The 115,343-nt window shown below is 50.6% G+C and carries 108 protein-coding genes, 3 pseudogenes, 1 riboswitch and 1 other annotated feature (1 of these 113 only partly in view); of the genes and pseudogenes, 88 read left to right on the top strand and 23 right to left on the bottom strand.

Features of this window, described 5'->3' with window-relative positions:
- The 3 genes in view from IJ22_RS00275 to IJ22_RS00285 are tightly spaced (at most 4 nt apart) and all read right to left on the bottom strand, a layout consistent with a single transcriptional unit that may run on beyond the window.
- A protein-coding gene (locus tag IJ22_RS00275; RefSeq protein WP_062406334.1) for a chromate efflux transporter ChrA crosses the window boundary here: on the bottom strand, positions 1-204 show its 5' end (the start). It extends 336 nt beyond the left edge of the window; the window shows 204 of its 540 coding nt (coding positions 1-204); its start codon is at positions 202-204; its stop codon lies beyond the left edge, outside the window.
- Positions 192-803, bottom strand: a complete 612-nt coding sequence (locus IJ22_RS00280; RefSeq protein ID WP_082660583.1) for a chromate efflux transporter ChrB — start codon at positions 801-803, stop codon at positions 192-194. Before IJ22_RS00280 ends, IJ22_RS00275 begins: the two co-directional genes overlap by 13 nt.
- 4 nt (positions 804-807) lie before the next feature.
- Positions 808-1,290 carry a chromate efflux transcriptional regulator ChrS gene (locus tag IJ22_RS00285; RefSeq protein ID WP_062406338.1) on the bottom strand — a complete coding sequence of 161 codons (483 nt, stop codon included), beginning with the start codon at positions 1,288-1,290 and terminating at the stop codon, positions 808-810.
- A gap of 222 nt (positions 1,291-1,512) precedes the next feature.
- On the opposite strand from IJ22_RS00285, the gene ggt reads away from it, so the two are divergent.
- Positions 1,513-3,093, top strand: a complete 1,581-nt coding sequence (gene ggt, locus IJ22_RS00290) for a gamma-glutamyltransferase (protein WP_062406340.1) — start codon at positions 1,513-1,515, stop codon at positions 3,091-3,093.
- 76 nt (positions 3,094-3,169) lie between these two features.
- Here the strand turns inward: ggt and IJ22_RS00295 are convergent, their stop codons facing one another.
- On the bottom strand, positions 3,170-4,825 hold the full coding sequence (locus IJ22_RS00295; RefSeq protein ID WP_062406342.1) for a PucR family transcriptional regulator: 1,656 nt from the start codon (positions 4,823-4,825) through the stop codon (positions 3,170-3,172).
- A 210-nt stretch (positions 4,826-5,035) separates the two neighbouring features.
- Between IJ22_RS00295 and IJ22_RS00300 the strand changes: the two genes are divergently transcribed.
- From IJ22_RS00300 to IJ22_RS26620, 7 genes and pseudogenes are all read left to right on the top strand, one after another.
- On the top strand, positions 5,036-5,761 hold the full coding sequence (locus tag IJ22_RS00300) for an ABC transporter ATP-binding protein (RefSeq protein ID WP_062406344.1): 726 nt from the start codon (positions 5,036-5,038) through the stop codon (positions 5,759-5,761).
- A gap of 12 nt (positions 5,762-5,773) precedes the next feature.
- Positions 5,774-6,634: an ABC transporter permease gene (locus IJ22_RS00305; RefSeq protein WP_062406346.1), complete on the top strand. Its 861-nt coding sequence runs from the start codon at positions 5,774-5,776 to the stop codon at positions 6,632-6,634.
- A 28-nt stretch (positions 6,635-6,662) separates the two neighbouring features.
- Positions 6,663-7,760, top strand: a complete 1,098-nt coding sequence (locus IJ22_RS00310) for an ABC transporter substrate-binding protein (protein ID WP_062406348.1) — start codon at positions 6,663-6,665, stop codon at positions 7,758-7,760.
- A 73-nt stretch (positions 7,761-7,833) separates the two neighbouring features.
- On the top strand, positions 7,834-9,198 hold the full coding sequence (locus IJ22_RS00315; protein WP_062406350.1) for an allantoinase: 1,365 nt from the start codon (positions 7,834-7,836) through the stop codon (positions 9,196-9,198).
- 131 nt (positions 9,199-9,329) lie between these two features.
- A complete protein-coding gene (locus tag IJ22_RS00320) occupies positions 9,330-10,616 on the top strand; it encodes a Zn-dependent hydrolase (RefSeq protein ID WP_062406352.1) in 1,287 nt (428 codons plus the stop codon).
- The gene (locus IJ22_RS00325) at positions 10,613-11,878 is read left to right on the top strand and encodes a pyridoxal-phosphate-dependent aminotransferase family protein (protein ID WP_062406354.1); all 1,266 of its coding nucleotides are present in this window, start codon (positions 10,613-10,615) and stop codon (positions 11,876-11,878) included. Before IJ22_RS00320 ends, IJ22_RS00325 begins: the two co-directional genes overlap by 4 nt.
- A 100-nt stretch (positions 11,879-11,978) precedes the next feature.
- Positions 11,979-12,134: pseudogene (locus IJ22_RS26620) on the top strand (aldehyde dehydrogenase family protein); the annotation flags it as partial.
- A gap of 206 nt (positions 12,135-12,340) precedes the next feature.
- Here IJ22_RS26620 and pobA read toward each other — a convergent pair.
- Positions 12,341-13,525, bottom strand: coding sequence for a 4-hydroxybenzoate 3-monooxygenase (gene pobA / locus IJ22_RS00335; protein ID WP_062406358.1), 1,185 nt, complete (start codon positions 13,523-13,525; stop codon positions 12,341-12,343).
- Between the two features lie 116 nt (positions 13,526-13,641).
- The gene (locus IJ22_RS00340; RefSeq protein ID WP_062406360.1) at positions 13,642-14,577 is read right to left on the bottom strand and encodes an amidohydrolase family protein; all 936 of its coding nucleotides are present in this window, start codon (positions 14,575-14,577) and stop codon (positions 13,642-13,644) included.
- 282 nt (positions 14,578-14,859) lie between these two features.
- Between IJ22_RS00340 and IJ22_RS00345 the strand changes: the two genes are divergently transcribed.
- From IJ22_RS00345 to IJ22_RS00410, 14 genes are all read left to right on the top strand, one after another.
- Positions 14,860-16,326, top strand: a complete 1,467-nt coding sequence (locus tag IJ22_RS00345) for an aldehyde dehydrogenase (protein ID WP_062406362.1) — start codon at positions 14,860-14,862, stop codon at positions 16,324-16,326.
- A 12-nt stretch (positions 16,327-16,338) separates the two neighbouring features.
- The gene (locus IJ22_RS00350) at positions 16,339-17,127 is read left to right on the top strand and encodes a 2-keto-4-pentenoate hydratase (protein WP_418007071.1); all 789 of its coding nucleotides are present in this window, start codon (positions 16,339-16,341) and stop codon (positions 17,125-17,127) included.
- 46 nt (positions 17,128-17,173) lie between these two features.
- Positions 17,174-18,058 carry an acetaldehyde dehydrogenase (acetylating) gene (locus IJ22_RS00355; RefSeq protein WP_062406366.1) on the top strand — a complete coding sequence of 295 codons (885 nt, stop codon included), beginning with the start codon at positions 17,174-17,176 and terminating at the stop codon, positions 18,056-18,058.
- A gap of 14 nt (positions 18,059-18,072) precedes the next feature.
- Positions 18,073-19,101: a 4-hydroxy-2-oxovalerate aldolase gene (gene dmpG / locus IJ22_RS00360; protein WP_062406367.1), complete on the top strand. Its 1,029-nt coding sequence runs from the start codon at positions 18,073-18,075 to the stop codon at positions 19,099-19,101.
- Between the two features lie 13 nt (positions 19,102-19,114).
- On the top strand, positions 19,115-19,900 hold the full coding sequence (locus tag IJ22_RS00365; protein ID WP_062406369.1) for a 2-keto-4-pentenoate hydratase: 786 nt from the start codon (positions 19,115-19,117) through the stop codon (positions 19,898-19,900).
- 30 nt (positions 19,901-19,930) lie between these two features.
- A complete protein-coding gene (locus IJ22_RS00370) occupies positions 19,931-20,125 on the top strand; it encodes a 4-oxalocrotonate tautomerase (protein WP_054817585.1) in 195 nt (64 codons plus the stop codon).
- Positions 20,126-20,156: 31 nt separating this feature from the next.
- On the top strand, positions 20,157-20,987 hold the full coding sequence (locus IJ22_RS00375) for a DODA-type extradiol aromatic ring-opening family dioxygenase (RefSeq protein WP_054817586.1): 831 nt from the start codon (positions 20,157-20,159) through the stop codon (positions 20,985-20,987).
- A 70-nt stretch (positions 20,988-21,057) separates the two neighbouring features.
- A complete protein-coding gene (locus IJ22_RS00380; protein ID WP_062406371.1) occupies positions 21,058-22,452 on the top strand; it encodes an aromatic ring-hydroxylating oxygenase subunit alpha in 1,395 nt (464 codons plus the stop codon).
- Entirely contained in the window at positions 22,445-22,945 is a 501-nt protein-coding gene (locus IJ22_RS00385) for an aromatic-ring-hydroxylating dioxygenase subunit beta (protein ID WP_054817587.1), read from the top strand. Before IJ22_RS00380 ends, IJ22_RS00385 begins: the two co-directional genes overlap by 8 nt.
- 106 nt (positions 22,946-23,051) lie before the next feature.
- On the top strand, positions 23,052-24,290 hold the full coding sequence (locus IJ22_RS00390) for an ABC transporter substrate-binding protein (protein WP_062406373.1): 1,239 nt from the start codon (positions 23,052-23,054) through the stop codon (positions 24,288-24,290).
- 81 nt (positions 24,291-24,371) lie between these two features.
- A complete protein-coding gene (locus IJ22_RS00395; protein ID WP_062406375.1) occupies positions 24,372-25,241 on the top strand; it encodes a branched-chain amino acid ABC transporter permease in 870 nt (289 codons plus the stop codon).
- Positions 25,238-26,239 carry a branched-chain amino acid ABC transporter permease gene (locus IJ22_RS00400; protein WP_062406377.1) on the top strand — a complete coding sequence of 334 codons (1,002 nt, stop codon included), beginning with the start codon at positions 25,238-25,240 and terminating at the stop codon, positions 26,237-26,239. Before IJ22_RS00395 ends, IJ22_RS00400 begins: the two co-directional genes overlap by 4 nt.
- Positions 26,220-26,981 (top strand): ABC transporter ATP-binding protein, encoded by a 762-nt coding sequence (locus tag IJ22_RS00405; RefSeq protein ID WP_062406379.1) that lies wholly within the window; start codon positions 26,220-26,222, stop codon positions 26,979-26,981. Before IJ22_RS00400 ends, IJ22_RS00405 begins: the two co-directional genes overlap by 20 nt.
- Positions 26,968-27,678 (top strand): ABC transporter ATP-binding protein, encoded by a 711-nt coding sequence (locus tag IJ22_RS00410; RefSeq protein ID WP_062406381.1) that lies wholly within the window; start codon positions 26,968-26,970, stop codon positions 27,676-27,678. Before IJ22_RS00405 ends, IJ22_RS00410 begins: the two co-directional genes overlap by 14 nt.
- An 80-nt stretch (positions 27,679-27,758) precedes the next feature.
- Here IJ22_RS00410 and IJ22_RS00415 read toward each other — a convergent pair whose 3' ends face one another.
- Complete coding sequence (locus IJ22_RS00415; protein WP_062406382.1) at positions 27,759-28,541, bottom strand: IclR family transcriptional regulator; 783 nt, start codon at positions 28,539-28,541, stop codon at positions 27,759-27,761.
- A gap of 244 nt (positions 28,542-28,785) precedes the next feature.
- On the opposite strand from IJ22_RS00415, the gene IJ22_RS00420 reads away from it, so the two are divergent.
- The 15 genes and pseudogenes from IJ22_RS00420 (at position 28,786) to IJ22_RS00495 (ending at position 43,612) form a co-directional block, all read left to right on the top strand.
- Positions 28,786-29,775 (top strand): Gfo/Idh/MocA family protein, encoded by a 990-nt coding sequence (locus IJ22_RS00420; protein WP_062406384.1) that lies wholly within the window; start codon positions 28,786-28,788, stop codon positions 29,773-29,775.
- Between the two features lie 131 nt (positions 29,776-29,906).
- Positions 29,907-30,137 carry a cold-shock protein gene (locus IJ22_RS25500; protein ID WP_074728037.1) on the top strand — a complete coding sequence of 77 codons (231 nt, stop codon included), beginning with the start codon at positions 29,907-29,909 and terminating at the stop codon, positions 30,135-30,137.
- 107 nt (positions 30,138-30,244) lie between these two features.
- The gene (locus IJ22_RS00430; protein WP_062406388.1) at positions 30,245-31,039 is read left to right on the top strand and encodes a TatD family hydrolase; all 795 of its coding nucleotides are present in this window, start codon (positions 30,245-30,247) and stop codon (positions 31,037-31,039) included.
- 74 nt (positions 31,040-31,113) lie between these two features.
- Positions 31,114-31,299, top strand: a complete 186-nt coding sequence (locus tag IJ22_RS00435; RefSeq protein WP_054817590.1) for a hypothetical protein — start codon at positions 31,114-31,116, stop codon at positions 31,297-31,299.
- A gap of 275 nt (positions 31,300-31,574) precedes the next feature.
- Positions 31,575-33,962, top strand: coding sequence for a YcdB/YcdC domain-containing protein (locus tag IJ22_RS00440; RefSeq protein ID WP_062406390.1), 2,388 nt, complete (start codon positions 31,575-31,577; stop codon positions 33,960-33,962).
- A gap of 156 nt (positions 33,963-34,118) precedes the next feature.
- On the top strand, positions 34,119-36,074 hold the full coding sequence (locus IJ22_RS00445) for an ATP-dependent DNA helicase (protein WP_062406392.1): 1,956 nt from the start codon (positions 34,119-34,121) through the stop codon (positions 36,072-36,074).
- A gap of 79 nt (positions 36,075-36,153) precedes the next feature.
- Positions 36,154-36,289: riboswitch (cyclic di-AMP (ydaO/yuaA leader) on the top strand.
- 5 nt (positions 36,290-36,294) lie between these two features.
- Positions 36,295-37,002 carry a CAP domain-containing protein gene (locus IJ22_RS00450; protein ID WP_062406394.1) on the top strand — a complete coding sequence of 236 codons (708 nt, stop codon included), beginning with the start codon at positions 36,295-36,297 and terminating at the stop codon, positions 37,000-37,002.
- An 83-nt stretch (positions 37,003-37,085) separates the two neighbouring features.
- Positions 37,086-37,738 (top strand): annotated as a pseudogene (locus IJ22_RS25505) (sulfatase); the annotation flags it as partial.
- A 51-nt stretch (positions 37,739-37,789) separates the two neighbouring features.
- Positions 37,790-38,725: pseudogene (locus tag IJ22_RS00470) on the top strand (formylglycine-generating enzyme family protein); the annotation flags it as partial.
- A 188-nt stretch (positions 38,726-38,913) separates the two neighbouring features.
- A complete protein-coding gene (locus tag IJ22_RS26960; RefSeq protein WP_256380579.1) occupies positions 38,914-39,048 on the top strand; it encodes a hypothetical protein in 135 nt (44 codons plus the stop codon).
- 243 nt (positions 39,049-39,291) lie between these two features.
- Positions 39,292-40,071, top strand: coding sequence for an alpha/beta fold hydrolase (locus IJ22_RS00475; RefSeq protein ID WP_235594226.1), 780 nt, complete (start codon positions 39,292-39,294; stop codon positions 40,069-40,071).
- A complete protein-coding gene (locus IJ22_RS00480; RefSeq protein ID WP_062406397.1) occupies positions 40,064-41,644 on the top strand; it encodes a UDP-N-acetylmuramoyl-tripeptide--D-alanyl-D-alanine ligase in 1,581 nt (526 codons plus the stop codon). Before IJ22_RS00475 ends, IJ22_RS00480 begins: the two co-directional genes overlap by 8 nt.
- A gap of 13 nt (positions 41,645-41,657) precedes the next feature.
- A complete protein-coding gene (locus tag IJ22_RS00485) occupies positions 41,658-42,836 on the top strand; it encodes a D-alanine--D-alanine ligase family protein (RefSeq protein ID WP_062406398.1) in 1,179 nt (392 codons plus the stop codon).
- Positions 42,837-42,857: 21 nt separating this feature from the next.
- On the top strand, positions 42,858-43,049 hold the full coding sequence (locus tag IJ22_RS00490) for a hypothetical protein (RefSeq protein ID WP_054817600.1): 192 nt from the start codon (positions 42,858-42,860) through the stop codon (positions 43,047-43,049).
- Positions 43,046-43,612 (top strand): hypothetical protein, encoded by a 567-nt coding sequence (locus IJ22_RS00495; RefSeq protein ID WP_062406400.1) that lies wholly within the window; start codon positions 43,046-43,048, stop codon positions 43,610-43,612. The genes IJ22_RS00490 and IJ22_RS00495 overlap by 4 nt, the downstream gene beginning before the upstream one ends.
- A 91-nt stretch (positions 43,613-43,703) precedes the next feature.
- On the opposite strand, the gene IJ22_RS00500 is transcribed toward IJ22_RS00495, so the two are convergent.
- Genes IJ22_RS00500 through IJ22_RS00510 form a run of 3 tightly spaced genes read right to left on the bottom strand, consistent with a single transcriptional unit; the run spans position 43,704 to position 46,276 of the window.
- Positions 43,704-44,822 (bottom strand): cupin domain-containing protein, encoded by a 1,119-nt coding sequence (locus IJ22_RS00500; protein WP_062406402.1) that lies wholly within the window; start codon positions 44,820-44,822, stop codon positions 43,704-43,706.
- Positions 44,823-44,832: 10 nt separating this feature from the next.
- A complete protein-coding gene (locus IJ22_RS00505; protein WP_062406403.1) occupies positions 44,833-45,330 on the bottom strand; it encodes a DinB family protein in 498 nt (165 codons plus the stop codon).
- Between the two features lie 4 nt (positions 45,331-45,334).
- Entirely contained in the window at positions 45,335-46,276 is a 942-nt protein-coding gene (locus IJ22_RS00510) for a fumarylacetoacetate hydrolase family protein (RefSeq protein ID WP_062410806.1), read from the bottom strand.
- 333 nt (positions 46,277-46,609) lie between these two features.
- On the opposite strand from IJ22_RS00510, the gene IJ22_RS00515 reads away from it, so the two are divergent.
- The 5 genes from IJ22_RS00515 to IJ22_RS00535 all read left to right on the top strand — a co-directional run bounded on the left by IJ22_RS00515 (position 46,610) and on the right by IJ22_RS00535 (position 51,006).
- Positions 46,610-47,980, top strand: coding sequence for an MFS transporter (locus IJ22_RS00515; RefSeq protein WP_062406405.1), 1,371 nt, complete (start codon positions 46,610-46,612; stop codon positions 47,978-47,980).
- 185 nt (positions 47,981-48,165) lie between these two features.
- Positions 48,166-49,236, top strand: coding sequence for an LLM class flavin-dependent oxidoreductase (locus IJ22_RS00520; protein ID WP_062406407.1), 1,071 nt, complete (start codon positions 48,166-48,168; stop codon positions 49,234-49,236).
- Positions 49,237-49,284: 48 nt separating this feature from the next.
- Positions 49,285-50,103, top strand: a complete 819-nt coding sequence (locus IJ22_RS00525) for an IclR family transcriptional regulator (RefSeq protein WP_062406410.1) — start codon at positions 49,285-49,287, stop codon at positions 50,101-50,103.
- Positions 50,104-50,151: 48 nt separating this feature from the next.
- The gene (locus tag IJ22_RS00530; RefSeq protein ID WP_062406411.1) at positions 50,152-50,424 is read left to right on the top strand and encodes a hypothetical protein; all 273 of its coding nucleotides are present in this window, start codon (positions 50,152-50,154) and stop codon (positions 50,422-50,424) included.
- 111 nt (positions 50,425-50,535) lie between these two features.
- The gene (locus IJ22_RS00535; protein ID WP_082660599.1) at positions 50,536-51,006 is read left to right on the top strand and encodes a PNPOx family protein; all 471 of its coding nucleotides are present in this window, start codon (positions 50,536-50,538) and stop codon (positions 51,004-51,006) included.
- Between the two features lie 103 nt (positions 51,007-51,109).
- Here IJ22_RS00535 and IJ22_RS00540 read toward each other — a convergent pair whose 3' ends face one another.
- Together IJ22_RS00540 and IJ22_RS00545 are read right to left on the bottom strand one after the other, a co-directional pair.
- On the bottom strand, positions 51,110-51,922 hold the full coding sequence (locus IJ22_RS00540; RefSeq protein ID WP_054817608.1) for an NAD kinase: 813 nt from the start codon (positions 51,920-51,922) through the stop codon (positions 51,110-51,112).
- A gap of 36 nt (positions 51,923-51,958) precedes the next feature.
- Positions 51,959-52,639, bottom strand: a complete 681-nt coding sequence (locus IJ22_RS00545; protein WP_062406415.1) for a PilZ domain-containing protein — start codon at positions 52,637-52,639, stop codon at positions 51,959-51,961.
- Positions 52,640-52,807: 168 nt separating this feature from the next.
- Between IJ22_RS00545 and corA the strand changes: the two genes are divergently transcribed.
- Positions 52,808-53,758 (top strand): magnesium/cobalt transporter CorA, encoded by a 951-nt coding sequence (gene corA / locus IJ22_RS00550; protein WP_062406417.1) that lies wholly within the window; start codon positions 52,808-52,810, stop codon positions 53,756-53,758.
- Positions 53,759-53,813: 55 nt separating this feature from the next.
- Here corA and glgP read toward each other — a convergent pair whose 3' ends face one another.
- Positions 53,814-56,387, bottom strand: coding sequence for an alpha-glucan family phosphorylase (gene glgP, locus IJ22_RS00555; protein WP_062406419.1), 2,574 nt, complete (start codon positions 56,385-56,387; stop codon positions 53,814-53,816).
- 80 nt (positions 56,388-56,467) lie between these two features.
- Positions 56,468-57,718: a sporulation integral membrane protein YlbJ gene (gene ylbJ / locus IJ22_RS00560; RefSeq protein ID WP_062406421.1), complete on the bottom strand. Its 1,251-nt coding sequence runs from the start codon at positions 57,716-57,718 to the stop codon at positions 56,468-56,470.
- Positions 57,719-58,131: 413 nt separating this feature from the next.
- Here ylbJ and IJ22_RS00565 point away from each other — a divergent pair, with 413 nt between their 5' ends.
- Both IJ22_RS00565 and IJ22_RS00570 read left to right on the top strand, forming a co-directional pair.
- Positions 58,132-58,506, top strand: a complete 375-nt coding sequence (locus tag IJ22_RS00565; RefSeq protein WP_062406423.1) for a globin domain-containing protein — start codon at positions 58,132-58,134, stop codon at positions 58,504-58,506.
- 17 nt (positions 58,507-58,523) lie between these two features.
- Positions 58,524-59,225, top strand: coding sequence for a DUF2225 domain-containing protein (locus tag IJ22_RS00570; RefSeq protein WP_062406425.1), 702 nt, complete (start codon positions 58,524-58,526; stop codon positions 59,223-59,225).
- Positions 59,226-59,320: 95 nt separating this feature from the next.
- Here the strand turns inward: IJ22_RS00570 and IJ22_RS00575 are convergent, their stop codons facing one another.
- Positions 59,321-59,560: a hypothetical protein gene (locus tag IJ22_RS00575; protein WP_054817610.1), complete on the bottom strand. Its 240-nt coding sequence runs from the start codon at positions 59,558-59,560 to the stop codon at positions 59,321-59,323.
- A gap of 3 nt (positions 59,561-59,563) precedes the next feature.
- Positions 59,564-59,755, bottom strand: a complete 192-nt coding sequence (locus IJ22_RS00580) for a YycC family protein (RefSeq protein ID WP_062406427.1) — start codon at positions 59,753-59,755, stop codon at positions 59,564-59,566.
- 161 nt (positions 59,756-59,916) lie between these two features.
- Between IJ22_RS00580 and IJ22_RS00585 the strand changes: the two genes are divergently transcribed.
- The 13 genes from IJ22_RS00585 to IJ22_RS00645 all read left to right on the top strand — a co-directional run bounded on the left by IJ22_RS00585 (position 59,917) and on the right by IJ22_RS00645 (position 72,853).
- Positions 59,917-61,707: a M3 family oligoendopeptidase gene (locus tag IJ22_RS00585; protein WP_062406429.1), complete on the top strand. Its 1,791-nt coding sequence runs from the start codon at positions 59,917-59,919 to the stop codon at positions 61,705-61,707.
- Positions 61,708-61,974: 267 nt separating this feature from the next.
- Entirely contained in the window at positions 61,975-62,631 is a 657-nt protein-coding gene (locus IJ22_RS00590; protein ID WP_054817612.1) for a GntR family transcriptional regulator, read from the top strand.
- Positions 62,632-62,874: 243 nt separating this feature from the next.
- Positions 62,875-64,014: a mandelate racemase/muconate lactonizing enzyme family protein gene (locus IJ22_RS00595; RefSeq protein ID WP_062406431.1), complete on the top strand. Its 1,140-nt coding sequence runs from the start codon at positions 62,875-62,877 to the stop codon at positions 64,012-64,014.
- A 10-nt stretch (positions 64,015-64,024) separates the two neighbouring features.
- The gene (locus IJ22_RS00600) at positions 64,025-65,080 is read left to right on the top strand and encodes an Ldh family oxidoreductase (protein WP_062406433.1); all 1,056 of its coding nucleotides are present in this window, start codon (positions 64,025-64,027) and stop codon (positions 65,078-65,080) included.
- A gap of 1 nt (position 65,081) precedes the next feature.
- Positions 65,082-65,405, top strand: a complete 324-nt coding sequence (locus IJ22_RS00605; protein ID WP_054817614.1) for a UxaA family hydrolase — start codon at positions 65,082-65,084, stop codon at positions 65,403-65,405.
- Complete coding sequence (locus IJ22_RS00610; RefSeq protein WP_062406435.1) at positions 65,393-66,595, top strand: UxaA family hydrolase; 1,203 nt, start codon at positions 65,393-65,395, stop codon at positions 66,593-66,595. Before IJ22_RS00605 ends, IJ22_RS00610 begins: the two co-directional genes overlap by 13 nt.
- 16 nt (positions 66,596-66,611) lie before the next feature.
- Complete coding sequence (locus tag IJ22_RS00615) at positions 66,612-67,493, top strand: fumarylacetoacetate hydrolase family protein (protein WP_054817618.1); 882 nt, start codon at positions 66,612-66,614, stop codon at positions 67,491-67,493.
- A gap of 28 nt (positions 67,494-67,521) precedes the next feature.
- A complete protein-coding gene (locus tag IJ22_RS00620; protein WP_062406437.1) occupies positions 67,522-68,562 on the top strand; it encodes a tripartite tricarboxylate transporter substrate binding protein in 1,041 nt (346 codons plus the stop codon).
- Positions 68,563-68,627: 65 nt separating this feature from the next.
- Entirely contained in the window at positions 68,628-69,788 is a 1,161-nt protein-coding gene (locus IJ22_RS00625; protein WP_062406439.1) for a mandelate racemase/muconate lactonizing enzyme family protein, read from the top strand.
- A 42-nt stretch (positions 69,789-69,830) separates the two neighbouring features.
- Positions 69,831-70,286: a tripartite tricarboxylate transporter TctB family protein gene (locus tag IJ22_RS00630; RefSeq protein ID WP_054817622.1), complete on the top strand. Its 456-nt coding sequence runs from the start codon at positions 69,831-69,833 to the stop codon at positions 70,284-70,286.
- Between the two features lie 12 nt (positions 70,287-70,298).
- Positions 70,299-71,804: a tripartite tricarboxylate transporter permease gene (locus IJ22_RS00635; RefSeq protein WP_062406440.1), complete on the top strand. Its 1,506-nt coding sequence runs from the start codon at positions 70,299-70,301 to the stop codon at positions 71,802-71,804.
- Between the two features lie 144 nt (positions 71,805-71,948).
- A complete protein-coding gene (locus tag IJ22_RS00640) occupies positions 71,949-72,341 on the top strand; it encodes a VOC family protein (protein WP_054817649.1) in 393 nt (130 codons plus the stop codon).
- Positions 72,342-72,484: 143 nt separating this feature from the next.
- On the top strand, positions 72,485-72,853 hold the full coding sequence (locus IJ22_RS00645) for a hypothetical protein (protein WP_054817623.1): 369 nt from the start codon (positions 72,485-72,487) through the stop codon (positions 72,851-72,853).
- A gap of 170 nt (positions 72,854-73,023) precedes the next feature.
- Here IJ22_RS00645 and IJ22_RS00650 read toward each other — a convergent pair whose 3' ends face one another.
- A complete protein-coding gene (locus IJ22_RS00650; protein ID WP_054817624.1) occupies positions 73,024-73,251 on the bottom strand; it encodes an alpha/beta-type small acid-soluble spore protein in 228 nt (75 codons plus the stop codon).
- Positions 73,252-73,349: 98 nt separating this feature from the next.
- Here IJ22_RS00650 and IJ22_RS00655 point away from each other — a divergent pair, with 98 nt between their 5' ends.
- A complete protein-coding gene (locus IJ22_RS00655) occupies positions 73,350-73,862 on the top strand; it encodes a hypothetical protein (RefSeq protein WP_062406442.1) in 513 nt (170 codons plus the stop codon).
- Between the two features lie 106 nt (positions 73,863-73,968).
- Here IJ22_RS00655 and IJ22_RS00660 read toward each other — a convergent pair whose 3' ends face one another.
- The gene (locus tag IJ22_RS00660) at positions 73,969-74,931 is read right to left on the bottom strand and encodes a TIGR03943 family putative permease subunit (RefSeq protein ID WP_054817625.1); all 963 of its coding nucleotides are present in this window, start codon (positions 74,929-74,931) and stop codon (positions 73,969-73,971) included.
- A gap of 30 nt (positions 74,932-74,961) precedes the next feature.
- Positions 74,962-75,996: a permease gene (locus IJ22_RS00665; protein ID WP_062410807.1), complete on the bottom strand. Its 1,035-nt coding sequence runs from the start codon at positions 75,994-75,996 to the stop codon at positions 74,962-74,964.
- Between the two features lie 174 nt (positions 75,997-76,170).
- Positions 76,171-76,455 (top strand) — a binding site (T-box leader).
- A 65-nt stretch (positions 76,456-76,520) separates the two neighbouring features.
- Between IJ22_RS00665 and trpS the strand changes: the two genes are divergently transcribed.
- Positions 76,521-77,510: a tryptophan--tRNA ligase gene (gene trpS, locus IJ22_RS00670; protein WP_062406443.1), complete on the top strand. Its 990-nt coding sequence runs from the start codon at positions 76,521-76,523 to the stop codon at positions 77,508-77,510.
- A 54-nt stretch (positions 77,511-77,564) separates the two neighbouring features.
- Here trpS and IJ22_RS26480 read toward each other — a convergent pair whose 3' ends face one another.
- Complete coding sequence (locus IJ22_RS26480) at positions 77,565-77,741, bottom strand: DUF5325 family protein (protein ID WP_171005951.1); 177 nt, start codon at positions 77,739-77,741, stop codon at positions 77,565-77,567.
- Between the two features lie 151 nt (positions 77,742-77,892).
- Between IJ22_RS26480 and IJ22_RS00675 the strand changes: the two genes are divergently transcribed.
- The gene (locus IJ22_RS00675) at positions 77,893-78,120 is read left to right on the top strand and encodes an alpha/beta-type small acid-soluble spore protein (RefSeq protein ID WP_054817650.1); all 228 of its coding nucleotides are present in this window, start codon (positions 77,893-77,895) and stop codon (positions 78,118-78,120) included.
- Between the two features lie 148 nt (positions 78,121-78,268).
- Here IJ22_RS00675 and IJ22_RS00680 read toward each other — a convergent pair whose 3' ends face one another.
- Complete coding sequence (locus tag IJ22_RS00680; protein ID WP_062406445.1) at positions 78,269-79,252, bottom strand: metal-dependent hydrolase; 984 nt, start codon at positions 79,250-79,252, stop codon at positions 78,269-78,271.
- 97 nt (positions 79,253-79,349) lie between these two features.
- Here IJ22_RS00680 and IJ22_RS00685 point away from each other — a divergent pair, with 97 nt between their 5' ends.
- From IJ22_RS00685 to IJ22_RS00695, 3 genes are all read left to right on the top strand, one after another.
- Positions 79,350-79,649 carry a hypothetical protein gene (locus tag IJ22_RS00685; protein WP_062406447.1) on the top strand — a complete coding sequence of 100 codons (300 nt, stop codon included), beginning with the start codon at positions 79,350-79,352 and terminating at the stop codon, positions 79,647-79,649.
- A gap of 90 nt (positions 79,650-79,739) precedes the next feature.
- Positions 79,740-81,548 carry an ABC transporter ATP-binding protein gene (locus tag IJ22_RS00690; protein ID WP_062406448.1) on the top strand — a complete coding sequence of 603 codons (1,809 nt, stop codon included), beginning with the start codon at positions 79,740-79,742 and terminating at the stop codon, positions 81,546-81,548.
- Positions 81,545-83,659: an ABC transporter ATP-binding protein gene (locus IJ22_RS00695; RefSeq protein ID WP_062406450.1), complete on the top strand. Its 2,115-nt coding sequence runs from the start codon at positions 81,545-81,547 to the stop codon at positions 83,657-83,659. The genes IJ22_RS00690 and IJ22_RS00695 overlap by 4 nt, the downstream gene beginning before the upstream one ends.
- A gap of 108 nt (positions 83,660-83,767) precedes the next feature.
- Here IJ22_RS00695 and IJ22_RS00700 read toward each other — a convergent pair whose 3' ends face one another.
- Positions 83,768-85,717 carry a TOMM precursor leader peptide-binding protein gene (locus IJ22_RS00700; protein WP_062406452.1) on the bottom strand — a complete coding sequence of 650 codons (1,950 nt, stop codon included), beginning with the start codon at positions 85,715-85,717 and terminating at the stop codon, positions 83,768-83,770.
- A gap of 195 nt (positions 85,718-85,912) precedes the next feature.
- On the opposite strand from IJ22_RS00700, the gene IJ22_RS25510 reads away from it, so the two are divergent.
- From IJ22_RS25510 to IJ22_RS00740, 9 genes are all read left to right on the top strand, one after another.
- Positions 85,913-86,023, top strand: coding sequence for a sporulation protein YjcZ (locus tag IJ22_RS25510; protein WP_082660603.1), 111 nt, complete (start codon positions 85,913-85,915; stop codon positions 86,021-86,023).
- A 179-nt stretch (positions 86,024-86,202) separates the two neighbouring features.
- Positions 86,203-87,282 carry a LacI family DNA-binding transcriptional regulator gene (locus IJ22_RS00705; RefSeq protein WP_062406453.1) on the top strand — a complete coding sequence of 360 codons (1,080 nt, stop codon included), beginning with the start codon at positions 86,203-86,205 and terminating at the stop codon, positions 87,280-87,282.
- Positions 87,283-87,398: 116 nt separating this feature from the next.
- Positions 87,399-88,166, top strand: a complete 768-nt coding sequence (locus tag IJ22_RS00710) for a sugar phosphate isomerase/epimerase family protein (RefSeq protein ID WP_137670666.1) — start codon at positions 87,399-87,401, stop codon at positions 88,164-88,166.
- A gap of 41 nt (positions 88,167-88,207) precedes the next feature.
- Positions 88,208-89,176 (top strand): sugar kinase, encoded by a 969-nt coding sequence (locus IJ22_RS00715; protein ID WP_062406457.1) that lies wholly within the window; start codon positions 88,208-88,210, stop codon positions 89,174-89,176.
- A 35-nt stretch (positions 89,177-89,211) separates the two neighbouring features.
- On the top strand, positions 89,212-89,844 hold the full coding sequence (gene hxlA, locus IJ22_RS00720; RefSeq protein WP_054817651.1) for a 3-hexulose-6-phosphate synthase: 633 nt from the start codon (positions 89,212-89,214) through the stop codon (positions 89,842-89,844).
- Between the two features lie 6 nt (positions 89,845-89,850).
- Complete coding sequence (gene hxlB / locus IJ22_RS00725) at positions 89,851-90,396, top strand: 6-phospho-3-hexuloisomerase (RefSeq protein WP_062406459.1); 546 nt, start codon at positions 89,851-89,853, stop codon at positions 90,394-90,396.
- 13 nt (positions 90,397-90,409) lie between these two features.
- Positions 90,410-91,339, top strand: coding sequence for a carbohydrate ABC transporter permease (locus tag IJ22_RS00730; protein WP_062406462.1), 930 nt, complete (start codon positions 90,410-90,412; stop codon positions 91,337-91,339).
- Positions 91,340-91,351: 12 nt separating this feature from the next.
- The gene (locus IJ22_RS00735) at positions 91,352-92,164 is read left to right on the top strand and encodes a carbohydrate ABC transporter permease (RefSeq protein ID WP_062406465.1); all 813 of its coding nucleotides are present in this window, start codon (positions 91,352-91,354) and stop codon (positions 92,162-92,164) included.
- A 32-nt stretch (positions 92,165-92,196) separates the two neighbouring features.
- Positions 92,197-93,489 carry a sugar ABC transporter substrate-binding protein gene (locus tag IJ22_RS00740; protein WP_062406468.1) on the top strand — a complete coding sequence of 431 codons (1,293 nt, stop codon included), beginning with the start codon at positions 92,197-92,199 and terminating at the stop codon, positions 93,487-93,489.
- A gap of 101 nt (positions 93,490-93,590) precedes the next feature.
- Here the strand turns inward: IJ22_RS00740 and IJ22_RS00745 are convergent, their stop codons facing one another.
- Entirely contained in the window at positions 93,591-96,482 is a 2,892-nt protein-coding gene (locus IJ22_RS00745) for a transporter substrate-binding protein (protein WP_062406471.1), read from the bottom strand.
- Between the two features lie 514 nt (positions 96,483-96,996).
- Here IJ22_RS00745 and IJ22_RS00750 point away from each other — a divergent pair.
- From IJ22_RS00750 to IJ22_RS00820, 15 genes are all read left to right on the top strand, one after another.
- Complete coding sequence (locus IJ22_RS00750) at positions 96,997-98,502, top strand: tubulin-like doman-containing protein (protein WP_054817643.1); 1,506 nt, start codon at positions 96,997-96,999, stop codon at positions 98,500-98,502.
- Between the two features lie 13 nt (positions 98,503-98,515).
- Complete coding sequence (locus tag IJ22_RS00755) at positions 98,516-98,851, top strand: hypothetical protein (protein WP_054817644.1); 336 nt, start codon at positions 98,516-98,518, stop codon at positions 98,849-98,851.
- Between the two features lie 97 nt (positions 98,852-98,948).
- Positions 98,949-100,598, top strand: a complete 1,650-nt coding sequence (locus tag IJ22_RS00760) for a tubulin-like doman-containing protein (RefSeq protein WP_062406474.1) — start codon at positions 98,949-98,951, stop codon at positions 100,596-100,598.
- Positions 100,599-100,750: 152 nt separating this feature from the next.
- A complete protein-coding gene (locus tag IJ22_RS00765) occupies positions 100,751-101,737 on the top strand; it encodes a CobW family GTP-binding protein (protein ID WP_054817645.1) in 987 nt (328 codons plus the stop codon).
- A gap of 113 nt (positions 101,738-101,850) precedes the next feature.
- Positions 101,851-103,956: a thioredoxin domain-containing protein gene (locus IJ22_RS00770; protein ID WP_062406477.1), complete on the top strand. Its 2,106-nt coding sequence runs from the start codon at positions 101,851-101,853 to the stop codon at positions 103,954-103,956.
- Between the two features lie 113 nt (positions 103,957-104,069).
- On the top strand, positions 104,070-104,585 hold the full coding sequence (locus IJ22_RS00775) for a hypothetical protein (RefSeq protein ID WP_054817646.1): 516 nt from the start codon (positions 104,070-104,072) through the stop codon (positions 104,583-104,585).
- On the top strand, positions 104,575-105,096 hold the full coding sequence (locus IJ22_RS00780; RefSeq protein ID WP_062406479.1) for a hypothetical protein: 522 nt from the start codon (positions 104,575-104,577) through the stop codon (positions 105,094-105,096). Before IJ22_RS00775 ends, IJ22_RS00780 begins: the two co-directional genes overlap by 11 nt.
- A complete protein-coding gene (locus IJ22_RS00785) occupies positions 105,074-105,265 on the top strand; it encodes a CbtB domain-containing protein (RefSeq protein WP_062406482.1) in 192 nt (63 codons plus the stop codon). Before IJ22_RS00780 ends, IJ22_RS00785 begins: the two co-directional genes overlap by 23 nt.
- Positions 105,266-105,278: 13 nt before the next feature.
- Complete coding sequence (gene lonB, locus IJ22_RS00790) at positions 105,279-107,615, top strand: ATP-dependent protease LonB (RefSeq protein ID WP_062406485.1); 2,337 nt, start codon at positions 105,279-105,281, stop codon at positions 107,613-107,615.
- Between the two features lie 80 nt (positions 107,616-107,695).
- Entirely contained in the window at positions 107,696-108,742 is a 1,047-nt protein-coding gene (locus IJ22_RS00795) for an aliphatic amidase (protein ID WP_062406487.1), read from the top strand.
- Positions 108,743-108,916: 174 nt separating this feature from the next.
- Positions 108,917-110,098, top strand: coding sequence for a formamidase (gene fmdA / locus IJ22_RS00800; protein WP_062406489.1), 1,182 nt, complete (start codon positions 108,917-108,919; stop codon positions 110,096-110,098).
- Positions 110,099-110,203: 105 nt separating this feature from the next.
- On the top strand, positions 110,204-110,506 hold the full coding sequence (locus IJ22_RS00805; protein WP_062406492.1) for an FmdB family zinc ribbon protein: 303 nt from the start codon (positions 110,204-110,206) through the stop codon (positions 110,504-110,506).
- 420 nt (positions 110,507-110,926) lie between these two features.
- The gene (locus IJ22_RS00810; RefSeq protein WP_054819264.1) at positions 110,927-112,147 is read left to right on the top strand and encodes a YeeE/YedE family protein; all 1,221 of its coding nucleotides are present in this window, start codon (positions 110,927-110,929) and stop codon (positions 112,145-112,147) included.
- Positions 112,148-112,558: 411 nt separating this feature from the next.
- Positions 112,559-113,803: an MFS transporter gene (locus IJ22_RS00815; RefSeq protein WP_062406495.1), complete on the top strand. Its 1,245-nt coding sequence runs from the start codon at positions 112,559-112,561 to the stop codon at positions 113,801-113,803.
- A 397-nt stretch (positions 113,804-114,200) separates the two neighbouring features.
- On the top strand, positions 114,201-115,340 hold the full coding sequence (locus tag IJ22_RS00820; protein ID WP_062406497.1) for an AI-2E family transporter: 1,140 nt from the start codon (positions 114,201-114,203) through the stop codon (positions 115,338-115,340).
- Positions 115,341-115,343: the final 3 nt, after the last annotated feature.

Genomic DNA, 115,343 nt, shown 5'->3' on the forward strand with positions numbered 1-115,343 from the left:
ATAGCCGACAAATGCGGCGATTTTCGTGGCGATCGGACCGGGCAAAGCGTTGCCTAGAGCCAAAATATTGGAAAACTGCGCATCCGTCGCCCACTGATGGCGAACGACGATTTCCTGATACATCAGCGGAATGGAAGCGGGGCCGCCGCCGTATCCGAGTACGTTGGCTAGGAAAAAGCCGATGAAGAGATTTATCCACTCCATGTCGTGTAGTCCTCTTTTCTGGTTTTCTTCTTGTTAAACCATGCCGTCGTTTTGAAATGAAAAGCGCCATACCCCAGAAAGGCAATGACAACGAAAGCCGGATGAATATCGATGATTTGCAAAAGTGCAAAACAGACGAGAAATAAAGCGAAGCCGACAGGCTTGCCGAGACCTTTGACGGCGCGTTCGGCAAATTCGTAAGCCATGACCCCCAGCATAACCGCGATCACCGGCGTCACGGCTGCAATCATTCCCTGCACGATCGGGGAGGCGCTCAGCAGTTGGGCGGCCGAAAGCAAAGCGATCATGGCCACAGCGGAAGGCATGATGTGAGCCAGGACGGAGATGATCGCACCGGAAACGCCTTTTTGCCGGTAGCCAAGATAGGCGGCGATTTTGGTTGCGATCGGCCCCGGCAGCGCATTGGCCAAAGCGAGAATCTCGCCAAACTCGTCATCCTCCATCCAGCGGTAACGGGTTACCGCTTCGTAGCGGATTAACGGAATCACCGAAGGTCCTCCGCCAAAGCCCAGAATCCCTGTCCTGCCCATAGCCCATACCAGATCCATATAAGGACGTACTCCATTTGATTTGGTCATCTTCTTATAACCTCATTCCCATGCGGCTTTTGTACCGCGTAATCAGAACCTGGCAGTCGACGCTCATGATGCCGGGCAGCTTATAGAGCTTTTCCTTCAAAAACGTCTCCATCTCCAGGTTGTTCGTAAACAAACCGTGCATGTGAAGCTTGCTCGGTCCGGTCATGTGATAAAGGCTTGTGACGACCGGCTCCGACGCCAACTGCTCGGCAACATCTTGCAGATGCTTCGGTTCGACCTCCACGTTGAAAAAAGCGGATACGTGGATGCCGATTTTCTCGGGATTAATGACGGCCGTAAACCGTTCGATGACGCCGGACTCCATCAGGGCATTAATGCGGGCTTGAACAGCTACACGGGACAATCCGATTTCTTTGGCCAAATCGGTGTAAGAAATTCTTCCGTTTTGATGGAGAGCGGCAATGATTTTACGGTCGATTTCATCGATGGGAACCGGAGGAATTTCACCGGAGGTTCTGGAATGCACAGAGACCGACTCCTTGTTATAAGAATTATAAATTACGAAAAGAAAGTTATTATTTCGATTTCATTACCATATGGATAAATATATATTCAATCAACTTCATTTTCAATACAATTTCAGAAAAATGATGACATTTTTTAATTTTTTAGTTGCTATGCGCGATAGAACGTGTTATTTTTTAAAATATTAAATGTCAGGTTATATGCCATGTAGGAGGGGCTGCAGATGAGGAAAGCGGTTGTGGGAACAAAAACGATGGTGGTGAGTCCGCATTATTTGGCTTCGGCGGCCGGAGCCCGTATCTTGGAACAGGGCGGGAATGCATTTGATGCGGCTGTGGCGGTCAGCGCCTGCCTGGCTGTGGTCTATCCTCATATGACCGGTCTTGGCGGAGATTCCTTTTGGCTGACTTATCATCACAGTGACGGGCAGGTGCGGGGCTACAACGCCAGCGGTCGGTCCGGGTATCGGGCGAATCGGGAGGTTTATGCGGGCCGGATCGAGATTCCAACCCGCGGTGTGCTCAGCGTTGTAACCGTTCCGGGGATGGTGGACGGCTGGGATGCGATGCTTCGTGAATACGGACGGTTGACCTTGGGGCAAGTGCTTGCGCCGGCCATCGAGTATGCTTCCAAAGGATTTGCGATGTCCCGAAATCAATACGAGTACACGGTTATGAACGAGGCGATGCTGAGGGGGACGGCACCGACATCGGCCATTTACCTGCCGGAAGGGCGGATTGTGAAGCCCGGCCGGCGTTTCGTGCAAGCTGAACTGGCGCAAACGCTGCGCGAATTGGCGCAGCATGGAAGGGACTTTTTCTATAAGGGTGCCATAGCGGAGGAGATGACCTCCTATTTGCAGGAACAGGGGGGACTGCTGGTCATGGACGACTTTGCCGATCATGAGGGGAACTGGGTCACTCCATTGCAGGGGTCGTACCGTGGGTACTCCGTTTATCAAATGCCGCCGAATTCCCAAGGCTTTGTGGGCTTGATGGCGCTTCACATCCTGGAGAACTTCGACCTCGGCAGCATGGAGCACGGGTCTTTTGAATATTATCATTCGATGATCGAAGCCTTGAAACTCGGGTTTCGCGATCGCAACGAATATTTGACGGACCCCGATTTTGCCGATATTCCGCTTCATCGTCTGCTGAGCCAAGAGTATGCCCGCGAGCTTGCGGCCTCCATCCGGATGGATCGCGCCCTGAGCCTGGAGGCTGAACAAATGGGCAGCGATACGGCCTATGCCGCCGTGGTCGATCAGGAGGGCAATGCCGTTTCGTTCATACAGAGCCTGTACTTTGAATTCGGCTCGGGGGTTACGGCCGGGAATACCGGCATTACGCTGCAGAACCGTGGATCGTTCTTCTCGCTGAACCCGGCGCATGCCAACTGCCTGCAGCCGCGCAAAAGAACCTTCCATACGTTGATGCCGGCGATGGCCTGCCGTGAGGGCAAGCCGGTTATTCTTTACGGCACGCAGGGAGGGGAGGGACAACCGCAAACCCAAACGGCGATCTTGACCCGAATGGTCGATTTTGGAATGGATCCCCAGCAGGCTGTTGATGAGCCGCGATGGGTATGGGGTAGGACGTGGGGGGCGTCGACGCAGGATCTGAGGGTTGAAGGCCGCATCTCCCCGGAAGTGACAGAAGCTTTAGCCAAGGCCGGTCACACCGTACGCAAGGTAAAGGACTTTGACGGCATCATGGGCCATGCTCATGTGATCATGGTGGATGAGGAAGGGTTCATCAGCGGCGGTTCGGACGCTCGTAGCGACGGCGCGGCCATCGGCTGGTAACCCTATGGCGCGGTTTGCGTGAATCTGAAGCCCGCCCGTTTCTCTTTAGAGAAAAAAACGGGCGGGCTTTTTGCCATTAAAATTCGTTTGCCGGTGCGCGGGGCGCAAAATCCTCCAGCACCTTATCGATCAGAAAAGCGAGACGGAAGCGCAGGGAGTCGTTCGGATCGCGGAGACTGCGGCGCGTCAACTGTTCATACTTATGAAGGCGGTAAGCGACCGTGTTGCGATGAATAAACAGCCGTTTGGCGGTTTCTGCGATTTGGCCGTGCGTCTCCAAAAATACGCGCGCCGTATTCATTAATTCCTCGCGTTCGCGGAAATCGATCTCCAGCAGGGCATGAAAGGATTCCTTGTAGAAATCGCCCAGCGCTTCCTGGGGAATCATTTTGAGCAGCTCCACGACTTCTTTGGCCCTGTACGATTGAACAAACCGGAACTGCCTGGATTGATAGCCCAAATGGAGCGCATTCAGCGCTTCCTTGTAAGTGGATGGAATGAGCGTCAGATGTTCTACAGGATTGCCGATGCCAAAGGAAAGCGAAATGTGTTCGGTCTGGAACAGCTTTTCCTGAAAATCCGCGAGCCGGTCCAACAGTTGAAATTCGTGCTGCTGCAGACTTCGTTCCCACTTCAACAGAGTCACGAACAGATCCTTCTTGTTAAAAAGAATATAGGGCTGCTGCCGTTCGGCAAGCATGGTTTTCAGGTGTTCATAGATGCGGTCCCGCTTGCTGTACAAATTGTCTTCCGCTGAATCGAGCGATTCGTCGACTTTCCCTACGACACACAAACAAGGGTACGGCTCCTGCAGTCCGTAACGCTTTCCCTGGTGAAGCATTTCCGCAACCGAGCGAAACCTCCCCTCTACCAAATCCTCAAAAAACTCGTTTTTAAAACGGCGCGACCTTTCTTTGACCGCCTGCCGCTTCATAAGCTCAAACCCGATCACATTCGCCGCTTGTTCAATGGCAAGCTTGGGCAGAGGAGAATCATCCATTTGTGCGTTCACCAGGACCAGAAAGCACCGCTGCTGCGTCAGTTCGATCGGATAAAATACAACCTCCGGCCCTTTGAGCCCTCCATAAACAAAGCATAAAGAGACAATGCGGCTTTGGCCGTCCTCCCGCCTGGCAAGCAGCTCCCGCGTTTGACTCAGCAGCCGGCTGCCGAAAGGTTCGGTCACCGGTCCGGAGCCTGCCTCGAATTGCAGCCTGTGGTTGATCAGCAGGACGTTTCCGCCGACAAGCGGAGACAATGCGTTGATAACGGACGGGATGCCTTGACCCTGCATGACCATGCGGGAAAACTCCCGGTGCATTTGCAAAGCATAGCGAAGCTCCTCATTGCGCTTTTCCATTATGTAGCTGAGCGATTCCTGCAGCAGCTCTCCAAGCGGCGGATGAAGAGGAAGCTCAATGATGGGAAAATGAATCTCGTCGGCAAGCTCCAGGACGCTTTTGGGGATCTGGTCAAGGAACCGCTTGGTCTTGATCCCCAAACCGGCGCACTGGCTTGCCGCCATATGACGAACAAGACGAAGCAGCTCCTCGGGGCGGTCGCGAATCGCATATGCTGTAGTCAACAGCAGTTCATCGGGCTTCAAATAATCCATGATATCCGGGGCATCCATCATATTGATGGACTTGACCTGCCTCTGCAATCCTTCGTGACCGGCCAATACCCGGATGTTCTGATACAAGGGCAGTTGAAATAAATCCGCTAGTTTCAATGGAAACACCTCTTTAATTGTCATGAAACATAACATTAAAATGTGTTATCTTATGAAAAATGTACATTAAATCCTCATTTTGTGCAAGATGAACAAAAGTAAATGTGTAAATTGTTCACATTTAATATTGAAAATCACAAAATGAGTGGTATTATGTAGTTAACAGTTTCGTTATATGTTATGAATTATAACATCAAAGAGGTGAGGGGCTTGCAATTAGCTGTTCAAAATGTGGAGAAAGGCTATGAAGGCAGACGCGTGTTGAAAAATGTCACCTTTGACGTTGACTCTCATGAGTTTATTTGTATCCTCGGCCACAGCGGCTGCGGCAAATCCACTCTGCTGAATCTGATCGCCGGCTTCTTGCAGCCCGACAGCGGATCGGTCACGGTAAACGGGGTGCCGGTGAAAGGGCCTTCCAAATCAAGGGGAGTTGTGTTTCAGGATCACGCTTTATTTCCTTGGTACAAGGTGATCGATAACATCGCTTTCGGTCCTGAGGTGCAGGGCAAAAGCAAAGCGGAAGCCATGGAAATCGCGCATAAATACTTAAAGCTGGTGGGGCTTGAGGATTATGCCGAGCATCTTCCGGACCAGTTGTCCGGCGGGATGAAGCAGCGGGTCGGGATTGCGAGGGCGCTTGCGAGCGGCCCCGACATTTTGCTGATGGATGAGCCGTTCGGGGCGCTGGACGTCCTTACGCGGGAAATGATGCAAAAGGAGCTGCTTCGCATTTGGCTCGAACTGCGCCCATCGGTGTTGTTTATCACGCACAGCCTTAGTGAAGCCGTTTATTTAGCGGACCGCATCATGGTCATGAAGGACGGAGATGTAGCCGGAGAATTCCGGGTAACGATGGACCGCCCGCGATCCAACCAGCATCCGGAGTTTATCGGGCTGATGCGCGAGATCCAAAAATTATTGACAGATGAGTGAGGAGCGTAAGTCATGAGTAAAATGCCGGATTCTCTCGTTGCCTCCAAAGCGTTGGTTTCGGCCAAGGGCGGCAGGATGCTGCGGAAAAAGAAAACTTGGGTCGATAACGGACTGCTGCCGGTCGTCGTCTTCTTTCTGCTGTGGGAAGCCGTCAGCACACTGAATGGAAGATTCGCTTTTTTCAATCCGATCTTCCTTCCGGCGCCTTCGGCTATCGTACGGGAAGCGTGGTACTTGGCCAAGACGGGGCTGATCGCCAGCAGTATTGCGGCGAGCACCGCACGCATTCTGGTCGGCTTTGCCATCGGAATGGTTTGTGCCATAGCGGTCGGGGTGTTAATGAACAAATACAGCAGAGTGGATTATTGGCTCAGTCCGATTTTGAATTTGCTCGGCCCGATTCCCGCTTTGGCGCTGCTTCCGATTTTCATCATCTGGTTCGGTATCGGAGAATTTCCCAAAATTCTTTTGATTGCATGGACTACGTTCATTCCGGTATTGACCAATACGCTGGACGGACTGCGGTCGGTCAATCCCACGCTGATCCGGTCGGCGCTGAGTCTGGGTGCCAGTGAGCGGCATATCTTTTTCAAAGTCATCTTTCCTTCCGCCGTTCCGAGTATCTTTGTCGGTGCGCAGGTCAGCCTGGGGCTTGGTTTTTCAGCTCTGATCGTATCGGAGATGATGGGTGCCAAATCCGGATTGGGCTACATTATCGTTGACGCTCGCAACTACTTCAAGATGTCCAATATGTTTGTTGCGATTGTTTTAATAGGCTTGGAGTTCAGTTTCTTCTCGTATCTCTTAAAGCGCTTGGAGAGAAGAATGGTGACATGGCGTAAAAACGGCATGCGCAGCGCTGTAGAGAAATAAAAACCACACGACATTCGGAGGGGTAACCATGAAAAAACGTTTGAAGTTTTTGGGAAGCACAATGGTCGTATTGGCCATGGCATTGAATCTGGCGGCATGCGGTTCGGGCGGGTCACCTGGAAATGCGGCGGAACCGGACGGAAGCAGCACGCCGAACGCATCTGATGTGAAAAACGACGGCATTGAATTGAAACAGTTCACCCTCGTAGGTGTGCGCGATGCGCAAATCTCTTCGCAGCAAATCATTGCCGACAAGAAGGGTTATTTTAAGGAAGAAGGCCTGGAGGTTACGAGTCAGTTGATTGAAAGCGGTCCGGACATCGGCCCGATGGTCGCCGGAGGAAGCGCGCCGATCAGCATCCAGACCAACTTTATGGATATCATTTTGAAATCCAATAATGTCGGCGTGAAAATCGTTGCCCCGCTGGCGCAAATTGCCGGTACGCAGGCCGTGGTGGGAGGTAAACATTTAGAGCTCAAAAGCGCGAAGGATCTGGAAGGAAAAACGATCGGCGTACCAAACGGTGCGGACGTCGTCATCGCGATCGACAACATGGCCAAAGAGCTTGGCGTCGATGCGAAGAAGATCAAGTACGTGAATCTGGCCCCCAGCGATGCCGTTACCGCACTGGAGAAAGGCGATATCGATGCGATGGCTGCATGGGAGCCGTTCATTACGAAGGCGATCCAGGGCGGAGGCAAATTTTTGTTCAGCGGGACGAAGAGTGAGCTGCCGGACAAACAAGGCGATGTCAATTGGATGAGCGTGCATACGACGATTCAGGTCACGGACGACTTTTTGAAGAAAAATCCGAATACGATCAAAGCGGTGCTGCGTGCTTTGAACAAGGCGACCGATTTCATTAACAATAACCGTGAGGAAGCGATCAAAATTCTTTCGCCGGAGCTCCGCTTAACGGAAGCCGAACTGACCGAAATTATGAACCGCAATGTGTACAGCATGGAAGTGAATGATAACTACTTGAATGATAGCAACGGAGAAGCAGTTGGCAGCTACTTGAAAAGCGTAGGGAATATCAGGGAGCTGCAGGATCCGAAAAGCTATCACGATTTGAGCCTGCTCAAAGAAGTAGCGCCCGAATTGGTGAAAGCGGAATTGAAGTAAGAAATCATGTCAGTCCTGAAGATCGCTTCCGATCTTAAGGACTGATTTTGTAAACGGACTAGGAGGAAACAGCATGGCGGCGGAATTCGATGTAGTGATCAAGGGCGGGCATATCGTCGGGTATGACCGGATTGAGCGAATGGATATCGGCATTGCTGGAGGGGTGATTACCTGCATTCAGGAGACGATTGCGGAGTCCGCCCGAATGGAGATTGACGCCAGAGGTCAAGTGGCCGTTCCGGGGATGATCGACGTCCATGTTCATTTGAATGAGCCGGGCCTGGGTAATTGGGAAGGCATTCCAAGCGGTTCGGCCGCACTGGCCGCAGGAGGGTGCACGACATACTTCGATATGCCGCTCAACTGCCTCCCGCCGACGACGACGGTGGCGGCCTTGAAGGAAAAGCTGGAGCTGGCCAAGCAGCGCTCCTGCATCGATTATGCGTTCTGGGGCGGGCTTGTTCCCGGTAATGTAGAGCAGCTTGCGCCTTTAGCGGAAGCGGGAGTGATCGGGTTTAAAGCCTTCCTGTCCGCAGCCGGCGGGAAGCAGGAGGGGGCTTTTCGCGAAGTCGACGACCGGACGCTTTATCAGGGGATGCGGGAGATTGCAAGATTGGGCAAAATTCTCGCCCTGCATGCCGAAAGCGAACCGATCATCAGCGCGCTGGCTGCCGAGAAGCAAAGCAAAGGACTGGTTTCAGCAAAGGATTATTTGTACTCCAGGCCGATTTATGCCGAGTTTGAAGCGGTCCGCAGAGCTTTGTATTATGCGGAGCTGACGGGCTGCGCGCTGCATTTTGTCCATATCAGCAGTCCTGCGGCGGTAATGGAGATCCGTACCGCCAAGCGGGCGGGCTTGAATGTAACGCTCGAAACCTGCCCGCATTACCTGATGCTCACAGGCGATGCCATGGAGGAGATCGGGGCGCTGGCCAAGTGCGCGCCTCCGCTGCGCACGGAAGAGGAACTGGAAGGCTTGTGGGAGGCGATAAGGCAAGGAGATATCGACATGATTAGCTCGGACCATTCTCCCTGCCCGCCGGAGCTGAAGGTGTCCGACAATTGGTTCGACATTTGGGGAGGCATTTCCGGGGCGCAAAGCTCTCTGGAGCTGTTCCTTGGCGAAGGCTACGTCCGGCGGGACATTCCGCTCCCTTTATTATGCCGCATGCTGTCCACCCATCCGGCCCGCCGCTTTGGGCTGCACAGTACAAAGGGGGAGATCAGGCCAGGGGCGGATGCGGATTTGGCGATCGTCGATTTTTCCGCGCCCTACGTTTTGCAGAAGGAGCATTTGTACGATCGGCATAAGCACAATCCTTATGTAGGCAAACAAATGGAATGCCGGGTAAAGTACACGCTCGTTCGGGGGCAGCTCGTTTATGATTGGCAATCCGGCATAACGAATCCCAAAGACGGACGATGGCTGCGCTCCTGAACCGTCAAGTAAAGCCGTTCAGGGATGAGCGGCTGCGATTCGGAGGCGTTCAGCACCGCTGAAAATGCATATTTTCTTTATCGTTATCGTTAAACAATCCGGGCAGATTTTTCGTGAAAGGGTGCTTCAAGATGGCAGATAAATACGTGACCGAACTTCAAGTGTCCGATAGCGACCGTTCACGATTTGCAGCGGATATTCAGCAGGCGATTGAATGGTTGGCGGACTATGGCAAGGATGCGTCGGGAGGAGTTACCCGTTTCCTGTACAGCGACGCCTGGAGCTTGGCCCAGCAAGCGCTGGCCCGGCGGATGGCAGAGGCGGGACTGCACGCCTATTACGACGATTGCGGCAATTTGTTCGGGCGGTTGGAGGGAAGCCGTCCGGATGAGCCGGTCCTGCTGACGGGTTCCCATCTCGACACCGTCAAGTGCGGCGGCAGGTACGACGGCGCTTACGGGATATTGGCCGGCATGATTGCGCTGACATATTTGCAGGAACGGTTTGGGGCTCCGCGGAGAACGCTGGAGGTTGTTTCATTGTGTGAAGAAGAGGGCAGCCGTTTTCCGCTGACGTATTGGGGATCGGGCAATATTACGGGAAAGTACGCTCTGGATGCGGTTCCGGCGATTCGGGATATCGACGGCATCAGCCTGCAGGAAGCGATGGAGGCCGCAGGCTTCGGGCTCGGCAGGTATCCGTCGCCGCGCCGCAGCGCTCTTGCCGGCTTCATAGAGCTGCATATCGAACAGGGATTAGTCCTCGAACGGGAACGGCTGTCTATCGGAATCGTGGACGGCATCGTCGGGCAAAAGCGGTTTATGGTGCGGGTCGACGGAACGGCCAACCATGCGGGAACCACACCGATGAAGCTGCGCCGGGATGCATTGGCCGGAGCGTGCGAAATGATAGCGTTTCTGGAAAAAACGGCTTTGTCGCAAAGGGAGCCTTTCGTGGCTACGACGGGTCAACTGCAGGTACAGCCTAATTTGGCCAATGTCATCCCCGGCCAGGTCGTTTTTACGGTGGATGTTCGCGATGCCGATTCGGAAGTGCTGGAGCAGTTTTGCAGCACATTCAAGAGCGTTTTTGCAGAGATCGCCGAGCGGAGGCAGCTGTCGGTCGATTTTCATGAATGGATGAGCATGCACCCGGTCCGGATGAATGTGGATATGAACCGCAGCTTGGCATCCATCTGTGAAGGGCGCGGCTTGGCCTACCGCTCTATGTTCAGCGGAGCGGGGCATGATGCGCAGATGTTTCAGGCAGTCTGCCCGACGACCATGCTGTTTGTTCCGAGCAAAGAAGGGATCAGCCACTCGCCGCTGGAGTACAGCGATCCCCGGGATTTGGCGGACGGCATCGTTACGTTGGTGGAATGGTTGTATTTGTACGGTTACAAGGAGGAATTGCGATGAGAAAATACAAAGATCTGGCACCGTCATTGCGCACCATCATGACCCCCGGCCCTGTGGAGGTGGATCCGCGCGTGCTGAGGGCGATGGCCACGCCGATTCTGGGGCAGTTCGATCCCGAATTTACCGATATCATGAATGAAACGATGGGCATGCTGCGTGAAGTGTTTCAAACCGGGAATGAGTATGCCTTTCCGATCGACGGTACTTCCCGCTCCGGTATCGAGGCCGTCATGGTCAGTCTTATTGAGCCGGGCGACAAGGTATTGGTTCCCATTTACGGGCGATTCGGACATCTTCTCGCGGAAATCGCCGAGCGGTGCGGAGCCGAGGTGATGACAATGGAACAAGAGTGGGGCAAAGTATTTGACCCCGGGCAGGTCATCGCCTTGATGAAGCGGGAACGTCCGGATGTGGTTGCTATGGTGCACGGAGAGACGTCTACAGGCCGGATGCAGCCTCTTCAGGAGATCGGCCGGGCGTGCCGGGAGCTGGATGCGCTGTTCATTGTGGATGCGGTGGCTACGATCGGAGGGACGGACGTACGGGTAGACGAATGGATGATTGATGCGGCGATAGGCGGTACGCAAAAATGCCTGTCGGTGCCGTCCGGCATGGTCCCGATCACCTACAACGAGAGAGCGGAAGCGAAAATCCGCAGACGCAAGCAAGTGGAGCGCGGCCTGCGCGATCCCCATGTCGACTTGAGCTGTTCGGGGAGAACGATCCGCAGCAATTATTTCGACTTGAGCCAGCTGCAGGACTATTGGGGACCGCGCCGTTTGAACCACCATACGGAGGCTACCTCCATGCTGTATGCGCTCAGGGAAGGCTTGCGCCTTGTGCTGGAGGAGGGATTGGAGCAGCGTTTTGCCCGGCATAAGCTCCAGGAAATGGCTCTGGTCGCCGGGCTGCAGGCCATGGGATTGTTGCTGTTCGGCGATCCGGACTGCAAGCTTCCGGTAGTGACCTGTGTTCAAGTCCCGGAGGGAATATCGGGGGATTCGGTGATGCATATGCTGCTCAGCGAGTTTAGTGTGGAGATTGCCAGCTCCTTCGGCCCGCTGAAGGGGAAAATTTGGAGAATCGGTACCATGGGATACAGCAGCAATCAAAGAAATGTGCTTCATGTACTGGGTGCGCTTGAAGCCGTGCTGATCCGGCACCGGGCCAAAATCGACGCCGGCCGGGCCGTGCAGGCTGCGTTAGATGTGTATATGGAAGCGAAAGGCACTGTGTATGAGGCGTCCGCCGGCGTCCGTTAGATTGAAAATCCATCTAACAGCGCGCCGGGAAAACGCCGCCTGTAAGGCTGATTTTCAGCGCAGTGGCCACTGGGAGAGGCACACCCCCACTGCCAGCGCCATTGCAAGCGATACGGAATATGGTTTAAGCTCCTCTATCGTTACGTCTGATCTGGAAAGAGGAGAGGAGCTTGCGCTGCAAATCGAGAGCGGAATGACCCATATGAACGACCAAACGGTGAATGACAGTCCCGTGATTCCGTTTGGAGGAAACAAGCGGCAGCGGCAGATTTGATCAAACGGTAAAACCTCGGATTTCCCATACCCAAGCTGACAAGGTTGAAAATAGATCAGAGGTCAATGCAGCGGCCGCCGTCCGGCATTGCAGCTGGAGGCGGCCTACGCCTATAAAGTATACATATCCATAGGAGACCATGCTCAACGGGCGCATCACCTAATCGGTGTGCGCCCGTTGTGTTTTTCTTACCATTCCATGGGGAGCCCGACATAGTTCTCTGCAAGGCTGGTCGAGGCGGCCCGGGAGGAAGTGATATAATCCAGTTCGGCAAGTTGGATACCTCGCTCGAACGGGCTGTGGTCCATATTGACGTGCAGCAGTGATGTCATGAAAGAGGAGAAGCGCTCGGCCTTCCAGATGCGGCGCAGACAGGTCGCGGAATAACGCTCAAGCAGCTCCGTTTTTCTGGTTTTGTAGAAGGCGTCAAAGCCGCGTGCCAGGACTTGGACATCCGCAACGGCCAGATTAAGCCCTTTGGCGCCAGTCGGCGGGACGATATGCGCCGCGTCTCCGGCCAGGAAGAGCCTGCCGTACTGCATCGGATCGCACACAAAGCTGCGCATGGCAATGATGCCCTTCTGAATAATCGGGCCTTCGATCAGTTTCCACCCTTCATCGGTCTCCAGCCTGGCATGGAGCTCCGTCCATATGCGGTCGTCGGACCAGTTGGCGATGTCATCTGTGGGATCGACCTGGATGTAGAGGCGCTGAATCTCCGGTGAACGTGTGCTGAGCAGTGCAAAACCGCGTTCATGATGGGCGTAGACCAGTTCAGGCGCTGACGGCGGTGCTTCGATAAGGATGCCGAGCCAGCCGAGCGGATATTTTTTCTCGTAAGTCTTGCGGACGGTTCCCGGGATCGCCGCTCTGCACGGGCCGTGGAAGCCGTCGCATCCGGCGATAAAGTCACAAACGATTTCCTGGAGCTCTCCAGCTTTGTCCTTGCGGAAACGGATTTTCGGTGTGGCGGTGTCCAGATCGTGCAGGCTGACGTCGCCCGCATTGAAAATCAATTCCCCGCCGGCTTGGAGACGGGCGGCAACCAGATCCTTGATGACCTCATGCTGGGCATATACCGTCACATTCTTTCCGCCGGTAAGCTCATGCATGTTAATGCGGTGGCCCTTGCGGTTGAAGCGAAGCTCGATCCCATGGTGAAAATGCGCTTCCCGGCTAAGCCGTTCGCCGACGCCCGTTGCTTTCATGAGATCGACGGTGCCCTGTTCAAGTACGCCTGCACGGATCGTTCCCTCGATTTCTTCGCGGGTCCGGTTCTCGATGATGACCGACTCTATTCCCTGGAGATGCAGAAGATGCGAAAGCATGAGACCTGCCGGTCCCGCCCCGATAATTCCCACTTGTGTACGCATGGTTGAGACCTCCTGTAATGATGTTATTGGCTTAAATCCCAAATCTATGAAAATCAAAACCTGCCACCGTAACGCAAGCGCTTTCATTCCGGTAAAAAAATGCCGGTCCGAAGCTGTCATCCCATAAGTCCCTTAATGCCGGTTCCGCCGTCGAATTCGGGGGGCCATGAGCAAAGATCGAATGGAAAATCGGAGCCGGGAACCACTTGTTCTTCACCTACCAAATCAATCAGGCAGCGCAAGCTTGCTCCATTCCACAGCACCGTGTCAAACCAGAAACGGCGCAAATAATCGCCGGGAGGGCTTTCCAGCATAGAGGAAACCGCTTTCCATTTGGTATAGCCTTCATTCAAGCGCCCGATCTGGTAAGGCAGAAATCCGCCTCCATGGGCCAGTAATATTTTGACGTTCCGATATTTGTCCAACATTCCGCTCAGCAATAAATCCGCAGCACACACCGTCGTCTCCCAGGGAACGCCGATGAGATTGGGCATCATTCGCTTCTTTAGACGAGGGTCTTCGCACAGTAACGGATGGATAAAAATAATCGCTCTCCGGGCATCGGCTTCCTCCCAGAACGGGGTAAAAAAATCGTCCGTCAGCATCCGATGGGATAGGCCGGGCCCGATAATGGCCCCTTTTAATCCCCACTCCATCGACTGCTTTAATTCTTTTGCCGCAAGAACGGGATTGTTCAGCGGAACGGTGGCCAATGCAGAAATTCTGTCGGGATGGGTCTGGACCCAATCGGCCAGCGATCGGTTATAGACGGCGGAGAGTTCATCTGTGATTTCATCGGGAAAGTCATACATAAAAAGCTGGGGGATCGGTGAAACCAGGGAATGAGCAACGCCGGCCGCTTCCTGTTCCTGCAGGTATCGATGGGGTTCAATAAAAGCCTTTTTCAGTTCAAAGCTCCATTTGCCGTTCACCGTTAGAAAATCTTCCTGATCCGGTGCTCTTCTTTCCCACTTGGCATGGACGGTCTGTTGATGATCCTTCAGCCAGAGCATCACATCCGGGGGAATAAAGTGGGTGTGCACATCAAACATCAAACCACGCTCCTTGCATCGTCCGCTTCATAAGCCACGGTGATCGACGCCAAATTGTTGCATATACAAGAACAATAGTCTTGTATAAGGAAATGTACTTATTTTAGCACAGCCAGGATCACAAAAAAATACTTTAAAAAATAAATTTAATTGTTGCGTATAGAGGAACAATGGTGTTGTATATAAAATGGTCTTCAGGTAAGCTAATAAAAAAAGCAATATGTAAGCGCTGTATTTCAATTTTATTCCAAAAATTCCTTCCAAAAATAAGGAGGTTCACTTATGTCGGCTGTACAAGATCAAGTAAGATCTATGGATTGCAAGCATTTCATAAACGGACAATATATTTCATCCTTCAACGGAAGGACCTTTGATAATATTAATCCGGCAACGGAAGAAGTATTGGGCAAGGTCTCCGAAGGCGGGAAGGAAGAAATTGACCTCGCTGTGGGAGCGGCGAGAAGAGCGTTAAACGGACCGTGGAAAACCATGACCCTCAATGACCGTATTGCCGTGATTCGCCGGATCGGAGATATTATTCTGGAGCGAAAGGATGAGTTAGCCAGGCTGGAATCGCTGGACACCGGCAAACCGTTATGGCTTTCAAGCTCGGTCGATATTCCGCGCTCCGCCTTTAACTTTCATTTCTTTGCCGATTATCTGCGTTCTGTCGGCAACGAAGCTTACCATACGGATGACGTTGCTATCAACTATTCCATTCGTCGTCCAGTAGGCGTCGTCGGCTTGATTAATCCCTGGAACCTGCCTCTGCTATTGCTGACCTGGAAGCTGGCTCCCTGTCTTGCAGCTGGCAATACGTGCGTCATCAAACCGGCCGAATTAACCCCGATGACGGCTACGATCCTGGGGGAAATTTGCCGCGAAGCGGGCGTGCCCGACGGCGTGGTGAACATTGTCAACGGCTTTGGCCCCGATTCCGCCGGTTCGGCATTATCGGAGCATCCCGATGTAGACGCCATTTCCTTCACGGGGGAAACGGAAACCGGGAAAATCATCATGAAGGCGGCCTCCCGGTCGTTAAAAAAGCTTTCTTACGAGCTCGGCGGCAAAAATCCGAATATCATCTTTGCCGATGCGGATCTGGATGAAGTCATTGAAACCACGTTGAAATCGAGCTTTATTAACCAGGGAGAAGTGTGTTTGTGCGGGTCGCGCATTTATGTAGAGCGGCCCGTATACGAACAATTCCTGCACAAATTTACGGCGAAAGCCAAAGAGCTTGTTGTCGGAGATCCGTTTGATCATCATTCAAAGGTAGGGGCGCTTGTAGGGGCGGAGCATTATGAGCGTGTAACCGGCTATATCCGGCTGGCCCAGGAAGAAGGAGGGCAAATTCTGATCGGCGGCAAGCGTCCCGAAGGATTGGAGAGGGGATATTTTCTTGAGCCGACGATCATCACAGGATTAAACCGCAATTGCCGCGTCGTGCGCGAGGAGATTTTCGGGCCGGTGGTAACGGTGATGCCGTTTGATGAAGAAGAAGAAGTCATTGCCCAGGCCAACGATACACACTACGGCTTGAGCGCGTCGATCTGGACCAATGATCTGCGCCGGGCCCATCGGGTAGCAGGCCGGATTGAAGCGGGTATCGTTTGGGTGAACACGTGGTTTTTGCGTGATTTACGGACTCCGTTCGGCGGTATGAAGCAAAGCGGCATTGGTCGTGAAGGCGGTATTCACAGCTTCGAGTTCTATACCGAATTGACGAATGTTTGTATCAAACTATAGGAGGGAATGGCGTTGAGTTCCAGGTTTGATCGGAAAACGATACAATATGCCGAACATCTTGAGAAGGCGGTCGCAGAACGTCAAGGGGTTTCGCCCCTTACGGAGCTTGATCCGGATTTGACGGTGGAGCAGGCCTATCAGGTTCAGCTTTATGGCATTCAAAAGCAGGTGGACGCCGGACAGCGCATCGTCGGAAAGAAAATCGGCCTGACCTCCCTTGCCATGCAGCAATTGCTAGGCGTGGATCAGCCGGATTACGGCCACTTATTGGATAGTATGGCGGCGGAAAACGGGAGCCAAATCACTTTGGACCGGGTACTACAGCCTAAAGTCGAAGCCGAGATTGCTTTTGTGCTGAAGCAGGACTTGGCGGGGCCGGGGATTACGGTGATGGATGTCTTGAAAGCCACCGATTATATTATTCCTGCTCTGGAAATTGTGGACAGCAGGATAGCCGACTGGAAAATTAAACTGCAGGATACGATCGCCGACAACGCTTCTTCCGGACTTTATGTGTTAGGGGGAAAGCCTCATTCCGTAGATCAGATCGATCTTGCACAGCTTGGCGTCGTTCTGTATAAGAACGGCGAAATCATGAACACAGGGGTGGGCGCGGCCGCTTTGGGACACCCGGCTGCATGCGTGGCTTGGCTGGCCAATAAATTATCCGAGTTTGGCATTGTACTCAAAGCAGGCGAGGTGATTCTCTCAGGCGCTCTTTCCGCTGCCGTAAATGCCGGGCCGGGAGATTCTTTCCTGGCGAGATTTGCCCATTTAGGCGATGTCAAGGTTCGATTTTAGCGTTCAAGCATGAAGGGTACCGAAGATATGAAAGGAGTGGGCTTCCATGTCCAAAATCAAAGCAGCCATTCTGGGATCAGGTAATATCGGCACGGATTTGATGCTGAAATTAGAGCGCTCCAACATACTGCAGTTAACCGCCATGATCGGTATTGATCCGGAGTCCGACGGTCTGCTTCGCGCCAAAGAGCGGGGATTCGAAACGATTACTACGGGGATCAAGGGATTTCTGGAGCGTCCGGAGCTTGCGGACATTGTGTTTGATGCGACTTCCGCCAAAGCGCATATCCGCCATGCGAAATTATTGAAGGAAGCGGGAAAGCGCGTGCTTGATTTGACCCCTGCCGCCGTCGGCGCTTTGGTCATTCCTCCGGTCAACCTTGGCGAGCATATCGCAGAGGACAATATTAACCTCGTGACTTGCGGAGGACAGGCGACCATCCCGATCGTTCATGCGATCAACCGGGTCAGTCCGGTGCAATATGCGGAAATTGTTGCGACAATATCCAGTAAAAGCGCAGGACCGGGAACGCGTGCGAACATTGACGAATTTACGCAAACAACGGCACGGGGGATTGAAGTTATCGGAGGGGCGCAAAAAGGAAAAGCCATTATTATTTTGAATCCGGCCGAGCCACCTATTCTTATGAGGGACACGGTGTATGCTTTAGTGGCGGAAGAACAATTGGACGAGGACAAAATCAAGGATTCGATTCACGCTATGGTCAAATCGGTACAATCTTACGTTCCCGGCTATCGGCTGAGAACGGAGCCCATCTTTGAAGGAAATAAAGTCACCGTATTTCTGGAAGTGGAAGGCGCGGGGGATTACCTGCCGAAGTACTCGGGCAACCTCGATATCATGACGGCCGCAGCCGTGAAGGTGGCCGAAGAATTGGCGCAGCACCGTTTGACGCAAAAAGCGATATAAAGGAGGGAGCATTCATGACGCAAGATAAGCGGATTTTAATCACCGAAGTGGCATTGCGTGACGGAAGCCATGCGATCGCCCACCAGTATACCGTAGACCAGGTGTCCAAAGTGGCCAAAGCGCTGGATGAAGCGAACATCCCTTATATTGAGGTGTCTCATGGAGACGGGCTGGCCGGTTCGTCCCTGCAGTATGGCCTATCCCGCACCCATGAGCTGGAATTGATTGAGGCTGCGGTAGCGGTATGCCGGCAAGCCCGGATAGCCGTACTGCTTTTGCCCGGCATCGGTACGATGGAAGAGCTGAGGCAGGCCGCAAACCTGGGCGTCAAAATGGCGCGTATTGCTACCCATGTGACAGAGGCGGATGTGTCGGCGCAGCATATCGCTTTAACCAAGGAGCTTGGATTGGAAGCGGTTGGATTTCTGATGATGTCCCACATGGCTCCGGTCGAAAAGCTTGTTGAACAGGCCAAATTGATGGAGAGCTACGGAGCGGATACCGTCTATGTCGTCGACTCGGCGGGAGCCCTTCTCCCTCATGAAGTGAAAGAGCGGATTCGGGCCCTTCGGCAGCATCTGGGCATTCCGATCGGATTCCATGCACATAACAATTTATCGCTTGCCATGGCCAATACGTTGGTGGCTATAGAAGAAGGGGCTACCCGAATCGACGGCAGCGTTCGCTGCCTGGGAGCGGGAGCCGGAAATACCCAAACGGAAGTCTTAATTGCCGTTTTGGAACGATTAGGTTTATCTACAGGGGTTGACTTGTACAAAATGATGGACCTGGCGGAAGAGATTGTAGCGCCTATCCTCCAGGTGCCGCAGGAGATCACGAGAGACAGCCTGGTGATGGGGTATGCGGGTGTCTACTCCAGTTTTCTGCTTCATGCAAAGCGTGCAGCCCAAAAATTCAATATTGATTCGCGGGACATTTTAATTGAACTTGGCAGGCGGAAAGTGGTCGGCGGTCAAGAAGATATGATTGTGGATGTAGCGGCGGAAATCGCCAAATCCAGGCAGGAGCCTGCTGTCCGTTAGGGGAGGGAAGAAGATGCGCGCGCTCGATTTTAAATCTACAGCCGAATTTCTGCACCGGGCCGAAATGGAGAAACGTGAAGTTGTTCGAATTACGGCTGATTATCCTGACATGACCATAGAGGATGCCTATCAAGTGCTCGCTGGATTGGTCGCGATCAAACGTCAGCGGGGGCATCGGATCATCGGACCGAAAATGGGTCTAACCAGCCAGGCCAAAATGAAGCAAATGAACGTGGAAGAGCCGATTTACGGATATATATTCGACTATATGGCGGTTCCCGAAGGCGGAACGGTTTCGATGCGGGAATTGATCCATCCTAAAGTGGAGGCGGAGATCGCCTTTGTCATGGGCAAAGATATGGAAGGCCCGGCCGTTACGGGAACCCAGGTGCTTGCCGCTACGGAGTATGTGGTGCCGGCGCTCGAGATTATCGATAGCCGTTACGAAAATTTTAAATTTACCTTGCCGGATGTCATTGCCGACAATGCTTCCTCTTCCAGGGTGGTATTTGGAACCGTGCTTCAACGCCCTGATAACCTGGAGCTGGATTTGGTCGGCGTGACCCTCTCGATCAATGGGGAAATCAAGGATTTGGGGGTGGGAGCCGCCGTCCTGGGACATCCGGCCAATTCGGTTGCTATGCTGGCCAATATGCTGGCCAGAAAAGGCGAGAAAGTAAAAGCGGGAGACATCATTTTGACCGGAGGTATAACAGGCGCCCTGATCTTGAACGCCGGCGATACGATAACGGCAAAGTTTGACGGATTGGGGCAGGTTGGCTTTAGGGTGACAGAATAAAACTATACCGTAAGCGGAGGATTCCATACGATGCCCATTGTGAATATTCAACTGCTGGAAGGAAGATCCGAAGAGAAGGTCAAGGAAGTGATTCGGAATGTTACGGAGACGGTATGCCATACACTGGAAGTAAAAAAAGAAAGCGTCCGTGTGATTGTCACTGAAATACCGAAAACACACTGGGGGATCGGCGGAGTATCCGTGTCGGATATTCCGGGCAGATAAATTGTGAATGAACATGGAGGAGGAAATGTAAATGTCCATTGAATTGGGTTTACTGGTACCCCACACGCCTCGTATGTGCCATGAGGAGCAAGCACCGGCGTTTCAAAAAGAATTGGTTCGATCCATGCATGAAGCCGCAGATGTGATTGCAAGCCTGAAACCGGATGTCATCGTCCTCATCTCCTGCCATTGGATGTCGAGCTTTCACCATCTTGTGGATGCGACACCGCATCACAAAGGCATTCTAACGGCGTTTGAATGTCCCGAATTGATTTCCGATGTTCCCTATGAATATCCCGGAGACGAGCAGCTGGGGAGCCGGTTGGTGGAGGCGGGCCAGCAGGCCGGACTTTCCGTCGTAAAAGTAAATGATCCGACCTATGTGTGGGATTATGGAACTGTTGTCCCTCTCCGGTATCTCGTGCCCAAGGGGGACATCCCGGTTATCGATCTTTCCGTGACATGGGCGGCAAATTTGGAAGAAACCTATCAGTGGGGGCAGCAAGTAGGAAAGGTATTGCGGGAAAGTGAAAAGCGGGCCGTTTTTGTAAGCAGCGGAGCGCTTTCCCACAATCTTGTGAGAGGTCCCGAGGTCATGCCGTCCATATCCGAACAGGCGCTGGATAAACAATTCCTGGACTATCTCAATCACAATGATTTGCAATCGGCATGGAAGATGCTTCCCCAATATGCCAAAGCGGCGTCCGTTGAGTCCGGGGGCCGCCATCTGGCGATGCTGCTCGGAGTGCTGGAAGGAAATTATACAAGCAAATATTACGGATACGGGCAATCTTCGGCAAGCGCCAATGTGGTGATGACTTTTCAGCCCGGATCGACAGAATCCGCCCATATCACGGCATAAGAACCGGAACAGACCCGAATAGATCTTCCGCTTCTTGTGAATCCGCAAACTGCAAGGAGGATTGGGAATAATGCTGAAACAGGAGTTAGACAAAAACGTATTTCAGGCACTCAAAGAAAAGATGAAGCAGGGCTTGCTTCCCCAGTGGATATTAACGGATCCTCAAATTTACGAGATGGAAATCGACAAGATATTTGCTCATACGTGGCAATTTTTAGCGCATGAAACGGAACTGAAGGAACCCGGAAGCTATGTGACAAGATGGATGGTCAATGATCCGGTTTTGCTGGTGAAGACCAATAGCGGGGAGCTGAAGGCATTTCTCAATTCCTGCCCGCATCGGGGAACACAATTATGCACTGCTGATTTCGGAAGAAAGAAAACGCTTACTTGCCCATACCATGGGTGGAGCTTTAACTTGAACGGCGACCTCATTGGCGTCGTAGCCGGTGACAAGGTGTATGGCGGAGAAATGAAAAAGGATGAGTGGGGGCTGCGTCCCATTCCTCAGGTCGGCGTGTACCAAGGCATGATTTTTGGCAATTTGGACCCGAATGCCATGCCGTTGGAAGATTATCTTGGAGATATGAAATGGTATATGGACATCATGCTGGGTCGCAGCGACGGAGGCATGGAGGTCAGGGGACTCCCGCAGCGATGGGTAGTGAATACCAATTGGAAGCTGGTATTGGAGAACTTCTCTGGAGATCCCTATCATGTCCAAACCACGCACCGTTCGACGGTTGAAATGGGCATCAGTCCGCAGGACCCGCTGTATGCCGGTTACGGGCATCAAGTGGTGCTGCAGCATGGACATGGAGTGAACGTGATCACGGCCTCCGCTCCGGGCAAACCGCAAAGACCCCCGTATCAAGGCTTACCCCAAGAGATGTGGCCGATGTTCGAAAGAAACTTGAATGAGGATCAATTAAAGGTTTTCTCGAAAGCAACCGTTCTTGTAGGTTCCATTTTCCCGAATTTGTCGTTCGTCAGTCCGGTGCATGGAAGTGAAGGGCATTTGCACAATTACTTGAATTTCCGCGTATGGCGCCCGCTAGGTCCGGAGAAAATTGAGATTTGGTCCTGGTTTATGATCGATAAGGCCGCATCGGACGAATACAAAGAAGACGCCTATAAAGGCTATATCAGCTCCTTCGGCCCTTCGGGCACGTTGGAGCAGGACGATACGGAGATTTGGATCCGCGTGACCCAATCAAGCAAAGGGATCATGGCCCGAAGCAAAGACCACAGCTATAACAATCTGCTCAATTATTTAATGGGTCTTGACCGGGTACTGCCGGATGACACGTGGCCCGGACCCGGCGTTGCCTATCCGACTTGTTATCTGGATGCGATATCCAGAGCAACCCATGAGTATTGGTTGGAGCTTCTTACCGGGGAAGGACCGGAAAGTGAACAGGAAATGATGCGAAAGGAATATGCGGGGGGCCATGGCGATGAATAGTGAGCTGCAACTCCAAATTACCCGCTTTCTTCACCGGGAAGCCTTTTTGCTGGACGACCGGCGGTTTGGGGAATGGCTGGATTTATTTACGGACGACATCATTTATCGAATGCCTCTTAGGGCGACACGCGAAAATAAAGAGGGCTCCAGCATTGTGGAAGAGATGACTTTTTTTGAAGAAACCAAAACATCGTTGACCACGCGCGTGAAAAGGCTGGATACCGCATCGGCCTGGGCGGAGAATCCGGCTCCGAGAACCCGTCATTTTATATCGAATATTTTTGTCGAATCGGGTTCTGATGAGAACGGGTTCGAGGTCAGAAGCTATTTTTTGTTCAAGCGAAGCAGAGCGGGAGATATTGCAACGGAAGAAATCTTTGGAGAGCGGCTCGATGTGCTCCGGAAAGTAAACGGCCAATGGAAAATCGCTTCGAGGACGATCTATCCTGATCAAACCGTATTAAATGTGATGAATTTAAGTATGTTTTTATGAACCAAAGCACGTTTGGAATGATTTAGGGGGGACAAAAGTAAAGCGCTTACTTTGAATGGGGTTTTATCATGCGGTCTTACATTTTGAATTGAGGGGGGCACATGCAATGGGATTGAAAATAAAAAAACATAAAATCGTTGCGATCATGCTGGCCGTGATGCTGATGTTTCTTGCCGCTTGCGGCAGCAATAACAGTACCGGTCCCGCCGGCAGCTCATCATCCTCCGGCGGCGGGGATCAGCCTGTAAAGATAGGGGCTATTCTGTCCTTTTCCGGAAATTTTGCTCCATTGTCTGAAAGTATTAAACAAGGAATGGAGCTGTATTTTGAGCTGAACGGCAATAAAATCGGCAACCGTCCTGTAACCATCAAATACGAGGATGACGAAGCCAGTCCTCAAGTCGCCCTCCGCAAATACCGGCAGCTGGTCGAAAGCGAGAAAGTCGATATCCTTGCGGGCCCTATTTCCTCCGCCGTTGTTTACGCACTGCGCGATGTGATCGAGAAGGACAAAGTGGTGTTGATTGATGCCAATGCGGCTGCCAACGATATTTCGTGGGACAAGAAAAGCGATTATATTTACCGCGTCTCCATATCCAACTGGCAGGACGGTACGCCGGGAGCCGAATATATTTATAAAAATATCGGGAAAAGGGCCTACGTCCTTGCACCTGACTATCCGGCCGGCCACGAAACGATAGAGGCCTTTAAGGCGGCCTTCATTCAAGCGGGCGGCGAAATTGTCAAGGAAGCCTGGCCAAAGCTGGGGACGAATGATTACGCCACTTACCTGACGGATATTTTAAACACGAAGCCCGATCTTGTCTTCCCTTTCCTGGCCGGAACCGACGCCATCCGCTTCGTGCAGCAATACGAGCAATTCGGCGTAAAAGGCAAGATTCCATTAACCGGAACCCAGGAGTTTTTGGACCCGTTAGTGACCGACCCGGCCGGAAAAGCCGCTGAAGGAATTATCGGGGCCACGATGTATACCGCTTCACTGGATAATCCGACCAACCATAAGTTTGTCGAAGAGTTTACGAAGAAATACAACAAAACACCGAACTACTTTAATGTTCAAGGATACGATACGGCGCAGGTCATCAGCAAAGCCATAGAGAAGGCGGGCAGTACGAAGTCCGAGGATTTAATCAAGGTGTTGAAGGATATCACTTTCAGCAGCCCGCGCGGCGAACTGGCAATGGATCCGAAAACGCACAATCTGGCTTTGGATATGTATTTGGCGAAAAACGTATGGAAAGACGGAAAGATTGCGCAGGAAATCATGGGAATAGCCGCAAAAGGGCTCAAAATACCGGAAACGCCGCCGGCTAAGACGAATTAACAAGCCATATCCAAGGGGGGGCTTGTCCCCCCGTTTTATTATCCAATGCGTCTATGGCCTTGAAGGAAAGAGGAGGATACCATGGCTGGTACAACGCTGCTCATGCATATTTTGAATGGTTTGGCCTACGGCATGCTTTTGTTTATGATCGCCGCGGGGCTATCCATTATCTTCGGATTAATGCATATCGTCAATTTGGCACACGGTGCTTTTTACTTGGCGGGAGTATATATCGCCTATACTTTTGTCAAGCAGAACATGGGATTTTGGCCTTCCTTGCTCATATCGATAATCATTGTTGCCATCCTTGGCATCCTGATGGAGAAATTTCTGCTCGAACGGGTGTACGGCAAGGAGCTTGAGCAGGTACTGCTGACGTTCGGGCTTGCCTTTATATTTGCCGATCTGGTGAAGTGGATCTGGGGAACGAGCCCTTTGACACTGCCTGTTCCGGCTGCGCTGGATGCTTCAATGAACTTGGGGGTGATCACGTTCCCGGCGTACCGGATTTTTGTTATCTTCGTCGGCTGTCTTCTTGCGGTTCTGCTGTGGTATATGGAAAATAAAACGCGCATCGGCGCCATCATACGGGCCGGAGTGGATGATCGTGAAATGCTGTCCGCGCTTGGCATTCATATTAAAGTCGTATTTACCTCCATATTCGCGGTGGGAGCCGCGCTGGCTGGTTTAAGTGGTGTATTGGGCGGGCCGATCATGGGGATGTATGTGGGCATCGATTCGGAAATCTTGATTTCATCCCTCGTCATTGTCGTGGTTGGCGGTCTCGGAACATGGAAAGGGGCCTTTATAGGGGCGATTTTAATCGGCGTCGTCGATACGTTGGGACGTGTCTGGTTCCCTTCGTTTACGATGGCCATGGTTTTTGCCATTATGATCATTGTTTTATTGCTGAAGCCTAACGGCCTGTTTGGAAGGGGGGCTCATGCTTGAAAAAAAGCACCTTATCGCTTAGCGCCGCCCTTGTCGTTTTTACCCTGCTGCTGCCCCTTGTTCTTTCGTCGTATGGCCTGAAATTGACAAGCGAAGTGCTGATTATGGCCATTTTTGTCATGAGCCTCGGGCTGATTATCGGCTTTGCGGGGCTTGTATCGCTGGGGCACGCCGCTTTTTTTGGAGTAGGCGCTTATGCGGTGACATTGATTGGCGAACACTTGGACAATACTTATGTGCTGCTCCTTGCGGCTATTGTTTTATCGGGGTTCGCCGCTTTCGTTTCCGGATTGCTGTTTATCCGTTCGTCGGGAGCATATTTTTTAATGATTACGTTGGCGTTTGGGCAGATGCTGTACGCCATTGCGTATAAAATGGAGAATTTGACCGGGGGGGTTGACGGTAAGGCGGTTGCGGCGAGCTTCAACCTAGGTTCAGGCGAAATTCACAGCCGACTGGGATTTTACTATGCAGCCGCTGTGGCATTTCTTGTGAGTTATTTTTTGCTCCGCGCATTGATCTCATCACCGTTAGGAAAAGGCATTAAAGGGATAAAGGAAAACGAATTGCGCATGACGGCGCTCGGATACAATACGCGGCATTACAAGCTGATCGTGTATTCCTTGTCCGGCATGATGGCCGGCTTTGCGGGCGGACTTTATGCCTACTTTAATGAATACGTTTCGCCCGATCTGCTGCATTGGGGTTACTCCGGCCAAGCGCTGATCATGGTTATCGTAGGCGGCGTCGGAACCTTGATCGGGCCGGCTGTCGGCGCGGGCTTTTTCGTCATTCTGCAAAATTATATCAGCTCCTATACGGACCGTTGGCCGATCGTGATGGGCTTGATTTTTGTCGCCATCGTCCTTTATGGACGGGGAGGGGTCATTCACATCGCAGATTTGGTATGGAGCAAAATCAGACCCAAACGGAGTACCAAACGGGATAACCCTGTGCTTCCAAAGGAGGAGAACGGCTTTGAGTCTGCTAAAGGTTGAACGTCTGTACAAATCGTTTAAAGGATTGCAGGTGTTGAAGGATGTATCTCTGGAAGTGCAGGCCGGTGAGCGTCATGTCCTGATCGGACCAAACGGAGCCGGAAAAACGACGCTTTTTAATTGTATTACCGGGACTTTGCCGATCGATGAAGGAAGCGTTGAGGTGAACGGCAGACAAATCAGCGGCCTTCCTGCCTTTACGGCTGTCCGTGTCGGGATGTCCAGAACCTTTCAAAAAAATAATCTGTTCGGCAGCTTGACCGTTGAAGAAAACCTGCATCTGGCCATCATCGCATGCAAGCCGTACCGGTTTAACTTTTTTAAGCCCTACTACCAATATAATGAATTGTTAACGGAAGCCGAAGAACTGCTGAAGCAGTGGAATCTTTGGGAACGCCGCGGCCGCATCGTCAATGAGCTTTCTTACGGCGAACAAAGGCTGCTGGAAGTGCTGCTCGCCCTGGCCTGCAAACCGCAAATTCTGCTCCTCGACGAGCCGACATCGGGCATGTCTCCCGCGGAGACGGTTCAAACCACCAAGCTCATTCAGAGCATGCCGCGTTCCATTACCCTGCTGGTCATTGAGCATGATATGGAAGTGGTGTTTTCGATTGCCGACCGCATCACCGTTTTGCACCACGGTGAAGTGTTTTTAAGCGGCGCTCCGGAGGAAATTCGCGGCGACGAGCGGGTCAGGGATATTTACTTCGGGGGAGGTAAGCTGCAGCATGCTGAAGCTTGACGAAGTTCATACGTATTACGGAAACAGTCATATTTTGCAGGGCCTCTCCTTTGAAGTGCCCCAAGGGAAGTGCGTGGCTCTTCTCGGCCGGAATGGAGCGGGCAAAACGACCACGATTCATTCCATCGCCGGCTTGACGCCCCCGCGCAAGGGAACCATTACGTATAGGGGCAAACCGGTTTCCGGGCTGCCGTCTTACAAAATCGCGCGCCTTGGCATCGGATTGGTGCCCCAGGGAAGGCGCATTTTCCCTTCGTTGACCATCCGGGAGAATTTGACGGTGCCCGCCAAAGACAGCCGGCAGAAGGATAAGGGGCATAAGAGCTGGGATTTGGAGAGCGTGTATGCATTGTTCCCGGTTCTCAGGGAGCGCGAACACAACATGGGTACCCAACTGTCAGGCGGGCAGCAGCAAATGCTGGCGATCGGAAGAGCATTAATGACCAATCCGCAGTTTATCCTGATGGATGAGCCGTCGGAAGGATTAGCTCCCGTCATGATTGAACAGGTGGGGGATATCATTAAAAAATTGAAGGAAACCGGCCTATCCATTCTGTTGGTAGAACAAAATTTTTATTTGGCATGCGATGCGGCCGATGAAGTCTTGGTGATGAACAAAGGGCAAATCGTGTGGAAGGGTACGCCGGGGGAGCTGTTGGCAAACGAGGACATTCAGCATCAATATTTGGGAGTGTAAGCGAGCGAGGAGACGGCTTCGGCAGTCTCCTTTGTTTCGCTGCGGCTTTTAGCTGACAGAGGTCTTTAACGCAACAACGTTTAATGCCGCTTTCTATAGCCCAGCCTGACGGAGATTTCGTTGGCGGCGCTAATGATTTTGTGGATGTATCCCTTCAGGTTGGCGGGATTCATGCGATGGGTAGGGCCGATGACGGTCAATGTATTGACCACCTGGTTTGTATAGTCCCGGATGGGTGCTGAAATCGATGTGACCCCTTCTCTCAACTCTTCAACCGATACGGTGTATCCTTGCTCTCTGGCTTTTTTGATGAGGTTGAGGATCGTTTCGGGATCGGTATTCGTTTTTGTCGTGTAGGCTTTCAGTTCACCCCCAAGAATACGCCGGACGACCTGCTCGTCCTGATAGGCGAGCAGCACCCTTCCCGAGCTTGTGCAGTAAGCGGGATTCCTTCTGCCGATATGGGTCAGGATTTGGATGGGATGTTTACACTCAACCTTCTTAATATAGATGACATCCGTGCCGTCCAATACCGCAATATGGCACGTTTCCTGAATGTCGTCCACGAGTTTATGCAGTACCGGCAAGGATTCCCTTTCAACTTCCAGATTGCTGGTGACGATCGTGTTCAAATTCAAAATCGACAACCCCAGCCGATATTTTTGCGTTTCATGATCCTTGGTGACGAATCCCTCGCTTGCGAGCGTACTCAGCAGTCGGCTGACCGTGCTTTTTCCTAACCCCAGCGATTTGGCCAAATCGGTTACTTTTTTCTCCGGCTCATCCAAGGAAAAGCTGTTTAAAATACGAAGGGCGTTTTTAACGGACGAAAGTACATAATCGTTATGGTTCGAATGGTCCATGGAGCAGTCTCTCCCTTTAGCGCTGTCGCATATTGTTGCATATAAAAGAACACTAATCTTGTATATAGAACAAATGTATCATAGACTCCGTACAACCGCAATCGGTAAAATGGCTGGTATCTTAACGCTTCGCGGCCGAAGTGGACGCAGCCCGGGAAGAGATATAGAATGAAATGGGGATCGCCGGGAAGCCTGTCAGGCGCTATCCCAAGATGACATAATAAATATCGGAAAGGAAGTCCATATGATACGTTTTGCTGTTATCGGAACCAACTGGATCACGGAGGAGCTCATCAAGGCGGCCCGGGAAATCGAAGACTTCGCCTTGACGGCTGTGTATTCCCGTACGGAAGAGAAGGCCAAGGAATTTGCGGCCAAGCATGATATTCCTCACCTATTTACGGACTTGGGGAAGATGGCGCAAAGCGATGTGTTCGATGCGGTTTATATTGCCAGCCCGAATTCATTTCATGCGCAGCAAGCGATTCTCTGCATGAGTCACGGCAAGCATGTATTGTGCGAAAAGCCGATAGCCTCCAATACCCAAGAATTGCGTAACATGATAGCGGCGGCGAAAGAGAATCATGTCCTGCTCATGGAAGCCTTAAAGTCAACGCTGCTTCCGAATTTTCAGGCCATCCGGGAGCACTTGCATAAAATAGGTCCGGTACGCCGTTATTTTGCCGGCTATTGTCAATATTCCTCGCGCTATGACGCCTATAAGCAGGGAACCGTTTTGAATGCGTTCAATCCTGTTTTTTCTAATGGTTCTTTGATGGATTTAGGCGTGTATTGCATCTATCCTATGGCAGTGCTGTTCGGGAAGCCGGAACAGATCAAGGCCTCCGGCATCCTGCTCGGGTCCGGGGTGGACGGGGAAGGAAGCATACTGATGAAGTACAAGGAGATGGAGGCGGTCATCATGCACTCCAAAATTTCAAGCTCTTACCTGCCGTCCGAAATTCAAGGAGAATACGGCACCATGATCATCGATAAAATCAACCAGCCGGAAAAAGTGGAAATCCGCTATAGAGACGGCAAGGTTGAAGAGCTGACGCGGCCCCAAAGAAGCCAATCGATGTATTATGAGGTCAAAGAATTTATCGATTTGTTGAAAGCCGGGAGAACGGAATCGGCGACGAATTCTCATGCCCATTCCATGACCACTTTGGAAATTATGGACGAGGCCAGACAACAAATCGGACTTCAATTCCCGGCGGATCAGGAAAAATAATCCGAACTTGCCATTCGGTGCAGGCTGTGATAAGATGTTATAAAGCTGTGATAAACGAATCCAAAAGCAAGCTGCTCTTAACAAGTGTTGAGAGCAGCTTTTCTTTTTTGGACCAAAGGAGAAGGAAAACGATGAATTTTCGCAAAAAGTCATTAGAGGAAATCCCTGAGGAATACACAAGGATTTGGTCTTGCGAGACGGAAGGCTGTAATGGATGGATACGGGACAACTTTGCTTTCGAGCATGTGCCAACTTGCTGGAAGTGCCTCTCCCCCATGACTAGCAGCATGAAGATGCTGCCTCTCCTTGTAAATTCGAATGGCGATCTGAAATCGCTCAAGAAAGGCATACGGATTTCATAGCCTCTGGCAGCAGTTTTCTTCCCGGATTGCGTTTATTTCAGATACCTAAAACCGTACAAGCAGCAGGATGCTTGTAAGAACTCTCCCATATTGGAGTTGGATGAACCATGTATCCTATCATTGATGCTCACGTGCATTTGGATTTATATGAACCGGCGGTGCTGGAGAAACTGCTTCAATCCTGTGATTTATATCGGATTCAAGGGCTGCTGACGGTTTCGATGAATGCGGAATCGTGCCTGCGCAATCTCCGGTTGAAGCGTCAGCTCCCGCATGCTGTTTTTCCCGCATTCGGCTATCATCCGGAGCAGGCGCCGCCTGCCGAAGAAGATATGGAAAATTTATTCGAATGGATGGATCGGCACCGGGATGAAATGGTGGCGATCGGCGAGATCGGACTTCCCTATTACATGCGTAAAGCGGCGGAGAACAGAGGCGAGCATTTCAATGATGAGCCCTATTTGCTTCTGTTGGAACGCTTTGTTCAGTTGGCTGTCCGGCTGGATAAACCGGTGGTGCTGCATGCCGTATATGAGGATGCGGAGAGGGTATGCGATTTGCTAGAGAAGCAAGGAGCAGAGAAAGCTCATTTCCACTGGTTCAAGGGAAGCGGGAAGACAATGGCAAGGATGATGAAGAGAGGCTATTACGTTTCGGTAACGCCTGATGTGGTATACAAGCCGGAGATTCAAGCGGTGGTTCGTGCGTACCCGCTCGAACTTCTGATGGTGGAAACGGACGGTCCGTGGCCTTTTCGAGGCGTATTCGAGGGTCAAACGACCCATCCGCGTATGATTCGTGAATCCATTAGGCAAATATCTATGCTGAAGGGAATGCCGGAACAAGAAGCAGCGATGGTGTTATTCGAAAATACACGGCGCTTTTACAATCTGCCGTTGTAATCGATACACAGGTCTAGAACCATATAAATCTCCTGATCATATGATATTTCTATAAAACATAGGAGGTGGGATATATGGATAAATTTCTGACCTATGTAGGCGGGTTGATAGGTGGATATGCACTGATTAAAGTGCCGGTAGAAGAAATCACAGCACTGTCCGGTTTAAATACAATCCTCGACGTAGTCGGCTCTCTGGCCGTCATCGTTTTTGGAGGAACATTGGTCGTTCGCGGCGTTTTATCGCTTTTAGGAAAATAATTACAAAGCAAAAACTCCGTTTATTCAATCCTTTAACAGCTGCCTATGTTAAGGGATTTTTTTATTGCTATTATATCTCCTAACCAATTATACGGTTTCTTTTAGATTGCTATTTTGTCTGGAACAAGGCAGGCTCAATGTATTCTCCCGAATCAACATGAAGCATGACATAGACTTAATATAAAATCATGCAATTTCGGAACTTTTTGGAACGGATTGCGTAAATAGATTTCAGAAAGCCATTGAAAAAATAACAAATACGGAGTGTGATAGGGATGAATCGACGGCCCCATCGCGGGAGATTCAAAGGCAAGCTGGTGATGCTGTCCGCGCTCAGCTTAAGTCTTCTTCCGTTAACGGCTCATGCGAACGAGATCAGTACGGGCACCAGTTCGGCGGCTGCAGCTTCCGTCAGCGGTTTTAATGCTTCCTCCGGAACTGCACCTTCTGCTGCCAAGGAAGCAAAACAGATGAAAGCGGAGGCCAAGATTACGAAGGATGAAGCGGTCGCCATCGTGAGAAAACTTTTTCCGAAATTGCAGGATGCGCAGCCGGTACGTGTGGAGCTTGGAGATTCCCACTCGTATCCTCCCCAATATCAGAACGTTTGGACCATCGGCTGGCAGATTACATTCGGCAACAGCAGCTACGGCTTCGACAGTAAAGTCGACTCGATCACCGGCGATCTTCTGCAAACCCATCTGCATTTCCCGACGGATGAGGGCAATGAAGCGTATTATCCGCCGAAGGTTTCCAAAGAAGAGGCGCTGGGGCTGGCCAAAGCATTTATTCAGAAAGCTTCACCGACCTTATCGCTTGACAGCCTGAAGCCCGTGGACCAGTCTCCATACACCAATCAGGCGCTTTTCGGTCCGGTGCAGTATGAATTTTCTTTTACCACTTTAGTTCATGGATTGGCCCATCCCGGGGGACATATTTCAGTAACGATCAACGGCAACGGAGAGGTCACAGGCTATTACCGGAACGTGGTTACTGCCGATTATCCATCTCCTGAGCCCGCCATCACCCCGGAAGAGGCCGCCAAGAAGTTCGTGCCCCTAAGGGATTTAACCCTGCAGTATGTCCCGGTGAATCAGCCGAATTTCAAGGGCAAGAGCTGGTTTCTCGGTTGGGTGCAGCCTTTTTATGCCGACTTAAGTATCGATGCACTAACCGGTGAATACATTAACTTCACGGGTGCAGTCGTTCAGCCTGAAAAGGTTCAATATAAAGACATTCAAAAGACGGATAAACTGTTTACCGTGACAACGGGCAAAGGCGAAAACCAATTATTGACAGGTGAGCAGGCGGCGGAGCTTGTCGAGCGAGTGGCGTCCATTCCGGGCAATCGCACGAGATCCACGCAGAGCCTTAATACATATTGGTCGGACGTGAATAAGAAGGTTTGGAATATTACCTGGATGGAAGCGGCGCCTGCCGGTCCTTATCCTTATAGCGGTCAAACAAACGCCGTGGTGGATGCGCGAACCGGACAAATTCTGGAGTTCCGCGTGGATCGTATGGCTCCCCCATGGACGAATCCAAAGCCGGATACGGAGAAGACAACGGCTGCAATCTCTCAGGCTGAAGCCGAAAAGAAGGCTTTGGCTCTGATTAACGAGTTGTATCCGAATGCGTCGGAAGAATTAAAATGGCTGTCCCCCGATCCGTATGCCGCACCGGCGGGAGATGAACAAACCTTTGGATTCCGATTCCAGCGATTCTATAAGGGGATCCCTGTCGGAGGGGATTCCGTGAGCATTATATTGGATGCCCAGGGCCAATTGAAGAGCTATCAGAGCACGCGTTCAGATCAATTGGAAGCGGGTACGGCTTCCCTTGCAGCGAATATAACGAAAGCTCAGGCTGAAGCCATCTTTTTGGAGGGCATATCACAGGAATTGCAGTACAAAAACTTTGGCGGTTTTTATACGGAAAGTCAATATGTGGAGCCCGATATCAAGCTGGTCTATCAACAAACGTACAAAGACAGTGCGAAAAACGGTTATGTGATCGATGCGGCGAACGGCCGGTGGCGGGCTACCTTCGTCAATCCTGTGAGCACCGTTGAAAGATCGGTGGAAATGCCTGTCGATATTGCGGGGCATTGGGCACAGAAAGATTTGGAGACGATGATCCGGCACAACATCTTATCCGCAGATTCAAGCGGCCAATTGCATCCTGATAAGACGATCACGTTAGGCGATTGGCTTCTTATGGCGTCTCAGGCGGTACATCCGCATTATGCGAATTCCTATTATGACAGAAATGCCAAGCCGGCGTTCGAAGATATCGACGAGCAGAGTCCTTACTATGCAGCCGCCCAGCTTTTTGTTCAGTTGAAGTGGCTTGATCCGAAGAAAACGCCGCAGCTTCGTCCGGAGGAAACTCTAACGAAGGAAAAGCTGGCGGTTCTGCTGACTCAAATGATCAAGTACAATAAGCTTGCGGAACAACTGCAGCAGAATCCGCAGTTGAATTTCGAGGATTCGGAACTCATTGCCGAGAAAGGCGCCGTCTGGCTGATCACTCAGCTGGGTGTGCTCGATGGTTCCGTCCGGAAGTTCAATCCGCAGGGAGAAGTGACCAAAGCCCAAGCGGCAACCGCTCTGATGAGACTTGTTCATTTACAGGGCAAACTGGACCAGAAGATAGCCATGTAATGTCCTGATCCGGCAGTCCAAACCAGTCCAAACCTTTTTTATAGGAGGTTTGGACTGTTTTTTTGTTGCATATCTGCCGGGACCGTGTGATAATATGGGGTTGTCATATGGAAGAAAAGTCTTCTCGATTTTGATTATCATGGAGGCAAAATCATAGTGGAGCGTTACCCTTTTACTTATGATCATTCTCAACCGTTCATCCGGCAGGCCGGCGAATGGATAGCGGATGTCTTTTACGATATTCTGCCGGAAGCCGGTTTCGAAGTCCGCGATGAACAGATTTATATGGCTTTCCAATTGGAACGGGCGTTTGCCGAGAAACAAACCATTTTTGCGGAGGCGGGAGTGGGGACGGGGAAAACGCTTGTTTATTTGTTATATGCGATTTGTTACGCCCGTTATATGCGAAAGCCGGCTGTGATCGCCTGTGCGGACGAGTCTTTAATTGAACAACTGGTCAAGCCGGAAGGGGATATCGCAAAGCTGGCGAAGCACCTGAGCCTGGCCGTTGACGCCAGGCTGGGGAAGTCTGCGGACCAGTATCTTTGTCTGGTCAAGCTGGACAAAGCAAGATTCAGGGACGAGGATGCGGAAATGTTCGAGCAATTATACGAAGAGCTGCCCGGGTTTGTTCATTCTCATGAAACCCTGCAATCGTTTTATGCTTACGGCGACCGGAAGCAATATCCGCATTTGAATGACGAGCAATGGAGCAAGATCAATTGGGATGCTTTCCAGGATTGCTTCGTATGCGACAAAAGGCACCGCTGCGGGCAAACGCTCTCCCGCGAGCATTACCGCCGATCTGCCGATTTGATCATTTGTTCGCACGATTTTTACATGGAGCATGTGTGGACGTATGAGAGCAGGAAGCGGGAAGGGCAGCTGCCGCTGCTGCCGGATCACTGTGCGGTCGTATTTGATGAAGGGCATTTGCTGGAATCTGCCGCGCAGAAGGCGCTGACCTATAAATTAAAGCATGACGTGTTTGAAGAACTGATTACCCGGCTGCTGCAGGGGGAAATACGCGAATCATTGGCTGTGCTCATTGACGAGGCGATTGCGCAAAGCGAGACGATGTTTGACTGGTTAAGACGCCGGAGCAGAGAGATTCCCGGTTCGGACCGGAAGGAGCTTCTGCTCGACGATCGGCTGCTTCAGGAAATACACCGGTTCCGGACGGTGCTTGCAGCGATTGAAGAAGAGCTCGTGTTTGAAAGCGGTCTTCACACCTTGAATGAATATCAGCTCCGCATTGTCGAAGAGCATCTTGAAATGATGCAGAAAGCATTGAGTCTTTTCCAGCGATCGGAGTCATTGGTATGCTGGTTGACGGAAAGCGGGAGCGGAGCGGCTTTGGTGATCATGCCGAGAACCGTCAAGGAAGTGCTTCGGGAGCGGGTGTTTGGCTCGAACATGCCTATCGTTTTTTCATCGGCCACACTATCCGTGGAGGGCTCCTTCCGTTATGTAGCGGAAAGTCTCGGGATCGAGCAATATTTGTCCTTTTCCGTTGACTCTCCATATGAATACGAACGGCAAATGGAAGCGATCGCGCCTCATTGGTCTGCCGGCGGGACATTTTCGGAGAAAATGGAGGCCGCTGTCTCGCTGCTCGAACGAACGGAAGGAAGAGCGCTGCTGCTGTTTCCGGCGAAAGCCGAACTGCAGCGGTTTAAACGGGAGATTGCGTCGTATCCCGAACTCTTCGGGAAAATGCGCTTCTTGTTTGAAGGCGATCAGGAAATCAGCCATCTTATCGCTTCTTTTCAGCATGACGAAACGAGTGTTCTATGCGCCGTCAGCTTGTGGGAGGGACTCGACGTACCGGGGCCGTCCTTGTCCAATGTCATCATATGGTCGCTGCCTTTTCCGCCTCAAGATCCGGTCTTTATGGCCAAACGCAGAGCGGCGGAGTCTCCTTTTGAAGAGGTCGATCTGCCTTATATGCTGCTGAGGCTCCGGCAAGGGATGGGACGATTGATTCGCTCCCGTGAGGATCGGGGGATCGTGGCCATTCTATGTGCAGAGCTGCACAGGCAGCCCATGCTGCGGGCCCGCGTTGAAGCTGTGCTGCCGCCGGGGGTTTCTCTCAAAAATTCGCTAGCTTAGGGGACAGTTGGTAAACTTTGTGTCATGAAATCTCATTGTATCCGTGTTACAATGGTTTCCGTTCCTGTTTAGGAATGCGACATCAAAAAGGCCGAAGCTTAATTCGTAAGCGCGGGGGAACCCATATCCTTGGGGTGAAGCCACTATGGTGGCCGGGTGGTTGCTCTTTGACCCGAATCCGTCAGCTAACCTCGCAGGCCGTAAAAAGGAGAGGAATGCAGTGAAAGGTTTTAAGAAGTTGGTTTTGACAGGTGTTTTGGCACTTGGCCCGATCATTGGCGCCGGCGCGGTTTCAGCTGCTCCGTCGCACACGGTATCAAGCAACGATACCCTGTGGGCGATCTCCCAGAAATACGGTATCAGCCTGAAATCGCTTATTACGGTGAATCCGCAATTGGTTAACCCAAATCTAATATGGCCAGGAATTGTGCTTAATATTCCCGGTAAGTCAACGGGTACAGGTTCGGGTTACGGTACAGGCTCAGGTTACGGTACAGGCTCAGGTTACGGTTCGGGTAACGGATCGCAGCAGGGAACAGGAACAGACAGCACGACACAGTCTTCTTATGCCAGCCAAGTGGTAAATTTGGTGAACCAGGAACGTGCCAAAGCCGGTTTAAGCCCGCTTGCCAGCGACAGTGCATTGACGAAGGTGGCTTTAGACAAGGCAAAGGACATGTATGAAAAAGGCTATTTTGACCATAATTCTCCTACCTATGGGTCTCCTTTTGATATGATGCGCTCTTATGGCATCCGTTATACCTACGCGGGTGAAAATATTGCCAAAGGGCAAAGAACACCGCAAGAGGTAATGGATTCATGGATGAACAGTCCGGGACACCGTCAAAACATTATGAGCCCGAACTTCAACAAAATCGGAGTGGCTTATTATAATGGCGTGTGGGTACAGATGTTTATCAAAAATTAATTCGGACTAAAAGAACAGACTGTTGAGAATGTCTCAGCAGTCCTTTTTTGTTTGCCATGATATTTTAATGCGACATAGCTTCTGCTGGATTAAAGACGGTATTGGTCAGTCCTTTCGCGGAACGGCATTCGTCCTGGACGTTTTATGCAGGCTTCAATGAAATCCATAATACCGGCAAATGCGGAATGGAATCGGCCGAGGAAGTGACGCCTGCCGTACTGAATTGGATTGAGCACAATGCCCGGAAGATTTCGGCAATCCGTTTGCCGGCGATCCTCTGCCGGCGTGGATTGCAGCCTCCCTGCTGAAGGGTCAGGAGGCGGGACGCGACTATCTGGTCGTTTCGCAATGTGCGCACGTCTGCCAAAGAAGCGTTCGTTTCGGGTCATGGCTCTATGTCCGAACGTATCATGACGGGTACCATTTATTCGATCAAGAGATGCTATTCGATCTCGACAGCGATCCTTATGAGCAAACGAATTTGGCTGCGGAGCATCGCCAAGTTTGCCGAGATGCGGTATATTATTTAAATGAGTGGCATGACCACATGATGGAGACGATGCCTTTCGATACAGATCTGCTCTGGACGGTGATGAAAGAGGGAGGACCTTATCATGCCAAAGGATTTTTGCCGAAGTATGCGCAGTGGTTGGAACAGACAGGACGCGGTCATGCGATTACAGAGCTAAAACGGAGACATCCTGCGGAATTCGGTCATGGCCGTCCGAAGGGATAAGACCTCCGTTGAACGGTGGAGGAGGATTGAAATGAATGGAAAAAAACGTGCTGCTGCACGGCCGGCAGAGAGGTTTCGGGCCAGCCGGATTCTCATTCTTTGCCCTTGCAGGGCAAACGCTCGGCCAAAGATCCTAAAGAAGGCATGATTTATTTGCCCGGCGGTGAATTTTTAATGGGAACCGCGGATCAGGAAGGGTTTGCCCAAGATGGCGAAGGCCCCGTTCGTTCGGTTAGACTGGATTCTTTTTATATCGATCCTTACGCGGTGAGCAATGCAGAATTTAAAGCATTTGTCGATGCTACCGGTTATCGCACGGAAGCGGAGGTTTTTGGCTGGTCCTTTGTGTTTCATTTGTTCGTTTCCGCCGAAACGGCGAAAGGTGTGACGCAAGCGGTTCAGCAGACCCCCTGGTGGTGGGTTGTGAACGGCGCATGCTGGAAGCATCCGGAAGGTCCGGATTCTCACATTGATGACCGCATGGACCATCCGGTGATCCATGTTTCCTGGAATGATGCGAATGCCTACTGCCAATGGGCCGGCAAACGGCTGCCGACCGAAGCGGAATGGGAGTACGCGGCAAGAGGAGGTCTTGTGCAAAAACGTTATCCGTGGGGAGATGTCCTCAAACCGGATGGGGAGCATCGCTGCAATATTTGGCAGGGCAAGTTTCCGGATAAAAACAACTGCAGCGACGGGTATGCGGGAACCGCGCCTGTCCATGCGTTTAAACCCAACGGTTACGGATTATATAATGTTTCCGGGAACGTATGGGAATGGTGCTCGGATTGGTTTGCTGCGAATCATACGGCAGACCCGCTTGTTAACCCGCTTGGTCCGGCGACGGGTCAGGAAAAAGTGCTGCGCGGAGGTTCCTATTTGTGCCACAAATCGTATTGTAACCGGTACAGAGTCGCTGCGCGCAGTAAAAATACACCGGATAGTTCCACGGGCAATATCGGTTTTCGCTGTGCTGCCGATGCCTGATAGGGAACAAAGAACGAACCAGGCTGTCGTGGTCTCCCCACGACAGCCTTTTAAATTACTGTTGATGATCATTAGAGGATATGAAATGAATGGTGGGGAGAAATGGATGATGAAGCACCCGAATTGTGGTTCAGCGGCTACGAAAGCGAGCACGATAACGGACTGAACAAATTTATGTTCCGTACACCTTGAACGAATACGTGTTTGAAAAGAACGGAAAGATTTATACCGTGACGATCCGGATTAACGACGCCGTCAAGACCGATGCGCAGTGGAAACGGCTGACGGAGGCGTTCGGCTCGATGCAGTTTTTCAAAAAATGAAAGCCATTCTTGTGAAAAAGAGCCATTGCGGCTCTTTTTCGGCGTTTACGGGGAAACGTAAAGCACGGGATTCTTTTGTATACCTGACATAAGCCAAGTTTGTCTGCGCATATACAATACGGAATGCTTTGTCTTTCAAGCGTTTCAAAGTTGCACGGATGCCATGCGAGGCTTGATAACAAATATCGGAGAGTGTTATGATTATTTTATTTGAGACATTGAGACATAAGGATGCTGATGGAGTTGACTAAAGTAAACATAAATGGGCTTGACATCCATTATTCCGTTGTCGGCACAGGGCATGAGGTAGTGATGCTGCACGGTTGGGGAACCAATCTGCAAACCTTTCATGCGATTCAGCAGCATTTATCCCGGCATTTTAAAGTGTATGCATTCGATTTTCCCGGCTTCGGAGAAAGCGATACTCCTCCCGAGCCGTGGGGGGTTACTGAATATACGAATCTGCTCGCTTCATTCATACAGTCGATGGGGATCGATAATCCGATACTGATCGGCCATTCCTTCGGCGGAAGGGTCTCAATTCGATATGCCGCTGCGAATCCTGTAAGGAAAATGATATTGACCGGAAGCGCGGGAATCAAGCCGAAACGCAGCCTGAATTATTATGTAAAGGTATATTCGTTCAAAACGGCCAAACAATTGCTCAAGCTCCCGGGCCTAAACCGGTATTCGGAGCGCATATTGAACCGGATGCGAGCCAAATTCGGCTCCAGCGACTATAAGAATGCATCAGGCGTAATGCAGCAGACGCTGACCAAAGTCGTCAACGAGGATCTGCGGCACCATCTTCCTCATATCAAGGCATCGACCTTATTGATCTGGGGCGAGAACGATACGGCTACCCCTGTTGCGGACGGAAAATTGATGGAACAAATGATACCGGATGCCGGTCTGGTCGTGCTGAAGAACGCCGGTCATTTTTGCTATTTGGAAAAAGGCCGCGAGTTCATCGTCATCGTAGACCATTTTTTGGCGAAGGATAAGGGAGGCAGCCATGTTTGAGCTTGTTCTTGCGTTAGCGTCGCTGTTATGGCTGGGGCATGCTGTCCTGCGTCTTCTAAACGGCGTACATATGCTTCAATTGAATTCTTACCGCAATGAGCGGTTTATGGGCTGGTTTAAAGGCCACGTGAAGGAACGGCTGTCCTTAAGAGAGTGGCTTCCGTTATTGTCTTTTGCTGCCCTGCTGTTCCAAGCGCCGGTGCTTGGTTTAATTCTTTGGACGCTGCTATATGCGATGCTGATATGGCTGCGGCCCAGGAAACAGGAGAAAAAGAAGCTGGTCTATACGGCCAGGGTCAAGCGGCTGCTTGTGACGATTGGCGTTCTGGTAGCGGCGGCTTTGGCGGTTTCCCTAACCTTTGCATCCGCCGGAGACAGCCTTGCACCGTTCATCTTGTTGTTCGCCGTCGCGCTGCTGTCCGACATGGTGGTGTTGTTGGCCAATACGATGAACCTGCCTGTCGAAAACCGGATCAACCGCTACTATTTGAACGATGCCGCGCAGATTGTGCGGCAGATGAAGCATTTGACGGTGATCGGCATTACCGGTTCGTATGGCAAAACAAGCGTGAAGCATTTTCTGAATACACTGCTCAGTCAAGTGTACGAGGTGCTGGTGACGCCGGAAAGCTACAATACGCCGATGGGCGTAACCAAGACGATCCGGTCGATGCTGCGTCCTACGCACCGGTTTTTCATTACCGAGATGGGGGCCAAGCAAACCGGCGATATCCGCGAGCTGTGCGAACTGGTCAGTCCCAAGATCGGCATTCTGACCGCCGTCGGGCCCCAGCATTTGGAGACGTTCAAGACACTGGAGAATGTGCAGCGGACCAAATTCGAGCTTGGAGAGAGTCTTCCGCCGGACGGCATCCTGTTTATGAACATGGATGACGAGAATATCGCATCCTACCGCGGGAATATTGCGGCAAGAAAAGTAAGTATCGGAATTCACCGGCAGGATGTCGATTATCGTGCCCAAAATATACAATACACCGGCAAAGGCGCAGCGTTCGAGCTCGTGAAGCCGGACGGATCGGTTCTTGCCTGTGAGACGAGCCTGCTTGGCGAGCATAATATCTATAACCTTCTTCTGAGCATGGCCGTCAGCCTTGAGCTTGGGGTTCCCGAGGAAAAACTGGCGCTGCTCGTGAAGCGGATCAAGCCGGTAAAACACAGGCTGGAGCTCAAGAAATTATCCGACAAAATCACGATACTGGACGACAGCTTCAATTCCAATCCGGTCGGTTCCAAAGCGGCTCTGGATGTATTGGCCCAGATGCCGGGCAAACGGATCCTGATTACGCCGGGGATGATCGAGCTCGGGGAGCAGGAATATGAGCTTAACCGCAAGTTTGGCATTCATGCGGCGGGAGCCTGCGATTATATTATACTGGTCGGGCAGAAACAAACTAAGCCGATTCAGGACGGCTTGCGTGAAGCAGGCTACCCGCAGGAGCGGCTGTATATCGCCAGGGATCTTCAGGATGCGCTCAGGCAAATGCATCTTGTAGCCGAACAGGGAAGCATTGTGCTGCTCGAGAATGACCTGCCCGATAATTATAATGAATGATGGGGGACTCGCAATGAAAGTAAAAGTAGGGGTTTTGTTCGGAGGCATGTCGGTAGAGCATGAGGTATCCATCATATCCGCTCTGCAGGCTATTCACGCGTTGAACCGGGATAAATACGAGCCCGTACCGATTTATATCGACAAGCAGGGGCACTGGTATACCGGGGAAGGGCTGATGGATATCGACAATTACAAGCAGCTTCCGGAGCTCTTGAAAAAGAGCGAGCAAGTGATTTTACATACGAATCAGGAAGGAAAGCATCTTCTGATCAACGCCGCATCCGGGCTGTTCCGCAAAAAAATCATCGATGAAATTCATGTCGCCTTTCCGGTCACGCACGGGACCTATGGAGAGGACGGGTCCTTGCAGGGCTGGCTTGATTTGAACAAGATCCCTTATGTCGGCTGCGATGTGCTCTCCTCTGCGGTCGGTATGGACAAAATCATGATGAAAACGATCGTCCGCGGCGCCGGTCTGCCGGTGATCGATTACGTGTGGTTTTACAGCAAACGTTGGTTTGACGCGCAGCAGGAGTGTGTGGAGCTGGTAGAGCAAAGGCTGGGTTATCCCGTGATCGTAAAACCGGCAAACCTGGGGTCCAGTGTCGGCATACAGAAAGCGGACGACAGGGAAGAACTGGTCGAAGCGATAGAGTCAGCGTCATCCTATTCTCCCAGAATTATTGTGGAGAAAATGGTCACCAATTTGAAGGAAGTCAACTGTTCGGTCATCGGCGACTATGAGCATGTGGAAGCTTCCGAGTGTGAAGAAGTGCTGAAATCGGACGAAATCCTGAGCTACCAGGATAAATATATGAACCAGGCCGCCAAAGGAATGGGCGGTACGAGCCGGATTATCCCGGCGGAGATCGGGGAGGAAACCACACGCCGGGTGCAGGAGCTGGCGAAGCAAACCTTCCTGGAGCTGGGCTGCAGCGGTGTGTCACGGATCGATTTTTTGATCGATCAGAACACCAACAGCGTGTATATTAATGAAATCAACACCATTCCGGGCTCGCTCTCCTTTTACCTGTGGCAGCCCAAAGGGAAGGATTTCGAGCAACTGACGGACGACCTGATCCAGCTCGCGCTCAAGCGGAGCCGGGAACGGGCGCAGCTCACCTTCTCTTACGACACCAATCTGTTGGCGCTGCAGGGCAAAGGCGGCGGCAAGCTGGGCACTAAAAAATAGCGCTTTAAGGAGGATGCCTTCATGAAGGACCTTTCTCCAATACCTGCTGGCCCGGGGGTTGACGGGTGGCAGAGGATACCGATTGAAGAAAATCATGAACAACTGGTCTCCTTGAACCGATTAACCCATCGAATGATCGTTCGTCCGTACTATTACGCCATGAACATTCCCACAGCGATCGATGGGGCTTATGTACGGCAGGGTGCAATTTGATAAACCGGGAGCTGATCGTCGGATTTAGCTATAACGAGCAAAAGCTTGAAACCTTTTTCCGGAATGAAAGCATCATTTTTCGAGAAAATCTATGGTTGGATCAGGAACTGCTTGAGACGGTGAAGGGGTACAGCGAGGAGCAGTTAAAAGCTTTTGCCGAGAAGGATTTGCAGTTTCATCTCGAAATTGACGGTGATCGACTGCAGTGTCTTTATGCCAGGCATGATGAGGCCAACGGCTTCGTTCTTGGCTTCGCTGCTTCCGAAGAGATCACCCAAAACCCTGACGTATACAACAAAATCAAGCTCGGCTTCCGTATGCCGCAGCTGGCCGGGAAGAAACAATTCAGCGTTATTTTATCGGAGCCAACCTACGGTGTGGACATTCTTTACTCCAATCAGCTGCAGAATGTGAAGGTGACCGCCATACCTTTCTTCGATCACGATGAAGTGATTACGAATTTACCGAACGATATGATCAGGATCGAGTTAAATGAATGGGTGCTTCCTACAAGCGGGAGCCGATTAGCGATAAAGCTGGTCGGCTTTTTTGGTATGTGTTGAAATAAACGCGGGGGATTGAATTTTTACGGGTTAACAATAAACCAGGGTGCCTGAGTCGCTTGACTCTCGGAACACCCTGCGGGTTTACGTATCAAGGAAGCAATGGAACAAATTCTTTGACAATTTGCTGATGACCTTGGTTCTCTTCGTATGCCTCTTCTCTTTCGAGATTGAATTTTTCCATAATCGGAAGATCGCTGCAGGAGAAAAGGTAGGCGTCTTCGGAAGAGGTAACGACGTGCTCGTGCCAAGCCCAATTCGGTACGACGAAGAAATCACCTTTGGACCAATGGAACTGTTCCCCGTTGATCACGGTATAGCCGGCTCCTTTAAATACCTGATAGATGGTTGAATGGGTATGGCGATGAGCCTTAGAGCGGAAACCGTTGGGCAGCTTTTGCATCCAGGCGGCAATCGTCGGGTTTGCCGTTAATCCATTGGATGGATTGATATATTCGACGGCATACCCGTCAAACGGGTCAGGCTCGAACCGGCTCAGTCCATGCAGAGCGGCAAGCGTTTGCGCCCATTTGAACGAGCCCAAAGGTGCGATTTTGGAGCTGCGGTCGGAAATCGGGCGGACCATTCCGCCTGCGTACCGCATCGCGCTATAGTTATCCGGTACGGAAGGCTGTTCGATTTTCTCCGGATAAGATTCGAAGAAGGTGCCTCCAAGGGCATAGATTGTTGGGATATCCAGACAATCCATCCAGATCATCGGCTTATCGCCAGGATGGGAGTGCCCGTGCCATAACGTTTGGGGCGTGGTCAGGAAGTCTCCTTCCTCCATGAAAATCCGTTCGCCCTGCACGATGGAATAAGCGCCTTGGCCCTCAATAATGAACCGAAGCGCACTTTGCGTATGCCGATGGGAAGGGGCCGTTTCCCCGGGAAGAATAAGTTGGACAGCGGCATAAAGCGTCTGTGTCGTTGAAGCCCATCCCCAAGGCTGGCGGTTGGTCAGTCCGGGATTTTGCAAATAAATCGCCCGGCGTTCACCGCCGCGGTCCGGCGTGAAAATATCTTTGGCTTCCATCAATTTCTTATAAAGCGTTTCCCATTTCCAAAGATAGGCTTGCGCATGAGGCGCAGGCTGTTTATGCATTAAATCGGGTATCGCATTCCACAGCGGCCCAAGGTAATATTTTTCAATCTCTTTGTTAAAGTTTTGGACGGTTTCACTTTGAAAAAATTCGTTTTTTTCTGCCATACTTTGCCCCTCACTTTCCTTTTGCGTCTTCGTACTGCCGCAGATTTCTTTTGATTTGTTTTAAATGCGTTTCCACGTGTTCGACCAGCAGGTGATCTACAATGAACGCCATCGGCTTGGTTCCGAATCTCGGGTTTCGGCTCGGGGATTCGACAGTTAAATCTTCGGCCGTCAGCGGACCGAGCACATCCCGTACTTTTGATTTCAAAGCGATAATGCCCTTCAATACTTCGTCCTTTGTTCGCTGTCCGGCTTGAGCGACCGCGTTTAACCTTCCTTCATGCTGCAAGCCTCGTCCCCATTCGATGCCGGGAGATGCAATGACCTGCGTCAGCTCATTCAGCCAATAAGGGGTGGCTTCTTCCACATGACAGAGAATCTCCATAACCGACCATGCGTCATCCGCAGGTTTAAAGCAGAGAATTTCTTCGTCGAGGTCTTGGGTAATCTCCACGATTTGATCGATGGATCGGTGAATAGACTGGATCCGGTCCTGCAATTCGCTCATGAGTTTATCCCTCCTGTACTTTTTTTACCCGGTTTTCGAGGACGCCGATGCGGTCGATTTCAACGCGCACCACATCACCGTCTTTGAGGAAGACTTGGGGATCACGCGCCACTCCGACACCGCCCGGAGTACCGGTAAGGATGAGATCGCCGGGCTCAAGCGTCATCAGATTCGACAAAAACTCCACCAAATAGGGGACGGTAAATACCAGGTTGGCGGTATTCGAACGCTGGCGCTCTTCGCCATTGACGGTCAAGACCACCTCAAGCCCTGAAGGATCGCCCAATTCATCGGCTGTGATCAACCAGGGACCCAGCGGCAGGCTTCCTTCCACTGTTTTTCCCTGCAGCCATTGAAGTGTTCTTCTTTGAATATCCCGGTAGGTAACATCGTTAGCCACGGTATAACCGGCGACATAATTTAAAGCGTTGTCCCGGGAGACGTTTCTGGCGCGTTTACCGATAACAAAGGCGAATTCCGCCTCATAATCCAGCTGTTCCGAGATCGGAAAGAAAGGAATATCGTCCTGGGGACCAATGATGGTGTTGCTGAATTTGGCAAAGACAACAGGGTATGGAGGAAGCTCTCGGCCCATTTCTAAAATATGCTCCCGGTAGTTATGGCCGACACAAACGATTTTTCCCGGATTTAAAACGGGAGCTTCAATTTTAACGTCGGAGTATTCATATATGACGTTTCGTTCGAACGGCCCCGGGGATTGGAGAATGAATTGAACCGCTTTCTTCGCCAAGGAAAGGCTTTCATCTCCGCCCTGAAGAAATTCCACCATATTGGCCGGTATAAATGCTTCGGCAATTTGTTTTGCCCGAATAGAGCCATTGGCTTGCAGCATGAGTTCATAAGCGGTATTTAAATCAATCACTTTGCCGTCTTCAATACATCCGATTCGACTTTCTCCATGAATGCGATAATGGACTAAACGCACCATCCATCTCTCCTTTTTGTTCACAATTAGTAAATATGATTTATTAATATCGTACAATGTGAATATATCAAAAGTGCTTCCTTGTTGTAAAGACAAATTAAAAAATGTGAAACTTTCCGAAGAAAGCATTTACAAAAAAAATGATTTTAGGTATATTAACAGTGATCGAATAAATAATATTGAACTTGATTTACCAATAGTGAACAACAGGAGGTGCAAATCATGAATTCGGTTATTTTACTGTGACAGACTGCCGAGGACTGGCGAAGCGGCGGGTCTGGAGAAAGCCATCCTGTACTGAATTTTAGCTTGTGAGTAGAGGGGGAGAATACATTGCGTTCAATCGATATTAATCGGATGATTGATGAATCAAAATTTAACCGCTTTCATGGTCTTGTTTTGTTTTGGTGCGGTTTCATCATTGTTTTTGACGGATATGACCTTGTCGTATATGGTTCGGTTGTTCCTGTTTTGATGCAAGCCTGGGGGTTGACCCCTATTCAAGCCGGTTCGCTGGGAAGCTATGCTTTGTTCGGGATGCTGTTAGGGGCTTTAATTTTTGGTCCTCTGGCGGATAGGATCGGCCGTAAAAATGTCATTTTGTTCTGTATTGCACTCTTTAGCATCTTTACGGGGATCATCGGATGGGCCAAGACCCCCGCAGAATTCGGGATCTATCGATTTATGGCCGGCTTAGGCCTGGGCGGGGTGATGCCCAATACGGTTGCATTAATGACGGAATATTCACCCAAAAAGCTGAAGAGTACGCTCGTTTCGATTATGTTTAGCGGTTATTCCGTCGGGGGGATGCTTTCTGCAGGTCTGGGAATTCTATTAATTTCCCGGTTCGGTTGGGAAGCCGTTTTCTTTGTCGGAGCTCTCCCGTTATTCGCCCTGCCGTTTATGGTTAAGACGCTGCCTGATTCCCCCAGCTTTTTGCTGGCCAAAAATCAGACGGAAAAGCTTGGTGAAATCTTGTCTAAAATCAATCCGGAGTTTACTCCGCAAAAGGACGACAAATATGAAATGGTTATCCCGAAAAAAACAGGGATGCCGGTTATCACGCTGTTCGAGAATCGCCGTAGTTTAAGCACAATCATGTTCTGGATTTCGTTTTTCATGTGCTTGCTGATGATTTACGGATTGAATACATGGCTGCCTAAACTGATGGATAAAGCGGATTACCCGTTGGGGTCAAGCCTCATGTTCTTGTTTGTCTTAAATTTCGGAGCCATCTTTGGCGCGATATTCGGAGGATGGGCGGCCGATCGTTGGGGTTCAAAGAAAGTATTGATCGCGTTTTATTTGCTGGCAGCGGTTTCATTAACATTGCTCGGCTTTAAAGCCAACATGGTCGTATTGTTTGTTCTGGTGGCTATCGCCGGTGCAGCTACGATCGGGACACAAATTATTGCCAATGCTTATGTTTCTCAATATTATCCGGTTCATATGAGATCCACCGGTATCGGTTGGGCATTAGGGATAGGCCGGTTAGGCGCCATTGTCGGCCCGATGATGGGAGGGATTTTGCTGTCGCTGGATCTGCCGTTAATGCAAAATTTCATAGCCTTTGCTGTGCCCGGACTGATTGCCGCTTTGGCCATCTGGTTTGTTCAGGAAAAATATGCCGACATGCGCAGCACGGCAGCAGCGGAAGAACAAGTCAGTCCGCAATCGAAGAGTATTGACGCTATAGCTAAATAAAAAAGGATAATAGCCGAAAATCAATGGTTTATTGATGATTTCGGCTATTTTTGACCATTTTAATACGATTTTAAACAAATTTAAGATAAATAGTATTTACAAATGAAAAATCTGTTGGTAATATAAAAAGTGTAAACAATAAATAAATAATATTCACTAATCGTGAACAACGGGAGGTACTAATCATGAAACTTGGTTATTTTACTTTGACTGACAACCCGATTGAGTACGGCAGCACAAGGAAAGATGCGAACCAGATGATCAGGGATTTGGCCGAGCAATGCGTATACGCGGAGGAGCTCGGATTCGATTCCGTTTGGGTTCCGGAGCATCACTTTAGTGTGCTGGGAGTTCTGCCTTCACCATCCTTGTTCTTGGCCAACATCGCGGCAAGAACCAAAAAAATTACCTTGGCTCCTGCAACGGTGCTTTTGCCGGCGAGCCATCCGATTCGTATGGCTGAGGAATATGCATTGCTGGATCTCTTGAGCAACGGCAGAGCGATTTTCTCTGCAGGAAGAGGATACGACAAGCGTGAATACGATGTATTCGGCGCCGATTTCAACCAAAGCCGGGAAATCTTCTTTGAAGGGCTGGATATCATTAAAAAAGCGTGGACAGAGAAAGCGTTTTCTTATCAAGGGAAGTTCTATTCGTTCCCTGAAGTGGAGCTGACGCCAAGACCGGTGCAGGATCCGCATCCTCCGATCTATGTAGCGGCATTCAGCCGTCCTTCTTTGGAGAAAGCGGCCGAGATGGGAGAGAATGTGATCTTTGCCCCATTTGCCGCCAATATGGTGTTCGGAAGTCTGGAAGGAGCGGTTTCATCCTTTAAGGAGCTCTCCGAAAAGCACGGTTTTAAAGGCAAAGGCGCCCGCTGTTCGTATTTCATTAATGTGACCGAAACGAAGGAAGAGACGGAGAAGACGAAACAGCGTATGCTAAAATACTTCACCGGTCTGGTACCGGCCTTCCCGTCCGATCCGACGACGGCGCCTCCTCATATCCGTTATTTTGTGGATATCGTAGAGAAGCTGAAAAAGATGAAGACCGACGATTTGAGCGACAAGAGCATTATTGTAGGGGATCCGGAATATGTAACCGAGTGTCTGAAGAAATGCGAAGCGGCGGGTCTGGAGGAAGTCATCCTGTACTTTGACTTCGGCGGCCTGTCGCATGAAGATACCATGAAATCTATGGAACGCTTTGCCAAGCATGTGCTGCCTCATTTTAATCAAAATGTCGTGAATGCTTAAAACGGATCAGCTTCCCTCTATTGTTGATATCATTTCCATAGGAGTGATATGATTCAAATAAATGAAACGCGGAGGGAAGGTTTAAAAGAAATGACGACGAACGACCTTAAAGGACACGGTATCCAATCCCTTGAATTGGGATTGGATATCTTGAAAAAAATTGCGGACCAGGACAAACCGCTCACGATTACGGAAATAGCCAATTTATGCGGAATGTCCAAAAGCAAGCTGCACCGGTATCTTACCAGCTTTTGCCGATGCGGTTTCCTGGCAAAGCAGGATGATTTACGCTATTCCCTTGGCACCGAATTGATTTTATTAGGATTAAAAACATCTGAAAAATTGGATGTAAAGGAAATTTCAGGACCGTATTTGACGGCCCTTAGAGAAAGATTAAATGAGACGGTCGCCCTTGCTATCTGGGGGGAGAACGGACCTTTCTTTCTCCGGTGGGAGGAGAGCAACCGGGCGGTTAATCTCGGCATTCGCGCCGGTTCTCAAGTCAGTGTTACGCGCAGTGCGCCTGGAAAGTTATTTGCCGCCTATCTGCCTCAGTCACGAACGCTGGAATTAGTTAAACGGGAACTGCCGAACGGCGAACTGGAGCAGGCGGCTTTCTATAATGAGATGGAAGAAGTCAAAAGAAAAGGATATGCCGTCACGCAAGGCACGTTAATTCCGGGAATTTCCGCGATCAGCTGCCCTGTATTTGGCCAAAACGGTGAAATCATAGCTGCGATTACGGTCGTCGGATTAATCGATACACTGGATGTTTCGGAAAATTCCGAAACGATCCCCATCATCAAGGAACAATGTTTATCGTTATCCCATTCTCTGGGGTATCAAAAAAAATTCAGTTACGTTTAACAGCCTGATTGTCCGGGGACCGGAGGAGTTTGGGGGGAAGGTTCAATCATGGGATTTACGTTAGATGCCGAGAAGGTCATTCATCTGCCTGATTTAAACTTTGTTCAATTTTGTCAAAAAACATATGGTTTGAATCGCGGAGTCTATAATACGGTGGATTCCTGGTTTTATCAAAAGGGAGCTACAGATATAGCGGATCGAAGAAAACGGATTATCCATTTTTTGGACTGTGTTCATCATCCGGTTGAAAACGGAAGACTGAAATTCGGCCATGGCGGACTGGCCTCATGTTTAACCCTTTATTGGGAAAACTATGCTTAAAGGACAGCATGAAAAACGCCAAGACGAGGACTGCCATTTCCGAGAGCAAGCCAAGCCTGACTGATTCACATATTACCGTCACATGATTTTTAAAAATGGATAGGGGATGGCATGATGACAACGACAGAATTTGATTTCACTCAAATTTTTGCCGATGAGCGTTTGGGGTTTCTATCTACGATCCATAAAGAATCGGGAGCGATTCAAAAAAATGCCGTCTCCTGGATTTATGGCTATAAACCGAAAGTCCTTCGCGTAGCCGTTTCCACCAAATCGGACATCGTCAGCAATATCGAGTCGAACGCCAATGTAAATTTCTCCTTTTTTTACAACAAATCGATCGTATCCTTCCAAAACAAAGCCAGGATCTTGACCAAAAAAATGCCGGGCGTTCCGTTTCCGTTGACCCTTATTGAATTGTCAACCGATGAACTGCACGACATTATGTTCTATGGAGCGGAAATAGCTCAAGAGCCGGTGTATAAGAAAACCTATAACATAGAGGCCGCTAAAAAATTGGATAAGCAGGTATATGCATCTATGGCATTAAGCGAGGAAGAAATGGAAGCGGCAAAAGAATAAATCCGACTAGGCTCGCGCTGCTGCCGATGAATAGGGTGGCACAGCAAGAAAGCCCTGCACTCTTTAGAGAGTGCAGGGCTTTCTTAGGTTCAGCGGACTCCGCTTATATCATATCGTAGCCGATAAAGGCTTCGCGAACGCGGCTCCAAAACGGGAACGGACGAAACCTGGCGAACTTCACCTTCCTGCCTGCCGCTACCATGCTGCGAATCGAAATGATGTCGTTGCGCTGCATGTACACGTGGTCAAGAGACAGCAGAATGTTCTGATTCGCCCTCGGATAGATATCGCAGTGGTGATGCTTCGGCAGCAGAATCGGCGAGCCTAACGTACGGTATACGCGGTTGTTGATCGATGCGATCTCCGCAATTTGAATGGCATCCAGAGACGGATGGACGATGGCTCCGCCCAGGCTCTTGTTGTAAGCTGTGCTTCCGGAGGGCGTCGAAATACAGATGCCGTCGCCGCGGAACGTCTCGAGCAACTCGTCGTTGATGTGAAGCTGTGCGACGAGCGTGGCATCGACGCCCTTCAGCGTGAATTCATTCAGTGCCAGTTCGGTTTCAATCCCGTGCGGCGTCGTGATTTGGATCTCCACAAGCGGATATTTGACTACCCTCAGATCATTCTGCCTGCTGCTTTCGCCCATCAGCTGCGCGAGCAGTTCCACTTCATCCGGCTTCCAATCGGCGAAGAAACCGAGCCGCCCGGTATGAATGCCGACAAAGGAAATGTGATCCAGCTGATCCTTATAGCGGTGAAAGGCTTGCAGCAGCGTTCCGTCTCCTCCGATGGACAGAACAATGTCGGGGGCCGTCTCTTCGTGAACGAGACCGAACTGTTGAATCAGTTCGTGGAACGAATGCATCAATTGGATGGATATTTCATCGCCGCGATGAACCACATTGTATTTCAAACGGTTGTCCTCCTATATCTGTACGCTTCGTTATGCTCAGCCGTCCGAAGCGCTGCAATACTCTTCAATCCATATCGCCGTACTTTCCGGCATTTGGTTAAACCTGACCGCAACCCGGTATGCGTCGCTGCCGAAAGGAGCGATACGAATAACTTCGGCATGGAGCATGAGTTTCTGGGCAAGTCCGGGCAGCACAAAAGATAACTCCAATTCCAATGGAGAAAATAGACGGGTCGAGGTCATGAATGACACGCCGCCCGCGGACAGATCCAGGATTTGCCCGGTAAAAAATGCATTTCCCTGATGCGTTCTCTGCCCCCGCACGCCTATAATCCGACAGGTTAACGGTGTGCGCACCTGAGGCACGATTCGCTTATATTGGCGCTGCTCTGCTTTAAGAAGCTGCGGCGGAGTTGTAAGCGTCAATGTACAAAGGCATCGTTTCGTTTCCAAATGGAGCAGGTCAACGAGGGCATAATACAGAATCCCCCGCTTAAAAAATGAAAATTCGATGAAATACACATGATGCAGCTTCTCCAAAGGGTGGATCGCCATCGTTTCCAGAGTGACGGTCATTTGCTCGCCGTCCGCTTTCGAGAGTGTGAAGCTGTCCTCATAGCAAAAGGGCAGGCCCTCCTTGGTTTCGCCGACAATGATGAGGCGGCAGCTTGCAGGGATAACGACCGTCCCGCATGCCAATGCTTGGTTCCAATGCATATGCGACACCTACCGGAAATGGTTTTCGACACCCCTTTTGTATCTGTGTAACTACATCATAATCAATAATGGAAAAGAAAACAATGCCAAGACCGCAGGCGGCTACGGTATGAGTCCTCTGCGATTATGTTATGATATGGAAAGGATGCCTTGAGAGGAGTTGATCCGATGATTCATACGTTTGCCGTCACTCACCAATCTGCGATCGAGCAGGATTTGGAGCTGGAAAGATTGCACAGCCCTGAAATCCGCTGGTATTGGGTTGATTTTGATTGTCCTACAAGCGAAGAAGCTGCGTTATTGGATACATTTTTCCACTTTCATCCGCTTGCGATAGAGGATTGTATGCAGTTTCTGCAAAGACCCAAGCTTGATCACTATGAGGATCATCATTTTTTTGTTCTGCATACGATTAATCCCGTGACGTTGGATTCAGACGAGGTAGACCTGTTTCTGGGCAGAAACTATATCGTTACGTACCATTCCAAGCCTCAATCCGAGCTGGAGGATTTCCGCGGCAAGTTGCTGTCGGACCCTAAATATTTGGAGAATGGGCCGGTGTACGCTTCCCATCTGCTGATAGACAAAATTGTAGACCAATATTTTCCAAGCGTATATCACCTGGAGGACAGCCTGAATGAACTGGAAGACAGCTCTCGGGGCGTTTGGTCTGAAAAAGTAATGGACAGGGTGTTTGAAATCCGATCGGACCTGTTAAAGCTGAGGAAGACGATTTTTCCGATGCGCGATTTGCTGTACCGGATTATTTATTCGGAAAAAATCGAAGGCGTGAAGCAGCATGCCGCTTATTTTCAAGATATTCACGACCATCTGCTGAAGCTGTCGGATATGGTGGAGGCGAACCGCGATTTGACTTCGGACATCAGGGACAGCTTTATTTCCATCAACTCTTATCGGATGAACACCATTATGAAAACGCTGACCGTCATCACCACCATTTTCATGCCGCTAACGTTTATTGCCGGCATTTACGGGATGAACTTTCGCTATATGCCTGAGCTGGAGTGGAGCTTCGGATATTTCGCCGTATTATTCATCATGTTCTCGATCGGACTCGGAATGTTTTGGTGGTTTAAAGTGAAGGGATGGTTCAAATGAGCAAGGGCCCTGCGCAGGCGTTCAACCGGACATCTGCAGCAAGGCCCTTTGGACCTTAAAACTTAGTCACGAACGGCACCTCGAAACGGCGGGCGAAATTGGCGCTGACCGGAAGCACGCGGATGCTGAAATGCGGACCGTGCTTCAAATGTGAAGGAATCATGGCGCGGTAGACCACGGCGCCGTCGCCAAGCTGCCGCGCAGGCTCCATAGGTACGACGACCTGGTGCCAGCCGTCGGGTCTTTCTTCGTAGTGGATGAGCTCGATAGCGGTATCCTGGTACCAGATGGGGCCGAATCGGACCGTGGCCGTAACTTCTTTGAGCGGAGCCGTCGAGGTTGTCCCCGAGGGAGAGTTCAAGGTCCGCGGAGGCGTATCATTCACCTCGAGGACACGGACATGGTGCCAAGATTGATGAATGAACTTCTTGTAATCGGCCACCTTGGTCGCTTCGGCATAATCATTGTCCGCAAAAAGCTGCGTTCTCTGCAGTGAGGGAATATAGGTTTCATTCACGTAATCCATCACCATGCGGTCCGTGTTGTACACAGGGGCCAGAGTACGAATGGAGCGCTTCATCCGGGCGACCCATTGAGCGGGCAGGGGACCATGCTGATAATAGAGCGGCACGATCTCCTGCTCCAGCAGCCGATAGATCGATTCCGTGTTCTCCCGGTCTTGAGTCCACGGGTCGGCGTGATCATGGTTTTCGATGCTCCATCCGTTCGTGCCGTCATACCCTTCCTCCCACCAGCCATCCGGCACACTGAAGTTGATGACCCCGTTCATTGCCGCCTTCTGGCCGCTGGTGCCGCTCGCTTCGTACGGCCGGCGCGGATTATTGAGCCAGACGTCTACGCCCTGGATCAGGCTTTGCGCCAAGCTCATATCATAATTTTCGAGAAGAATGATTTTGCCGCGGAACGATTCCATCCGGGATACCCTGTAAATTTCACGAATCATCTCTTGGCCGGAGTGATCGGCCGGATGCGCTTTTCCCGCAAACAGGAACTGTACGGGCCGGTCCGGATGATTGACAAGCCGATTCAGCCGGTCCAGATCCGAAAAGATCAGTGTGGCCCGTTTGTAAGTGGCAAAGCGTCTTGCGAACCCGATCGTAAGAGCCTCCGGAGACAAGAAGGTTTGAACCGCCTCTATTTTCTCGGACGGCATTCCGTTTCGGCGCAGCTGCTCGCGGAGGTTGGCGTGTACGTGTGCAAACAAACGTTTTTTCAGTGTCAGGTGGACCGACCATAAGGACTCCTCCGGAATGGAATCGATCGATTTCCACACCTCCTTGTCCGTGTGTCGGGAAATCCATGTTTCCGGGAGAAACCGGCTGTACAGCTCCTTAAGCTCGGGAGCGAGCCAAGTCTGGAGGTGAACGCCGTTCGTAATATGCCCGATCGGCACTTCATGCACATCAATGTTCCCGTGAAACGCGCGGAACATATCGCGCGAGACATGGCCGTGCAGCTTGCTGACGCCATTGCGGAGAGCCGCCGTGTTCATGGCCAGATAGGTCATGTTGAACAATTGCTTGTGAACATCCCATCCGAGCTCTGTCAAAGCCGCCTTGGCGTGCGGGTATTCCGCAAACAAACGGCTGAAGTAATATTCGAACATCGGTAAGGGGAAAGCGTCATGCCCGGCTGGAACCGGGGTATGGGTCGTAAAAATGGTGCTTGCGCGAACAACCTCGAGCGCAACGTGGAACGGCAGCCCGTTATCCAGCTGCTCTTTCAACCGCTCAAAAGACAAAAAGGCGGCATGGCCTTCGTTAATGTGATACGTACCCGCAGCTATGCCCAGAGCTCTCAGCGCCTTCACGCCGCCTACGCCAAGCAGAATCTCCTGCGCGATGCGGACATCCTGGTTGCCGCCGTATAATTGCGAGGTCAGCTCCCGGTCCCAGGAGCTGTTGTCCTCCAAATCCGCATCAAGCAAAAAGACAGGCACCCGGCCCACCTGAACCTGCCATACTTTCAGCCGCACGGTGCGGTCCGCCATAGGCAAGGACACATAGAGTTCCTCCGGCGTCCGTTCGGCAGGGGGATTGGACTGAACCGGCGCCAAGGCCGGAACGATAGGCAGCCGGCTGACATGGCAGGCGGCGCTCTCGGCAAGCTGTCTGCCCTGGGCATCGAATTTTTGACGGAAATAGCCCTTTTTATATAAGAGTCCGATGCCCACAAGAGGAACGCCGAGATCGCTGGCCGATTTGCAGTGATCGCCCGCCAGTATACCAAGACCGCCCGAATAAATCGGCAGGGATTCGCAGAAGCCGAATTCGGCCGAAAAATAAGCGATGGTCTTTTGCGCATATTCGGGGCAGCGCTGCTCGAACCATGTGGGGGTACGGAAATAATGGTCGTATTGTTCCATCACCGTCCCGTACTTGTTCAGAAATTCACCGTTATGCGCGAGCGCATCGAGCACGGGCCTTTGGACCTCCATCAGCAAGCGGACAGGATTGTGTCCAGAATGCTCCCACAGCTCCGGATCAATCGCAGAGAACAGCGACTTGGCGCTGTCATTCCAACTGAACCATACGTTGCAGGCCAACTCCGACAATCGGTTGATGGCGGGAGGCAGTTCAATGCTTTTCGAATGAAACTTGGTATGCATGGTTTCACCTCTAACCAAAATTTTCACAAATTCAACAGATCAAGCAGCCCGGGCTTCGGTGTTCCTCCGGTTTCTAATGATTACATTCTCTTTATGAATCGTTTTCCTATGAAGCAACCAAAAGACAGCAGAAGCAGAAGGCCCAGTACCGAGGTGAACGTCAGAGCCGCGGCAGGCAGCGTGTGCTGCAGCAGCGTAGTCAAGGGACGCGTAACATCAGGTAAGGGGATAAAGGCGGTCAGGTTCGCGCGGTCCGGCCCCAGCGGCTTCCAAAGCACAATCACAAGCACGGCGGCCATCAGGCCGTGGATAAACCGGGCAACGATAAAAGGTATGTAGCGAAGGTCGGTATGATGCAGGATACTGACAATTTGTGCGTGAACGGAAAGACCTGCCCAAGATAAAACCCATGCGGCGATGGCGGTTTGGAACATCAACGGGATGTTTTCTGCGGCCCCGGCCGATTTGGCGCCCAGGGTCACCTCGAAAAATCCATTGACGACAGCCTGTGAAAGGGTCGGGGGCATGCCGAATAATTGAAGCACGGAGTCGATCGCGGCATAAAAGAAGACCATTACATGAGATGAAGTCATCACCTCCATGACGACGGAGAAAAAAACGACCAGACCGCCGACGACAAACATAAGCTTTAACCCGGAGTAGATCGCCTGCTGCAGCATGACTCCCAAAGAGCGTCCGTCCATGAGCCGGGCGTGATGCATGGCCTCAAAGGCACGGCGCAAAATACCGGTCCGGGACTTCTGAACGGAATATCCCGCACTTAAAGCGCTCGACTGACTTGGATTACCCGATGAAGGCTTGCCGTGAAACCGCATCAGCAGGCCGATCAGAATGGCGGAGCCGTAATGCGCGGCGGCAAGTACGGTTGCCAGCGCCGCATTGTGAAAGAAGCCGACCGATACGGCACCGATCAGGAAAATCGGATCGGACGACGTCGTGAAGGCTACGAGCCGTTCACCTTCCTCCCGGTTGATAAGCCGCTGTTCCCACAGCTGGGAGGTCAGCCGTGCTCCGATCGGATAACCGGAGGCAAAGCCCATCGCCATCACAAAGCCGCCGATGCCCGGCACGCGGAACAGAGGCTGCATCAACGGATCCAAAAGGGTGCCGAAAAAATGAACCATGCCTACACCGAGCATGATTTCGGAAATGACGAAGAAAGGAAACAGCGCCGGGAACAGCACATCCCACCAGATGGCTATGCCCCTTAGCGACGCATGAAAGGATTCGGCCGGAAAAGCCAGCATCAAGCAGGCAAGCATAGCGGCGAGAAGCGCCGCCGCGATCATCAAAGAGTCTTTGGTACGCATCGGTCCCCACCTCCTGTTCTGTAAAAAGCTTGTCATTCTGATATATGAAGGGGTGTGTGGAGACATGCCCGCCCGTTATACTGAATTTTCGGAAATGTTCAAGAAAGCGGATATAAGGTGCTGAATTGTACGGCATCCTATGGTACAATAGTACCTATATGAGAATAGGAGTGATCCTTATGTCGGGTGTAATTGCTGGAATTCTCGTATGCGCTTTTGTTTTCGTCATAAGGGAATCGCTGATGTCTTCCGGTGAAGAGGATGTATAGCATGTACCCATGTCCATATGTATAGGGTTTTGGCCAGTATCCGATGCTAAGGCTTATGCATTAGCATCTTTTTTTGCTACATGGATTACGGTTCGCGTCCTTGCAGGATTGCGCAGTTTATTGATTACGGGGAGGCGTTCGCTGATGTCCGAGTTCTATGAAGCGATGGGAGGGGCGGATGGGATCCGGAAGCTGGTGGAGGCGTTCTATCCGAAGGTTCAGGAGCATCCGCTGCTTGCCCCTTTGTTTCCGGAAGATATTGCTCCGGTGATGGAGAAGCAATATATGTTTTTGACGCAGTTTTTCGGAGGACCTCCGTTGTTTTCCGAACAATATGGACATCCGATGATGCGGGCAAGGCACATGGCCTTCCCCATTACGCCCGAGCGGGCTGAAGCCTGGCTCGGCTGCATGAAAAAAGCGCTTCAGGAAACCGGATGGGAACCGGATCTGCAGATGGCCGTGCTGGAGAGGCTGAAGGGGCCCGCTTTTCATTTTATCAACAGCTCAAGTAATTGAAGGAAGGGTATTTGTCCATGGTCGAACCGTTATTTCAAGTGAAAGTGGCTTGTCCCCATTGTGAAACGCATTTTCATACTTCTCGCGTCCGTCCGAGCTTTAAGAAGGCAGCCGGCACGGATACGGATTTTGGCGTACGCTATAAAGGCATCAATCCGAATTTTTACGTGGTTCGGATCTGTCCCCAATGCGGCTTCGCCAGCACGGAGAACTCGAAGGACCGGTTGTCGCCCGCCCAAAAAAAGGCGTTCCAAGAGAAGGTGGCCGCACAATGGAGCTACAAGGATTACGGCGGCGTTCGAACATGGAGTGAAGCTTTATACAGCTTCAAGCTTGCCCTTCTTTGCGCTCAAACGGTGGGTGAACAGGGAAGAGTAACCGCAGGGCTGCTGCACCACATCGTTTGGCTGTATCGCGAGAAGGGAGACGAAGAGCAGGAGAAGCGGTTTCTTCAATATGCGCTTGCGGAATATACCCGCGCATTCGAGACGGAAGCGGGAGAGATGAATAACGCCCGGCTGATGTACTTGTTGGGGGAACTTAACCGGCGTTTGAAAAATTATCAGGAGGCTGTGAAGTGGTTTGGCCGTGTCATTAACGACAAGAGTATTATGGATGCGGCGATGATTCATGCCTGCCGTGAGCAGTGGGCGGTTACCCGTGAGAACATGCTGGCGGATCAGGTGGAGTTCGATATCGAAGAAGTTCAGGAAAAATAGAGGCCCGAAAAAGCTTAAAGCTCCCGCATGACCATGGTCTGTCGGAGCTTTAAGCTTTTTATTCTTTTCCCTCGCAAGAAAAGCGGGAATGCGGTTCAGCTGTTTCGGCGAAGCGGGCGGTCCGCCAGCAGGTAGTCCTGGTCGGCATCAACCAGAGTCAATTTGTTTCGGCAGCACGGGAAGACGAGCAGTTTTTTTACCCCTTCCCGAAGTTCCGCCAGGTCTTTCGCTTTGAGTTTCAGCAGCACGTTGGCGGCCTGGCAGAAGGGGCAGCTTTGTACATATACGTCTTGTCCGATCCGATCATAAGGCCAAGTATGGGCAAATGGAATCATGGGCTACTCCGAGGTCGGACGGCCGGATTCCGGCGCATCGTTCTTTGCTGCGGATTCGTCCGGTTTTTTCTTGGCCAGCTCAGCCAGCTTTTGCATCAAAATGTGTTGGGGCATATGCATTAAATGCTCGATCGGAACGTTCAGTTCCCTGGCCAGTCTCTGGGCAGTCTCCGGAGAAATGGGAAGTGGTCTCATACAGCGGCACCCTCCAGTCTAAAGATCTTTAGACTCCATTTAATCATATTCGCGGCCTGCAATTCAACTGAAAAATAGGGCATCCGCACATTTGGGCCTGAGCCTGAATTATGGTTTAATGGAAAGGAATACATAAAATACGAAAGGTGAGGTGTTGCCCTATGCGGAGTCCATTGCCACAAACATGGGACTTGAATCGTTTTTTTGAGGGAGGAAGCCATTCTCAGGCTTTTGTGCAGTTTTTGGAAGGGCTTCGTGCGGATATTGCCGTCTTGGAGCAGGAGCTCGGCAGGCTGGCGTCCGGCCAGGCGTCGAATTTGGCAGCATCGCTGCCGTCAGTAGCCGGGCTGCTGCAAAAGGCTCTGCTTAAAATCCGCGAGGCGGATTCATTCACAGCTTGTTTGGCTGCGGAAAATCAGAACGACAAGCAGGCGGTTATTCTGGCGGGACAGGTCAGAACTATCGGTGCTGCCTATGCTTCCGCCAGTACACGGTTCGACGATCTGTTGACCCGAATCGGGAGCGTGGAGTGGAAAGCGCTGCTGCAGCACCCGGAGCTTCAGGGTATTGCCTATCCTCTTGCGGAGCGTAGGGCATTGGCGGCAGAAAAGCTTCCGCCGGAGCAGGAAGCATTGGTTAACGAATTGGCCGTCGACGGATATCATGGCTGGGGCGAACTGTACAATACGACCGTCAGCAAGTTCCGTGTACCGTTCGAGGAGAACGGCGCCGTCGTCGAGCTGTCTGCAGGCCAAGCCGCCAATAAGATGCACAGCCCGGACCGCGCCGTCAGGGAGAGGCTTTTCCATAGCTGGGAGGAAAGATGGGCGGAGCATGCCGATTACTGCGCCGATGCGCTTAACCATCTGGGAGGCTTCCGCATCAAGCTGTACGAGCGCCGCGGCTGGGACTCGATTCTTAAAGAGCCTCTCGCCATTAACCGGATGTCGAAAGAAACGCTGGATGCGATGTGGGGGGTTATAGAAGGCGGCAAAGACGTTTTTGTCCGCTATCTGGAACGGAAAGCGAAGCTGTTCGGCGTTCGGAAGCTGAGCTGGCACGATGTCGACGCACCGGTCGGGCAGGGAAGCATCCATTATAGCTATGATGAGGGCGCACAGCTGATTGTGGAGCAGTTCCACCGCTTTAGTCCGAAAATGGCCGATTTTGCCGTCAAGGCATTCGAGAACGGGTGGATTGAAGCGGAGGACCGTCCAGGCAAACGGCCCGGCGGATTTTGCACCTCGTTCCCGATCCATAAGGAGACGCGCATTTTTATGACTTATGCGGGTACGGCATCGAACGTGTCGACGCTGGCCCATGAGCTGGGTCACGGTTATCATCAGCATGTGATGAACGATTTGCCCGCGTTGGCCCAGGAATACGCCATGAACGTGGCGGAGACGGCGTCTACGTTCGCAGAGATGGTCGTGTCCGATGCGGCGGTAAAAGCGGCAGAGACGGAAGAAGCGCGGCTGACCCTGCTCGAAGACAAGATTCAGCGTTCCGTCGCATTTTATATGAACATTCATGCGCGTTTTCTGTTCGAAACGGCGTTCTATGAAGAACGGCGCAAAGGGCTTGTCGGCACGGACCGCCTGAACGAGCTGATGCTTTCGGCGCAAAAAACGGCATTCCGTGATGCGCTGGACCAATACCACCCGCACTTCTGGGCGTCAAAACTGCATTTTTATATTACGGAAGTGCCTTTCTACAATTTCCCATACACGTTCGGTTATATGTTCAGCACCGGCCTGTATGCGGAAGCGCTCCGCCGAGGAGCCGCTTTTGAGGACCAATATGTAGCGCTTCTCCGCGATACCGGCCGCATGACCGTTGAAGAATTGGCGCATAAGCACCTTGGCGTTGATCTGCGGAAGCCGGACTTCTGGCAGCAGGCCATGGACCTCTCCGTCGCCGATGTGCAGGAATTTCTGCGGTTGACCGAGTAGGGGGAATTTCCAAGGGTTATCTATGTACACAAAGAAGCAGAACCAGCAGGTTGAGGGTTCTGCTTCTTTGGCGTTATGTTATCCATCGTCAATGATGGGGTTGATGGAGGGGAGTCGTTATACCGCTGTTAAAAAAAATATATGATTTTACAAAAAAATATATTGTTGTATGGACAAGTGTGTGATATATTATTCTCATAAATAATATATTATTTTTAAAATTATATATGATTTTTATATTTGTAAAAAAGCTATGAGGAGAGCACAATGGCCCAAACATACAGAACCAAGAGGGAAAAAGTTTATTTAAGTTTACAGGATAAAATCATCAAAGGAGTCCTTCGTCCCGGCACAAGATTAATTATTTCTAATTTGGCCAAACAATTTGACGTGAGCGAGATCCCTGTAAGAGAAGCGATCCAAACACTTGCACATGAAGGGTATGTGTCCATAACCCCACATTCAGGTGCGACAGTAAGCAGTATGTCGGAAGACGATATACGCCAAATTTTTGAAATCAGAATCAATCTGGAAAGCTTGGCATCACGATTGGCAGTGGATCATCTTTCCAATTCACATATTAAAACACTGTATCAAATGATAGAAGATTCAAAGAACTTTTTACACAATCAGGATTTACAAGGGTATGGGGAATTTAATCGCGCCTTTCACGATTGTATATACCAACATGCCAATAATCAGCGTCTATTTACGATGATCAGTGAATTATGGGATTTCTCTACACGATATCCGGCCTTTTTCAGCAGTCTGCAGGATATTGAAAATTCCATCCGGGAGCACAAAGAAATTGTCGACGCACTCAACGATAAAAACGCAGACTTAGTAGAGAAATTAATGAGGGATCATACAAGAGATGTCTATCATAAAATCATCCGATTGGTCCAACAAGAGAATAATGAGTAAAAGGTTTAATCTTCATTAAACCTTTTACTCAGGATGAATGATGGCCAAACCAATACGAGAAAATGAAACCGCTTTATTTTTCTAATTTCTTACATATTTAAATTTCAACAGATTGAATTTTTATTGTTTAGTAACTGAAGGGGGTGGTAAGCAACCACAGGGTGCTTTTATCACGCGTGAACTTAAGATGGGTGGCTATTTCCACCAGTAAAAGTGACTACACTAATGGAAAGAGGTATGAAAATGAAAATTACAGAAGTATCGACTTATATTCTGAGGACCAAAATGGACAAGCCTTTTACTTCGGCAAGGGGCTGGTGGTATAAGACCAAAAACGCCATGCTGGTGAAAGTCACGACGGACGAGGGCATTGAAGGTTGGGGTGAAGCCTATGGTCCCGCCGAGATAACAAAATCAGTTGTCGATACGTTGCTAGCACCGACCGTCGTGGGGGGCAACCCGTTTGATACGGATATTTTATGGGAGAAAATGTATCAACGGGTAGAGGATTACGATCCGCAAGGCTTCGGTGTTGCAGGAATCAGCGCAATTGATATTGCGCTCTGGGACATTATGGGTAAAGCGCTGAAGCGTCCGGTATATGAGCTTTTGGGTGGAGCTCACCGCAAAAGCTTCCGGGCCTATGCCACGGGATTATACTTTATGTCGGAGGAGGGAGACTTTACAACCCCGTCGATTGAAGAAGCACTGGCTTATCAAGAACAAGGTTTTACCGGCGTCAAAATGAAGATTGCCCTTCCTCCAAAGGAAGAGATCAAACGTGTCGAACGGGTACGAAAGGCACTTAGTGAAGAAATTGAACTCATGGTCGATGCCAATCATGGCTATAATCTCACGAACGCTCTTCTTCTTGGTAAGGAATTCGAACAAATGGGTCTTGCGTGGTTTGAAGAGCCTGTTTCTCCACACGATTTAAATGCCTATAGCGATCTTCGAAGCAAGCTTTGTATTCCGTTGGCTGGTGGGGAAAATGCATTTACTCGTTATGCGTTTAAAGAAATAATCGAAAAACGCGCCATGGATATTATTCAGCCTGACGTTTGTTGTGCTGGAGGCATAACAGAGACCAAGAAAATAGCTCATATTGCAGAGGCATTCGGTATTAGCGTGATCCCGCATGTATGGGGTTCGGCCGTAGGTCTGCATGCAGCTCTGCATGTTATGGCCGCCTTGCCTCCAGCTCCTCATACGTGGCGTCCTGTGCCCATGTGGATGGAATATGAGCAAACTGAAAATCCGTTTAGAGATCACCTGGTCAATGAACCTGTAGTACATGATAAAGGGTATGTCAGCGTTCCTGAAGGACCTGGGCTTGGTTTTACAATCAATGAAGACATCATTAACCGCTACCGGATTGCGTAGGAGGCCGCTTATGATCATTAAGGCTCAAGTCTTAAGAAATTTTTACGCTAGTCTTCTTAGGGCTGTAGGAACCTCGTCAGAAGATGCCGAAATTACCTCCGATGCGCTTATTGATGCCGATCTTCATGGCCTTGAAACTCATGGCGCGTTAAGAATTCCTCCATACATCCGAATTGCTCGGGAGGGTGTGTTGGATGCTTCCGGAAAACCGGCGCTTGAATGGAGAAAAGGTGCGGTTTCATTGATTAACGGTAATAATGGGTGGGGTCAGCCAGCCGCTTTTATGGCGGTAAATGAGGTGATTTCCCATGCCAAAACGCATTTTGTCGGTGCAGCCGGGATCAAAAATACTAACCATATTGGAACATGCTCGTATTATGCAAAAATGTTGGCACGTGCGGGACTAGTCTGTTTTGTAACGACCAATTCACCGCCTAATATGCCCCCATGGGGCGGAAGCGAGCCAATTTTAGGCACGAATCCGATCTGTTTTAGCGCTCCGACCCCAGATGGTAAGGTTATCGTTATCGATATGGCAACATCGGTTGTGGCCAAAGGGAAAATATTGCTTGCTGCTGAACGGGGTGAAAGTATACCGGAAGGATGGGCACTTGATAAAAACGGCAAGCCAACGACAAGTCCAAAGGAAGCTTTGGAAGGCTCTCAACTTCCAGTCGGCGGACCAAAAGGTTATGGACTCGCACTATTTGCCGAAATTTTTTCAGGCGTTCTTACCGGAGCGAACATAGGAACCAACCTTCACAGCATGTATGATAAAATACTAAATCCGTCTGGTGTCGGGGCTTTTATGTTCGCCATCGATATCTCACCTTTCGGAATAGAGCAAGTGAATGCAAAGATGGAGCAATTGATTGGGATGGTCCTTGGTTCAGAGCTTGCCGAAGGATACCAAAGGATATATCTTCCCGGGGAAAACTCAAGCGAGATCGCGGAGGAACGGAAAGTCAAAGGCATTCCGATGAGTCCGTCCATTCTTGAAAAAATGAATCAAGTTGCCCAGGAACTAGGCGTAAATCCATTAAAGCCAGATGAAGGAGGGGCGTAACGTGTTTCAAGCGTTACAACTGCATGAAAAAGATAATGTTGCCGTTGCCGTAATTGATTGCCAAGGGAGCCTAACTATAACCGTTCAGCCTCCGTCAAATCAGCCGTTTTTCACCATTACAACCATAGAAGATATCCCATTTGGTCATAAAATCGCACTGCAGGAAATAAATAAAGGTGACATTATTACAAAATACGGCCGACCGATCGGACGATCAACAGCCCCTATTAAGATAGGTGGTCTTGTTGGGGTGCATAATATTGAAGGACTTCGCGGACGCGGAGATTTACAAGCTGCCGGAGGTGAGCGGCAATGGAGTTTCTAGGATTTGTTCGTCCGGGGGACGAGGCAGGGATTCGCAACTACGTCCTTGTTATCCCATCCAGCCGTCTTGTTAATATTGCGGCAACCCGGATAACACAGTATGTTGCCGGCACGAAGACCATCATGACGGGTGGAGAAAATGGCCGACACAAAAAAGATCGCGAAAGACTCAACAGACTTTACATTGGATTAGCAAAAAATGCAAACGTTTTCGCAACCATTGTACTCGGAGCAAGGAAAAACTTCGGTTACGCAGAATTGGAGCCGTATACCATTGCTCACGAAATCGCCAAAAGCGGTAAACCGGTTGAAGTGCTGACGGTTGAAAAATCAGGAGGTCTTGAACGTCTTGTCGAGGATGGAATTGACTTGGCTCGCCGTTTTGTCCATGGAGCTTCGATGGTTAAACGGGAGGCTGTCCCCATCGGAAAACTCGCGATCGGTGTGAAGTGCGGATTATCGGATGCGACAAGTGGAATAAGCGGTAACCCCTCTTTTGGTAAAGCTGCGGATCTTCTCATTGCCTCCGGCGGCACGGCTATATTTTCAGAAACGGTGGAAATCATTGGCGCGGAACTCGATGTTGCTGAACGCTGTGTAAACGAGCGTGATGCCAAACGACTGCTTGAAATGGTAAATGAGGTGGAGGAAGCGGCAAGATCTACCGGGGAAGATATCCGTACGATTAACCCTTTGCCGTCAAACATTGAAGCCGGTCTTAGCACAATCGAGGAAAAGTCGTTGGGAGCCATACAAAAAACGGGAACGATGCCTATCCAGGAGGTCCTGGAATATGCGGCACGTCCGACTAAAAAGGGTCTGCATTTTATGGATGGCTGGATGTCTTCCTTCTCGCTGCCTATGAGCCTCGCCGCAGCAGGCTGCCAGCTTACTATTTATCAGCTAGGAGGTGAAGATCTTCCATCGTATGATCCGCCTATGCTGGCTACGAATACGGGGGTTGTGGCTCCGCTCATGATGATCACAGGTAACCCTCGTACGGCAAGTAAAGCATGGCGTAGTATAGATTTTTCGTCGGGCGCCATTATCACAGGTGAATCGACGATTGAAGCGTCAGGAGAAGCATTATTTCAAAAAATACAAAGCATCGCCTCCGGAGAACTCACCAAGGGTGAGACTATCCGCTATACAGATCCTTTAGAACCTTACTTCTTGGGGCCGGTATTTTAATGATGGAGGTTTCAACATGAAGTTGGTTACGTTTGGTACTAGAGACAACAAGCATCATATTGGCGTGCTTAAGGATAACTCCAGTGTAATCGATATAAGGATGGCCTCAAACGATTTGGGAATCCCCCTTTCATTTGAAAGCATTATTCATATTCTTGAAGATCCGGAAGGGTTGGAGAAGGTTCAAAGGGTTATAGACGCTGCCGGGAAACATGCGGGGCCGTGGTATCGATCTTTAAACGATATAAAGCTTACTGCTCCTATTCCGCGCCCTGGGAAAATCCTTGGAGTCGCTTTGAACTATCATGATTTTTGTGTACGAGGAAAACTCGACACCCCAACAGCGCTTAAAGTATTTATGAAGGCACATAGCACCGTTGTCGGTCCGAATGATGCGGTACATGTTCCTCTGGAGAGAAAGGTTACTTATGAAGGAGAACTGGGTGTTGTTATCGGTAAGACCGGAAAACATGTTGCTTCCGCCGATGCTTGGGATCATGTTGCCGGATACCTGATCGTCAACGACTTTACAGCAAACGATTATATCAAAGAAGACGTTCAGCTTATGCGGGGTAAAAACCTTGATACGTTTTGTCCTATGGGCCCCTTCTTGGTTACTAAAGAAGAGATTGCCGATCCTGGCGCGCTCGCCATAAAGACGGAAGTTAACGGCATCGTTAGGCAAAACTCCAATACGTCGCGGCTTATATTTAAAATACCGGAAATCATCGAATATTTCTCTTCATTTCTTACTCTCGAGCCTGGAGACGTCATTGCTACGGGTACACCGGCAGGAACAGCATTGCAATTCGACCCACCGGCATTTGTGCAGCCTGGAGATGTTGTAGCCGTTACCGTGGAAGGGTTAGGCACTTTGACCAATATCATCAGATCATAAATATGAAACCATAAGGAGGAGTTTGTCAATGCGGTTTAATCAACGGAATTTATTATCTGCGCTCTGTATCATTTGTATGTTAGTGCTGGTAGCCTGTGGCCAAAATTCTCAGAGTACAGGCGGTCAAACTGCTGCAGTTCCAAATGACAAGGGGAAAAACAGTCAGGAGGGTAACAAATTCCCTCAAAAGGACATTACCATCGTTGTACCTTGGAACGCCGGGGGCGGCAATGATTTAATGGCCCGGAAGCTTCAAGCGATCTTCAAGGATGAACTGGATATTAGCGTGGTTGTTAAAAACGCTCCCGGCGGGAACGGCGTTGTCGGGATTACAGAAGTAGCGACTTCCAAGCCTGACGGATACACCTTAGGTGTGCATACGAGCTCCACTTTGAGCGTTATTGCTCTTGGACAAGCTTCTTTGAAATCGGACAAATTAACGAATATTGCTTTAATATCGGAAGATCCTCTTGTATTGGTCTCCAAAGCGGACGCCCCTTGGAACAATATGAAAGAATTGGTTGAGTATATGAAGACGAAGCCAAATCAAGTCAAGGTAGCGACACCGGGGACAAACAACGTAAACCACGCTGTTGCAGCAATGTTAGGCAGTAGTACCAATGTACAGTTCCAGCATGTTCCTTTTGACGGAGGAGCATTGGTTATTACACAACTCTTGGGTGGGCATGTGGATGTAGCTGTACTCAAACCGAGTGAAAGCATGTCACAAATTAAAGACGGTAATCTGAAAGCGATTGCAATTAATGCTGAAAAACGAATTGACAGTTTGCCTGATGTGCCAACCTTTAAAGAGAGCGGATACGATTTATTTACTTCCGGTGCCGTGAAACAAATTAGCTTTATCGTCGGACCTGCTGGTATGGATCCTGCAATACGCGAACGTTTAACGGAATTATTTAATAAAGCCATACAATCTGACGCATACCAGAAGTTCGCTCACGAAGGGGGATTTATCACCCCAAAGAAAACGGGTAGTGAACTGGATAAAGAAGTAGATACGCTTATAAAAGCATTGTCGGAAGCCTTTTCCAAAATATTCAAACCATAGGGCGTTGTAGAGACATGAGAGTAAGGGTGATCCAAAATCATAAATAATAAAAGGAGTCCTTTATAATGTCATCGACCAAAAACAATGTTATCGAACAAGTGACGGCCATGGTTTTTTCTTGTAGGTTTGATGATATAGCTCTTCGATTCGGGGTAGGCAATATGGTGAAGAGGGATTTGGTCCTCGTGAAAATCACCTGCAGTGATGGAACAATCGGATACGGCGAGGCTCATCATGCTCTAAGCCCTACATCAATTGCGGAACTCATTCGAAGCAGTTTAGCCCCTATTTTGATAGGAGAATCGCCTTTTAACACAGAGGGAATCTGGGAAAAAATTTATCGTCATCAAGTAGCTACTCATGGAGCTGGTACGGCCGTGGCCATCGCGATGAGCGGTATCGACATAGCGCTTTGGGACATCAAAGGAAAAATGCTGCAGCAGCCTGTTTATCGTCTGTTAGGCGGTGAACGGCGTAAGATCAGAGCTTATGCAGGCGGACTCAGTTTAGGCTATCAACCTCTTGAATCCCTGGAAAAAGAAGTGCAAAAATATGTTGAACAGGGGTATACCGCGATTAAGCTGCGTGTGGGCCAAAATCCGAAGAAAGATGCGGAACGTGTTTCTCATATACGCAAAACATTTGGTCCCCAACTGGATATAGCCGTTGATGCTGCTACGCGATATCACATATTGGATGTGCCGGAGGTTGTAAAGTTTTGTGAGGAGAATCATGTTTATTGGCTTGAGGAACCATTTACACCTGATAATATCCAAGCGTATCATGAATTAAGAAAGAGTACCCGAATTCCTATTGCTGCAGGAGAAAATCACTACACCAAATATCAATTCCGAGAACTGTTACAAGCCGGGACCATCGATATCGTGCAAGCTGACTGTACAAAAGCCGGTGGAATTACAGAAGTGAAGAAGATCTCGGACATGGCGGCAGCGTGGCATTTGCCGATGGCTCCTCATACAAGCCAAAGTATGTTAAGTACGGCAGCGAATATCCATTTGCTGTGCGCTATTCCCAACGCTTTGATTTATGAAGCGGATTTAGCGCTCGTGAATCCTTTTCGAGATGAAATGATCAAGTCACCGCTGATTGTCAAAGATGGTTATATTGAGCCTAATGATCGGCCGGGGCTTGGACTCGAGCTGGACGAAGAGGCATTAAGTAAATATCCGGGTCTCCCAGGCGCCTGTTATGTTTATAATCTCTAAGCAGACAGCATCAGGGAGTATTTTTCAAGAGGATGTGATGATGTGAAAGCGCAAAATGCAGGCGTTTGGGGAGGACTTGTCCTTTTGATTTATGCAGGAGTATTGTTTGTGGAATCTCTGTCCCTTCGTTATTACACAGCGTATGGGCCGGGACCGGGGTTCTTTCCAATATGGCTAAATGGAGTACTCATCATTCTAGCTTTAGGATATATTTGGCTTTCTTTACGAAAGGAAGTCATCTTGTTTAAAGATATTTTCCCGAAGGGGAAAGATTTGAAGAATGTTTTGTCTGTGCCGGTTTCGATTCTTATATTTATGCTAATTGTGAATACAACCGGCTTTGTTATCGGCTGTACCGTTTTATTATTTTTGGTGCTAGTCCGCCAATATAAATGGAATTTAGCTTTGGGCATTTCCTTGACCACCTCCGTTGTATTGTTTGTAGTGTTTGTTACATTGATGGAAGTTCCATTACCTGTTAATATTTTTGGTTGGTAAGGGAGGAGCGCAATGGACTCATTTGTGCAATTAATGAACGGTTTTGGGGCGGCGCTTACCTGGTGGAACCTGATCTATTGTTTTGTAGGAGTTACCGTGGGAATGCTAGTGGGCGTACTGCCCGGACTTGGCCCTACAACGGCAACCGCTTTGCTGATTCCTCTAACCTTTGGCATGGATCCCGTACCGGCCATTATCATGCTATCCGGTATTTATTATGGTTCTATGTATGGAGGTACAGTAACCTCTGTCTTAATCAATACACCGGGTGAAGCTGCTTCAGTCATTACATGTCTTGATGGATATCCCCTGGCCAAACAAGGGAGAGCAGGCGTGGCTTTGGGTGTGGCAGGCATTGGTTCATTTATCGGGGGGACCATTTCTATTTTAGGGCTTGTTTTTATAGGGCCTCCATTGGCGCAATTTGCCCTAAGGTTCGGTCCGCCGGAATTTTTCGCTCTTATGGTATTGGGATTAGTTACCGTCGTAGGTTTAATGGGAAAATCTTTAATCAAGGGAGTCATTGCGGCTTTTATCGGATTGAGTCTATCCTTAATCGGAATCGATCCGGTTTCCGGATCGGATCGGTTTACCTTTGGTGAACCCTATCTTCTTAATGGCTTAGATCTTGTATGTGTTGCGATGGGATTGTTTGGGCTTTCCGAAATCTTATTCGGCATGGAGAGGCTTTCCCAAAACCAAAAACCATATAAAGTTAAAGGTATTTTGCCACGAAAAGGTGAATGGAGTCCTACGCTAAAATCAATCAGCAGGGGAACGGGAATCGGATTTTTGATCGGTTTGATTCCAGGAACCAATTCGGTTATTCCAGCCATTCTTTCGTATTCTGTTGAGAAGAAGGTTGCCAAAGACCCTTCCCGGTTTGGCAATGGCGCTATTGAAGGGGTAGCGGGTCCTGAAACAGCGAATAATTCTTATAGTGGCGCAGCCCTTATTCCATTATTCACCTTGGGTATTCCTAGTTCTCCAACGATCGCAATTATACTAGGGGCCTTTATTATGCATGGACTTACACCGGGGCCGGCTTTATTCCATGAAAAACCGGATTTTGTTTGGGCTATTATTGCGAGTATGTTTATTGGCAACCTATTGTTGCTGATCATGAATTTACCCATGGCAGGATTTTGGGCAAAAATCGCGATGGTGCCTGAGAAATTGCTGTATCCCATTATTTTGGCGATTTCCATTTTGGGGTCGTATACCGTTACCAACAGTCTTTGGGGTGTGGGCGTCATGTTCGTTTTTGGAATCGTTGGTTATTTGCTGAAAAAATTGGACGTCCCCATGGCACCCATTATCTTAACATTTGTTTTGGGTAGGCTGATGGAAACTTCATTATTGCAATCGCTAAGAATTTTTAACGGAAATATGCTTGAAATCTTTTTACGTCCGATCGCAGGTACTTTATTTGGTATTGCGCTTGTAATTATGATTATCTCTATAGTAAGCGCTTTAAAGAAAAGAAGAACCATACTAGCCAGTGATGTAGAAATGTAAAGTGTTGGATAAATGGGGCAGTTTACCTTTAGGTGGACTGTCCCATTTATTATGGCCGGACTCGGAAGAAAGAAGTGTTGTCATTAAATAAGATTTTAAATATAGTAGTGATATCCGGTAAGAAAAAAGGGGCAAAGCAAAAGCATGCTGTCCATTCACTCGATACATCACGTCAGCCTGTGCGTCACGGATTTGGAGCGGGCCAAAGCATTCTATAAAGAGGTGCTGGGGCTCGAGGAGCTGGAGCGTCCTCCGTTTGATTTTGCCGGAGCATGGTTTGCCGTCGGCAGCGGCGGTCAGCAGCTGCATTTGATTGTTCATCCGGGAGAAACGATCAGGAAGAGCGGGATCGATACGCGGGACGGTCATTTGGCTTTGAGGGTGAAGAGCTATAAGGAAGCGCTGGCCTGGCTGGAATCCTGTGGCATCGAATACGACGCCAGGCCGCATCCCAGAGCCGGGTTTCCGCAAATCTTCATATTGGATCCGGACCGAAACATTATCGAGCTGAATAGCGATATCTGCGATATCGATTGACGATTTATGACAGGAACTGAGGTACCTGTATTTTTTATCAAATTTTTGTAAAATTCTGTTGAATAAATAGTTAAAATATCCTATAATAGGTCTACAGTCTCAGAAATACATAATATACCATTAATTCAAAAGAAAGGAGGATTGTGATGTTGGAGCAGCTGCCTTTGGCCCGACAGCTGGACTTGGTTTTCCGCGAGTTGAAGGAGGAACTCGCGCAGCTCACCTCTGGGACAGTATTCGTCCAAATTCGGAATAACATGATCGGTAAATTCGGAATTCGCCATTTTCCTTTGGAAACGAAGGGGACGGAACTGAAGAAAAACGAACGCGGACTGTCGGAAACCCACCAGCATTCTTTTCGCCAAACCGCGTTAGAATCGTTAAAGCTAAAGTGCTGGACGCATGGGGAAATTCAATTTGAGTTTGCTATGCGCCAAAATTTGTTGTGTACAAGCGTCATCTTCGAATCGAATTATAATATGGCAAGCTTGTATAACGGCTCGAAGCGGTAGGACTAAGACTCAGGACTTTATATTTTTTTAACCCATTATTCGTTATAAAGAACAGGCTTCCGGCGTTCCCGGAGGCCTGTTCTTTATATTCAGATTTCCGTTATAATAGAATGAAGCGAAAAAAGACGACCCCGTCCTGGAGCCGCCATTGATAAGTATTCGGGTAGTCATTATCTTGTGAATTTGCCTGCAAGCTGCTGCTCGGCAATTTGAACCAGACGACGTGTGATGTGGCCCCCAATTGCTCCGGTGTCACGAGTTGCCATGAAGCCATAGTACCCGTCTTGAGGAATTTGAATGCCCAACTCTTGAGCAACTTCATACTTCAATTGGTCCAAAGCCTGAGAAGCTTGAGGAACTACTAAAGTGTTGCTGCTGCGGGATTGTCCTGCGCCCATCGATCTCACCTCCGTTCATTAGGTAGTATGTTCCAAGGTAAAAATAATACCCACAAGAAAAATTGGTAAATGTCACCATATGGGGGTTGATGGAATAGATGAGTTTTCATTTGGTTTACAGCGGCTGGTCGTTTGACGCCGATTTACAGATCATTCAGGCGGATGTGCGGATGGAAATCGATGGGGAAATATTGATCGAGGAGCCGCTCTGTGTGGATGTGGGCCTGCCGGCCCTGCTGTTAAGTATGCATGAGGACGTTGAGCCCAATCGCTGGACGGATGCGGAGCGCTGGCATCAGGTGCCTTTTTTCGTCTGCGGCTGCGGCGATCCGGAGTGCCGGGCGTATTCCTTCATTGTCCGTCATCTTCCTGCGAATGAATTGGAACTGACGGAGGTGGAGGAGCGGCAGGATATGCCCCCTCGCAAGCTGGCCGGCTATGTGGTGGATGAAGCGGAATATGTAAGCCAGGTTCGTGCCATCGGTTTGGAGTTTCTCCGCTTTACGAAAGATCTGGACGGCTACCGGCCGTATTACAAAGATACCGTGGAAACCGTAAAAAGCCTTCTTCAGCGGTTGGAGCCGCCGGCCCGGAATGGATCGGCATCATAATATTCCTCAAGCGTAGAAAGCGAGGCTCCCCAACCACCCCATGAATCGGGGGTGGTTGGGGAGCCCTTTTTTACTTGGGTGCTATGTCAGAGTTGATTTTCCGGGCTTAAGCCCCAAAATCGAAGTTCGGATACACGTAAGGATTTTTCGACGGCTCCGCTTTGGTTACCTTCTCCACCTTCAATACCATAATCTCGATGTCGTTGAATGTGGTTTTGCCGATCGTCCCTGTTACCGTAACCCAACTGTCGTCGGCAAGCGCAGCCGCCCGGTCGTATTCCGCCAGCACCCCGAACGGGGCGGCATCGGCCGAACAGCATTGAATAGAGAAGCGCCCGACTACGAATTGGTTGTTTTTCATTTCTTCCTGACGGTAGACAAATCCGGTCATTTCCAGCTTCTTGCCGATAAACCGGTCGAGATACAGATCCACGGACGTCAACGTTTCAATGAAAAATTCTTCCCTGACCTGGATCAGCTCTTCCTGATACAGCTTTTTCGCATAGTTGGCATACTGCTCCGTAAATTTGTCGGACGGGAACATCTCGTTTTCCGACGCTGCAGTTCCGGAAACCGTACCGGAATCGCCGGGGCCAGGGTCTTCTGTCTTCGTCTCACCGGAATCCGCTTCGCTGCTGTCGGCTCCGGAGGCGCTATCCAAGGCAAGACCGTCCTTTTTGACGGAGCTTGAGCTGCTCAGGTTCATCCCCTTCTTGGCGGCCAGGCTGCTGCCAAGCGTTGTATCAGGGAGGAGAAACCCGATCAGCAGAGGGAAAGCAAACAGTCCGTAAATGATCGCGTTTTTGAAGAGCGAGCGGGACGGAAGGTGGTCGTGGCCGCAATCGCAGGAGGCCGCCGCCGGCCCGCGAAAGGCTTTTATTCCCCGATACAATTGATAAGCGGCAACGGCGTAAAATGCGATCGCGGACCATTTGACATAGCCGACCATGCGCGGCGCGATGTACAGCAGGATCAGGTCTGTTTTAACGAGATAGGCAATATAGACGGCGAAACCTAATAAAATGACCGCTTTTACCAGATGATGCAGGCTAAGCACACGAGAATTCACAGCGCACACCCCTTGTTTCTGTATTGGCAGCTATAGGAAAAAGATACGCTCAAATAAAAGCGAAGCGGCGAGTACGACAATAACGATCAATATCGAGAGCAGAGCCACGAATTTGGCTCTGAAGGCGGACAACAGCATAAGCGTTCCTTTCACGTCGAGCATCGGTCCAAAGACAAGGAACGTAAGAAGGGATCCGGCCTGAAAGGTCGTTGTAAAGGACGAGGCCACAAAAGCGTCGGAGGTCGAACAAAGCGACAGGACATAACCAAGCGCCATCATAAAAAGATGGGAGCTGACGGCTCCTTCTCCGATCGTGACAAGGCTTTCCCTGGACATAAAGGTTTGGATAACGGCCGTGAGAAACGCGCCGAAAATCAGATATTTGCCCATGTCGAAGAACTCGTCGGATGCATGCCCCAGAATGGCAAACATGCGGCCGGTCTGGCTTTGGCCATGCCCGTGCGCGTGGTGGTGCTCATGGCCGTGACTGTGATGATGACTGTCCTCATGAGTATGTATGTGTTCATGGGAATGGTCATGCTTGTGATCGCGAGCTGTCGGAGCGCTGGAGAATCCGCGCATGGGATTGCTCTTGACAAAACGGTAAATGATCAGTCCGATGGTCGCGGCCACAATAAAAGCCAGCGCCATCCGCGAATAAGCGATTTCCGGCCGGCTGCGAAACGCCATGAAGGTCGAAGCGTACACGACGGGATTAATGATCGGACCCGCCAGAATGAACACAACGGCTATGTAAACCGGCATCCCCTTAAGGACCAGACGGCGGATGACCGGGATCATGCCGCATTCGCACAGCGGGAAGATGATGCCCATTACGCAGGCGAAGATGACGCCAAGCACCGGGTTTTTCGGAGTCAAGCGGCGGATCGTTTGCTCCGAGACGAACATCTGAAGCAGGGCCGCGACGAAGACCCCAAGGAGAACGAAAGGCAGCGCCTCAAGTATGATGCTGATGAAGAGCGTTTTGAAATTTTGTATGCTGTCAGCTGTAATGAAAGACAGATCGGGGGGGTGTTTTTGGGTATAAATAAGAAACAGCATCATGATGCACAGAACAGCAAGGATGTTGGTTATCCATCGGGTGATAATCGTTTGCACGGGTCATGTCTCCTTGTATTTCGTAATAATTATTATATCGTATGCCGGAGAAGACGTATATAGGACAAGAATTTGGGAGTTACGGTTGACAGAGGAATGGCGGTTAGGTACAATGACCTCTAATAAGCGATGACGGGAACAAGTAGACGGAGTCAAGCCCTCCAGAGAGCCGGTGGGAGGTGTGAACCGGCGGGCGGCGGCCGTACGAATGGATCCTTGAGCTGACGGTTGAACGTGCGCTGGAGAACCCCTGTCGGGGCAGTCATGGCTATGCATCCGGTACACCTGTATGCCGTTCCGGCTTCTCCCCGTTACAGGAGATCAAGGCTCGTCCTATGCCTGCGTTATTATACCGGATGGCTGGTCGAGCGAATTAGGGTGGCACCACGGTCTTTCGTCCCTTGCGGCGGAAGGCCTTTTTGTATTGTCAATGGAATGAGGTCGCATAATGAAAGGGAGGCAAACGAAACATGTCCAAACTAAGAGTACTTTCAGGGATGCAGCCGAGCGGCCAGCTGACGCTGGGGAATTATATCGGTGCGCTTCAAAACTATGTCAAGCTTCAGCATTCGCACGAATGTTATTTTATGGTGGTGGATTTGCATGCCGTAACGGTACCGCAGGACCCGGCCGCGCTCAAGGAGCAGACGGAGGCGGTTGCGGCGCTTTATTTGGCGGCAGGGATCGATCCTAAGCAGGCGACGGTATTTCTTCAGTCGACGGTGACCGCTCATGCCGAGCTCGGATGGCTGATGACGACGCTCACGTATATGGGCGAACTGGAGCGCATGACGCAGTTCAAAGACAAATCTGCGGGCAAGGAATCCGTGGGCGCGGGCTTGTTCACGTATCCGTCGCTGATGGCCGCCGATATTTTGCTGTACAACGCGGATCTGGTGCCGGTAGGTGACGATCAAAAGCAGCACTTGGAGCTAACCCGTGATCTGGCCCAACGATTTAACGGCCGCTATGGGGAGACGTTCACCATACCCGAGCCTTACATTCCGGAGGTGGGAGCACGCATTATGTCACTTGACGATGCTTCCAGGAAGATGAGCAAGAGCAATCCGAATGCAGGCAGCTATATCGCCATGCTGGACGCTCCTGATGTGATCCGCAAAAAAATCAGCCGTGCCGTCACCGACTCAGGGCGCGAGGTAAAATTCGACCCGCAAAACAAGCCGGAAGTAAGCAACCTGATCAGCATTTATTCGCAGTGCGCTGGCAAATCGATCAGTGAAATCGAAGCGCAGTACGAGGGACAAGGCTACGGGCCGTTCAAAAAAGATTTAGCCGAAGCCGTTGTCGCGGTGCTTGAGCCGATTCAGCGGCGGTACGCCGAAATCAGAGGATCCGGCGAGCTGTATGAGGTCTTGCGTCAAGGCAAGGAGAAGGCCGAAGTGCAAGCAAACCGGGTACTTCGTCAGGTCAAAGAAAAAATGGGATTTGTGGTGCTGTAGTTTTTTGGATAAAGGAGTCTGTCCGGACGACGGTTTTTGTCCGCCGGCAGGCTCCTATTCTTTTGATTTTCTCTGCTTTGCTTTTACTACAAATCCCGAGCCGATAAACGCTAATGAAATGAACGCAAAAAGAACCGCCATCCAGGGTCTTCCCGCCGACATAAAGTAGCTGATGGCCGCCAGCAGGGCCGTCCCGACGATTGCAAAAAACAATGCGAGCCCTTTACTCATAACGCATAACACCTGCCTTTCGCAACAACATTTGAAACTTAAAAAGTTTTTTTCAAAAGATGCGTATAGTTCTAAAGCTGTAACACATAATAAGCTTGCAAGCTTGCAAAATTACATCAAAGAAATCATTCAATTGAAAGGAGTGCTGAACATGGGCGCAGGACAATCCCGCAGCAGCAACGCTTTGGTAGTGCCACAAGCTTCTCAGGCATTGGATCAATTAAAGTATGAGGTAGCCCAAGAATTAGGCATCCAAATTCCTCAAGACGGTTACTACGGTTATATGGCAACTCGCGACACCGGCGCAATCGGTGGCCACATCACTCGCCGCCTGGTGCAAATCGCCGAGCAAGCCATTGCTGGCGGCCAAGCTCGCTAATAGTGAGAAGCTTCATCAATATAAGCTCAAGGAGAAATCCTTGAGCTTTTTTATCGTGGATCAAAAAAGAATTCGACGATTCCGCTGGAAATCCCTCCAAAGCCCCGCAATAAGCATCTGAATCACCATCTCCATATTACGCCTACGCCTAATACAAGTCCACACGCAGTTTTTTCTCCAGCCGGGATTCGCTGACCCAGCCGACATAGGAATCCAGCGTCCTGAACTTGGTATCCATCATCAGAACGGCAACAAAAGGATACTGCTTGCGGTGCCGGTATCTCACATCCATCCAACGGACCTCATACCCCCACGGATGCTCTTTGACTTCCGCGCAGGCGAAAGAGGTAAAATACAGGAACGACGCAATATTCGGATGACTTTTGGAGGCATCGACGGCGGGATGGTTATCACAGGTTACCCGGTCAATCCATTTAATGATACCATTTTTGTACTCGCCTAGGGTGAACCAGCCATCCGATCCCTGCTTAATGATTTGCCAATGGTGCAGATGAACCGTCGGAATCAGCGTGTAACGGTCGCCGGGCTTGTAAGACGCATCTTTTTTGTAAAGCCGTGATTCCAGGTCGTGGTGAACCCAGGACCTCCATATATAATAGACGGCAATAAATACATACAATAACGGAAAGAGAACCTCCGGCCTTGCTAGCTGGAGAGCCCATAAAAATATCGCCAGTATGTGGGACAGGAAAATAACGGGATCGAAAATATGGATAATATTCCATGACACCCAGCGGTCCGAGAACGGCCTCAGCGCCTGCGTACCGTAGGTATTGAACAAATCCGTAAATACGTGAAAGGCAACGGCGATGAATACCCACATCGTGACATGAGCCATGGGCAAGCCGTCAAAAAAAAGCCACAGCAAGCCGGAAATGAGCGCTGTCCATATAAAAAGCGCAGGAATCGAGTGTGACAACCCCCGATGATTCTTGATATACACGGCATTCCCTTTGAACCGCAGAAGCGTGTCTAAATCGGGGGCTTGCGAGCCTGCCACCGTTCCGATTAATACTGCCGTGGCAACGGACGGGTTGGCGGCAACGACGGGGTCGACATAGGCGAGGCCTGCCAGTCCAAGTCCAACCACTAGATGGGTTCCGGTGTCCATGTCTAACCTCCAAACACTTTTTTTCATTAGTTTATTGCAGCCGACCAATATTAGTGTATCATTTTCTTCAACAAAATAAAGCAAAGCAGGTGAAAAAATGTGCATCGTTTTTGTTGAATACCGGATTGAAGAGGCTTGCAGGAACAAATATCTTGAGTGGTCGGATGGAATCAGGCGGCAGTATCAGCAGTTGGAGCTCTATGAAGGGACCGACCAGCCGAACCTGTTTGTGGAGATTTGGAACGGGCTCAGCGAGGAGGAGTACCATTCGATGAAGCAGGCGAGAGCCGGCGCTGAAGCTGCAGAGGATGATTCGAATCTCTGGAAGCCTCTTGATCATTGGATTAAGGGAGGAAGAGCCAAACTGCATATATGGCATTTTAAAAAAGTAGAATAGTCCATTGTTTGTAGTAAAGAAATCCATGGTTTCTTTATCACGATCACGGTAACCTTACTATAGATATGATCATACCGCCGGAGGATACCGATGGAGAGGAAAAATATTTTTTGGGATCACATTAAGGCCAATCGTTGGCCTTATGTCATAGGGTTTGCATTATTGTCCATATCATCCATGCTTCAACTGATTATTCCATGGCTGCTCGGCCGCTTTACCGATAGCCTGCAAATCGGGGGACTAACTTACGGGCAGGCCGTCAACTTTGCGGTATGGATGGCTTCAGCAGGTCTAGGTATCGCATTCTTCCGTTCGGCGTCCCGCATTTACATGTTTCGTTTATCCCGTCAGCTGGAGATGCGTGTGCGCGGAGAGTTGTTTGCGCATTGGGAAAAGCTGTCGGCCCAATATTTCAACAATCGCCGGATCGGGGACCTGATGTCCCACGCCATCAGTGATGTGGGTGTCATTCGAGAGGTGACGATGCAGGGGTACTATAACGTCATGGAGGCCCTTTTCCTGATCGTCGTATCGGTTACGGCCATGGTGAGCTTCGTTAATCCGTGGCTGACTTTGCTTACGATGCTCCCATTGCCGCTGCTCAGCTTGCTTGCGTACCGTTTCAATAAACAAATCATGCAGCAATCGGCCGACATGCAGGCGGCCATCTCCGATTTAACCAGCCGTGTACAGGAATTTACGGCCGGTATTCGGGTGATTAAGGCATTTGTACAGGAGCAGGCGGTGAGAAAGCTTTTTGCCCAAGACAACCAGCATGCGGTCAATATGAACCGGAGGTTCGTCCGTTCGAATTCGCTGTTCGGGGCGCTTAGCGCCGGCATTGTAGGCTTCAGCTTTCTGGTCTCCGTCGTCGTCGGAGGCATCATGGTGCTCAAAGATGTCATCACGCTAGGTGAATTCGTAGCTTTCAATACCTACCTGTCGCTGCTCATGGGACCTATCGAGAACCTGGGCAAGGTGGTCAATTTGCTGCAGCGCGGCAAAGCGTCCGAGCTTCGGCTGCTCGAAATCTTCAATACTCAGCCGGATATTGTGGATGATGTCATCGCCAAACCGGAGATTGACCGGATTCACGGGGACATTGAGATCCGTAATCTGACCTTCGCCTATCCGGAAGCCAAACGTCCCGCGTTGAGGGATATATCCTTGACGATACCCAAAGGCTCCAGTCTTGCGATCGTCGGAAGGGTAGGCAGCGGCAAGAGCACGCTCGTGCATCTGCTCGTAAGGCTCTACAATCCGCCCAGGGGCACGGTGTTTATCGACGGTCATGACATCCATGAAATACCGCTGAAAACGCTGCGCGGCCAGATTGGCATCGTCCCGCAGGACCAGTTCCTGTTCTCTTCTACGATCCGCGACAATATCGGTTTTGACCCCAAGCCGTACAGTGACGAGCAGGTGGCGGAAGCGGCCAAAATCGCACAGGTGTATGATAATATCGTTGAGTTTCCCCATCAGTTCGATACGCCTCTCGGGGAGCGGGGAATTTCGCTGTCCGGCGGACAGCGGCAGCGCGTCAGCATCGCCAGGGCGGTCATCAAGAAGCCGTCGGTGCTCATCTTCGACGACAGCCTGTCTGCTGTAGATACGATTACGGAGGATCGGATTCTCGAAGGGCTGAAATCCGTTATGAACCAACGGACAACCATTATTATCGGTCACCGGATCTCCTCGGTGCAGCACGCTGACCGGATTATCGTCATGGATGAGGGCCGGATCGTCGAGCAAGGCAATCATGAGCAGCTCTTAGCCTTAAACGGCATCTATGCGGATATGTATCATAAACAGCTCCTGGATCAGGAAGCCGAACGCCAGGACGTGAAGACCCGGCGGCAAGGCTCCTCTGTTTTGCTTCAGGGAGGTACGGGTGCATGAATATTCATGTAGAGAAAGACGTCAAAACATTTAAAGACAGACAGCTGCTGGTCCGGCTGCTCTCTTATGCCAAGCCGTATTGGCGAATGGTGCTGTTTTGTATTTTCCTGTCTTTTTTAATTGTGGTCGCCGACCTTGCGCGGCCTTATCTCATTAAAGTGGCCATTGACGGACACATCAACGGGTTACATAAACCGATGCTGTCGGCAGAAGCTTCCCGGTCGGAGCTCTTCGAAGCATACGGCAGCGTGACGGAATGGAACGGAAAAGCCTATGTGCGTCTGGAGCCTGAAGAAGCGGAAGCCGCCGCGGCTGCTATGCCTGCGGGTACGGAGAAAGCTCAAATCGTCCGCATCGAGGGCAAGGATTGGCTGGTTGCCGGCTGGCTCCGGGAAGGGCAGGAGCAGGCCGCGATAACGGAGGAGGGCGACAGGCCTGCGATTCGGGCGGCAGGCGCGACCCTGAGTGCCGAGCCGTTGGATTCAACGGCAATGGAAACGTTCCGCAGCCAGGATTATACCGGCTTCTTTCTCTTGGGGGCCGTATTTCTTACTGCGGTCGTTGGTGCCGCGCTGCTGAGTTATCTTCAAAGCAACCTGCTGCAGTATATCGGCCAAACGATTATTTTTAATATCCGGGAGCAGCTATTTCATCATTTAAGCCGGATGTCGATGTCTTATTTTGACCGGAACCCGGTAGGCCGGCTGGTGGTGCGTGTGACGCAGGACACCGAGTCGCTCAACCAATTATACTCCCAGGTGGTCGTCAATCTGATCAAGGACGTCATCGTGCTTATCGGAATTGTCGTTGTTATGCTGCAGCTCAGCGTGGAATTGGCGCTGCTGTCCTTCACGGTGCTGCCGTTTCTCGCCGTGCTGACCTTCTGGTATCGTTCCGTGATCAGGGATGCACAGCGGCGGACGAGGGCCCTCTTGTCCCGGTTGAACTCGTTTCTGGCCGAAAATTTGTCCGGCATTCGGATCACGCAGCTGTTCGTTCGTGAAGAACGGCAGGGGCAGCAGTTCGACCAGCATAATACGGAGCATTACCAAGCGGGGATGCGAGGAACGGTAATCAACTCGATTTTCCAGCCGGCCATCGGCTTGCTCGGCAACCTGGCCATTGCGCTGCTGCTGTGGTATGGCGGTGCGAGCGTGATCGACGGAGAGATTACCTTCGGGATTGTATATGCGTTTACCCATTATGTAAGGCAGTTTTTCCAGCCGCTCATGAGCCTCGCGGAAAAATATAACCAAATCCAGACGGCGATGGTCGGGGCGGAGCGGATTTTCGATATGCTGGATGAGAAACCCGCGATTGTGGATAGCGCACAGCCGAAGAAGCTTCCGCAGAAGATTCGCGGCGAAATCGCGTTCGAGCATGTTTGGTTCGCTTATAATGAAGGCGAATGGGTGCTGAAGGATGTCAGCTTTACGATTGAACCGGGACAGACCGTCGCGTTCGTTGGCGCTACCGGAGCGGGCAAGAGCTCGATCATCCAGCTGATCAACCGGTTTTATGATATACAGAAGGGCAGCATCAAGCTGGACGGCATCGATATCCGAGAGCTTCCCTTGGACGATCTGCGGAGGGCGATCAGCATCGTGCAGCAGGATGTTTTTCTGTTTACGGGCGATATTGCTTCGAACATTCGCTTGAACCAGGAAGACATTACCGATGAGCAGGTGGTCGAGGCGGCCCGCATGGTGCATATGGACGATTACATCCGTGCTCTTCCGTCAGGCTACAAGACCATGCTGGGAGAGCGCGGAATCAACCTGTCGCTCGGTCAGCGCCAGCTGCTGTCTTTCGCCCGCGCCATTGCGTTCCGTCCGCAGATCCTTATTCTTGACGAGGCCACCTCCAATATCGATACGGAGACGGAGCTGGTCGTCCAGGATGCGCTGCACAATATCTCGGCCGGCCGAACCACGCTGATCGTTGCCCACCGGTTGTCCACGATCCAGCACGCCGATCAGATTATTGTCATGCATAAGGGCAAGGTCCGCGAGATCGGCAATCATTACCAGCTGCTTGCCCAGCGCGGCTACTATTATCGGCTGTACGAGCTGCAGTACAAGGAGCAAAAGCCGATGCCGAAGGCGAGGTAGGGGATTTAAAGCTTATAAAGGAATGATGGCGTGAATACATTCAGCCTATCGAAGTTAGTAAGACGACGCTATCGGTTTGTAAGAAGGACAGCTCGTTCAGGGAGCGACTTATACAAAAGGATGCGGATATGGATTAAGCTGTTCAGGCGTTAGCGGTTGCTTCGCATACCCGAGTTCCATAGGCACCCTAAGCACTCTTTCCAGCCCTGACAAGCGGGTAAGGTGATGTCCGAACGTCATCGGCAGCATGCCCGGAATCAGCACTTTGACGCAGTACAGTCCGTTTCGCACGGTTTCCGGGGATGACTGGTCTACTACAATCACATCGAGGTTCAGCCGGCGAAACACGTGAATCAAGCCCTTTAGATCATCGGTCAGATCCGGGGGACTGTCCTTTCGCTTAAATTCCTCATCAAATGTACGCAGCGGACGATGGGTATCTAACAAGAAGTGCAGCCGTTCTTCCGCCTGAGGCAAACTGTACAGCATGACATGGTCCTCCATTTGCTGCACTCGATAGGAATCAAGGAACATGTTCAAGCATTCCTCCCGACGTGCATTAAATGTTTTCTGAAGAATGCACATCAGGCCGGCCAATTCGTGAACCGCACTTTTTGCCGCCCGTATCGGATCTATATGAGCACTGGCCGCACAGATGATATTCATCTTCTCCGGATCCCCGGTTTTCGCCAATGCCCAAATGCTTGGAATTCCATTCTCCATCGTGATGTTAAATAAGTGAATATCATATCCTGCGACAGCCTGTATCCTTTGGATCATCATCTGCAGTTCTTGGTCATTCGCGGAATAGGGGTCAAGGCGGGGGACAGCCAGCCTGGCATACCAGGTCATCAGGAAAGAGTCCCGTTCAACCACTTCCAGCATTCCGTAGAAAATGGCTTCCTCTATGCTTCCCCCTAAAGCGCATCCGTTGGAACCTTCTTGCACAAAACTGCCGCCGTAGATCGGGCTATAATAGGCTAGAGACTCCGGAACAAGAATGGGCCGCTCGTGCAAAAACGAATAACCCCATACCCAATTCATCGAGCTGTCAGGGTCAAAAGGCTCGAAAGGGAAATCGGGCCGAGCGTATTGTTCCCGGGTGTATAAGCCCACCTTGGCGGGATCGACGGCTTGATCGGCAAGACGGTTAAAGCTGTCGCAGATTACGGTTTGTTTACCGTGGGGGGCCAATCCGCACCGGCGCTCCAACCCCTCCAGAATGGCGGTCCATTCACTTTTCGCATAAGAGTGGCTCCGTCCCCCAGCGACCTCGTCTCTCGTAGTGAACGTCGGCAAATTCACAGTTACAGAAGCAAAGGGCGAGATGAGATCATGCATTTTTGCATTCAATAGCCCTGTTCTGGAGTCCAGATAGTCTTTGTCCAGAACATCTTTCAGCACCTCTATCGGATGGCAGCGATAACTTCCGTCTCTTATCTTGGGTCGGGGCTGCAGTGAAATTCGGGCTGCAGCGGATGAATCGTCAGGCAACCGGCCGCATACGGGGCACAACGGGTCAGGCAGAAAGAAATGCCGCGAGCTCTTTAGCGTCTCAAGGTTAATGATATACATATGTTCTTTTGTATAAGCTTGGCTTCTCTGCAGTATTCTCATCGTTTCTAAAACAAACAGGCGGGCCGTATGAAGCAATCCTGCGGGGGAACTTCTTGTTTTGCGGGGGATCTCCCCGGACAGCGGCGGCCTATTGAATAAATTTGTCATTGCGTTGGATTCGCCGTTTCCCGCCATATAACGACGGGTCTGCGCACACACGGAGCACCCCGGTCTGCCCGGATAAACAAACGGTCCGACTACCCCCTCATCCAACGAAACGGAACCGTAGAGGCAAGGTATCCCGGCCTGCTGCAGGATCTCTTCCGACTGGTGATCATCGAAGGTATGCCGGTCATCCCGGATCACCAGAACGAGTTCAGCTGCTCTTGGCACTCCTCTGTTCAAATCGGCCTGATGAACGATTTTGCAGTGCTCCGACAATTCGTCGGTCACGAGGGCAGCCAACCGGCCTTCTCCGATGATGGCTATAACAGCTTTCATTTGAACACATCCTCCAAAAGTAGTGTGCCTATGCTGATCAAAGGTCAAAGGCAGGCATTCGGGTTAATCCACTATATGAACTTTTAGGGCGGACTTGTTCTTGTTTTAAAAAAATAGTTCATATGTCCAATCATATTTTGTTATCCGTTCATAACTTGTTGATGTAGTGATATTAGAGCAAGGAGGTGCTGATCCATGAGTTTTGTTGGTGGTGGTTTTAGTTGCGGAGGTTTTGGTATTGGTATTGGAGTGATTCTTGTTCTTTTCATTCTCCTGGTCATTGTTTCCAGAGGCTTTATCATCTAACTTCTAAAAACAGTTTGCCGCTGATATAAAATGCATCACAAACTCGGTACCCAACAAAAGCTCCCTTAACATAGGGGGCTTTTTCTATTATAGCAACGGGAGTCAAAAATATGGGTTGACAAATAAACGGAAAGAAAATAAGATAGGAATTGTAACCGGTTCCGTAAACCGGTTACATCATGGCTATCGTAAAGTTGGTGAACTCAGTGAAGAGCCTTTCTAAACCGTCTAAACAACAATCCCACCGGTCGACAATCGGTGATGTGGCACGTGAGGCGGGCGTATCCAAGACGACCATATCGCGATATTTAAGCGGGCAATTCGATTCGATATCGGAACAAACCCGCAAAAGAATTGAACAAACGATTGCCGATCTGAAATACAGACCAAACCGGATGGCGCGCGGGCTAAAACGGGATCGCAGCTTCTCCATCGGGATGATTGTCGCCGATATCACCAACCCTTTTTCGACTTCGATATTACGCGGCGTGGAGGATGTTTGCACGAAGCATGGATACAGCCTGATGGTGTGCAATACAGATAATGACCCGGTGAAGGAAAAGGAATACATCATGATGCTTCAAGCCCATCGGATTGACGGTCTGATCATCAATTCAACCGGCCACAATAATGAGTACTTGCACGAACTGGCTGAGGAACAAACGCCGGTCGTACTGGTTGACCGTAAAATGCCGGAGCTCGGCTTTGATACGGTCGTTACGAATAATGTTCAAGCCACCACGGAAGCCATGCGTTTTTTCCTGCAGCAAGGATATGAAAGAATAGCGTTCTTTACACAGCCGGTTGAGAAGGTGAGTTCACGCAACGAGCGCTCCAACACCTTTCACCAGTTTCTTGCACAAGCGAACCATCCCAGCATCACGGATGTTTATGTCGTTGATTTCAGGGAGAATGGACAATTGGAGCAAAAGCTTGAGGCCTATCTGTCAAGCTCCCAGGGCCAATTCCGATTATTGTTTGCGGTAAACGGTGTCATGCAGCTGAAAATACTGAATGTCCTGCAGCAGAAGGGGCTCCGGATCCCTGAGGATATTGCAGTAGCCTGTTTTGACGATCTGGACTGGGCTCCGGTCATTCCTCCCGGAATTACAACCATTGCACAGCCTACCTATGAAATCGGTGTCAATGCCATGGAGCGTGTGCTTAAGCGGATTATGGGCGATCAATCCCCCGCGGAAACCATTGAACTTCCGGGTAAATTAATCATCCGGGGATCGACCCCGTCCAAAACGAAGTAACGTTTGGAAGCGGACTCTCTCACTTTAGAGAGTTTATTTTTGAACTCTTGTGGAACCGGTTCCGTTTACCGGTTCCCGAAACCGATACCGTATATGTACAGAGAAAGGGAAAACCGATGACATCAGTGATTGTAACAACCTCCGCTTTCGGTGCGGATAAGGTAAAGTCGCTAGGACAGCATTATTTTATTCCAGTCGTCGCCCAGGCGGGCGGAAGCGGTATTGAAATTCGCAGGGAGTTTTTTGCCAATCCTCCGTATCCTTTGCAAGAGCTTAGGGAAATGCTTCGGCAGTACCCGCTCATAACCGTTTATTCGGCACCGGTACCCCTATGGAACAGTGACGGCCAGTTGAATGTCCTTGACTTGCCGGTCATCTTGGAGGAGGGGGTTACTCTCGGCGCTCAATATATCAAAGTATCGCTGGGACATTACAACCCGCAGCAATCCGATATCCTCCAACTGAAACACTTACTGGAGGAATTCGATCTCGGACATCGTGGCATTCAGTTTACAGTAGAGAATGACCAAACCCCTTGGGGAGGAACGATAGAAAACCTTCACCGCTTTTTTACAAGCTGCCGTTCCCATCATGTTCCGGTAGGGATGACCTTTGATATCGGCAATTGGCATTGGACGCGATCGGATCGGTTCGAAGCCGCAGAGAAGCTGAAAGACAGTGTGGTGTATGTTCACTGCAAGCATGTGGAGAGCTTACGGGGAGAGCTTCATACGGTGCCTCTTCCATCGGACCCGGGCGAGGATTGGAGAGCGCTGCTGTTCATGTTCGATAAAGATATCCCGCGGGCCATAGAGTTCCCTATTGAAGGTGATAACCTAACGGAAACCGCGGCAGGTTATATCAAGCTTATAGCCCAGGTATAATGAAAGCTTTGTAATATCGAAAGATGGGAGTAACGAAGCAGATGAAGACTTTGGATGTGATTACATTCGGAGAAGCCATGGGGATGTTTATTGCCGATGAGGTCGGACCGCTCTACAAAGTGAAGCGTTTTACCCGAGGTTTGGCAGGGGCGGAAACGAATGTTGCAGTCGGGTTAGCCCGTCTAGGTTACGATGTATGCTGGGTAAGCAAAGTAGGCGAGGATGCGCTCGGGGAATACATCAAATACGCTTTGCAGCAAGAAGGAGTCGATATTTCCTATATCGGCAGCGATCCCAATCATCCGACGGGCTTTCAAATGAAATCGAAGGTATTGGCGGGCGATCCGCAGGTCCAATATTTTCGGAAGCATTCCGCGGCAAGCACAATAGGAGTGGACTATCTGCTGCCGGAACGTTTTCTGTCCGCCGCCCATCTGCATATGACAGGAATTCCTCCTGCTTTATCGTCAAGCATGTACGGTTTCGCCGAAAAAGCGCTGTCCGTGATGAAATCGGCGAACCGGACGGTTTCCTTTGACCCGAATTTGCGGCCAAAGCTATGGAGCAGCCAAGATCGGATGGTACGGGAGATTAACAAGTTTGCGGTACAAGCCGATTGGGTGCTTCCCGGCATTTCGGAAGGCAAAATACTTACCGGATACGACAGTCCCGAGGATATCGCTGCTTTTTACCTGGAACAAGGGGTAAAGGTGGTCGTTGTAAAGCTTGGCGCGGAGGGCGCCTACTACCGGACTGCGGAAATTGAAGGGTGTATCCCCGGGTTTAAGGTGGCGAAGGTAGTCGACACGGTAGGAGCGGGCGACGGTTTTGCAGTCGGCTTTGTCAGCGGCATGCTGGACGGCTTAACGATCGAGGAAGCTGTAACCCGGGCTAACGCCATCGGCGCCCTTGCGGTTATGTCCCCCGGCGATTCCGACGGATTACCGAGCAAAGCTCAATTGGAAGCGTTTATGGATGAGCAAAAGGGCATGGAACCTTGCAGTTATTGAATTCCTACATAGATGAAGGGGGGCTTTCAGCAGAAATGAAGATTCAGTTAGCGTTGGACCGGTTGACCATCGAGCAGGCGGTCGCTGTCACGAGGCCGGTCTCTCCATATATCGATTGGATTGAAGTGGGAACCTCTTTAATTAAGGAATTCGGGATGGACAGCGTGAGAGCTTTGCGGAATGCGTATCCCGATCATGTCATCGTAGCGGACATGAAAACATTTGACAATGCCGTTTATGAATTTGAAATGTGCTTCTCTGCAGGGGCCGATATAGCTACTGTGATGGGGGCGGCACCGCTTGTCACGATTGAAGCTTGCATGAATACGGCTGCCAAAGCGGGAAAGAAGGTGATGATTGACCTGCTTCACACATCGGAGGAGCAGCTGGAAGCCTTGCAAATGTATTCCGATGCGATCTTTTGCCTTCACGTGAGCAAGGATCAGCAGGAAATGCAGGGAAGTACCCAAGGGACGGAAGGTTTTTATGTGCCGCCTAGTTTATCTGGGGAAGGGCGAAAGCTGGCCTTCGCCGGTGGAATTACCGTTGATATGGCTCAGGCGCTGACTCGAATCTATCCGCATGTGATGATTATCGGTTCTGCGATCACGAAGGCGAAGGATCCGGCGGCAGCGGCAAAGACATTCTATCAATTGAAAAAGGAGTAAACCTGGATGAGTTATATTAGGTCCATTCTCGAGGAAATAGGAACAGTCCTGGAGCGCCAGGAAGCGGGCGGGATGGAACGGATTGTCGCCGCTCTTCAAAATAAACGGATTTTCGTTATAGGCGAAGGAAGATCGGGTTTGATGGGCAAATCGTTTGCCATGCGGCTGATGCATTTGGGCGCCGACGTGTATGTTGTCGGGGAGACCATCACGCCTTCCATCGGCAGAGAGGATGTGCTGGTTGCGGTTTCCGGCTCCGGTACGACCCAAAGCGTGGTTTGGGCAGCGAGGAAAGCCAAGGAACTGGGTTGTACGGTGATTGCAGTCACGACCGAGCCTTCATCGGAGTTAGGCGCCCTGGCCAGCTTGCTTCTTCATATCCCGGCGGCAACCAAATACCGCAGGGCCAATGAAAGTGCCAGCATCCAACCGTTGGGTTCGCTGTTCGACCAGTGCGCACATATTATTTTCGATGCGATTTGTCTAGGCTATGCTGCTTCGAAGCTCGAGGATCACAGCTCTGCTTTCCATCGGCACAGCAATCTGGAATAAAGGAGTGATCAATTTGAACCTGCAAACATTGGAACATGCAGCTCATCGACCGTCAACCCAAAAAAAGAAAAGCATCCTCGTCTGGCTCGATGACCGGCTGCAGTTTATTCTGCTGATTCCATCTTTACTGCTAATGACGCTTGTTTTTCTTTATCCTGTTTTATACAACGTTTACCTGAGCGTTCACGATTGGACCTTCCTGACGCTTCATGATCCTCCTTTTGTGGGCTTGAGGCATATTATGCATGTGCTTGGCGATGCGGGCTTTTACCATTCGATGTATTTGTCGGCTCTCTTTGTTGCAGGCGGTGTGGGTCTGCAGTTTGTGCTCGGCTTCGCGCTGGCTTTGGCCGTCAACCGAATCCGGCGGGGGCACGGTTCCATCACCACATTATTTGTCTTCCCGATGATGGTTACTCCGGTCGTCGTGGGCTTGATGTGGAAGTTTATTTTCGATTATAACTTCGGGATTTTCAATTATTTTCTGACGGTATTGGGTCTGGAGAAAATAGCGCTGCTCACATCCAACGCGTTCGCGCTCCCGGCCACGATTTTGGTAGATACCTGGCAGTGGACGCCATTTATGTTTATTGTACTGCTGGCGGGATTGAAATCGCTTCCGAGCGAGCCGTTCGAGGCTGCTGAAATGGACGGCGCGAGCAAGTGGCAAACCTTGCTTCATGTCACGCTTCCGCTGATGAAATCCGTGATTATCGTGGCTTTGGTGATGAGGATTGCAGGGGCGGTCAAAGTGTTCGACCAGATTTTCGTTCTGACCGGCGGCGGTCCGGGAACAGCGACGGAAACGATCTCCATGATCCTGCATAAGAAAGCGTTTGTCGAATTTGATTTCGGATACGCGGCGGCATTGGCCATTGTACTGACGGTCGTTGTGGGGATATTGTGCTGGTTTGCCATTCGCGCATTGTATTCGGAAAAATAGGGGGAAATCGAAATGCCCGGTAAAAAGATATGGATCAACGGCTTTGTCTACGCTGCGCTGGTATTATTTTTGTTCCCTATTTTTTGGGTGATGTTCACATCGATTAAAACATCGACACAGGCTTTTCAAATTCCTCCCGTATGGATTTTTAAGCCGACGTTCGAGAATTATGTGTATGTATTTCGTTCGCAGCCCTTTTTCTATTATTTGTTGAACTCTTTGATTGTCACCGTGCTCTCTACCGGATTATCGCTTCTGATTGGTACCTTAACCGGATATAGTCTCGCCCGTTTTCGGATCAAGGGGCAGAAGTGGATCAGCTTTTCGGTATTTTTCACCAAGATGTTTCCGCCGGTCGTTCTGGTCGTACCGTTCTTTATTATGTTCCGCAGCATCGGCGCGACCGATTCCTTGTATTCACTAACGCTGGCGTACATCGCATTTAACCTGCCGTTCGTAACCTGGTTAATGTGGGGGTTCTTGAGGGAGCTGCCTGAGAGCCTGGAGGAAGCCGCCCTGATCGACGGAATGTCCCGATTTGGAGCGATGTGCCGTATTGTGCTTCCCTTGGCTAAGCCGGGGCTAGCGGTGTCGGCCATTTTCGCGGCGATGAATTCATGGAACGAGTTTTTATTTGCGTTAAGCTTAACCGGGATCAAGGCCAAAACACTTCCGGTGATGGCCGCCAACTTTGTCACGCAGGACGCGATCCTGTGGGGACCGGTTACGGCAACGGGCACTATGCTGATGATTCCGATGTTTATCTTCACGCTGCTTGTGCAAAGGCATATTGTTTCAGGCCTTGCGATGGGTGCCGTGAAATAACATAAAATTAATGAAACAGGGGGAATTTATTCATGCGTAAACGAACCATAGCAAGTTTGCTGGCGCTCGTTTTGAGTGCCGCTGGCTGCGCACCGGCGCCGGAACAGCAATCCGCAGGCGGCGCGAACGGCCAGGGAGAGAACAAGCAGGAGGCCATTACGGTAGCGGCCCGTTCCGGGATTTATTACAATGCGCTGAGCCAAATCGCGCCGGAATTCGAGAAGGAAACCGGGATTAAGGTTACCGTTCAGGAAATCGGACGCGACGGCTATTTGCAGAAAGTGTCGACTCAGCTTCTGGGCCAAGGCGAAGGCATGGACGTGGTGCTGATGCTCAACAACTACATTGGACAATTCGGCGCCGGGGGCCAGTTCGAGCCGCTCGACGATTATTTGAAGAAAAGCAATTCGTCGATGGACCGCTTCCTTCCGGCATCCGCCGAATCCGTGAAATACGGGGACAAAATTTATGCCATGCCGTTTGACGTGAGCACGATGTTCCTGATTTACCGGAAGGATCTCATTCCTACGCCACCAACCACATGGGAAGAGTATAGACAATTAGCGGAGAAGTTCACCAAAAGCAAGAACCCTCAATCTCCGACGGAATTCGGTATCGCCTTCCAAGGCAAGCGCGGGGAAACCCAGCCGAAAGATTGGTACCAATATTTCTGGTCCATGGGCGGCAGCTTCTTTGATCAGGATATGAAGCCGACCGTGAACAGCGAAGCGGGGGTAAAAGCCTTGACTTACGTGGTGAATAACTTCCGTACGAACAAGCTGATGCCGCCGGACATCACGACTTATGAATTCCCGGAAGTGCTGTCCGCATTCCAAAATGAGAAGGTGGCAATGGCGATTAACTGGAATGCCGCTTACCCGCAGTTGGCCGATGCAGCCAAATCGCCCAAGGTTTCGGATAAATTCGGCATCGCCGAGGTACCGGGCGGCGTTTCGTTCACGCACACTTGGACGCTGGCCATCAATTCGGTTTCCAAAAACAAGGAAGCGGCCTTCAAGTTTGTGGACTGGGTGACAGGGGAAGGAGCCAAAAAGTATGCTCTTGCCGGAGGCATTCCTGCAGTGAAAAGCGTCCTGGAGGATAGCGAGGTGGTCAAAGCCCGTCCGGAATTCCCGGACATTATCAAGTCCGTCGAAAAAGCCAAAACGGAACCGAACCTGCCGGAATGGCCGAGAATTCATGAATCGATCTCTGAAGCCATCTCTTTAGCATTGGCCGGCGAAAAGTCGCCGAAAGAGGCATTGGATATAGCGAACCGATCGATCCAGGATTTATTGGAGCAAAGAGGCTATTATAAGAAGTAATTAAGTGACTTTTAATGAATAAAATGGAAATCTAATCCCTGTAAGCACCGTCCCGATGCTCTTTGTAAAGGACGGTGTTTTTTTGCAGAGCCGCAGCTTGATTATTTATCGAATTTGATATTATTTTCATCCAGTTTTCGATAAAGGGTTGTTCGGGAGATGCCCAGCTCTTTGGCGGTCCGGCTGATATTTCCTTTTCTTTGGATCAAGGCCTGGATATAAAAATTCCGTTCGAGGTCTCTTTCTCTTTGCTTGATTTCCTTGATATGTTCCAGGTTTTGAAAGGTTTCTACCGAATTCGGTTGATGAGGAAATTCGTTCTGCAGATTATGCACAATATATGAGGGCAGGTGCTCGACCGTAATGTACGCAGATCTGTCGGATAAATAGAAGGCTCTCTCCATGACGTTGTTCAGTTCCCTGATGTTACCCTGCCATTTGTACTGCGTAAGCACCTTTAATGCTTCCGGAGAAATTTCTTTAACCGGCACCCCGTTATCCACGGATAGTTCATGAATGTAATAGGATGAGAGTTCGGCGACATCCTGCAGTCGTTCGCGCAGGGGGACAAGCTCGATGGTAAAAACGTTCAATCTGTAGAACAAATCACTACGGAATGAACCGTTATAGGCAATTTCCTGATTCAAATTTTTATTGGTTGCCGCAATAATGCGGACATCGATCGGAATCGGTTTATGTCCTCCTACCCGGATCACCTCTTTCTCTTGAAGAACACGCAGCAGAGTAGCCTGAAGTTCAAAAGGCATGTCTCCTATTTCATCAAGAAATAGAGTTCCTCCGTTCGCGGCTTCAAATTTGCCGGGATTTCCCCCTTTTTTCGCCCCGGTAAAAGCCCCCTCCATATATCCGAATAGCTCGGCGTTGATAAGCTCTTTTGGAATGGCGGCGCAGTTAATAGCCACAAAGGGCTTTTCCTTTCTTGAACTTTCATTATGAATGGCGCGTGCAAACAACTCTTTGCCGGTTCCGCTTTCTCCGAGAAGCAGTACGTTCGCGTTGGTTTTGGAAGCGGATTTGGCCAATGATACGGTTCGAAGAAAATGTTCATTGGAACCGATAAGATCCTTTGTCGTCATTTTGGTTTTATCCTTTCGACCGGCGGAAGTGCGGTGGGCCAGCTGCTTAAAATAAACATAGTGACAATCGAGGCTTTTGGTGATTTCGATTTCGAATAAGCTGTCGGAGTCTTCCGTCCTCATGATATAGTTGGCCTCTTCCCGGTTGTCCGATGAGATTTCCGCCAGCGACATGTGCACAAGATCCCCTTTTCTTGCAAGCAAATCCTGTGCCGATGCATTATGGAACAGGATTTTCCCCTGTTTGAGTACGAACAAGCTTTTGGAAAGCTGACCGGATATGTCCTGCAGAATCGTGGATAAGGAAAGGTAATCGTTGTGTTTATGGGTAAGCTCGGCGCAATAGGCCGCTAAACGGGACATGCTCTCAAGCAGGAAAGGGATGGCATTCTCCTTGTTTTTATGTATAAAGACACCGAGTACCCCCATGCGGCTGGAATCTGATTTACTTTTCACGGGCAGCCCTGTGGTAATCCAATCTTGAAGTTCCTGTATTTCGTGCTCATCCGAGCATGCATAAGACAGCGTATGTCCAGTCAGGGCGAGGCCAATGCCTGATTTGTTAAGCGGATGGCGTATCCAATTGCTGCTGCCGATTTTCAGCTGCGGAACGGCTGCCGAATGCTTTGACGCTCCGTTTTGGAATACATCCAACAGAACGCCTTCGGAATCAAAAAAAGCAAAAGTAAAAGGATAGAAATGGGTAGCCTTTTTTAACTCTTTCAAAAGAAATTCATTCCGGGTTAGCCGTTTCTCCAGCATGTCCTTGGGCAGCTCGTTCGGAACGGTTTTCGTTTTCTTTTCCTCTATTTCAAAAAACGGAACGGGGGGCAGGGGGGAATCGGATTCCCACACAATTTGAAACCGGCATTTTTCATCGACCCGGCCTATTCGCGAGTTCAACCATAAATGCTGATTTTTCTCATCGACTATAATTTGGCCTTGCGGCGCTTCGAGAGCGAGACCGGATAATGAACGACGGATCGCGTCGGTGGAAACCGTCCGGGTGCTGCGCAGTGCTTTTGCCAGCAAAAAAACAGAGTTATAGGCGTTTTCCATAACGGAGCTTATCGTATCTGTACCGTAAGTGCGGCGATATTCCGCGACAAACTGTTGATTGACCGGGTTTTCAACCGTATTAAAGTAAGGGAAGCTTGAAAAAAGACCGACCGTATAGGAAGGCTGGATGGCGGTAATTTCGGTTTCGGCCGTAATGGAGCTGGCAATGTGCTGTTTTAAAGCGTATTGATGGTGCTGTTGATAAAAAGCGCCTGCACTGTTTCCAACGAGAGTCGAAAAGATGACATCCGGATTGATCCGGCGGATTTGCTGCATATGCGGACTGAATTTTTGATCGCCCAAGCCGACATATTTTTCATCCAATATGGTGCCTCCATAGCTTTGGACCAAGTTCCTGATATACCGGTTGGTTTCCCTTGGGTATATATAATCCGAACCGATTAGATAAAACGTTTTGCCCAAGTGGGTGATAATCCAGGGGATGAAGTGAAGCAGCTGTTGATTGGGAAGTGGACCGCAGTAGAAGATGTTCCGGTGTTGTTCCGCTCCTTCGTATAGGGTTGGATAAAAAAGCAGTCTATCATATTTTTCCAAAACGGGAATGACCATTTTACGGCAAGCAGAGGTATATAATCCGATAATGGCGATGACTTGGTCCGACAAGATTAATTTTTCCGCTTTTTGCGCTGCAAGGTAAGGATCGGACGCAATATCTTCAACGATAGGGACCAGCCGCTTGCCATGAATACCGCCTTGTTCATTGATTTGTCTGATCGCCAGCAAACTGGCCTGGCATTGGCCCCGCTCTGTTATGCTCGTAGGCCCTGTGAGGGAGAATAGAATGCCAACCTTTAGTTCCTTACCCTTTGTGTCCATATCTATTCACGCTCCTTTAAAAATATAAAGTGGTTTAAAGTGTGCAGATATAGTCGGAAGTGTCCATTCATTGTATTAACTGTGTATCATCATTTAGAACAACAACGGAACACTTTGTCAGTTATTATAACATAAAATTGTCCAATACATAGGTTTTTGTTTTTTATATAGGATGTAAAAAAGAAAAAACAATAAATATATAACGTTATATGTTATAAAAATTATCTCGAAATTGGCGTATTTTAAGATTTCTTTTTTTGTTTTTTTTCAAAAAAAGATTTGAAAACAAGGGATTCCAAAAAGTTTGGCATGAAAATTGCTATATAAATATACTGAAAGCCTAAATACCGGTCTTTCATTGTCGATGCCGGAGGAGGGGGACCATACTATGATCCAGTAGACGCGGCAGAACGAACACGAACTTGAAAAGGGGTGATGCATGGAGGTTGCGGGGGCTGGTGTTTATTGATCGGATGAACTCAAATTTTAAACGAAAGATTCAGGAGGAGATACCATGGAAAAACGACAAATCTCTCAAGTAGAGAAGCGGCGATTCGATGCGCTCAAGCGCGGCTTTCACCGGATTGCCAAGGAGGACTCTACTCCCGTAGCCGTACATGTCATCGGCCTGGGTAAGGCCGGCGCCGACGTCATCGGGGAGATGCTCCATGATGGCGTCGACGACTTGCTTGAAGACAGTCGTGTACGCTTTACGGCTCTGGCTGTCGACACAAGTGACGAGAACCTGGCGCCCATCCGGGAACTGGCCGGCAAGCTGCCGCAAGACCAGGTGCAGGTGCGGACATGCGCCCTGCAGGTTCCCTCCCGGGACGAACTTTTTGCCATGCTGCGCCGCTATCGGGAGTATCTGAAGCTGGAATATCCACGGTATTACTGGAATCCCAACTATGAACCCTGGCTTCCGGCGGACATCGAGATGCCCAAGCCCGGAGAGCACGTTCCGCGGGCATTGGCCAAGGCTATTTATGGACATGGCTATTACAATGAGTCACGGCCCCTGCTGGAAGAACTCAACCTCTTTGCGCAGAGCGTGGAGGCCGCCGACAGTAAATCTGTCGTGTGCGTTGTATTTGGACTGGGCGGCGGTACAGGCAGCGGTATCGTAGTGGATCTTGCCCGCCATTTGTCCAACGTCCGATTCGGACGCCGCAGCCTCGTGCTGGGTGTAGGCATTGCGCCGTGCGAAGGCGATCCCGAAGAAGTTCGCGGCAGCCAGCTCTTTCCGGCGCTCAATGAGCTGGATTGCATGCTGGATCAGGATAAGAACGAAGGGGTTATTCAGGTTTGGGGCGACCTGTATCGAAACCCCTTTACCGCCGGGTTTATTATGGTGCCGCAGCAGCCGGCTTGGGAAAGCACCGGGAATCTTCAGGCAACCCACCAGCGGGTAGACCGGGAAATCGCCAGTTTTCTTACCCGGAATAAGGGTACCGACCTCTGGGAAACGCTCCGTCTGCTCAACTGGATCGGGGCGCCGCCAACCCAACACGCGGCAGCACGCACGCAATATGGCGAGCGCTGGATACACGTGCTTGGATATGGAGATCCGGAAAAAGGGGTATCGGCCTCTCAACTGGGCCTGAAGGATAGTTACAAGGCGGATTTTCTGGAAATGCGGGTGGCTGCCCCGGAGGGTGCGAATCTGGATAGTGAACTGGCCGCTGTCGCCGGAAAGCTAAACGAAGTCTTCGCGCCTGTGAACCCGCCGGAAATGGTGCGGTCGAAGAGCAAGGGCGGCACGTTCGTTCAGTACGTGCTTCCGAGGGTCAGGAAAACGGATCTGCAGGTCTTCCATGCCGCCCGGAAAGACTACGATCAGCTGTCATGGACAGATAAGCTCATGGTTCATTCCTGGCTATTGGACCTGGGGGTGCTCCTGTGCGAGCCGGCGCTGCGGTTTGAAGGCATGGCCGGTGAGTGTCTTTGGGGCTGCGCCTGCTGGATTGTCGTGCCCTACGAAGCCATTCGGGGAGAAGAATTGCCCCAGGCCATCTTGTAAGGAGGTATCTGCCATGCCGCTAAACTGGTCGTTGGTGAAGCAAAAGTACGGCAAGGGAGCCCAGGTTCCCACCGTCGCGGGGAGGAAGACGCTGCAGGTGACGGGCGTGGACGATGAACAAATTTACATTCGAACCCCCCTGTGGACATCCGCTGTGAAGCGCAGCCACCTGGAGGAAGGCGTGAGGTTAATCGAGGAAGGCGTCATTTCAAGAGATCCGGGCCTGTTTGTTGAGGATTACCGGGTGTACATCGTGGATGACCGTGCGACCTCCGCTGCCCATATCCTTCACGACCTCGGGTTTCTCGATGAGGATACGGGCTTTACCTCCAGGAGCGCGTGGTGCTGAGACAACGAAAGCTGCCGCCCGTTCGCCAATGGACAGGAGATGCGAAATCATGAGTTTCTCAACGCTGTACCACAGGAACGAAAGGAGAGGTTAAACGATGAGTTTTTCAATGTATCACAGTGCTTCCGGTATGCAGTCCCCTCACAGCATACACGTCGTGGGAATCGGTCGAACGGGGGTAGGTTTTGTGGACGCGATGCTGCGCGAGGGGGAGGTCGAGGATCTTCTGGAGGATCCCCGCGCCCGTTTTTCGGCGCTGGCCATCGATATCGGCGAGCAGGACATGGTTCGGGCCCGGGACTATGCCCAAGGCTTTCTGGAACGCCTGGAGGAGCGCAACATTCCGCGGGATCGCGCCCGTATCCGCACGGTTTCGCTCGAGGTACCAAGCAAAGAGGAATTATTCGGCTCGCTGGCGCGCTATCCTGAATTTCTCAAGCGCGAATTTCTCCGGTATGATTGGAATCCCGACTACGAACCCTGGCTTCCGGATAACATCGAGATTCCTAAGCCCGGCGAGCATTTTCCGAGGGCATTGGCCAAAGCCATTTACGGTAAAAACTACTATGATGGTCCGCAGCTTCTTAAGCGGGAGCTGAAGGACTTCGTCCAGAGTGTGGACCAGACGCGGTTGCCGTCGATGGTGCTGGTCTGCTTTTCCATGGGAGGCGGCACCGGCAGCGGAATCGCTGTAGATTTGGCACGGCACCTCTCTACGGTTCACTTCGGCCGGCGTGTGCCTGTCATTGGCGTTGGCGTGATGCCGTGCAGCGCCGACGACGAGAAGTACCGGGGTGCGAGCCTATTCGCCACCCTTAACGAGCTCGACTGCATGATTGACGATGACAAGAATAAAGGCGTCACGCAAGTGTGGGGAGACTTGTACGCCAACCCTTTCACCGGAGGCTTCTTCGTAGCCAATATGGAGCACGTCTGGCAGCGAATCAGCCGGTATACAGACTTGGGCGTGCCGGCGGTGCGGCAAGGGCTGCGGCTGCAGGTGACCAACAAGTTTCTGGCCGACTCCTTCGTACGCTTTGCCGCTCACGACTCGGGGCGGACTTTATTCAGGGCTCTGCGTCCGTGCGGATTCACGGGGGCGCCGCACGAAACCGTCAGTTCGAAGGCCCGGAATTTTACGCTTTACAATCTAGCCAAGCTGACCCATCCCGGGGTGCAGGTACTGCCGGGTGAGCCGCTTAACAAGTGGCGTCAGATCTTATCCGACTGGCTTGACCATACGGAAGAATGGTCGGGGCTAGTGGAAGGGTTCAAGACGGATTACGCCGAGGTCCATATTCACGCGCCGCGATACGTATGGAATGAGTCCGTGGACCGAAAGCTGGCGGATACGATGAACAAGCACCTCCTCGACTCGGATGAAGCCACATTGCGGACTTTTCATCATGAATTTTTCGATCACTTGACCAGCTATCTTGACATCCTTCTGCCAGGTCTTGCGAAGACAGACCTGCGTCTGTTCTGGGAGTCCCGCAAGCGGTACGCCAATGCGGCAAGGGAGGAAAAGCTGCTTAATCACTCGTGGCTGCTGGACTTGGGCGTTCTGCTGTCGGAGCGATCCAGCCAGATGAAAGATATGGCGGGGGAGCGCCTGTGGGGCGACGACAGTTGGGTTGCCGTGCCTTACGATCAATTGCAGGGCGACGTCCTTCCGCCGGCAACCCGCAGGGAGATTCTGCAGCAGGGCATTGCGGCCATGGCCAAGACGGTGGTTCCTACCCCTTAGCCCCACAGGGAGATGTAAACCGAAACGGCTGGATACGCAGGCGGCTAACCTATGCCGCCCGCGTGTCCGGCGCTTATCCTCCATTCCGCTTGGGGAAGCGTCGTGGCGGCGGATAGAGGCAAGTTAATGAGCTAATGGAGGCGGTGGCGATAATGGTACAACAGCTATATTCACCGGAGCGGATTCCGGTTACCGTAGTGACGGGATTCCTGGGGTCGGGAAAAACAACCCTTCTCAATCATATCCTGCATGGTCGGCACGGGTACAAAGTGGCGGTTATCGTCAATGAGTTCGGTGAGATCAGCATAGATGGACAGCTGGTGGTCACCGAGGATAACGAGGAGCTGGTGGAATTTAATAACGGTTGTCTGTGTTGTACCGTTCGGGAGGACCTGGTCCGGACCCTGACGGATCTGGCCCGGCGCTCCGAACTCGATGCCGTGTTGATCGAAACGACGGGTCTGGCGGACCCCGCCCCGGTCGCTTCTGCGTTCTTTATTGTCGATGAGATCAAGTCCCGGTTTCAACTGGACTCGTTTATTACGGTAGCCGACGCAGTCAACCTGGAGCGCAATTTGGAAGACAGCGTCGAGGCCCGGGAACAGTCGGCCTTCGCCGACATCATCCTGCTGAACAAGACCGATCTGGTGCCGAAACCCCAATTAGAGCGCGTGGAACAGCGGATCCGAGCCCTTAATCCGATGGCCAGACTGTATCACACTCAATTCGCGAATATCGAACTCGACAAGATTCTCGGGGTCAGCGCCTTCGAGTTGGCCGCCAAGCTGGAGGTCGATCCCGCGTTTTTGGACGATGTGGAACACGAGCACGACGATGAAGTGGCGTCTTTTGTTCTGCGGACGGACCGTCCCGTCGATATGAACCGGTTCATGGAATGGTTCAACGGGGTTCTTCTGGAACACGGCGAGGATGTCTATCGTACAAAAGGCATCTTCCGGGCCCGGGGATATTCGGAGCGGCTGGTCTTCCAGAGTGTGCGTATGCTGACGTCTCTGCGCCGGGAAGAGAACCGGGAGCCGGAAGAACCCCGGCATAGCGAGTACGTGGTCATCGGGCGCAATCTGGACCGGGATAAGTTTATGCAGGGCTTTGCCCAATGCGTTGTGTCCAGCGAATGAAGGACCGCTGTCCGGATCGATAAGCTCCGTCTTCGCTTTGGTGGAAGACATGGCTCTTTTGGCAAGCGGGTGCCGGAATATAAGAAAAGCGTTCAGGGAGGTGGCAGACCAAGATGGCTCAAGACAGCCGCAAACACCGGTACACGAACCCCTTGATTCGTGAAAAAAGCCCGTATCTGCTGCAGCATGCGCATAACCCCGTAGATTGGTATCCATGGGGGGAAGAGGCCTTTGAGAAGGCGAAGGATGAGGATCGGCCCGTTTTCCTCAGCATCGGGTACAGTACGTGCCACTGGTGTCACGTGATGGAGCGGGAGTCCTTCGAAGACCCGGAGGTGGCGGAGCTGCTCAACCGCCATTTCGTGTCGATCAAAGTGGACCGGGAGGAACGGCCGGACGTGGACCATCTCTATATGAGAGTATGCCAGGGGATGACCGGGCAGGGAGGCTGGCCTTTGACCGTGTTCATGACCCCGGAGAAGGAACCTTTTTTCAGCGGGACCTATTTTCCGAAACAGAGCCGGCACGGGCGGCATGGGTTAATGGATCTGCTGCAGAGGACGGCCGACCTGTGGAAGACCGATCGGGATCGCCTGCGGCAGACCGGTCGTGACGTTGTGCGCAAGCTGACCACGGGGATGCATCCGGCGGCTCGCGGAGAGGTAAACACCGGGGCGATGGCTTTGGCCTTCGATTACGTTCGTTCTAGGTATGACGAGACTTACGGCGGGTTCGGCGGGGCGCCGAAATTTCCGCGTCCCCACGAGTTGATGTTTCTGCTCCGGTTTTACGCCAGAACCGGGCGTGAGGATGCATTGAACATGGTGGAGGGCAATCTGCGGGGAATGTGGCGGGGAGGCATTTATGACCATCTGGGCTACGGATTTTCCCGTTACGCCACCGACAAGCTGTGGCTGATCCCGCATTTTGAGAAGATGCTCTATGATAACGCCCTATTGGCGCTGGCCTATTTGGAAGGGTATCAGGCGGCAGGAACGTCCCGTTGGGCTCAGGTAGCACAGGAGATTTTCAGCTATGTGCTGCGGGACATGACGAGCCCGGAAGGAGGGTTTTATTCGGCGGAGGATGCCGATACAGAGGGCAAGGAGGGCCAGTTTTATGTTTGGACGCCGGATGATATCTGCCGCGTGCTGGGAGAGGAGGCGGGCCGGATGGCCTGCCGGTATTACGGCGTGACCGAGGAGGGGAATTTTGAGCGCGGCACTTCGGTGCTTCACACGATCGACACGGATTCGGAGGCGGTGGCGCGGGAATTCGGGCTGGCGCCGGAAGTCCTGGAGGAGCGGATGGAACAAGCGCGGCGGAAGCTGTGGGAGGCACGCGAGGGGCGGGAGCGCCCGCACAAGGACGACAAAATCCTCACGGCCTGGAACGGATTGATGATCGCCGCCTTTTCGCGGGGGTACCGGGTGTTGGGCGATCCCCGGTATCTGTCGGCGGCTTGCCGTGCGGCCTCGTGGCTGTGGAAGGCGATGCGTCGGAACGACGGTCGACTGTTGGCCCGGTATCGGGACGGCGATGCAGGGATTCCCGGCTATTTGGACGACTATGCCTTTTATATCTGGGGGCTTCTTGAGCTTTATCAGGCGTCCGGGGAGGTGGAATGGGTTGTAAAGGCGGAGGAGCTGGCGGAAGATGTCTGGGGGCTTTTCTGGGATGACGAGAGCGGCGGTTGTTTTCTGACCGGTTCGGACGCGGAGTCTCTTTGGGCCCGGCCGAAGGTAAGTCATGACGGGATGATGCCGTCCGGCAACGCTGTCTTTGCAATGGATATGTTGTGGCTCGCCCGGATGACCGGGAATACGCGGTGGGAAGAGAGGGCGGATGCGCAATTGAAGGCCTTGGCCGGGGAGGTGGAACGGTTCCCCGCAGCTCACACCTTTCTCTTATCGGCTTGGGATATCGCTCTCGGGCCATCCCAGGAGGTCGTGGTGGTCGGCGAGCGGGAAGATCCGGAGCAAGAGAGGCTGCTGGCAGAGGTGCGTTCGCTGTTTTTGCCCCGGGCCGTGTGGATTGCAAAGCCCGCGGACGCGGAGGGCGAGCGCATGGCGGAGGCCATCCCCTGGTTAAAGGAGTACCGGCTGCAAAACGGGCGAACGACCGTTTATCTTTGCCGGGGGTTTGCCTGCGAGCAGCCTGTGGGCGCCGACCAAGCTGCAGCCAGACTCCGGGAGATCGCTTGCGAGCGTGTTGAATGAGAAAGCTGCATAACGGGGGATCAGGCGCAAATGTTGAACGGTTCCGCCACTGTAATGGGCTAGTTCTCTTTCTAATGATGTCACTCAAATCATGACTTTAGGGGCTGAGGCGGATGAAAAAAGGCTTAATAGTGGGATGCCTGGCGGTGCTGGCGGTTGGAATGATTTCCTTATCATCGGCATTTGCAGAGCAGGAAGTCAATGTAGAAGTGAAAAATGGACCGGCGGGAGCGGTTCGTCCGGATTTGGATAATGCCACAGTAGAACTGAGCATACCGGCCATTCGGGACGGTTCAGCGCATATTCGCCTGCGGAGTCCGGAGAAGAAGTTTGTCTCAACCGATTTTCCTTGGGTGGAAGGGACGGAATTAATCGATTCTACGGTGGCCATCCGGGATGGAAAGGCGTCGTTTCAATATATGTTTCCGATTCGCGGGGAGTATCCTTTATCGGTCGAATGGTTCGATGAGAACGGTCATCCTGAAGGCAGTCGTCAATTTGCCGTCACCATTGAGGAAAATCCCAAAGAGGTTCAAAATGCTTTGATCTTCATGGCGATGTTAGCATTCTTCGGATTGCTCGCCGGTTTTGGACTATCGAGAAGAAGGAGGGGTATCCATGCGGCGTAGGCATTGGTTCGGTTTGAGTTCCGTTTTATTGATGATGCTCATGTCTGCAACCGTCCTCGCCCATGAATCCCAAGAGACACATGCGAGCGAGCATCATGCCCGGGTCGGTCAACTCTTTTATTTGGAAGGCACCTTTGATCATATCGGCAGTGACCCCGTTGAAGTTCGTTTTCAGGCCGTCAAACTCGAAGATGGGGCGCACATCCTGTCTCTCCAAAATCGCTCGAATGATGGCAGCTATAAATTCGGGATGCAATTTTTCGACGGCACCGAACATGAAATAACCGTTCAGGCGATCCATCCGGCGAATGGTTCCGTGCTGGCTGAAAAGAAAACAACCGTGGGAGTGGAGGCGTTTCATCCTCCGATGTCGGTCAAAATCAAAACCATGATTTTTCTGCTGGCGACGATTGCCATCGGGATGGCAGCGGGTGTAGGCTTATCCGCCATATGGAAAGCCCAACGTTTATCCAAAGGAGGGGATTCCCATGTCACAGAGCTACACGCATGAAAAGAAGCATGCCTTCGAAAAGGTATTTTTGTCCCTTCCGGCACAATTGACCGCCGTTGCCTTCTTGGCCGGGATGGTGCTTTATACCGCACTCTTATCCGGATATGCTCCCGTCCATGATGCGCTCCATGAATTGCGGCATGCGTTAATGTTTATTCCCTGCCATTAAGGTGGTTTTACCCGTGGGCGATTTCGTCAATCATCTGTTTGCTGCTGTCATGGACCGATTTGCTAAAGCACGAAAAGTCGCGCAGCTGGAACATACCATTTCATCATTCATCCGTTATCAGGAAAAACGGGGCCAATTGTACCAAACGCTGCGCCATTTTGCCAATGATCCGCGCTGGGTGCTTCGTTATGTTGTGGGGAGGGAAATCGGCCGTTTTCTGGATGATGAAGCGGAAGAAGTGATCCGGATCTGGATGCGGCTTGCGGCGGATAAACACCTTTATGTAAGAGAGGCAACGGCAAAGGGAATGGTCTCGGCTATGGAGGCAGATTTTGATCGGGTGTGGCGTTTTTGGGAAAGCGCCTTTCACGATGATTCGGCTGAAGTCCGCCAGACGGCCGCCATGACGTTAATCCCTTTGTTGCAAAATCCTGTTTTGCGCAAGCGGCTGCTGCCGTTGGTCAAACCCATGGGCAGGGATGCTTCGCCGAAAGTAAAAGCCTTGTTCGAACGCTATCTCTCTCCTCATTTACTCGAAGAGGAACCGTTCCCTGTACCCGCCATGGATTTCAAGACAACTGCCGATCTCCCCGTTGCCAGCCGTTTGATCGATCAAGTGGTTGGCCAGGATGAAGCCGTAGCCATCATTCGGCTGGCGGCACGGCAAAAACGGTCGGTTTTGCTCATCGGCGAACCCGGAACGGGTAAAAGTATGCTGGGGCAGGCGATGGCTGAGCTTTTGCCGGCCTCCAACTTAGAGGACATCATCGTGGAGGCAAGGGGAAAAGCGAACAACATGCCCAAGGTAAGGGTCTTGTCGGCGGGACATGGAGAAGCGGTAGTCAGGCAGCGGGAACGGGAATTTCGGACGAATGTTTCTTCTCTGCGCTGGATATTAGGCTTTGCCGGGGCCGTTACGTTGATTGTGGGTGCCTTTTATGCTTATACCAGGGAAAATCCCGTCTACATCATGGGCAGCCTGATTCTGACGGTCATGATCGTTTGGTTTGCAAAATCGCTGAAGGCTAAGCCTTCGGAGCAAATTCCCAACTATCTGGTGAATAACTCCGGCAAGGTTAAAGCGCCATTTATCGATGCAACGGGACTGCATGCAGGAGCGCTGCTTGGAGATGTTCGCCATGACCCGTATCAATCCGGCGGCTTGGAATCCAAGCCCCATCACTTGGTTGAGCCTGGAGCCATTCATCTTGCCCATAAAGGTGTGCTGTTCATCGATGAGGTCGCGATGCTCTCGTTAGAATCGCAGCAGGCTTTGCTTACGGCGTTTCAGGAAAAGAAGCTGGCCATTACCGGGCGTTCCCCCGGTTCCAGCGGAACCATGGTTCGCACGGAGCCCGTTCCCAGTGATTTTGTGATGGTGATTGCCGGAAATGTGCCTGATGTCGACAAGATCCATCCCGCATTGCGGTCAAGAATCCGCGGTTATGGGTACGAGGTCTATATGAATGAGACGATGTCGGATACGGAGGAGAACCGGTATAAGCTGGCTTTGTTTGTCGCCCAGGAAATTCGAAGGGATGGCAAAATTCCGCATTTTACACGGGAGGCCGTCGAGGCCGTGATCGAGTGTGCGAGGCGAATAGCGGAATGTCCCGACCGTTTGTCCACCCGATTCCGTGAATTGGGCGGGCGGATCCGTTCGGCCGGGGATTTGGCCGTACAGTCAGGAGCAGCGCTTGTGCTTGCGGAACATGTGAAGAGAGCCGGACATTTTTCCCGCTCTATTGAAGAACAGAGGGTATGGCGTGAACGAAACGGATTAAAGCCTTTGCTTCGTCAGCCATCCCCGGGCAAGATCAAAGTCCTGTCGAATTATAAGGAAACCGCCGGTCAAATCATACAGATCTGGACTGCCGTTGTTCCCGCTGCAGAAGTCGAAATCAGAGTACCTCAAATGGAGTCTGGGGAATGGAATGTGCTGCCTATAGAAGCAGCCTTGAATCGTTATTGCTTATCGGGCCGGTATTATTTTGAAACCGAGGGTGCGGCAGCCGGCGAAAGGACGGAGGACTTTACCCTGGCCATGGCCCTATCGGCGTTGTCGGCTAAACACGGGGTTTTCATACCCGAGGATATAGCGGTATGCGGAAGTTTGAATGTCGCGGGAATGGTCGGAGAATGCGCCTTTTTTGGTCGGAAAATGCTGACCGCCAAGCATGGAGGCATTCGCACGATACTTGCCCCGCTTGCCAACAAGCATATCGAGGTTCCTCCGACGATTCATGTGGTGTGGGTACAGTCGCTTGATGAAGCATGGAATGCCGTTCAGCTTCTTACCCGAACAAAACTTGAACGGGACAGCTTTTCCTTTGAAGAGCTTTTGAAATGAAAAAAAAGTTTTTGCATGCATGAGCTGTTCCTTAAAGCAGGTCCCAATTAAATTTCAAACGATGAGAGGGGTTTTTCAGTATGAGACATGGGGATATTTCCAGCAGTCATGACACAGTAGGGGTAGCGGTTGTGAATTACAAAATGCCGCGTTTGCATACCCGATCTGAGGTATTGGAGAATTGCAAGAAAATCGCAGAAATGATCGTTGGTATGAAGCAGGGCTTGCCCGGTATGGATCTTGTCATTTTTCCGGAATACAGCACGCATGGCATTATGTATGACGAGAAAGAAATGTATGAAACGGCATCGATGATTCCCGGCGAAGAAACGGCAATCTTTGCGGAAGCTTGCAGAAAAGCCAATGTATGGGGAGTGTTCTCATTAACAGGAGAAAGACACGAAGAGCATCCGAATAAAAGACCGTACAATACACTTATTCTTATGAACAACAAGGGAGAGATTGTCCAAAAGTATAGAAAAATTATACCGTGGACTCCGATCGAGGGCTGGTACCCTGGAGATAAGACCTATGTAAGCGAGGGACCTAAAGGGCTTAAGGTCAGTTTAATTGTTTGCGATGATGGAAATTATCCGGAAATTTGGCGTGATTGTGCCGTAAAGGGAGCGGAACTCATCGTAAGATGCCAGGGATATATGTATCCTGCCAAAGAACAACAAATTTTGATCGCCAAGTCCATGGCTTGGGCTAACAACACCTATGTAGCCGTAGCCAATGCTTCCGGATTTGATGGAGTATATTCTTATTTTGGCCATTCATCGATCATTGGCTTTGACGGCCGTACGCTGGGAGAGTGCGGTACCGAAGAAAATGGTATTCAATATGCAGAGATCTCGATGTCCCAGATCCGGGATTTCAGGAAAACGGCTCAATCTCAAAACCATCTCTTTAAACTTCTGCACAGAGGATATACAGGGATCATTCATTCCGGAGAAGGAGACAAAGGGGTTGCGGAATGCCCGTTCGAATTCTATAAAACATGGGTATCCGACCCTGTAAAAGCCCGTGAACAAGTAGAAGCGATCACTAGATCAACCATTGGAACCGAAGAATGTCCAATCGAAGGACTTCCTAACGAAAAAACAAATTTGATTGGACAGAAATAATATCTCCGTCATTCTCTATATATAGTTTGAGGGGCGAGAATGTCGGAAAGGCAAGAGGGGCTTGTATGAGTTGATCGATATAAGGGGCAGACGAACTTTTCATTTCGACCTGCCCCTTTTTGATCATGGTATCGTTCCCTTTCATTGACTTCATTCGTTAAGGAGGAGATTTGAATGGCTGATGTATTGTTTCGTGTAGATTTAAACAAACCGATGGAGGAGCAGGAGACTCCCGGGCATAACCGCTGGCATCCCGATATCCCGGCCACCGTGTCAGTCAATCCGGGAACGGAATTTCGTATGGAGTGCAAAGACTGGACGGATGGTCAAATTCAGAACAACGACGATCCGTCTGATATTCGGGATGTGAATTTGCATCGCGTACACGTGTTAAGCGGACCGGTCTGGGTCAACGGTGCGGAGCCGGGAGATTTGCTTGTTGTGGACATTCTGGATATAGGTACCTTTGCGGAGTCGCAATGGGGATTTAACGGCATTTTTGCCAAGCAAAACGGCGGCGGGTTTCTGACGGATCATTACCCTGATGCGGCAAAATCGATATGGGATTTCCACGGGATTTACGCTACCTCCCGCCATATACCGGGCGTTAAGTTTGCCGGAATTTTACATCCCGGATTAATCGGAACCGCCCCTTCCCATGCCTTGCTGGATAAATGGAACAAACGGGAAAAGGAGCTTGTTGCTAAGAATCCTGACCGAGTGCCCGGATTAGCTAACCTGCCTTCACCGGATAGCGCTGTACTCGGCTCGCTGAAGGGGGAGAAATTCAACCGGATTGCCCGGGAAGCGGCGCGTACGGTTCCGCCTCGGGAGCATGGCGGCAACTGTGACATTAAAAATCTGTCCAAGGGCACGCGAATTTATTTCCCCGTCTTCGTTGACGGTGCCAAGCTTTCACTAGGCGATCTTCATTTTTCACAAGGGGATGGTGAGATCTCCTTCTGCGGCGGCATCGAAATGGCCGGTTGGGTGGATCTCCATGTCGATCTCATCAAAGGAGGGATGGCCAAATACAATATCATCGAAAATCCCGTATTTAAGCCTGGGCCGGTTGATCCTCATTACTCGGAGTTTCTCGTATTTGAGGGCATTTCCGTCCATGAGACAACGGGGGAGCAGCATTACCTTGACGCCCACATCGCGTACCGCCGAGCGTGCTTGAACGCTATCGACTATCTGAAAACGACAATGGGCTTAACCGGCGAACAAGCTTACATGCTGCTCAGTACGGCCCCGGTTGAAGGCCGGATCAGCGGTATCGTCGATGTTCCGAATGCCTGCTGCACCCTTTGGATACCGACCTCCATCTTTGACAGGGATATTCTCCCCAGTTAGTAAGGTTGTAGGAGGAAAGCAAAACCAATCGTGAATGCGCGGGGCACCATCCGATGGGTAGCCCCTTGGCTCCACCGATGAACAGGCTGAAGAGGAGATGACGATATGCCGCAATATGAGTTTGTATGTCAAAACTGTGGACCGTTCGTACAGTGGATGAGCATGAGCAGCGTCAAGGAAAGTATTCCTTGTGTCACCTGCGACAATCCAGCCAATCGGATGTATACGCCGCCCGGTGTTATTCTGACGCCTTATGCGCTGCGCCGCCGTGTGGAACAAAACGCAGTACCGAAGGTGGTCAGGCGGGAACAGGCCGCTCATCACCATGGACACAGCCACAACCATTCCCCGCATCGCCAAGGAGGCCATCATCACACAGCAAACCGTCCCTGGATGGCGGGACATTAACGTGCTGTAAAGCTGAAAATCAGCGCAGCAGAGAGCGAAAAAGTAAAATCATCGGCTGATAAGTTGAATTTCAGCGTAACAGCCAGCAGCAAAGTAAAATGGCCACTTGTAAGGTTGATTTTCAGCGCAGTGGCCAGTGTGCGGCTCGAACCGAGGGTCGTGATCTGTAAGCGGCTTAGCGGCTGGAACCCATGCCCCTCTCTCCCAATGCAGTTTAGATAAGGGAAGGCAGCCGGGTTTTTCTTAAAAGACGAGCATAAAAAAGCTTAAGCACTTCTTGGATGAGGAGCTTGAGCTTTTTTCATTTGGAGTTTAATCAAAATATGGAATTGCCGTTTAAAAAGTTTACAAATCCGATCGGATAGTGATAGTATAAAATACTACATTACAGGAGGGAATCATTACAGGAGGGAATGACAGATGAGTACGTCAGAAGCAAATATTATAAACCTTAATCCAGCTGGCAAGATAGAAAAACCAGGCGTGAATCGTCGGATCACGATGATTGCCTTGATGCTGTTCGCGCTTGGATTCGTATTTCTTGGCAGTACGGTTTCCTATAAGCAGGCTTCATTATATTTAATTGCAGGCGTGTTGGGATTGGCTTTGTATCATGCCCACTATGGTTTTACAAGCTCATTTCGCATTTTTCTTGTCTCGGGTCGCGGACTTGGAATCCGGGCCCAGATGATTTTGTTTTTCATTGCAAATCTTTTGTTCCTGCCGCTGCTGTTGGGGGTGACTGACAATCCGGTTGCGGGATATGTATCTCCTGTTGGCATGTCCGTTTTGATCGGCGCTTTTATCTTTGGCATAGGGATGCAAATGGGGGATGGATGTGCATCAGGCACACTCTACCACATAGGCGGAGGAGACTCCCGCGGTATTTTGACCTTAATCGGCTTTGTGGCCGGATCGGTCATAGGCAGTGCTCATTTCACATGGTGGATGGCTACTCCGAATATCGGTCCTGTGTCTTTCATTGAAACATTCGGCGCCCTTGGAGGCTTTTTACTGAATTTAGCGCTGCTTGCGTTTGTATTTATGGCAACGATCTATATTGAGAGACGCCGGAATGGAAATGTAGAATCGCTTCGCCTGGATTGGAAAAGCGGATGGAAGACGGTCTATAGAGGGCCTTGGCCTTTGATTATCGGGAGCGTTGTGCTTGCGGTCGGAAACGCCGTCGTGCTGTATATTTCCGGCAAGCCCTGGGGTGTGACATCGGCTTTTGCTTTGTGGGGAGCCAAAATATCGCAGGCGCTGGGTATTCAGGTTACGGATTGGGGCTACTGGCAGACCCCGGCCAATGCTGCGGCATTGAACAGTAGTATATTCAAAGATGTGACGTCCGTAATGGATATTGGACTCATGCTGGGCGCTTTGCTTGCCCTGGGTCTAAGCGGCAAACCAAATCGGTTTCTCCGAAACATTCCTCCGCGAATGATTGCAGGTTTATTGATCGGCGGTATTATGATGGGGTATGGGGCGCGGATCGCGTTCGGCTGCAATATTGGAGCCTATTTCGGAGGAATTGCTTCCTTCAGCCTGCATGGCTGGGAGTGGATGATTGGCGCCATGCTCGGCAGTGTCATAGGCGTGAAACTGCGTCCGGTTTGCGCATTTGGCAAAAATGAGTGAGGCTGGAGCGTAATTTGACGGAGCGTTCACCAGGCCTGACCTTATTTTAGCAATATGCCCGAAAAGCGGCGTATTCCTCAAGTGCTGTTTTTATACTTTCCGAAGGGGTTGAAAAAAATACATCAACGAATTTCTGATGAGCCGAAAGATGAAACACCTGGATAAAGGTGGTCTCTTTCGGTTTTTTTGCATTTACCTACAAAAAGTAATATTGTCCATGATTCATAGTAAGGATATCCATGGCTTCTTTTTACAGTTCGAGTTAGCATAAACTATAGAAACGCAATTTCTTTTGAAAAGATATAGAAATATAGAGGGGAATATACTGATCCAGTTCCAAAAACCATCGCTGGATCTGTTGGTTTGGGTTTTGCATTATAGTCCATCAATTTATAAAATCGGAAGTGAAGTATGTTGGAATCATGGAAACGAACGTTAATCATTTTGTGGATAGGAGTGCTTTTTTGCAGTTCCAGCTATACGATGGCGGTGCCGTTCCTGCCTTTGTTTCTGTTTGATTTGGGTGTGGAGCAGGGCAATGTTCATTTGTGGGCCGGTGTGATCTATTCATCATCGTTCCTGGTAGGTGCGGTCATGGCTCCGTTCTGGGGCTCCATGGCGGATAAATACGGAAAACGGCGAATGGTCATACGGGCAGGCTTCTCTCTTGCAATCGTTTATGCGCTGTTCGCGCTCGTAACCAATCCATGGGAGCTTATGGGAGCCCGTTTATTACACGGTTTTGTGGGAGGGTTCGTCCCGGCTTCCATGGCTATCGTAGCTTCAAGCGTTCCGGAGAACAAGATGGGCTTCTCTCTTGGTTTGATGCAGGCGGGAACGATGACGGGAGGGATTATCGGTCCCTTGTTCGGCGGGCTGCTTGCCAACTGGTTTGGAATGCGGATGTCATTTGTCGTTTCCGCCTCCATCATCTTCCTCGCAACGGTAGCGGTGCTCATCTGGATAAAGGAAACAGGCAAAGCGGCTCCCGGTGAAAGTGTCAAACTGGCCGACAGCTTCAGAATGGCTGTGCGCAACCGCATATTTCTTCAATTGTTGTCCGTGCTTGTCGTTTTTCAGTTATGCATCAATATGATCCAGCCTATGCTGGCGCTTCATATTGCCGATCTTCAAGGCAACTTGCAAGGCACCGTACTGACCTCCGGCATTATTTTTTCTCTTATTGGGATTGCAGGTATTATCGCTTCACCGTATTGGGGGAAGGTTGGAGAGAAATACGGCTACCGGACGGTGCTGCATCTGGGCTTGATTATCGGAGGCGGGGTCGTCTGCCTGCAATATTTCGTCCAGCAGTTATGGCTTTTTACGGTTATTCAGTTCCTGTTTGGCTTATTTATCGCTGCGGTGGTGCCTTCGGTCAATACTCTTGCTGTTCGCAGTACGGACCCGGACTTTCGTGGAAGGTCGTTCGGTTTTACCCAGAGCGCGAATCAATTGGGATCGATGATCGGACCGCTGCTTGGAGGCGGCATGGGGATGTTCGTTAATATTCATTGGATTTTTGTCGCGACGGGCATGATTTTGATTGTGTTCGGGACTATGCTGGCCGTTCGCTTTCATATGGTTCCTTCCATGTCGGGTTCCGCGATGACCCTCGATAAATGGAAATGGAAAACCGAGAGGAAGTCGGGGTAATCAGGCGATGCCCAGATGCCCAACCAAACCGCATGATTGATCCGGCAGCCGATGGAATCATCGGATCAGGCGGTCGTGAGCATATAAACCCATTGGTCTAAAATGATAGCTGTCGAGGCCGTCCCTTTTGGGGCGGTCTGTTTGTTTTATGGAGAAATAACGGGTTTTAAGCTGCATTATCCACAGGCTTATCCACAAAATTAACATCTGATCTATAGGGGCTGTGGTTCGTTTTTTTGAAACATACTAACATATCCACAATGGAAGTTATGCACATTTCATGCTGCTTTCCGGCTCTTGAATTCGTCGCTTGTTCTTTCCTCAAATAAAAGTTATTCTATGTAGAAAGTGAATGCCGCAGTTAACCATTGCCGAATAGTCAGGAGGATTAAACCGCATGGGGGATCCGCGTCATAGGACGAATACGTTTAGACGTTTCTTTCTAAATAATAAATTCGTCTTGTTTTTAATGATCTTGCTTTTGATCGGCTTAAACATTCTGGTACTAAACAAAATCCCTTACGTATTCTCGCCTCTCGTTGTGCTGGTCAAGACCGTGCTGCTTCCGCTTCTCCTCACAGGAATCGCCTTTTATTTGCTCAATCCTATTGTCGATTGGATGGAGAGAAAGAGGATCAAACGGGTTTATGCGATCTTCCTTCTGTATCTGGTCATTATTTGTGCGATTACCCTGCTCCTGGTGACGGTTGTACCGCTTATCCGCGAACAAGTACTTGGGCTGATGGATAACATCCCCAGATACAGCAAAGAGTTCGAAACCAGGTTCAGGCAGCTCATAGGCAGTCCGATTTTTAATCAGCTTCAGCAAACGCTGGGTACGAGCTCAACCGACTGGATGAACAGCCTGTCATCCAGAGTTTCCGCAATTGTGAATCGTGCGGGAGCGAGTATCGGAAGCTTTGTGGGGGCTGTAACGGAAACCATTCTCGCTGTCATTATCGTACCGTTTATATTGTTTTATCTGCTGAAGGACGGACGAAAGCTCCCACAATATATTTTGGGCTTCATACCTACAGCGCTTCGCGATGAAACGCACCGGGTGATGATCGAGATGAATAATCAGATCAGTTCTTATATCCGGGGACAGATCATCGTCAGCTGCTGCATCGGCTTCTTATTATACGTGGGCTACCGCATTATCGGTTTGGAATATTCCCTTGTCCTGGCGATCGTAGCGGCCTGTACGAGTATCGTACCTTATTTGGGTCCGGCGATTGCCATCACACCGGCTCTGATCGTGGCCACGATGACTTCACCGGTCATGCTGCTGAAAATGATCGTGATCTGGACCATTGTTCAGTTAATTGAAGGCAAATTCATCTCGCCGCAAATTATGGGCAAAACGCTGCAGATTCATCCGATTACGATCATTTTTGTTATTTTAACGGCAGGCAACTTATTCGGAGTGCTTGGCGTGATCTTGGCCGTTCCCGGCTATGCCGTATTGAAAGTCATTGTTTCTCACTTGTTCGAATGGATGAAGGAACGATCCGGGTTATATACACCTGTAGATTGATAT

Source organism: Paenibacillus naphthalenovorans (assembly GCF_001465255.1).
Classification (GTDB): Bacteria; Bacillota; Bacilli; order Paenibacillales; family NBRC-103111; genus Paenibacillus_G; species Paenibacillus_G naphthalenovorans.

Coding starts and splice junctions, on each gene's coding strand:
- IJ22_RS00280 (WP_082660583.1), bottom strand. CDS start 803: ATGACCAAATCAAATGGAGTACGTCCTTATATGGATCTGGTATGGGCT.
- ggt (WP_062406340.1), top strand. CDS start 1,513: ATGAGGAAAGCGGTTGTGGGAACAAAAACGATGGTGGTGAGTCCGCAT.
- IJ22_RS00305 (WP_062406346.1), top strand. CDS start 5,774: ATGAGTAAAATGCCGGATTCTCTCGTTGCCTCCAAAGCGTTGGTTTCG.
- IJ22_RS00310 (WP_062406348.1), top strand. CDS start 6,663: ATGAAAAAACGTTTGAAGTTTTTGGGAAGCACAATGGTCGTATTGGCC.
- IJ22_RS00315 (WP_062406350.1), top strand. CDS start 7,834: ATGGCGGCGGAATTCGATGTAGTGATCAAGGGCGGGCATATCGTCGGG.
- IJ22_RS00320 (WP_062406352.1), top strand. CDS start 9,330: ATGGCAGATAAATACGTGACCGAACTTCAAGTGTCCGATAGCGACCGT.
- IJ22_RS00325 (WP_062406354.1), top strand. CDS start 10,613: ATGAGAAAATACAAAGATCTGGCACCGTCATTGCGCACCATCATGACC.
- pobA (WP_062406358.1), bottom strand. CDS start 13,525: ATGCGTACACAAGTGGGAATTATCGGGGCGGGACCGGCAGGTCTCATG.
- IJ22_RS00340 (WP_062406360.1), bottom strand. CDS start 14,577: ATGTTTGATGTGCACACCCACTTTATTCCCCCGGATGTGATGCTCTGG.
- IJ22_RS00345 (WP_062406362.1), top strand. CDS start 14,860: ATGTCGGCTGTACAAGATCAAGTAAGATCTATGGATTGCAAGCATTTC.
- IJ22_RS00355 (WP_062406366.1), top strand. CDS start 17,174: ATGTCCAAAATCAAAGCAGCCATTCTGGGATCAGGTAATATCGGCACG.
- dmpG (WP_062406367.1), top strand. CDS start 18,073: ATGACGCAAGATAAGCGGATTTTAATCACCGAAGTGGCATTGCGTGAC.
- IJ22_RS00365 (WP_062406369.1), top strand. CDS start 19,115: ATGCGCGCGCTCGATTTTAAATCTACAGCCGAATTTCTGCACCGGGCC.
- IJ22_RS00370 (WP_054817585.1), top strand. CDS start 19,931: ATGCCCATTGTGAATATTCAACTGCTGGAAGGAAGATCCGAAGAGAAG.
- IJ22_RS00375 (WP_054817586.1), top strand. CDS start 20,157: ATGTCCATTGAATTGGGTTTACTGGTACCCCACACGCCTCGTATGTGC.
- IJ22_RS00380 (WP_062406371.1), top strand. CDS start 21,058: ATGCTGAAACAGGAGTTAGACAAAAACGTATTTCAGGCACTCAAAGAA.
- IJ22_RS00385 (WP_054817587.1), top strand. CDS start 22,445: ATGAATAGTGAGCTGCAACTCCAAATTACCCGCTTTCTTCACCGGGAA.
- IJ22_RS00390 (WP_062406373.1), top strand. CDS start 23,052: ATGGGATTGAAAATAAAAAAACATAAAATCGTTGCGATCATGCTGGCC.
- IJ22_RS00395 (WP_062406375.1), top strand. CDS start 24,372: ATGGCTGGTACAACGCTGCTCATGCATATTTTGAATGGTTTGGCCTAC.
- IJ22_RS00410 (WP_062406381.1), top strand. CDS start 26,968: ATGCTGAAGCTTGACGAAGTTCATACGTATTACGGAAACAGTCATATT.
- IJ22_RS00415 (WP_062406382.1), bottom strand. CDS start 28,541: ATGGACCATTCGAACCATAACGATTATGTACTTTCGTCCGTTAAAAAC.
- IJ22_RS00420 (WP_062406384.1), top strand. CDS start 28,786: ATGATACGTTTTGCTGTTATCGGAACCAACTGGATCACGGAGGAGCTC.
- IJ22_RS25500 (WP_074728037.1), top strand. CDS start 29,907: ATGAATTTTCGCAAAAAGTCATTAGAGGAAATCCCTGAGGAATACACA.
- IJ22_RS00430 (WP_062406388.1), top strand. CDS start 30,245: ATGTATCCTATCATTGATGCTCACGTGCATTTGGATTTATATGAACCG.
- IJ22_RS00435 (WP_054817590.1), top strand. CDS start 31,114: ATGGATAAATTTCTGACCTATGTAGGCGGGTTGATAGGTGGATATGCA.
- IJ22_RS00440 (WP_062406390.1), top strand. CDS start 31,575: ATGAATCGACGGCCCCATCGCGGGAGATTCAAAGGCAAGCTGGTGATG.
- IJ22_RS00480 (WP_062406397.1), top strand. CDS start 40,064: ATGTTTGAGCTTGTTCTTGCGTTAGCGTCGCTGTTATGGCTGGGGCAT.
- IJ22_RS00485 (WP_062406398.1), top strand. CDS start 41,658: ATGAAAGTAAAAGTAGGGGTTTTGTTCGGAGGCATGTCGGTAGAGCAT.
- IJ22_RS00490 (WP_054817600.1), top strand. CDS start 42,858: ATGAAGGACCTTTCTCCAATACCTGCTGGCCCGGGGGTTGACGGGTGG.
- IJ22_RS00500 (WP_062406402.1), bottom strand. CDS start 44,822: ATGGCAGAAAAAAACGAATTTTTTCAAAGTGAAACCGTCCAAAACTTT.
- IJ22_RS00505 (WP_062406403.1), bottom strand. CDS start 45,330: ATGAGCGAATTGCAGGACCGGATCCAGTCTATTCACCGATCCATCGAT.
- IJ22_RS00520 (WP_062406407.1), top strand. CDS start 48,166: ATGAAACTTGGTTATTTTACTTTGACTGACAACCCGATTGAGTACGGC.
- IJ22_RS00525 (WP_062406410.1), top strand. CDS start 49,285: ATGATTCAAATAAATGAAACGCGGAGGGAAGGTTTAAAAGAAATGACG.
- IJ22_RS00530 (WP_062406411.1), top strand. CDS start 50,152: ATGGGATTTACGTTAGATGCCGAGAAGGTCATTCATCTGCCTGATTTA.
- IJ22_RS00535 (WP_082660599.1), top strand. CDS start 50,536: ATGATGACAACGACAGAATTTGATTTCACTCAAATTTTTGCCGATGAG.
- IJ22_RS00545 (WP_062406415.1), bottom strand. CDS start 52,639: ATGCATTGGAACCAAGCATTGGCATGCGGGACGGTCGTTATCCCTGCA.
- corA (WP_062406417.1), top strand. CDS start 52,808: ATGATTCATACGTTTGCCGTCACTCACCAATCTGCGATCGAGCAGGAT.
- glgP (WP_062406419.1), bottom strand. CDS start 56,387: ATGCATACCAAGTTTCATTCGAAAAGCATTGAACTGCCTCCCGCCATC.
- ylbJ (WP_062406421.1), bottom strand. CDS start 57,718: ATGCGTACCAAAGACTCTTTGATGATCGCGGCGGCGCTTCTCGCCGCT.
- IJ22_RS00565 (WP_062406423.1), top strand. CDS start 58,132: ATGTCCGAGTTCTATGAAGCGATGGGAGGGGCGGATGGGATCCGGAAG.
- IJ22_RS00570 (WP_062406425.1), top strand. CDS start 58,524: ATGGTCGAACCGTTATTTCAAGTGAAAGTGGCTTGTCCCCATTGTGAA.
- IJ22_RS00575 (WP_054817610.1), bottom strand. CDS start 59,560: ATGATTCCATTTGCCCATACTTGGCCTTATGATCGGATCGGACAAGAC.
- IJ22_RS00580 (WP_062406427.1), bottom strand. CDS start 59,755: ATGAGACCACTTCCCATTTCTCCGGAGACTGCCCAGAGACTGGCCAGG.
- IJ22_RS00585 (WP_062406429.1), top strand. CDS start 59,917: ATGCGGAGTCCATTGCCACAAACATGGGACTTGAATCGTTTTTTTGAG.
- IJ22_RS00590 (WP_054817612.1), top strand. CDS start 61,975: ATGGCCCAAACATACAGAACCAAGAGGGAAAAAGTTTATTTAAGTTTA.
- IJ22_RS00595 (WP_062406431.1), top strand. CDS start 62,875: ATGAAAATTACAGAAGTATCGACTTATATTCTGAGGACCAAAATGGAC.
- IJ22_RS00600 (WP_062406433.1), top strand. CDS start 64,025: ATGATCATTAAGGCTCAAGTCTTAAGAAATTTTTACGCTAGTCTTCTT.
- IJ22_RS00610 (WP_062406435.1), top strand. CDS start 65,393: ATGGAGTTTCTAGGATTTGTTCGTCCGGGGGACGAGGCAGGGATTCGC.
- IJ22_RS00615 (WP_054817618.1), top strand. CDS start 66,612: ATGAAGTTGGTTACGTTTGGTACTAGAGACAACAAGCATCATATTGGC.
- IJ22_RS00620 (WP_062406437.1), top strand. CDS start 67,522: ATGCGGTTTAATCAACGGAATTTATTATCTGCGCTCTGTATCATTTGT.
- IJ22_RS00625 (WP_062406439.1), top strand. CDS start 68,628: ATGTCATCGACCAAAAACAATGTTATCGAACAAGTGACGGCCATGGTT.
- IJ22_RS00635 (WP_062406440.1), top strand. CDS start 70,299: ATGGACTCATTTGTGCAATTAATGAACGGTTTTGGGGCGGCGCTTACC.
- IJ22_RS00640 (WP_054817649.1), top strand. CDS start 71,949: ATGCTGTCCATTCACTCGATACATCACGTCAGCCTGTGCGTCACGGAT.
- IJ22_RS00650 (WP_054817624.1), bottom strand. CDS start 73,251: ATGGGCGCAGGACAATCCCGCAGCAGCAACACTTTAGTAGTTCCTCAA.
- IJ22_RS00655 (WP_062406442.1), top strand. CDS start 73,350: ATGAGTTTTCATTTGGTTTACAGCGGCTGGTCGTTTGACGCCGATTTA.
- IJ22_RS00665 (WP_062410807.1), bottom strand. CDS start 75,996: ATGATGCTGTTTCTTATTTATACCCAAAAACACCCCCCCGATCTGTCT.
- trpS (WP_062406443.1), top strand. CDS start 76,521: ATGTCCAAACTAAGAGTACTTTCAGGGATGCAGCCGAGCGGCCAGCTG.
- IJ22_RS26480 (WP_171005951.1), bottom strand. CDS start 77,741: ATGAGTAAAGGGCTCGCATTGTTTTTTGCAATCGTCGGGACGGCCCTG.
- IJ22_RS00675 (WP_054817650.1), top strand. CDS start 77,893: ATGGGCGCAGGACAATCCCGCAGCAGCAACGCTTTGGTAGTGCCACAA.
- IJ22_RS00680 (WP_062406445.1), bottom strand. CDS start 79,252: ATGGACACCGGAACCCATCTAGTGGTTGGACTTGGACTGGCAGGCCTC.
- IJ22_RS00685 (WP_062406447.1), top strand. CDS start 79,350: ATGTGCATCGTTTTTGTTGAATACCGGATTGAAGAGGCTTGCAGGAAC.
- IJ22_RS00690 (WP_062406448.1), top strand. CDS start 79,740: ATGGAGAGGAAAAATATTTTTTGGGATCACATTAAGGCCAATCGTTGG.
- IJ22_RS00695 (WP_062406450.1), top strand. CDS start 81,545: ATGAATATTCATGTAGAGAAAGACGTCAAAACATTTAAAGACAGACAG.
- IJ22_RS00700 (WP_062406452.1), bottom strand. CDS start 85,717: ATGAAAGCTGTTATAGCCATCATCGGAGAAGGCCGGTTGGCTGCCCTC.
- IJ22_RS25510 (WP_082660603.1), top strand. CDS start 85,913: ATGAGTTTTGTTGGTGGTGGTTTTAGTTGCGGAGGTTTTGGTATTGGT.
- IJ22_RS00705 (WP_062406453.1), top strand. CDS start 86,203: ATGGCTATCGTAAAGTTGGTGAACTCAGTGAAGAGCCTTTCTAAACCG.
- IJ22_RS00710 (WP_137670666.1), top strand. CDS start 87,399: ATGACATCAGTGATTGTAACAACCTCCGCTTTCGGTGCGGATAAGGTA.
- IJ22_RS00715 (WP_062406457.1), top strand. CDS start 88,208: ATGAAGACTTTGGATGTGATTACATTCGGAGAAGCCATGGGGATGTTT.
- hxlA (WP_054817651.1), top strand. CDS start 89,212: ATGAAGATTCAGTTAGCGTTGGACCGGTTGACCATCGAGCAGGCGGTC.
- hxlB (WP_062406459.1), top strand. CDS start 89,851: ATGAGTTATATTAGGTCCATTCTCGAGGAAATAGGAACAGTCCTGGAG.
- IJ22_RS00735 (WP_062406465.1), top strand. CDS start 91,352: ATGCCCGGTAAAAAGATATGGATCAACGGCTTTGTCTACGCTGCGCTG.
- IJ22_RS00740 (WP_062406468.1), top strand. CDS start 92,197: ATGCGTAAACGAACCATAGCAAGTTTGCTGGCGCTCGTTTTGAGTGCC.
- IJ22_RS00745 (WP_062406471.1), bottom strand. CDS start 96,482: ATGGACACAAAGGGTAAGGAACTAAAGGTTGGCATTCTATTCTCCCTC.
- IJ22_RS00750 (WP_054817643.1), top strand. CDS start 96,997: ATGGAAAAACGACAAATCTCTCAAGTAGAGAAGCGGCGATTCGATGCG.
- IJ22_RS00755 (WP_054817644.1), top strand. CDS start 98,516: ATGCCGCTAAACTGGTCGTTGGTGAAGCAAAAGTACGGCAAGGGAGCC.
- IJ22_RS00760 (WP_062406474.1), top strand. CDS start 98,949: ATGAGTTTTTCAATGTATCACAGTGCTTCCGGTATGCAGTCCCCTCAC.
- IJ22_RS00765 (WP_054817645.1), top strand. CDS start 100,751: ATGGTACAACAGCTATATTCACCGGAGCGGATTCCGGTTACCGTAGTG.
- IJ22_RS00770 (WP_062406477.1), top strand. CDS start 101,851: ATGGCTCAAGACAGCCGCAAACACCGGTACACGAACCCCTTGATTCGT.
- IJ22_RS00775 (WP_054817646.1), top strand. CDS start 104,070: ATGAAAAAAGGCTTAATAGTGGGATGCCTGGCGGTGCTGGCGGTTGGA.
- IJ22_RS00780 (WP_062406479.1), top strand. CDS start 104,575: ATGCGGCGTAGGCATTGGTTCGGTTTGAGTTCCGTTTTATTGATGATG.
- IJ22_RS00785 (WP_062406482.1), top strand. CDS start 105,074: ATGTCACAGAGCTACACGCATGAAAAGAAGCATGCCTTCGAAAAGGTA.
- IJ22_RS00795 (WP_062406487.1), top strand. CDS start 107,696: ATGAGACATGGGGATATTTCCAGCAGTCATGACACAGTAGGGGTAGCG.
- fmdA (WP_062406489.1), top strand. CDS start 108,917: ATGGCTGATGTATTGTTTCGTGTAGATTTAAACAAACCGATGGAGGAG.
- IJ22_RS00805 (WP_062406492.1), top strand. CDS start 110,204: ATGCCGCAATATGAGTTTGTATGTCAAAACTGTGGACCGTTCGTACAG.
- IJ22_RS00810 (WP_054819264.1), top strand. CDS start 110,927: ATGAGTACGTCAGAAGCAAATATTATAAACCTTAATCCAGCTGGCAAG.
- IJ22_RS00815 (WP_062406495.1), top strand. CDS start 112,559: ATGTTGGAATCATGGAAACGAACGTTAATCATTTTGTGGATAGGAGTG.
- IJ22_RS00820 (WP_062406497.1), top strand. CDS start 114,201: ATGGGGGATCCGCGTCATAGGACGAATACGTTTAGACGTTTCTTTCTA.